Source organism: Paenibacillus sp. NPDC058071 (genome assembly GCF_042885235.1).
In the GTDB taxonomy this organism is placed as follows: domain Bacteria; phylum Bacillota; class Bacilli; order Paenibacillales; family Paenibacillaceae; genus Pristimantibacillus.
In genome coordinates this window covers 1-115,343 of the sequence record NZ_JBHVSK010000017.1, presented here as the reverse complement: position 1 = coordinate 115,343, position 115,343 = coordinate 1, and the positions used below count along the sequence as shown (strand labels likewise).

Genomic DNA, 115,343 nt, shown 5'->3' with positions numbered 1-115,343 from the left:
TTGATCTTTTACGCCCGGCCATCAGCACCCAAATGTCCATGGTCGCGAAAGAGTAGCAGGGGTATGTGGCAGGACTTAACTCTGCGTTTACCAGCCTTGGCAATATTATAGGACCGGTAGCAGCCGGAATGCTGTTCGATGTGAATGTAAATTTCCCCTATGTGGTTGCCGGAATCATCCTGATTCTGAGCTTTGGACTTATGTTATTTGCAGGCAACAAGCGTATCCAGCGTGCAAGTAATTAAAGTTGGAACTTATATATTCTCTACGATCTGAAATGCAATTAATGGAGTTCATATTTAAAAGATGGGATTTTTCTGATGTATAGGAGAATCCATTGGTATAGAATGATATTAATAGACATTGCTCATGGGGCAGTGTCAGTAAGGCGATGACGAGAGGGAGAGTAGATCAGATCATGTTTTTCTTCAACAAGAAAAATAAAGGTCTCACAGAAGGGGATCTGCGAGCCTTGATTAAAGGCTTGGAGCAAGCTTATATGGATAAGGATGAACAAGGGCTGATCAACAGATTTCACCCCGATAAGAGGGGGATGTCCTTCTTAAATCACTTTCAATTGATGTTGACATTTCAAATCTATCATATCAAATCTGAAATTCTCGAATTTGAATTGCTATCGATAGACACCGCGCATGCAGTCTTTACATACACTCGGAAGCATATGCATATCTGTGTCAATCCCGCCGACGAACGTGAGGAAAAACAAAATCATATTAGCAGCTATTACGTGGAGGTTGTTAAGGAGAATGGCTCCATTTGGATTACGAGATATAGCCCTTATAGCAAGATTTATGTAGATAAGAAGGGTGAACCCCTTACAGGCGTGGATAAGGTCATACCTCCTGGTGAGGAGATCGATCCGGGTATTGCTCGAATCATCCCTTATTTTCAGCTTGATAGTTATATTCCTGCAACATTCCATGTATACAGTAACAGTCAATATGTTGGATTTTATCCGGTAGGAGAATACCATCGATACCGAACTTCGTGCACCTTCTCCATTGATTATTTTGAAAAATTGGAAGCCTCTTCTATAGAAGAGCATACAGAGGATTATGTCTCTCAAGAGACTATATTGAATGCTCACATCCTGCAACAGTCTGACTGTAGTTCTGTAGTTGAAACGCAGTATATGAAAAATAATGTACTGGAGCATGAACTACTTGCCAGCTTGCTTACTAATGAGGGATTTTACATGGTCCGATTTTTGTATAAGCGGGGAGAGCCGATGCCTTCCGAGGAGCGGGAAAAGTGGCAGCGGGAGATGATTGCTTTGACGGAAAAAGAGCAGGGTAATTGATCGAAAAGGTTTGCCGTTTGGTTCGAGGAGCGCAAGCATTGCAAGTTTAATCATCATTTGATAAAGTGTCCGTATATTGATGGAATGTAGCGTTATTCTGTGCAAATAATACCTGATGACAATAAAATAAGCATTATTTAAGATGGAGGATGATTGTGATGGCCATTCGGATTTATTCAGTTGATCAACAAGCCTCAGGACAATTCGATGAGGGCAATATTACAGAACAAAAACCAATCGGGTTTCCTGGAGAAGGGTCAGCCGTTGAGCGCGTTGGAACGTTGTTTTACTGGGCATGGTTTCAAACAAAGAGAGAAGGCAGTCTCCCTCTACATCCGCATCGTGGATTTGAGATCTTGTCTTATTTGTTGGAGGGCACCGTCCAACACCAGGATACGCTTGGGAATGAGCAATCGATCGGAGCCGGTGGCTTGCAAATCATGCAAACAGGCACCGGCGTTCAGCATGCTGAAAAGTATGGAAAAGATACCTCCGGCTTTCAAATCTGGTTCGAGCCTTTTATGGGTGAGGCGTATTATGCAACGCCAACTTATGCGGATTATGAAGACGAAGATTTTCCAGTAGAAATCAGAAATCAGGCAAAAATTAAAACGATTCTAGGTACAGACTCCCCGATTCGAATCGTAGCTGACGCTCAGATGTGGGATTTGACACTTCCTGCGGGGCAGTCGTTTGAGCAAGTGATTCCGGAAGGATATTCGATTGCAGGGCTTGTTGTTGAAGGAGAGTCTACATGGAAATCCGGGATTGATACACACCAAGTAAGCGTCAACGAGTTCGTCGTCTGCGAAGCGGAACAGACGCAAAACTTACATATACAGTCCAAGGAACAGACAGATTCCCGGATTATTCTCATTCAAGTCCCTAGCGTTCTGCCGTATCCTTCCTATAAAGAAATCAAAATTCGCATACAGTCGAAGTCGTAAGTTTATCATGTATCTCGGACAATGGGCAGATCGGTGTCCTTTCGGACATGAAAAAGCTGCAGTTTACTCTCTGTACTATACATAGAGACGAACTGCAGCTTTTTTGTGTAAAATACCAATATACGGAATAACGAAGGTAAGAAAGGAGTTCCCTATGCTTTGGATTGATCCACCTTACGAAAAAGACAAAGTTTCTATCGTTTCAATAACAGCAAAAGTCGAAAAACAAGCTAGATTCATTAGACAGTCTGGATCAGAACATTATGCTCTCATAGAGTTCGTTATCGAGCCTTGCCAGGGTCACATTGGTTTTAATAATGAAGCAATCATTCAAGAGGATTTAAGAGGAAACAAAGAGTGGGAACAACGGTTTCCTTTATTGATATGTCGTATTTATGATAGTTTAAAACAATTTATACACAATCAATATGACGAAAAAAATCAAGCTGTTGGAAATTTTATATTTACACTGACGAGCCTTGACATTAACCCTTTTGACAGCAGAATAATGGATTACGGAATAGCAACGCATATCGGTTTAAGGGAGATCTTCGAGAATAAATCAAACGAAAGAGGTTGAATTTTAAAACAGATGGAACAAGAGGTAATTGCCTTGTTATGCGGGACATGCAAAAGTCTATCGGAGCGAGTGAAGATGGAGAGTAAGCATTTTGATCTCGTTGGTTTCGAAAATGATGTGATGGTATGGTCTGATTACGAAAACGAAGTTCCTTCTCTAGATGACCGCAACTGGGTGTGGTCAGATCATCCGCCTATGCAATGCCAAGTTAGAACGGTAAAAGTACATCATCCTTTCTATATGATGGCAGGAGAACCCTTTTGGGTATTGCACACGCCAGCATCCTCGAGTATCAATGGCTGGGATTCTCATCCTGAAGAGATTGAGCATTCTTCAATTATTCAGTGTTCTATCGAACGCGTACTTGTGCGTGATGAGTTTAAAGCGTGGTTGCGAGTTAAGGTTTTAGAGGTGCGAATGATTAAAGATTTTATGGAGTATTTTCCAGTCCGCGATGGTAGCAAGGGGTATTTGGGCGATTTTGAGGTGTTTAGAGATCCAAACATTTTCAGCTATCGGGATTGGCTATTTATTAGTGCTGGCGCGCAAGGGGATCTCGGCGTATGGGGACTCGTAAAACGGATGGATGGCCAGTACCATATGCTAGTATATGGAGATTGGGGTTTTCATAAGAATAACATCTTTGGAGGCAACATCTTATTACCTAAACATCAGATTGAGGGATGGATCGAGCAGGCGATGCAGGATAATCGCTACGACACGTTAGAATAACAGGAATATCGAGTAAAGGTGCGGTCGGAATGGGCCGATTGGAAGGTGAGGAGTAGGTATGCCAGATTCTATACTCTAGTTTGATATATGCAATCTATTAAAAAACTGGAGGATAATCAATATGGAAACAGCCTTATCGACAATGTGCTTAGAAACAGAACGCCTAATCATTCGTCCATACATCGAAAGTGATTTAAAGGAATCATTTGAGCTCATGCAGAACCCAGAGTTGTTCACTTACATGCATATGGGTGTCTTGTCATTTGAGGAGTATACAGGGGTATTCGAATGGTTGATGAACAGCTACAATACGCCCTTTGATAGGCCGTTTAAATATTCATTCGCCATTCGAAGTAAAGCGACAGGAGCTTTTATCGGCTGGTGCGGTGTAGGAGTGCTTGATTTTAGTGCACCTGACAAAGAGCTGTACTATTTGATTGGTCGTGACTACTGGGGCAACGGTTATGCAACTGAAGCTGCAGCCGCGCTCACTGCGTACTCTTTCGATGTTATCGGGCTAGACCAGCTGTATGCCAAGGCAGACCCGAGGAACAAGGCGTCTATAAAAGTTTTTGAGAAGCTAGGCTTTATGTTTGACCGAGTGCTGGAAGGTTTGACAGGGGATTACGAGGATTGTAATGGTGAACTGCTGCATGTACTGACGAAGGAACGGTTTAGTAGGTGAAGGGAAAGGTCTATCCTGAAAGGGATAGGCCTTTTTTTTGAGAAGGCTAAGTTTAACTATAGGTTTCAAGGTCCGCTACCCTTACTGCTGACGTACCAGAATGGTCCAATATTTTTCAAATAGAATACACTTATCGTGCCTTGCGGCGTATTGTATCCATCAGCATCATATAAATATCCGTACTTAGGATCAATGAAATCAACTTTACGAATCGTATTCCGAATACATTCAGTCTTTAGTGGAAAAGTAAGTGTAGGATAAGGGTTCAGAAACAATATGACCATTTCAAGCGTCTAGATAATAAATTGGTTAATTTGGAAGGATCGCACTAATTTATGGTGTTAACAAGATTTCGAAGTAGTCTAATCATTCGAGCATCTGCAATTGTTTCCATATTGATCGGCATACTGTATATGCCTTCGGTTTTCAGTTTTTCTATACCGATCCTTGATCTCGGCCCTGAACTAACAGGAGGGCTAAAGATCGCAGAATCATGGGCGATGTATGCTGTATATGGAGGCATTGGCCTTTTTCTCGGCTCTTTTCTAATGAACATCGCGCAATCCTTCATCATTAAACGTATTATCTTAGGTGCCGCCCTTGTCTCTACGTTCTTGTTGGTCGCCGCGCAGCTTCCTCCCCTGTTCTGGTGGATTTATGTAGGAGGAGCCGTCTTCTCTTGGTCCAGTGTACTCGGATTTGCCCTTCATCTCTTCTTGCTTGCCTTATCTTTATGGGGAGCGATTGTAACGATTCACGCTTTGGAGCTATTAAAACGATCTTAAAAGAGAAGGGGAGGCTTGCTTCGCCTCAGATTGTGGAGAAACCCAGCGTTTATCAACGCGCGGGTTTCTTTTATATATGGATTTTGCACAGGCTATTGATTTTGTTGAACTTGCTTGCGCTTATTGATGTTGAATGCCCTCTCGAAAAGATGTGATATACGTACCAAGTCTTATTGAAATAAAAGACCGGAGAACGTAATCGTTCCCGGTCTTGTAGTAAGCTTAGGCATCGAGTTCTCTTTGTTATCTATAACTCAGGCAGGTTAATAATACTTAGTCCCAGAAATTGAAGATAACATCTCCTACAGTTTTTGGTTTCCAACAAAATATCTGATTGAGCTCCGATTTATTTAGACTATTTTTGTTTACTACAGTAAAGGTTCTTTCATCAAGTACTAGGATTTCATTAAGCTCGCTTACGGATGCTACCCTAAACCCATTACCAAATGCTTCTACAACACTTGAAAGCGAATGGTCAATAAATTTGATGTTAACGTATTCAACTGAAGAAGCGAACCCAATGAGGGGATAAGAGCAGTTTAGTAAAATAAATAAGGTTCCTTCATTTAAACCAAGTTCTGCTCTATAAAAGTTTTGTGATATATGAGGATTTTCAAAGGACAAAAGTCTCCCATTGGAAAAGCTTGCTAACGAGTAACAGAGTTTTTTGAATTGTAAAGAATCAACCTCCGGCAAATCATTGATAAGAAATCCAGAGACGCCATCCAGAAGTAACATTTCCACCACCTACCCCTTATTGCTTTATCCTACCTGTTAACGTAACCTTTAGTGGCAGCCAAACAAAAATGCTCAACTCAAACTACACGCCAACACTTTGTCTCCAAAAGATTTAATATCCTCCAAGTAGTCGTATCCTGGCGGATTTGCACCGACTTGATTATACATTCTGACCGCTACTATTCGATGTTCGGGAATGACCAAACAAGCGCAGCCCGTTTTTCCGAGTATTTGGTACGACCCATTTGTCAATGTGTTTCCTATCTCAGAAATAGCTCTAGGCTTATCCTGAACCCACCACGCGAAACCGTTCCTAGGCCAGTTATCATCTAGCCTTGCAGGGCTCTGATTCGTTGTAGCTTGTTCGATAACCTCTTTAGGAACAATCTGCCGTCCATTAATGAGTCCACGGTTCAGGTGAAGATAACCCCAGAAAGCAAATTCGCGAGCACTTACAAAAAGATTCGCTTCTTCGCCTTCATCGGCTGCATATTCCTCATTTAACCATACCAAGTTCTCCTCTCTATTCTTGCACCAGCCTGTCTCAACGAAATGGCATGGCTCAAAAACATATCGTTTCATAACCTTTGAAAGAGGCGCTTCAAAAATCTTATGTATGAGTCTAATAAGCATATCGATACCTATGTTGTTATACGACCAGCTCGTTCCCGGCGGAAAAAGCTTTTCATGACTACTTTGAAGTCCATGAGTATGCGTCAATAAATGTCTGAGCGTAACGCCCTCTACAGCAGCTAAATTCAAATCATCTAAATAGTCGGAAATATAATCGTCTAAGCTTGAAAGCTTGTTTTGGTATAACGCCAAGCTAATAGCAAATCCTATATATGATTTTCTTGCAGAAGCGACATTAAAACGAGTGGATGGCCCTACTAATTGTGTCCTCGAATGATACTCATAAGAGCCAGCGTAGTTTTCAGCGACAATAGCGTCATTATGGATGATAAGTGTAGCGGCTGCTGAACATGAGATCTGGTCTTTCACTTGATTTACATGGTCAATAAGAACCGAATATTTAGCATGGTTTGTATGTATCCATTCATTTTGCGCCAACATCATTTCTCTGCACCTCCGAGCGACTCCTTATAAAAGGATAGAAACGAGATTTGTCCGAGTATCTATTAGCCGCGGTCGAACATCGTTTTTTGAGATAAAAATAACTTCTCCATTCTCATCGAAGCAATAGGCAATGGGAATCGATACGCCAGCATCTCTGTAGGAACCATCGGCGTGGCTCGTACCAATAATCATCGTATGGTGTGCGATTGCTATTTTTCGAGCTTCATCTGTCCATTCTTGAAATTGTTCTTCACTAAACATCCCCACACCAATTGGATGTATCACTAAATCAATGTCCACTTCACTCTCATTCTTAATCCCTTGGACGATTAACTCATCACAAAGAATATGACCGATGTTCAGCCCTTCCACTTCAACAAAGGATGTTTGGCTATATTTGATTCGATCTAGAATAACCGTCCCTGAACGGTCAATTATAATCGCTCTATCCTTCGGTTTATCGTTCATTCTTCGATGTCCGCCGATAAGTATGGTATTAAATTGTTTTGCCAATAGGCATGCTGCTTCCACATTTTCATTTAAATACCCCTCTGGAAAAATGACGATATCTACAGGACTGTTTGTATGTAATTCCTGCTCAAGCTGCCTAATGCTTTGCTCCAACTTGGGTTGAATAATCAGTATCCTCTTCATTAAATACCTCCCAATCACGCGTGCAGTGGAATAAAAAAAGCTTATCATTTTCTGGAAGATTATTAAATGGCTATTGACATTTGGTCTATAAGTTATAGACTTAAAACTAATGGCAGGTCGATAATTTATAGACCAAGAGGTGGCAAAATGAAAGGATACAAGCTGACAGAAAGTGAACTCAAGTTCACCGAGCTCATCTGGCAAAACGAACCGATTGGTTCTGGCGATCTGGTGAAGCTTTGCAAACAAGAATTGGATTGGAAAAAGTCCACAACCTATACGGTGCTGAAAAAATTGGGTGAAAAAGGTTTTTTTCAAAATGAAAACTCAGTCGTTTACGCTTTGATTTCAAAGGGTGACTACTACGCGGGCCAAAGCGTGCGTTTCGTTGAAGATACTTATGGCGGGTCACTGCCGAAATTTTTAACCGCGTTTATGGGAGGGAAGAAGATAAGCAACCGCCAAGCGGAGGAACTGAAAAAGCTGATTGATGAACACAAGGAGAACTAATCATGAGCGAACTATTTCTGTCTGTTTTAAACATGAGTCTCACAGCAAGCTATGTCGTTCTTGTCGTAATCCTATTCAGGCTTCTGCTTAAAAAAGCTCCGAAGGTCATTTCTTATGCTCTATGGGCTGTGGTTGCTTTTCGGCTTGCCGTTCCATTCACCTTTGAGAGTGTGTTTAGTCTATTGCCGCGGAATAGTGAAAGAAATCCAATCCCGCAAGATATTATGTATCAGCAAAGTCCGCAGATTAATAGTGGAATAGAAGTCGTAGATACATTTGTAAGCGGCACGCTGCCAGCGCCGGCGGTGGGGGATAGTGTGAATCCTTTGCAGATCTACATACAGCTTGGGTCATCAATTTGGATTTTAGGTATGGCGGCATTGCTTATTTATAGTGTTGTATCGGTATTAATGTTAAAAAGGCAGCTTAAACATGCACAGTTCATCGAGCAAAATATATACGAAGCTAAAAACTTGAAAACACCTTTTGTACTTGGCTTTATACGGCCAAAGATTTATTTGCCCGCCGGAATTCAAGCCGAGGAGCGCAGTTATATTTTGCTGCACGAACAGACTCACATTAAACGCTATGATCATATCTTGAAGCCGATCGCCTTCTTGCTGCTGGCCGTCCACTGGTTTAACCCCTTTGTATGGGTAGCTTTCATGCTCATGAGCAAGGATATGGAATTTTCCTGTGACGAGCGCGTACTGAAAAAAATCAATTCCGACACCGCTATGAAAAAATCTTACGCGTCATCCTTATTATCGCTCGCTACGGAAAGGCATATTTTGAATGGAAGTCCGCTTGCTTTTGGCGAGGGAGATGTAAAAGGCAGGATTAACAACGTGTTGAATTATCGAAAACCAAGATTCTGGGTGCTTGTTTCCTCATTTGTCATTGTGGCAGCCGTTGGGATTGGGTTGGCAGCGAATCCTGCCATTAAGGAGGAGGAGAAGGAGGAATTGCCTTCAAGCGAAGAAATTTCTACCGTACTGCCTGAGAAATCAGCAGCAGAGAGGTTAAGTGAACTGGCCAATCAACCATTTTTAACGAAAGAAAATCAACTTGGTGATGACGATCTAGACACCGTTGTCGCTTTCGGACAAGCTTTTGTTAATTTATATACTGGTGCGATTGCTGAACAACAATCGGTATCCTTTAGCAATTATATTTCGAACGAGAATCTGCTTGTATATACGAATACCTTGTTAGCGCTGGAACAACGAACCGACTTAAACGGAGCAGTCCGTGTCATGTTCGGTTTGGAAAATGAATTCAAGCAAGCAGAGCTAAACAAACTTGACGACAATCTCTATTTTTTAAGGATACCTTTCTCAAACCAAGGTTATGGAATAGCCCTCAGGTTGTTAGTCCAAGCCGAGAACAAGGCACTAAAAATCGTTGATTTGTACTTTGGCAACAAAGACGGTGTAGATACGATTGCAACCGGGCACCCCGCCGATAGAAAACTAAATGATCCCAAACGATGGGATGACCAAGTGTGGGTTGATGGCGTTTTTGATAAGCTTAAGGAAATAGGAATTTGAGCTGTATGGCGAAGGCGGAGTCCTCCTGCAAAAAGGAAGACTTCGCCTTTTTGAGTTAACTTCATCCTAAGCATACAATCACCTTAAAGGCTCACCATAAAACACATGAAAATGAAGATGCTTAGAGTCCTGGTATTTGCCCAAATTTGTCAGTACTCTGCAGGCGCCATACTCAGACTGCACTTGCGAGGCGACCTTTTTAACAACGTCCATCAATTCAATGAAGAGCTCATTATCGCCTTGCTCCAAGGTTAGCAGAGATGAAATATGCTTCTTTGGGATTGTTACAATGTGAACGGGATAAAAAGGGCGAGTGTGATAGTAGGCAAGAACGTTATCCGTCTCAAACACTTTCTGCACGGAAGTACGACCGCTTAATACCTCATCGCAATAGAAATCTTCGGACATAGGTAGACCTCCAGTTTTATTTTCTGCCGAAAAAAACAGCAAAATCCAAGTGTTTATACATGCAATCTACTTCACCAAATCCAGCTTGCTCCATCCATTTGATTTGATCTTCTAACTTCGCGTTCATATCCAATTTTCTTCTCTCTATTGATGCGTCTATCGACTCCTTGGATAGGCCGCTTTCATTAATGTACGCTAACCAGCGTCGTTTGTAAAAATCATCGATTTTCGGCTGTTTACCGGCTACTTGATCTGCATTCACAAATATACCGCCGTCCTCGAGCAGCTGATGAACGGTAGAAAATACTTTCTTTTTGGCTGAGTGGGGCAGATGATGGATAGATAGCGAAGAAATGACGATGTCATAGGATTCAGAAAAGGTTAAGTTTGAATAGTCCCCCGTCACATAGTGGATATTGTCTGCTTGGCGAAATCTCTCACGTGCGCCCTCCAACATTTTTTCGCTTAGATCCACAAGTGTAATCTGCGAGTTAGGGAACTTTTGGAGGACCATGCTTGAAAACAATCCAGTACCCGCACCCAAATCAAGAATCTTTGGCGAGGGGTTGTTACTTTCAACCAAGGATAAAGCCATTCCATAAAAATCTTCGAAACAAGGGATCAGTTGTTTTCTCTGCCGATCATAATCGCTTGCAACTGCATCAAAAAGGCTTTTCACGGACCAATTCATCATATAATTCCTCCTTTAACTTTTCATTTATTTTAACGACAGAATATTAATTGGTGAAATATATAAATGCAATATAGTTAATAGGTAATAGCTATAAAAAACATGTCAAATTCGTTTTATCCAGATTATTTGATATTCTAAATAAAAAGTCACAGGATTTTGGGGTGTTTCATATGGAGGGTCTGTTCACGATCGGCACATGGGGTACGGTTCCAACCAAGCTACTGGATATCAGGCACATTACGTTACAGAAAGGCAAGGAACCGTTGCCGTATCGGTTGCCCGCTAACACGTTCCTATTCGCGGTACAGGGAGAAGCTCAGCTTCTGCTGGATGGCGTGCTGCTCAAGGAAACGCGGGATCAGCTCCTGCACGCTGGGAAAGGGGCTGTCTTGGAGCTCCGTTGCAGTACGCAAACCTACGAATATGTTTTGATTTTGTACAAGCAGTTGGATCTCGTGAAAGGCGTACACAAGCATGCGAATGGCTCGAACAGTTACGTATTCCAAGCAAGGCAGCCTTGGCAATTGCGACCGTTGGTCGAGCAAATGTACCGAACTTGGACGGCGGGCAAGGAATTGGAGAAGCTGCAGGCTATCGGACTGTTCTACCGATTCGTGTCGGAGCAGTTTCGGCAGCAGCACATTGCAGAGCAGGAGTACAAGAAGCCGGATTTAGCGGAAGAGATTGCGGCGTACATCGATAGCCACTATGATAGAGCAATTTCGATGGATACGATTGCAGCAATGTTCCACTTTAGCACGCATTATCTTGCCCGGGTGTTCCGGCACAAGTACGGGCACAGTCCGCTTACGTTTCTGGTACAGGTACGAATGAACCGCGCCAAGGATCTGCTAGCCTATACGAGAACACCGATTCTCGATATTGCCGAGCAGGTGGGTTATTCGGATTTGTACTATTTTAATAAGCAGTTCAAGAAACATTTAGGCATCACGCCAGTGCAATACAGACTACAATTTCTAGATAGTAAAGGTTCAAATCGTCCGAGATCGAGGTCCAATACGTTCATTGCACCGCAAACAAGTGTTGGTTATTCTGTTATTAATGAAACTAATAATCAATATCAATTAGAGACAAGGGGCATGGACGAGATGAACTTATTGAGAAAACGAGCGGTTGCCTGTCTGATCTTCGGGCTGACCTTGCTGCTCGGAGCGTGCGGTGGAGCAGAGACGACAAATGAGAAAGCGGCATCCACTGGAAGCGGAGGGAAAGAAGAAACGACACAGACTTCGTCACCTTCCTTGGAGACGCGGCAATATACGGACGCCTTGGGGAATCAGGTTGAAATTCCTGTCAATCCGAGAAAAGCCGTTGTCGTTACCTATGGCGGATATTTGCTGCCTCTCGGCTTAATGCCGGTCGGAGCGGATTCGGATACCCTGAAGCGATATGAAGAGGAAATGGCAGATGTGCGGAGCATTGGCGAGGGGCTGGGCAACGTAGAAGAGATTCTAGCCTTGCAGCCAGATTTGATCATCGTTCCGGATTATTTTGATCCTTCCAAATATATAAACTACAAAAAAATCGCGCCAACGATTGCAGTGGCTTGGGGCGGAGACCCGGATGTCGTAAATACGCTACGTACTATGGGTGACATCATGAACCGCAAAACGGAAGCGGAAGCGTGGATCTCCAAATTCGAGGAGAAGCTGCAGCGCATCCGCGATCAGATCGATGTGAAGATCGAACCCGGCACGACGGCGACATCCTTCATTATATATGAAGGAGAGTTTCTGATGGGGGGAACGGGTGGTACGCTCGGCAAGCTGATCTATCAGGATTACGGCTTCGAGATGCCCAAGAACCTGAAGAAGTTCGAGGACGGCGGCACAGCGCTTTCGGTAGAAGGTTTTGTAGCCGAACCGGCCGACTACTTCTTTACACAGATGACAGAGGAAGAATTGCCGGATATGCTGGAGCGCTTTAAGGAGCCGCTGTATCAAGAAATCCCGGCGATCAAGAACAACCGCGTCATCAATGTATCACGTGAAAACTGGAATTACGGCCCCTACCTGGTCGATAAAGCGGTCGACGACCTGATCTCGCAAATGAATAAGCTGCAATAAAATACTTTCTTACTTTTTAGGCATCCGATCGGGTGCCTTTTGTGTTTTAGCCGGCGCCTTTCTTTGTGCTTGCCAATGCCTTCTTAAAAAAGGAATTCGGCGCCAGGGAGCGAATAGGATAAAAATCAGTACATGCCCTTAGACATGTTTAAAATGGGAGAGAATACAATGAGCGAACGCATACCTTGCCAAACCTCCGGCTGTGGAGCAAACATTCTTCCTGCAACGGCTTTAAAGACGGGCGGAATCTGTATGCCATGCCATCAGAAGAAGCTTGCTATGGAGAAGGAAGCCTATATTTTGCAACATCGCAAAGATGTTGACCGATACTATGGTATAGAGGACCCGGTGGAGATCCTTAAAATCATGCATGCACCAAGAAAATACAATCCGCTTGAGAGAGACGTGCCCTATCACAAAAGTGAGCAGGAACTCTATCATCAATTGTCTGAGGTGGAGAGGGAACGAATAGAGGCATACGCAATCTCGCTAATCGATCAAGAAGATTTTGATCAAGCAGAGACCATCCTGCTGTCGTTGGTTTGCTTTACTAATGCTCGGATCGAGCGAGGATTGAACGCTCTTTTTCACAATGAACAATATGATCCTGGCATTCTCTACAAGGAAGCGGGACCGTCTATACGCGATGAACTGATTCATCTCGTCAAATCTGAATCGGATGATCGCAATCATCTATTGCTTGCACTCGCCTGGATTGGGGATGAAGAGGTTGTCCGGCTGTTCGCGGAATGGAGGGAAAATCCGCCGCAGTGGGCATCCAGGCTTTATATTCCCCCAGAGAACTATGCGCACGAAGCGGGCTGGGAATTGGATCAAGACGGTCGGAAGCGTCGGCTGTTCCATCTCGAATGCTATCCGTTTGAAGTCCATGTGGAAGGGAGCGCGGGAGCAGAGGCTGTAGCGGCCCTGCAGACAGATGACCAGACTTGTCCATGGTGCCAAGGGAAACTAACGGTCCTGTTCGATTATCATCTGCAGCACCCAAGCGTTCGATTTTTAAAGCTTTCCGGCGAGAGGCTAAGGATTGCGGCCTGTATACAATGTAACTGCTATGGGACAGTATTTACGAAGGTGGAGTTGGATGGCAGCTATTCGTGGAGTCATTTCAATACCGTTCCTGATTATTTGCCGATAACAGAGCCACATGAACAACAGACATGGAACAAGTTGCAGCTGTCAGAGAGGAAGATCGGAACCTACGAAGGAGCCTATTGGATGCTTGAGGTATCCACCTCTCAAATTGGCGGTCACCCGGCCTGGATACAGGATGCGGAATATCCCGCATGCCCTTGCTGTTCAAATACGATGATGTTTATCGGACAAATCGATATGGGACAAGCCGATAACAGTGAGGGGATCTACTACACCTTTTTATGTAACGATTGTCTGATTGCTGCCGTAAATTATCAGCAGACCTGAAGCCAATTGGGGCTCTTAACCGAAATCAGTGCTTGACTTGAAGTGAGGGCGTCAAGCACTGATTTTAAGTTTGAGCCCCAATTGGAGATATTTCTTTTATACATGTGTAAAGAGAGGTCCCGAAGCAGACCGAACAGCCTTATCAGGTTCAACGCGAATTGGCGGCGTTGAATCCGTGTAAGGCTGTTTGTGTTTTCAATTATCGTATCTACTACATCACACTCATTCTTCTACACGGCGAACATAATTTTATCCAAAATGTACATAATAACCAGAAAATAAATCCAAATGGTCAAAGGGACATCCTCATGCTAAAGTCGCTATTCAGCAGCAGTAACAATCATAATAAACGCAGGCCTCCGTATATGGAGGAGCAGGATACTTCCGATACTTCTCAAAGCGCTATCCTGAGCGGTAATTTTGAAGCTGATTGCTCGTACTTTAGAGAGCTCTTCGACCGTTCACAAGATATCGTCTTCAACGAGCTGTTGATCTGCGGCAAATATCGCGGAATGATTATTTTTGTAGACGGGTTTGTGGACATATCGCTGATCAGTAGGTTCGTGATCGAGCCTTTGATTAATAAAGAGCAACAGTTTGAACAAGAGCTGAACGAGAATGCCGGACACCCTGACATCCAGGCTGTTTTGCAAAAAAGTATAGTCTCCACTTGCACAACCAAGCTGGAGAAGGCGATGAATCCTATTGCAGCAGCCGTTGCCGCCGGAGAATCCGTTCTACTTCTAGAGGGGGCCTCCCGAGCGCTTATCATCAGCATGAGGGTCCGGGAATCCAGGGCTGTTGAAGAAGCGCCGTCCGAACCGACTGTCCGCGGGCCGCGGGAAGGCTTTACAGAGAAGCTGCGCACCAATACAAGCATGATCCGCAACAGGCTTAAGACAACCAAGCTGAAGATGGAGCCGCTAACGATCGGCGACATCTCCAACACTGAAGTTGTCCTGACGTATCTGGAGGGAGTTGTAAAGACGGAGCTGCTGGACGAGGTTCGTACAAGACTGCAGCGGATCAAAATCGACGGGGTGCTGGAGAGCGGGTATATCGAGGAGCTAATAGAGGATAACAATCATTCCCCGTTTCCACAATTGCTCAACACGGAACGCCCCGATCGGGTGGCCGCCGCCCTGCTGGAGGGGAAAGTTGGTATTTTGATCGATAATACGCCTTTTGCGCTTGTGCTGCCTGCGACCTTCCTGGGATTGCTGCAATCGCCGGAAGACTATTATCAGCGGTATATGATCTCGACTGTCACCCGGTGGCTTCGCTATTGGCTGGCGCTTGCCGCTCTCGTCTTTCCCTCGTTTTATGTTGCCGTCATTACCTTCCACCAGGAGATGGTGCCGGCCAATCTCCTGCTCAGTATTGCATCATCGCGGGAAGCCGTACCTTTTCCGGCCATTATTGAATTGTTTCTTATGGAGATCACCTTTGAAGGATTGCGTGAGGCCGGCATTCGCATGCCGCGTCCTGTAGGTCAGGCGGTAAGCATCGTTGGCGCGCTGGTAATCGGGCAAGCTGCCGTTCAAGCTGGCATTGTCTCGCCCATACTCGTCATTATTGTATCGTTCACAGGGATTGCCTCTTTTATTTTTCCCTCCTATGGTCTGGGGATTTCCGCACGGCTGCTTCGTTTCCCGTTAATGTTCCTCGCCGGTACCCTTGGGCTATACGGAGTTTTTCTTGGGCTGCTGGTCATTTGCATTCACATGCTTAGGCTCCGTTCTTTCGGTATTCCGTATTTGTCTCCGGTATCGCCGCTCTCCTTGAACAACCTCAAGGACACAATTGTTCGGGTGTCTTGGCGTAGCATGATCCGTCGTCGCTAGCGGATCGTCATTTTAGCTCCAGTCCAGTGTGCGACCAACCGATGCATGAACTTTAATGCAACCGTAAGAAAACGAGGTGAACAAGATGCAAGCGAGAACGGCAACCCTGTTCATGATAGTATGTTTAATCTTGTTTATGCTGACGGGCTGCTGGAGCAAGATGGAGGTTAATAAAGTTGCCATTGTCACCGCCGTAGGTCTTGATCAGACAGAGCAAGGCAAGATTCAGCTGTCGCTGGAACTGGCTATTCCGAAACTGCTGGGGGGACCGAACCAGTCGGGAGGCGAGAGGCAAGGGGGAAAAGCAGGCTGGATTCTCTCGGCGGAGGGGAATACGATTATGGAAGCTTACGGCCTCATCCAGCAGAAGGTGCCTCGAAAAATTGTTTTTTATCACAGCAGAGTCATTGTCATCAGTGAAAGACTGGCGCGAAGCGGCATCCTCCCGGTCCTTGATTTTTTTGAGCGATATAAGCAATCGCAGATTAGAAACCATATTCTGTTTACCCGAAATGACGCAAAGGAAATATTACAATTCAAACCTGTATTCGGTAAATTATCCTCCGAGATCTTGCGCGATGAAGCCAAGTCCGAACGTAATGTAAGCGTCCGGTTGCTGCATTTTCTGGATATGATGACAGCACCGGGAGATGTCCCTATGTCTGCGCAGGTGCGACTTGCTCCGGCTCAGGCAGGCAAGAACAAAAATGCGGAATCGGGCAACATGACAAACAAGAGTCTGTCTCTGAGCGGGGCTGCAGTGTTCCAAAAGGACAAGTTGATTGGCTGGCTGAATGAATCTGAGACCAAAGGCGCTATGTGGCTGAAGAATCGGATGCAGGATGTCGTGATCACTATCCATGTTCCGGACGCTAAAGGCGGCGGACGGTTCAGTGTACAAATTTTACAGTCGCATACAAAATATAAAACCCGCCTTACCAATAAGGAGGTTCTCATACAGGCGGATATCCAAGCCAAGTTATCTATTTACGAGAACTCTTCCAAGCTGAATATGAGTAATCCGAAAGATTTGGATTATGTCGAGGGCCTGGTCAGTGATAACGCTAAGGCCAGAATCGAAGAGGTCTGCAAAAAGGCACAGCAGGTGTACAAAAGCGATATTCTCGGACTCGGGCATGTGGTCTACCGCCAGCATCCGAAGCAATGGCATACAATTTATAACAAAAAATGGGACAAAGTATTTCCTGAAGTTACTGTATCTGTTGCTCCGCACATTAGCGTCAACCAAATCGGGCTGACCAACAAATCGATTGAGATGGAATAAGAGCAGAACGAAAGGAGGAGCCTCATGATTAAAGTATCCGGGTATCAGCTGTTTGCCGCTACAGTCTTTTTCCAATTGGGGACAACAGTCGTTTTCGGATTCGCGGCGGATGCCGGTCGGGATGCTTGGATTGTGATTCTGTTATCCGCCTTGATCGGGACGCTTGTGATTATGGGCTACACGGCTCTGTCCAAAATGATGCCTGGTCTGACGCTGGTCGAGTGGTTCCCTAAACAGTTTGGTCCCTGGTTGGGCATTCCCATTGCCTGGCTCTATCCCTTTTTATTTATTTATGACGCTGCCCGGGGAATCAGCGATCTGGAGGGATTGGTTCCCGTCACCCTGCTGCCGGGTACGCCTACTTGGGTCATTCTGGGCTCTATGATGCTTGTAATCGTCTACTTGCTGTTCAGCGGAGTTGAAGTGATTTTCAGGCTTGCGGGACTGCTGCTGCCGATTATTTTTATTACTTTTTTGCTTGAGCTACTACTGCTGTTAAGCTCCAAAAACGTCATTTTCTCAAATATTCTCCCTATATTGGGCGATGGTTGGGGGCGAGTATGGAAATCGGTCTGGCCCTTTGGCATTTTACAAACCTTCGGCGAAACCATTGAATTTGCGATGCTGTGGACCTTTTTGAAGCAGGAAGGTAAGCTGACTCAAATCAATTTAATTGCCGTAATGGTATCCGGAATAACGATTACTGTATTCGACATGTTCGCGATCATGGTACTGGGCGAAAACGTATTTCAACGGAACGTTTATCCTTTGCTCGTGCTGCTGAAGCAGCTCAGTATCAGCGACTTTCTCGATAATCTGGACGCGCTGGGCGTAATGTACTTCATGACTACCATTTTGTTAAAAGTAACGCTCCACCTGATAACAGCGGTTCTGGCTATCCGTAAGCTCACCCGTTCCCAAAGCTATCGTCTGCCGATTCTTATTGCCGCAGCTGTCACCTTGTGGACCGGGAGCAATATGGCTCAAAGTGTGACCGACCATCTCTTTGTAGGAACTCGGATTCTACCTTACAACCTGTGGATTCCCCTGTTCTTTGTTATTCCGGGGATTCTCCTGACAGTTGCCTGGATTCGCAAACAACAGGAGCCGGGCTATGAATGAATATATCTGGCCTTGGCAATCCCATGTGATGATGTCACACCCTTGGGCAATATGTGTCATGTTCGCCGGATTGGCTCTGCTGATGTCCATGATTACATGGTTCAAGAAGAAATGAACGGAGAGCTTGTTTTACAAGCTTTCGAAATGAAGGGTTTTACGTAACAACGTCGAATATTTGACGAGTATTTAAAGAGATTTAATTAGCGCACCAGTGAGAAATAATGAGACAAAGGATGGTTAATATGCCACATACGGTTGATTTTAAAAACGTGTCTACGGTTGGTTTGGAGTCCTCTCCTGTAGCAGAAGCGCTTGCCGGCTTGCGCGCCAATGAAGCCCGTTATTTTATGAATAAATACAAGCATGAATTTACGGTTGTACCCGCTAGCGAAAGTCAAGAGAGCCTCGATTATGTGAACCGGATCTTGAAAGAAGAACGTGATATTGTGTTTGCGGCCAAACCATTGGAAACGTCGCGTTTTCAAGTGGAAAATATCCAATTTACCTACGTCTTTTACGAGGATGGTCTGGGGCTCAATGTTATGTATACGGTTGATGATCCTAAGAAGCGGGCCGTCGGTTTTAAGCTTTCGGAGGGGATGGAAGTACCCAAGGAGCTAGAGGAAAGGTTTAAGTTTGCTAGACAGAAGTCGAAGCTGGCCGGAACTATTCGGGGTTCGTTTTTTGTCATTAAAGGACAATATTAAAAGGGTGTAGCGTTGACGGAAGTGCAACAGTAGAGTGTGGCTAAACCTCTGAGACCTTTGGTTTCGGAGGTTTTTTATTTCTTTTCGACGGAGTGATTGCCCACCATTTTCCATGGTATGATGAATAACAGACAATCTGGAATCATTTTCTAGACAAAATAAAAGATGATGGATGAGACAAGGACGAAGGAGAACGGAACGCGATGGCCAAAATTTTGATCGCCGAGGACGAATCGCATATCCGCGAACTGATCGGTTTATATTTGAGAGGCGAAGGGTTTGAAATCGAGGAAGCGACGAACGGGGTCGAAGCGCTCTCCATCGTAGAGAATACGGAGATCGATCTCGTTGTATTGGACATTATGATGCCGCGAATGGACGGCTGGGATTTATGCCGGCAGCTTCGCGGCGGGGAGCGGGATATTCCGATCCTGATGGTGACGGCAAAGGGAGAGTCGGGAGATAAGGTAAAAGGCTTTCAGCTCGGAACCGACGATTACATTACCAAGCCGTTCGATCCGGTAGAACTGGTCCTGCGCGTCAAGGCAGTGCTGAAGCGATACCGGATCGCCTCGTCCCAGATCATCCAGCTTGGCGATGTCGTGCTCAATCGGCGCACGTTCAAGGTCGAGCAGGGAGGAGAAGAAGTGACACTGCCTTTAAAGGAGTTTGAGCTGCTGTTTAAGCTGGCGAGCCATCCAGGGCAAATTTTTACACGCGAGCAGTTGATCGTACAAATATGGGGGATGGACTACGAGGGGGATGACCGGACGGTCGACGTGCATATTCGCAGATTGCGAGCGCGGTTTGCTGGCGAGAAGCGGCATTTTCGCATAGAAACGGCTCGCAGCCTCGGATACCGACTGGTCGTGAACCCATGATCAAGACGTTGTATGTTCGTGTCGTACTGACGTTTCTTGCCGTTATTATAATCGCCCTTCTGGGGGCGACTCTGCTGGGGGGTGCGTTATTTGAACAGGACTTGGACGACTTGCAGCACAATGAGATGCGAACCGCCGCGGAAAATATAATTCGCGTCTATGAAGAGGCGACGGTCAAGGATCTGGATCGGTTTATGGGCAGTATCGGGCCTCTTACCACTTATCCTATACGCGTTTATGATGACACCGGTCAAATGAAATCGTATTTGGGCGCGAATCGTCCCGACAAGTTTGAGATTCCACCGAAGCTCGTCCAGCAAGTGCTGAGCGGTGAGATTTATCAGGCGAATGAGAAGGATGACAAGGTATTTGTCGGTTTTCCGTTTCAATTCGGTGAGAAGCCGTATGCCATGTTCCTACTAACCTCGTCGAAGAACGAAGGGATGATTTTATCGCTGTTCTTAACGGTATTGCTCCTCGTCTTGCTGATCGGCAGTGTATGTATTCTATTTGCTGCGGGCTACTTAGTGAAGCCGCTCAAAGCGTTGACGAGAGCGACCAAACGGCTAGCCAAGGGCGACTTTGACGTGGCTGTGAAAGTGATGCGCAAGGACGAGATCGGGGCGCTTGCCCAAAGCTTTAACGAGATGGCGTTTGAGCTCAAGCAAGTGGAGACGATGCGGCGGGACTTTGTCTCAAACGTCTCGCACGAGATCCAGTCGCCGTTAACATCGATATCCGGATTCGCTAGGGCGCTCAAGAACGACAAGCTTGTCAAGGAGGAGCAAAGCCGTGACCGCTATCTCGACATTATTGTGACGGAAAGCGAAAGGCTGTCCCGCCTAAGCGATAACCTGCTTAAGCTAGCTTCGCTCGAGTCGGAGCACCACCCATTCGCAGCTAGTACGTTTCATCTCGACGAACAGCTCCGCCAAGTGGCCGTAGCTTGCGAGCCTCAATGGTCCGCTAAGCACATCCAATTGGACTTGCGGTTACCTGACGCCATTAACATAACGGCAGATGCCGATCAGCTCCGCCAAGTGTGGTTGAACCTGCTCGGCAACGCCATAAAATTCACGCCGGAGGGCGGGCAAATCTCCATTCGTCTATTAGAGCAGCGCGGTACGCTGACTGTCGCCATCAGCGACACTGGACCGGGCATTGCGCCGGAAGAACTGAGCCGCATTTTCGATCGTTTCTACAAGGCGGACCGTTCGCGCAGCAGCAGCGGCAGCGGGCTCGGCCTTGCCATTGTAAAGAAGATTGTCGTCCTTCATCAAGGGGACATTGAGGCGAATAGCGAGGCTGGCCGAGGTACAACGATGACGGTCACACTTCCAAGCTTGCCGCCATTGCAATAATCAAGGTGAACGCACTTCATCATCAAATTTATTATCGTCTTCTGCCGGTGCCTTCTGGGCGCCGGTTTTTTGACGTTTGAGTGAGTTCACAACATTCCCGCCATAAACCGATGCACTGGTTCATGCTCCGTTCATATTTCCCCCTCACACTGACGATGGAACGCGCAGCTGCGGAATTTATGAATTAGAGGAGCATGTCGATGATGGATTCGATCAAGTGGTTGACCGTGTATGATATGATGCTTTGTTTGCTGAATTTGTTTTTGCTAATTTGGTATGCCTGGCCTGTCGCCAAACGTTGCAGGTGGATTGATTTTATGCCCAGCCTGGGGATCGTTATCGCTGTGGCCAGTATATGGAGCGGCGATACAACACTGCTGGCGATAGCGATTTATTCGATAACGGCCGTCGTGTTCTTATGTACACTCAAGCGTTTATTCAAGCCGCGATCCGGAGCTAATGAGCCGAGGCGTATTTTATTCAGCGTAATTCGGGCCGTTCTCTGTGCCAGCAGCATTCTGATCATGGGGGTTGCCATTCAGTCGGCGGGCGAGCTGCGATACAACCCGGTCAGCGATTGGAGCGATCTGAGTTATGCTGAAGCTTTTGTTCGGTTAAACGAGCGTTTCGCAGACGAATATCCTTTCGGGGAATGGAAGAAGATCGATTGGGGGCTCATGCGCAGCAAATATGAGCCGATCTTCGAGCAAGCGGACAGGGAGAACGACAAAGTGCTTTATTACAAGACATTGAGGGATTACCTCTTCTCCTTGCGTGACGGCCATGTTCGAATTGCGAACGAGAAACTATATGCGGGCAATCCGATTTTCAAAGAAGAAGTCGGCGGCGGATTCGGCTTAAGCACGCTCCAACTGGATGATGGCCGGGTGATGGTTACGCTCGTTCTCAAGGATAGTTCGGCCGAACGAAGCGGCATCCGGCTGGGCGCAGAAATTTTGAAGTGGGATGGGATGGAGGCAAAGAACGCTTATAACAGCACAGTGTGGACCGATTCTCCCCCTACCAATCAGAACGAAAATATAAATCGCGGCCGGTTTATGGTCAGAGCCGGGGTCGGCCGAGAGGTCAAGGTGGAGTTTAGGAATCAGGGTGCCGAACAAATCAAGAAGGCGACGCTACAAGCGTACGACGATCAGTTTGAGACGCTGAAAAAAACGAAAGTTAGCATCGTGAAGGGAGCGCCTCCGGTAGAAGGCAAATTGTTGAGCAACGGATACGGATATGTGAGAATTACGAGCTTTCTTGCGAATACAGCGGAAATGCCTGAGGTTAGTCTGGCGAGCTTGTTCTCCAGCTCCTCTGTTCCCGATCCTGTAGATTTGCTGAGCGATTGGTTGAAATTGTTCGAAGCGAAGCATGTCAAAGGCTTGGTTATCGACTTAAGGGACAATCCTGGCGGGGAGGATGGCATTGCAGTAAGGATGGCGGGGCATTTGGTTAAAGAGGAGAAGTTGTACGGATATGCAAGCTACTACAATCGGAATTTACGAAGATTCGCAATCAACTACGGCGAAGATTATACGATAAAACCTTCGGAGCCTCATTACGAAGGAAATATTGCCTTATTAATCAACGGGCGGACGGCAAGCTCGGGGGAAGGGCTGCCGCTTGTTTTGAAAGGACAACCGAATGTTACTATCGTCGGCTTCACCGGGACAAACGGTTCGTTCGGGGTGAAGACCAGCCCTATCGAGGTAGTGATGCCGGAAGGGTATATCGTGGAATCAGCCGATGGCAGAAGCCTGAACGAGGATCATATCATTCAAGGCGACGGTGATTACACGGGGCGCGGCGGCGCGGTGCCGGACGTGATCGTACCGTTAAACGAGCAGACGTTTAAAGAGAAGTATGTCGAAGGGCAGGATGTAGAGCTGCGCTATGCGATTGATGCTATGGAGAGACGAGCCGTCGAGGTTCGTTAAATATCCTGGTAGGAAAATCTTGACATCATTGAGGGATGTGGATACTATTGCCATAACATGAATGAATTGAAATGGGGTAATCGAATGTATCATTTGATTGTCAAACAACCTCATCATCATGAGAGGCGTTAACACATTCCTGAACATGGGGATGGGTTAACGCTATTCGCGCTTCCCATCCTGCGATAGAACGCGCGGGACCATGGGTCCAGCGCGTTTTTTATTTTTGCACAAAAAAGGAGGGCTAAGAAATGGCAATTATGACCGATGCGAGAGGGAATATTTTATTAGAGTTTTTAGAAATGGAAGAGAATCAGCTTGATACTGTTGAACTCGACGCTCCGCTTACGCATGCATTAATTGTAGTGGAGTGCCAAGGGAAATACCTGCTCATGCTAAATAAATGGAGAAAGAGCTGGGAGCTGCCCGGCGGTGTTATTGAAGCAGGAGAAACAGCCAGGCAATGTGTCATTAGAGAATTATATGAGGAAACCCATCAAGTAATCGAAGAAATCGACTTTAAAGGGTTAATGAAATTTAGACTCCAACCGAGTTTTCACGGGCCAGAAAGGACGGAGTATGGCGCGTTGTTTTCGGGGAAACGCAGTCAGCTTGATGATTTTGTCGAGAACGATGAAGCAAGCTCTATTATTTTATGGGACGGTATAGCGGATATTGGACAGATTGAAGAGATAGACAAGAAATTGATTGAGTTCGCTTAATATAATCATCAATCAATTAACGAGTAATTTATATGAATGCAAAAACAGGCCGGTTCGACAAGTTGGCGAACCGGCCTGTTTTCTAATTTGAAGCGGCGTATAAGCAAACACTTGATTTTATGCCTTCTGCCAATCAAGCTTTTCTCCATCTTCCGGTATAAGGACCGTCCGATTAAGACTCTTTTCGGTGACAAACACTTTAAGCTCTGCTCTTGTCAGCAGGCAATGATTAAGAGCTTCCATATGGGAAACGACAATTGTTGCGTTTGGCGCTGCTTCATGTACATGCAGCACGTCTTCTAGACCCATAATAATCAAGCCGCCCTCAAGGAACTGCGCTGCTCCTCCATTCACAACGATGACGTCTGGTCGATACGTTTGAATTGCTTGCTCAACGTCTTCGCACCAAACGGTATCCCCGGCAATGTATAGGGTATCTTCATCGGGGTGTTGAAAAACAATGCCCGAGACCTGGCCCATCCGCTTGCCAATTTCCCCTTTACCATGCTGGCCGGATTTTTTATACAGGACGACGTTGCCAATTCTCGTATCGTTCTCCAACACCGCTACACGCTCAAACCCTTTCTCTCGAATCGTCACAGAGTCCGCCTCTGATTGCGCAAAAATAGGCATTTCTTTCGGAATGGCCTGTACGGCCGTATCATCGAAATGATCGACATGCAGATGTGTAACAAGGACTGCATCGACATCTAATAGCGAATCGACCGAAACCGGCAATGACACTAGCGGGTTATTACGGCCGCTGTTCGGTGTATTCGGAAATGGCGGTAGTGTGCCAGCATCGGCGAAGAATGGATCAATGAGAAAACGGCTTCCTCCAAACTCAAGCTTTAAAGTTGCATTACGCACTTGTGTCAGTTTCAAATCGCTTCTCTCCTTAACTTTTGATATCATAACCTTAACGAATCTTGGGATATGGATACACAGAGAAACGAAAGTAATTCGCGCTAAAAACTTGATTTATGAAAGAGGTTATAACGAATGCTCGATAAAACCGACTTTGCCATTATTGATGAGCTGACGGCAAACGGACGAATGACGATGAAAGAGCTAGGGGCCAAAGTGCATATGACCGCCCAAGCCGTAAGGCTGCGTGTGGAAAAGCTCGAGGATGCGGGCATTATTCAAGGGTATACTGCCGTAACCGACCCAGACAAGCTGGGCCGTCCCGTTCATGCTTACCTTAATCTTTATACGAAAGAAGCCAATCATTCGCCATTGCACGGCTTTTTGGATAATCACCAGCAATATATCGAGAGATTACATAAAATTAGCGGCGAAGGTTGTTATTTAATAGAACTGCGCTTTCCGTCCAACGCAGAGCTAAGTGCCTTTTTAGAACGATTAAACGAATACGCCAACTACAAGCTTTCTTTAGTGATTGGCTAAAATATTGGTCTTCTATAGAAAAGAGGGAGGGTCATAAATGAATAAAGGAAAAGTTGTATTTTTAAACGGTTTTACGATTTCTGGAAAAACATCTATAGTAGATACTATAGAGTCTAGTTCTGACGGCGGATTCGAATCCAAATGCAGTGAAATGGCATTGGGGCTTTGACGATCCCGCAAAGACGATCGGCACCGAAGAAGAAATCATGGACCAATTTCGAACGGTTCGGGACGCGATGAAGTCGCGTGTGGAAAAGTTCTTAGCAAAAGGCCGATAAATATTATTCACATACTACTTTCGTATGACTACAACCTCCTTTCAATCGCCTATTATAGTTAGATAGGTTTGAAGGTTAGGAGGTTTTTTGTGCGATATCCAAGGTGGGAAAATGATAGGTTCGTTTATCCTAATTCAATAACGGATACGTTGAGCGGTTGACTTTGGATTCAAATACCACAGACCACTATGATGATTGGGATTACTATTTGTGTGAGGGGAGAATTATATGTATTTTATGAAGAAGATAGGGAATATTTTTCTGATTTTGACCATCCTAACAGGGCTGCTGGTTTTAAATTCAGGCGGTGCAGCCTATGCGGCATCTTCACCAACCATTATGGTTGAAAAGTCGGCATTGAAAATTGGCGATACATCGCTGGTGACATTCACGTTCTCGGAAGCGGTGACAGGCTTTACTCTTGCGGACCTGACGGTTGAGAACGGTACGTTAAGCAGCCTCAGTACATCCGATAACATCACGTGGACGGCGACATTAACGCCGGCTATGGGCATATCAAATACGACCAACCTCATCACACTCGATAACACGGGTGTGGAGAATGCCGCAGGCAATGCGGGCACAGGCACCACCGACTCCAACAATTACGCGATCGATACGGATCGGCCAACGGCCACCATTGTGGTCGCAAATACGGCGCTGGGAGCGGGTCAGACTACACTCGTAACGATCACGTTCTCGGAAGCGGTGCGGGGCTTTACTCTTGCGGACCTGACGGTTGTTAACGGTACGTTAAGCAGCCTCAGTACATCCGATAACATCACGTGGACGGCAACATTAACGCCGGCTGCGGGCATATTAGCTAAGGATAACCACATTACGCTCGATAACACGGGCGTGCAGGACGCTGCAGGCAATGCGGGTATGGGCACCACCGATTCTAACAATTACGCGGTCGATTGGTTTCGGCCAACGGCCACCGTTGTAGTCGCATATACGCCGCTGGGAGCGGGTCAGACTTCACCGGTAACGATCACCTTCTCGGAAGCGGTGACGGGTTTTACTAATGCGGACCTGACGGTCGAGAATGGCACGCTGAGCACCGTCAGCTCGTCCGATGGTATTACATGGACGGCGACGTTCACGCCGAACGCTGGCGTCAACGATACGACCAACCTCATCACACTCGATAACTCGGGAGTGCTGGATCTCGCAGGCAATGAGGGTACGGGAACCACCAACTCCAACAATTACGCGATCAATACGGTTATGCCGACAGCTACCATTGTGGTTGCAAATTCGGAAATGAAAATTGGCGATACATCGCTGGTGACATTCACGTTCTCGGAAGCGGTGACAGGCTTTACTCTTGCGGACCTGACGGTTGAGAACGGTACGTTAAGCAGCCTCAGTACATCCGATAACATCACGTGGACGGCGACATTAACGCCGGCTGCGGGCATATCAGCTACGACCAATCTCATCACACTCGATAACACGGGTGTGGCGAATGCCGCAGGCAATGCGGGCACAGGCACCACCGACTCCAACAATTACGCGATCGATACGGATCGGCCAACGGCCACCGTTGTGGTCGCAAATACGGCGCTGGGAGCGGGTCAGACTACACTCGTAACGATCACGTTCTCGGAAGCGGTGACGGGATTTACTAATGCGGACCTGACGGTCGCGAATGGCACGCTGAGCACCGTCAGCTCGTCCGATGGAGGCATTACATGGACGGCGACGTTCACGCCGACTGCTGGCATAGCAAGTATGATCAACCTTATCACACTCGATAACACGGGAGTGCTGGATCTCGCAGGCAATGCGGGTACGGGTACCACTACCTCCAGCAATTACACGATCAATACGGTTATGCCGACAGCTACCATTATGGTTGCAAATTCAGCATTGAAAATTGGCGATACATCGCTGGTGACATTCACGTTCTCGGAAGCGGTGACGGGCTTAACTAATACGGACCTGACGGTCGCAAACGGCACGCTGAGCGCCGTCAGCTCGTCCGATGGAGGCATTACATGGACGGCGACGTTTACGCCGAACGCTGGCGTCAACGATGCGACCAATCTCATCACGCTCGATAACACGGGTGTGGAGAATGCCGCAGGCAATAGGGGGATAGGCACCACCGACTCTAACCCTTACGCGATCGATACAGTTCGGCCAACGGCCACAGTTGTGGTCGCAAATACGGCGCTGGGAGTGGGTCAGACTACACTAGTAACGATCACGTTCTCGGAAGCGGTGACGGGTTTTACTAATGCGGACTTGACGGTCGCGAACGGCACGTTGAGCGCCGTCAGTTCATCCGATGGAGGCATCACGTGGACGGCGACGTTCACGCCGACTGCCGGGATAGCAAATACGACCAACCATATCACGCTTGATAATACGGGTGTGCAGGATCTCGCAGGCAATGCGGGCACGGGCACCACCGACTCCAACAATTACACCATCAATTCGGTTCAAAGCTCGTCTTCAGGTGGCGGCGGTGGTTCGAGTACGCCTACTGATGGTAAATTAACGCTGCCCGCAGGCCAATCAGGTCAAGTTAGCTTTGGAGATGCGGTTACGATTTTTGTTCCGGCAGGCGCTGCAAACAAAGAACTAAAATTAACGACAAGCAAATTGCTGGATACTCAAAATCTTCTAACGAGTAAGCAAGTGCTAGCAAGCTCGATTTATGAGATTCAGAAAAATTTCCCGGAGGACGTCCTTAAACCGGTAACGCTAACTTTTGCTTTTGATCCATCAAACGTGAAGAAAGATCAAAGAGCAGCGATCTTCTATTATGATGAAACGAAGAAGGTATGGGAAGAAGTGACCGGCGGCAAGACGAACGGGAATCGCATTACTGTAGAAGTCTATAATTTTATGAAATATGCGGTAATGGTCGTAGATCAACCAACGGATACCACTGTGGGTATTCAATTTAGCGATATCGCCGGACATTGGGCTGAGGCAAGCATTAAGCAAGCGGTGAGCAAGGGCATCGTTACAGGTTATACCGATGGAACGTTTCGTCCGAATGCTACCGTGACTCGTGCAGAATTCGCGGTGATGCTCATGAATGTGATCAAACCGCAAGGGGATGGAGCGGAGCTGAATTTCTTTGATACCGCAGGGATCGGAGATTGGGCGAAGAAAGCGATCGCTCAAGCCGTACAAGCTGGTATTCTAAAAGGCTATGAGGACGGAAGCTTCCGCCCAAATGCAGAAGTTACGCGTGCAGAGATGGCCGTAATGCTGGCAAATGCTCTCGGACAAGCCATCGAAGCAGGTGCGGCAACCGGTTTCGCGGACGACAAAAAAATTCCGGCATGGGCGAAGGACAGTGTTGCATACGTGCAGCAAGCAGGGGTCGTGAAAGGGAATGGCAATAATCAATTCGTTCCTCAAGGCCATACAACAAGAGCTGAGGCGGTAACGGTTCTGTTGAATATGTTGGCGCACATGAACAAGTAGGAGATCTTCTTGTTCCATTAAGACACTAAAGCATTTACGGCTTTAGTGTTTTTTGTTTTGCGGAGGCATAGAATTTAACGGCAAGTATCTTCACCATTGCAAAACAAGTAGGAAAATGTTCCTAATGAAAATGCCCATGTCTTCCGAAAAAGTAAAAGTAATTATTAAATAACAGCGGAGGATAGGAATGGAACAGAACGGTTTGAAGGAAAGCAGCACGATACGACTTTTTACAAGAAATAACATCATTTTGCTGGCAGGCTGCTTGTTCGTGACGCTGGCATCCTTTTTATTTGCATTAATGCATGGCGGTGCATTCTCTCTATCGATTTCCGATATTTTCAATATTTCTTTAAATAGAGTTCCTGAATCGACTCAAGGCAGAATCTTTACCGAAATACGGTTGCCCCTAACAATGAATACGCTGCTCTATGGTGCTGCCATGGGAGTGGCTGGTATTCTGCTGCAGCGTGCGACTCGCTTTACAGTAATATGTCCTTCTACTCTAGGACTAGTGCCTGCCGGCATTCTCGCTGTTTTGATTGCCATACATCTCTTTGAATTACAAAATGAATGGGCGGTCTCAATAATAGGTACGCTGGGGGCAGGGATTGGCTTACTGATTGCCTATCTTGTTTCACTTGCAATTCCAATCCAGGCAAAAGGATTGCGACGTTTGGTCGGAGGTCTGGTGGTTGTAGGCGTGCTTGTCGTAGTGCTGTTCATTTTGGTACTGAAATGGGAGCTTGAAATCTCATTTATAGCTAATCTGCAAACTGGTTTATTTCGCACAGGTTCTCTATTGATTCCAATTAGTCTAATCTGTTTTGTTCTTTCTTTCTGGTTATCCGGTCGAATGAATGGAAATTCCAATGACGATCCAATGTGGCTCATAATCATTTTTATCGTGTTAGCAACTATTCTCACGGGAACGGCCATTACGACAGTAGGGAACTGGGCAATGGTTGGATTGATCGCTTCGAATGTTGCAAGGTGGCTTGCGAGAAGGGAGGATTACCGCGTTATACTACCGGTAGCGGCCATGATCGGCGCAGTTATCGTGTCTGTATTAAATACGGTTTCATATTTTATCAATCCTCCAATGGTGACTCCGCTTCATACGGTGACGGGTTTGATCGGATTGCCATTGCTAGTGGTGCTAATATGGAAAGAAGCCGTTCGTAATGCTAAAGTAATACAGGCGAACAAATCAGCTTAGACGGTTCCGGTTTACCCTTCACCGTACGAGTATGATGACAAGGATCTCCAGAATTATGTTGCTTCAAAAAAGGATTGACTGATAATGCAGCATATGTTATTTTTTATTTACCAAAAAAAGAGAGGTGAGTGCGATGATGACAATTCAAACAACGATCGATAAACAAATAAAAAGAATTTCATCTCGTCCATCTATAGTCAGAGGCTATTTATTTTGAAAATAGCTGAGAAACTTGTTCTTGTTTAAAAAGACATGTTTTTCAGTTTAGCCAAGAGACCATGGGAGATGATGCCATGGTCTTTTTTGTGTTTTTTTAAAATGAGAGGGGAAGATTGCCTTCAACAAGATCAGAAACGCTTACGGCGAACAAATTCAAAAGTTCAAGCTGATTTTAAGGGAAGCCTATCAAAGCATTTACAAGTATCAATTGGATCGTTCAACTGAAAATGAATTACAAATGCGACATGCCATTCACGAGACAAGGGAGACATTGGATTTTTTCGCAAACTACCTGCCTTATTCAAAGGCCAAATATATATTTGCCCTTCGAAGAGCTGATGAAATGACACCATTTGACCTCATAATGTGCTTTGATCAAGCAATTTTTGAAATGCATTTATGGGAAGCGCTCTCAGAACTAGGGATCAAGGGGGGGCAGGTGTCCAAAGAGAATCCTTGGAGCAAAGAGTTGCGCGCGTTATTGAACGAACGTCAAGAAGTTCGCCCTACTGCTAAAACCCTCCATGCTGAAGAGGAATTTCTAGCAAGCGGGTCTACCGCGTGCAGAGGGAGTGCTCAAGGACGAGCTTGTATCGTTTTGGATAAAGAAGATTTTCAGAAGATACAAATGGGCGATATTCTTATAACAACAATGACAACCCCTGATTTTATTGAGGTAGCCCATCTGATTACGGGCATCATTACCGACCGCGGCGGCGTCGTCTGCCATGCGGCGATTCTAGCCAGAGAATTCAATATTCCTTGCGTTGTCGGCTGTCAAACGGCAACAACTTCTATTAAGGATGGCGATCAGATTCGATTGGATGCGACCGCTGGTATTGTATTGGGAGTGATCCAATGAATCGGTATCCATACTTGGTACCTCTAGAGAAAGCAGCAAATTCGCTTGAGTTTGGAGGCAAAGCGACGCAATTAAACCTTGCGATTCAAAATAAACTCCCCGTTCCGAAAGGGTTTGTGCTTTCCAATTCCTTAGTGGATCAGTGGGTATCGGGTCAAATCTCGTTGGAAACAGAGCTGCCATTTGTTTTAAGTGAACTGGGGCCAATTGCGGTTCGATCGTCCGCTATCGGTGAAGATAGCAAGCACAGAAGCTATGCAGGGCAATATGTTTCCTTCTTGAATCTAGATTCAATCTCTGGGATTAAGGAAGCAATCATTGCTGTCCGAGAATCGGCTTCTTCTAAGAGAGTGAAGCTTTACAACGAAAGGTTTGGGATCACTGAGACACCTAGGATGGCGGTTATTCTACAGCAAATGGTATCTGCAAAAGTGTCCGGGATTCTTTTTACGCAAGACCCCGTATCTAAAGCAGAAGAGATCATTATTGAAGCCAGCTGGGGATTTGGAGAGCCGATTGCATCGGGTCAAATCATACCTGATTTTTTTCGCATAGGCAGTGAGGGTCAACTTATTGAGCAAAGGGCATACGCAAACAAAGCTTGTCTGAATGAAACAGAAATTCAAAAGCTTCGCCAGTTAGCAGCCTGTTGTGAGCATGTGTTTGGCAGGGCTCTCGATATCGAGTGGGCATTCGATCAGCAGACTCTTTATTTGCTTCAGTGCAGGCCTATAACTTGCTGATAACCGAAGGTGACTTTGAAATTATATTTGATAAATGCGATGAAGACGATTGAGTGAATGAAAACGGAAAGCTGTATACTTTTGCAGTGAATGAGTAACAGAAATTTCTGGATGTCCCTCTGCGCTGCGAAACTTCAGAACAAATCGAAGATTATAAAGCACTATTAGTTTTAATTAGCTTTATGAAATTGCATCTCGTTACCTGGGGCTTCGATATATGAGTTGGAATCTAGGAGCTTGGACAAGCGATCCACGGGCCAAAGACGGATTGATAAAATACTTGAATATGGTAGTTGGCGCATCTTCACATTAATGCAGGTACAAAACCTCAGCGTTACTTGTATCTTTTCGAGGTGTGGAGTGCTCTGTGTCTAGCGATGAATCAATGATGCTCGGGTGATTTTTTTATAAACCAACCCAGCGCCAATATAAGTAAGGCAACTATAAATTCAATCCAAAAAACCGTTTGCAGACCGGATACCAAGCTTTGTGTCCTCTCATTCATGGCAGTGGGATCGAGTGAATGGTGAAGATAACGATTGGCTCCAGACGACATGATACCGATGAACAAAGCGATGCCGATTCCCCCTGCAATCTGTTGGAGCGTATTGTATATGGCCGTGCCATGAGGGATCAGGTGACGTGGAAGCTGATTCAACCCTGTCGTTTGAGCCGGCATGACGACGAACGACATGCCTAAGAATAAGAGGACATGTTTGATTAGAATGGAACCTTGCGTTGTGCTACTGTCGATGCCGGTAAACAGCCATAGTGATATGGCGATCAGGAACAGCCCAGGCACAATCACGAATCTCGGCCCGAATCTATCGAATAATTTCCCCGACAACGGCATCATGATCGCGTTCAAAATGCAGCCTGGCATCAGAAGCAAGCCGGTCGCGAACGCGGTCCATTGCATCACATCCTGCATATAAATCGGCAGTAGTGTCGTTGTGGCGAATAGAACCATCATAAGAGCGACAACCAATATTGCAACAAGCGAAAAAAGGGGATACCGGAACACTTGAAGATCGATCAACGGCACTTTGATCGTAAGCTGTCGCCATACAAGTAAAATCAAAAAGAGACTGCCTAAGGCAAGTGTTCCGTAACCCTCCATCTGGGACCAGATATTGGACTGGCTGAAGCCGTAGGTGACGCAGCCGAAGCCTGCGGTTGAAAGGACGATGGATAAAAAATCGACCTTTGGTTTGGTCAATTCGGTCACATTTTTCACGTGCATGAATGCATAAAAAATCGAAAACAGTGCGACAGGAATCACCATGTAGAACAGCCACCGCCAGTGCAAAGTATCGATAATCAAACCAGACAAAGCCGGTCCGATGACAGGAGCGATCATGATGACCAGACCCATGAGACCCATGGCGGCACCTCGGCGTTCAGGAGGATAGAGGGCGAGGATCGTATTCATCATCAACGGGAGCAATAATCCTGTCCCGCAAGCCTGCACAATTCTGCCCAACAGCAAGATGCCGAATCCCGGGGAAACTGCGCACAAGCAGGTTCCGGCCAAAAATAACGCCATCGCAGTCATAAACATCTGGCGAGTTGTGAACCATTGCTGCAGTAATGCGGTAACTGGCACAAGTACGCCAATCACGAGCATATAACCCGTTGATAACCATTGGATGGTCGAGGCGGCAATGTTAAATTCCTTCATCAATCCCGGAAACGCATTGGTAAGTAAATTCTCGTTAAGAAACGCGACAAATGCACCAATGAGCAAAGCGGTAAGCATAGCTCCGCTCTTCACTCCTCTTGCTACTTGAGCCTGTTCGTCCATCTTCTGCCTCCTGATTGTTCATTTTGTTCCGTCCATTGTGTGCGAATTGCGTATCCCGCATCACCTGAAAATCATTTTACGTGAAGCTCGTTGAATTGAAAAAAGCGATATCGCTCATCCTGCGCGGAAATTCATTCATAATTCGAAAGTGTAAGGGGGGCACCCTGCTATGTCGCACATTCGCTCATTATTTCTTGACAAGATGAGGTTTGGGGATTACTATATCGTGCCGGTTACTCAACAAGGCGAGATGAAATCAAAAGGCTGACTTTTCGCAGTGCATTAGCACCCGAATCGTCAGCCTATCGTACCTATTATCAAATTATCCTACACCGTCGCTTTCTAACAGGGAGTAAAAATGATCACGATCCTCGTTGTCAAATTTGCCCAGTGACCGCACTTTAATAAATTCATGTCCGCCATACATGTCTATTTCCTCACCGTACCCATTGAAGAGGGCGATCATATTGCCCTCCTGATTCAGCTCCATATACCCGAAACATTTCGCATCGGGCGTTTCACCGTAGTAGAGCGTATATCTGATTTTGATTACTTTATGCATGCAGATCCTCCTTTTCTGTCGTGCGACTTGGCTTTGATTTTATACATGTTTCACCATAAAATGTCAACAGGTAAATGGCGTTACATCATGTGCGGAACCGCTCAAACCCATTAGGCATAAGCTGATATATGTTGATTCGAGAGGAAGTTTGAGCATGTATCCTTATCGCCCGAACATTTATCAATTTCCTTATATGGATTATCGGTTCATCCCTTACTGGCATTATTCCCCTAATTTTGAAGGTGAACGCTACTTCTGGCGGCATGGCATCAAGGGGACTGTTGAAAGCCTCCAATATGCTCAACAGCCGCTTACGTTCGTGCTTGTACATGGCTCATGGGCCGATGCCCATTTCTGGGATGGGATAGCGGCAGTGCTGCGGAACAACGGGCATGCCGTTTATACGCCTGAATATGCCGGTCACGGGAACGACCTTAATAAAAATGTTACGCATGCGATGATCACGAAATCCGTAGTCGACTTTATTACGAAGCTGAATCTTCACAATATCATTCTCGTCGGACACAGCTTTGGCGGAACCGTCATTCAGAAGACAGCTGAACAGGTACCGGACCGAATTAAGCGCCTTGTCTTTTGGGACGCATTCGTATTGAAGGATGGCGAATCGCTTGCCGATGAGTTGCCACCTCAGACGAGGCAAGGCTTTGAACAGCTTAGAGCTAGCTCGAATGACGATACGATTATGCTCCCGTTTCCACTGTTTCGGGATTTGTTCGTCAATACAGCCACCTTGGAAGTAGCTAGCGACATGTATGCGGTCATCACGCCTGAACCGGCTAAGCCGCTTTTCGAGAAGCTGGATCTCAAAGCATTCTATTCCCTGCCTACCCCTAAAAGCTATGTCTACTTCTATCAGGACAATGCATTGCCGCAAGGAGAAGGTTTCGGCTGGAATCCGCATATGTCCACACGGCTCGGCCAGTTTCGTCTAATTGTCGGCGACGGGGATCACATGACGGATACGCGCACAAGGCCGGCCATGGTGGCGCAGAAGCTTTACGAAGCGGGCCGGGATTGAATTGCTTGGAGGACGAAAAGGATAGAGTCTTCAGAGTATTTCTTCTGATAGGCTCTATTTTTTATTTTAGGGATGAATAGTGTACCATAATCTAATAATTTGGTTTATAGTGGGAAAAAAGATCAACTTACAATAACAAGATTTCATTCAATTGGGAGTGACGTACATGGAGCATTCCATTTTAGCAAAGGAAATACTAGGATTCTATGCGTTCGAAGATCCTGAAATCGAGTTTATACGTCATAGTGAAAATATGATCTACAAAATTAGAGATAATCACAATAATAGAAACTATCTATTGCGCATTCATAATCCAGTATCTGAAGGGTTCAGCGGTATACAGCATACCCTCGAGGGATTGCGGTCAGAAATGGCTTTGCTGAAGGGGCTTTCTGCGAGTGGAACCATTCAAGTTCAAGAACCGGTTGCCAATCGCTTCGGAGAGCTTGTTACGGACTACCAATCCGGTGAGCATGGGACACAATGCTTCGCTACGCTATTGACTTGGATGGAAGGGTCGATGCTGTCCCTTGAAGAAGGCAGCATGGAAGAGATGGCATTTGCACTGGGAAAAGAGCTAGGAGCCTTTCATGAATTTACTCGCCAATTCAATCCGGCGCCTTCTTTCATTCGGCCGGTTTATGACGCCAAGCGGATAGATTTTGCCATAAACGAATTGCATTATGGGGTTGAAATCGGTTTATATCAAATCGAACAGCTTGAGATGATCAAGGAAGTTCTTCATATCGTTAAGCAGCAGCTCATTCAATTGGACTCCCGGGATAAGGCCTGGGGAATCATCCATGCAGACTTGCAGTTGAATAATATTATCATCAATAATGGGCGTCCGGGACTGATTGATTTCAGTTTAAGCGGGTATGGCTATTACTTGTTCGATTTAGGAAGCGGTTCATCGATTCTCCCAAAAGAAGTAAGAAAAACGTTTTTAGAAGGCTATGCCTCCAAAAGTAATTTCTCTTTCGACGATATCCGATATATCGAAGGACTAATTTTTATGGATATTTTCATCAGCTACTGTTTCTTTATTCGAGACAACAATAACAATGGTTGGATTGCCAATGACGTTGCCGCCCTCTGCGGTAGTCAATGCAAAGATTTTATTGAAGGCAAAACGGTGTTCTATTCTTTCTAAAAAAGTAACCTTGCGTTTAGTCTAATTGAAGGGTTAACTACAGCTTACCGTAAGAGGCCGCCGAATGAGATTCGGAGGCCTCTTCGCGTTCTGAGTGTATTTGAGATCAACTAAACCGAAAAGGGGATGAATTGCATGCATAACAACAATAATATATTTAATAGCGACATATATTTATTGTAAAACAATAAATCCTGTGGTAAAGTCGAGATAAATTCAAAGCGAAGCGAGGAGCTTTTTATGAAACAAGGAACAACGCTTTTTTTAAGGGCAGCCGTTATTCTGATTGGAATCCCGGCTCTTGCTATTTACGTGTTTATTGTGCCTTTGATCGCGAAATTTGCGGTTGAATTGTACCCGGATATGACGTACCTGCGATATCTTGTTTTTATCGATCTGTATGCAACGGCAATCCCTTTTTACGCTGCCCTGTACCAAGCCTTTAAGCTTTTAAGTTATATTGATAAGAGCAAGGCATTCTCGGAATTGTCGGTTCGCGCTTTAAAAAACATAAAATACTGTGCTATTCTATTCAGCAGCTTGTTTGCAGCAGGGATGCCGCTCTTCTACCTGATTGCAGAGAAAGACGACGCCCCGGGGGTCATTGTAATCGGATTGGTTATGATTTTTGCCTCCTTGGTTATTGCGGTTTTTGCGGCAGTTCTTCAAAGACTTTTAGAAGAGGCGATTGCGATTAAATCAGAAAACGATCTGACGATCTGAGGTGAATAACGTGGCGATTATTATCAATATTGATGTTATGTTGGCTAAAAGAAAAATGAGCGTAACCGAGCTTGCGGAACGAGTTGGAATAACGATGGCCAACCTTTCCATTTTGAAAAACGGCAAGGCGAAAGCGATTCGATTATCCACGTTAGAGGCGATTTGCAAGGCACTGGATTGCCAGCCTGGAGATATTATTGAGTACAAAAGCGAAGAGGATGTTGTAGCTATCGATTAAGGCGAGCAGGTATGAAATAGAAGGTAGGGGCAGAAGAAAATGACGATAATTGAGATCGATAGAGCCATTAAAGAAGCTTGGATAAATAACATTAGAGCTGATTATTCAAACTACTTCTTACTACTTGAGGACAGTTTGAAAAATGCTTTCTACTCTCATTTAAGATCGAGACTTTCTGACACATTCCTTCTGGAGAACAAAATTAGAATTTTTACGGAAATGAATAACGGGTATGAAGAGCGCATTGATATCGCAATAGTAAGAATAAATGATATTGAAGAGGATCATCTTGCTAATCGAGTAGTTGAATATCTAGCGGTTATTGAGTTGAAGTATAAAGCGAAGTATACAACGATTACTCCATTCTTGGATGATATCCAAAAAATGAGAAGATATTTAAAGAGAAAAGGAATGCAGGATTGTCAGTATTATTTAGGTTTTATACATGAAGAAGAATATGGTTTAGAAGAGACCTCATGGCTGACGGAAAGAGAAAAAAATAGTTGGGCAGCTGGGAAGTTAACTGAACTATCAGGTTTTTACAATAGAGGGACTTGTGTTTTTACGGTTATTTCCTACAATAATCTGAATGAGGATTTGAACCATACTATGGTTAAGTAAATTAAAGAATTACGGGCGCTCCAGTCTCCATGAACCATTTACTTATTGCTTAACAAAAAGTTGAGTAAAGCGAAGGGGCAGAGGGATTCTGGAGAAACGGCAGTGGTCGCTTTTAAAGCCAGATTCCTACTGCAAACCTCTATAACATAAAGGAATCAGGCTTTAATGGCGATCGGAAGAACCCTCTGACCCGCAGCGCTTACCCTCACTTCAAGTCCAGTATTGAACTGTTATACTCGCAAAAGCATGTTACTGGAATGGATACATGGTATGCTGGAGGAGTCTTTTATCTGCTGACTTTCCCGAGCGACAAAAACTAGCGAGAGAGGGAGTATTCGAATGGAAGCTTTTATTTTTGACATGGACGGCGTTATTATCGATAGCGAGCCGATTCATTTCGAGATGGATTTGCAAAGCTTGAAAAATCTCGGCGTCAATATGACCCATCAGGAGCTTGAACGTTTTGTTGGAATGACCAGTATGGAAATGTGGACGAGCATCAAGCAATCCTATGAAATCGCCCAGACGGAAGAAGAAATTATTGCCGTCCAGTTGGCGTCCAAAATTGATTATTTGCGGAGTTTGGATATAGAACCGATCTAGGGTATTCGTGAATGGATTGCAGAATTGAAGCAAAACGGGATTCAAGTCGGCCTCGCATCTTCCTCACCCATGGTATTCATTCGGGAAGTGCTTCAGAAATTTGGCTTGTACGAGCAATTTGATTGCGTCGTCAGCGGTGAAGAGGTAGAGAAAGGCAAGCCTGCTCCCGACGTCTATCTGGAGGCGGCTAAGCAGTTGGGCGTGGAGCCTGCAAGCTGCGTTGTATTGGAGGATTCCAGAAACGGTGTAGCTGCGGCCAAAGCTGCAGGTATGATCTGTATCGGATTCATCAATCCGAATTCCGGCAATCAGGATTTGTCGAAAGCGGATATTCGGGTTAATCAGATCAGCGAAATCTCGATTTCGAATCTGCAATAGTAGGAAAAGAGGAAGTGCACGATGGCGAAATGGGATAACATGCTGTCTATGCTTTGGATGCTGCGATCCGGAAGGAAGCTAACCGCTTCGCAGATCGCGGACAGCTTGGAGATCAGCGTTCGCACGGTGTACCGGTATACCGATGCATTGTGCGCCAGCGGGGTGCCGCTCATCGCGGAATCAGGCCATGACGGTGGCATTTTCATCCTGGAAAGCTTCAAGGAGACGCCATTATTCTTCAATCCTATAGAGCTGAAGGCGCTTGTAGATGCATTTAAATTTGCGCATGGTGCCGGTTATCCGTATACGGATGAGTTGGAAGGCGCGTTGAAGAAAGTGGAAAGCGGACTGCACGAGGAGCAGCGTCACGACCTGTCCCGCCAGACGAGCGGGTTGGATGTGATTTCTCCGGCGCGTCCGCCTTCCGTCGTTCCGTTGTTGCGGGATCTCGAGCAGGCGGAGAAAGATGGGCGAACGGTCCGCATTGCCTATCGCAAAGAAATTGCGGAGCAGGCGGGTGAACGTGAAATCGATCCATACGGATTGGCTTATGACAGAAATGAATGGTATGTTGTCGCGTTCTGTCATCGTTCACAGACAATGCGGACATTCCGCGTGGATCGCATCATAAGGTTGGAGCTGACCGAAGCACGGTTCGATAAGCCGAAGCATTTCTCGGCGTCGGCCTATTTCCGCGACCGTTCCGAACGAGGACGCGAGGCGGAGGGACCGCTGACGGTTATCCGCATCGAGGGAGACTCGGATACGCTGAATGCGGTTTGCGGCCACTGGCATCTGCGCCACTATTTGACGGAACGGACCGATGGGGAGGCGCGATTCCTGCTCGATGTCCCGACAATGAATAAATACCTTCCGATGTATATGTTGACGTTTGGTACGGCTATTCGCATACGGGAGCCGCTGGAGCTGAAGCGCCGGATTCAGGAAATGGCGCGCGGTATCGCAAAGCATTACGAAGACGATCCCGATTGAACTTCACTGACAGTGGTTGTCAGCGAACCCAGTGTACAATTGAGGTGACGCTGCGGCAGTCAAATGACGATGAATGATGGAAAGGCGGATTTCATTATGAATCAACAATCGCATCAATTGTACGAATATCATGTTTGGGCAAACGATCAGTTATTCACTCATCTGGAGCAGCTCCCGAAGGAAGTGTTTCATGCGGAACTGACGAGCGTGTTCCCGTCCGTGTCGAAAACACTCGGACATATCTATATCTTCGAGCAGCTCTATATGCAGGTGCTTGAAAACGTTCCGAATGAGGTCATTTTCCCGAAAATTCCGGGCTGGACAGAAGAGGCGCAGGGCAAGAGCGTTGACGAGATGCGGCAGCTGTTCGCCAGCGTCACCGAGCAGTTCCGTGATTTGCTGCGGCGTACGCCTGATCCGGACAAGGCAATGACTATCGAACATCCGAGATACGGCCGTCTCGATACAAGCTTCTCTGACATTCTGCAGCATGTGGTCAACCATGGGACGTATCATCGGGGCAATGTGACTGCGATGCTGCGGCAGCAAGGGTATCCAGGGGTTCCAACCGATTATATATTCTTTTTGTTGAAACTGCAGGAAGACCAGGAAGGTCAAAGATAACGGACAACGCCCGCCCCGGCTAAGCTGGGCGGGCGTTGTTGTGATTAGTGCGAGCTGCCGCGGATCGCTTTGCGGCTTTTCTCCAGATAACGGACCGATTGCTCGAAGTTACGACTGACGACGCCCAGATAGAGGATGTCGATCAAGTTCAGCTGCGTAATGCGCGATGAGGTCGCGCCGCTGCGGACTTCATTTTCCGTCGACGTAATTTTGAGCGGAATATCGGCCATCGAGCTGAGCGTATTGTCTGACCAGCGCGTGATGCTGATGGTCGAGCAGCCGCTTTCTTTCGCATACTTCATACATTGGATGACAAGCGACGATTCGCCGGAATAGGAGATACACACGACGGTGTCTTCAGGCCGCAGCGCGGTCGCATCCATAAGCTGCGCGTGCGTATCGATAAAGGCGAAGCTTGTCTTATTGATGCGCATAAATTTGTTTTGAGCGTCAATCGCAATAAGACTCGAAGCGCCAATGCCGTAAAAATGAAGGCGGTCGCTTCGTTCGAGCGCGTCGACGGCTTTCTCCACGAGAACGGGATCGATAACCTTCATCGTATCTCGAATCGATTGAATATTGTTGGTCGACACGCTTTGAATAATGTTGTCAATTGTGTCGTTAGGGCGAATTTCTGTATATTCTTGCTTCTGCTCGCCCATCAAGTCGCCGGCGATTTTCAGCTTCAGCTCCTGGAAGCCGGACACGTCGACCGACTTGCACAGCCGGATAATCGCAGCGGTGCTGCCGCCGCTCCACTCCGAGAGCTGGGAGACCGTCGCCTGTACGACGCGTTCAGGATGATTCAATATATATTCGGCAATTTTTTTCTCCGATGCGGGCAAGCTGTCGACGATCGCCTTAAGCCGGATGAGTCCGCCATCCATAGCCACATTCCTCCAAGCGTTAAGATCTACCATCTTTCATTCATGTCTATATTAATGGATTGTTAAAGCGAGAGCAAAGCAATTTTGGCAGCGCCGTACGCCGCGTCCCGATCGGGAATAACAATGCGTATGCCCGGATAAGTACCTCTGATCCGTCTGGAAAACTCCGCAAACACATAATGATTGTACTTGAAAATGCTTCCTCCGCATACGAGATGAAACTCGCGCTGCCCGTATTCCATACGGCGAATAACGGTATCCGCCAGCTCGTACAAGCCTTCTACAGCCGTCGTTAAAATATTCTCCGCTTTGGCGTCACCGTTCAGATAGGCGTCGTATACGACCTTCGCTAAAGCGGCGATATGCTGTTTGCCCTGATGCGTATAGACAAAAACTTTAAGCTGCTCTGCTTCCTCCAGCTTCAATACTTCCAATAGATAAGGAAGCAGCAGCGTTTCTGGCTCTCGGCCGTCATAGCTGCACAGCGCCGATCGAACGGCGCGTATGCCGATATCGAAGCCGCTGCCTTCGTCCCCGGCGAGATGCCCCCAGCCGCCTGCGCGAGTACGAATGCCTTGGTCGTCTATGCCGTAGGCGAGAGAGCCGGTGCCGGAAATAATAACGATCCCCTCTCGGCGGCCGCTGCCGGCTACGAGCACGGTCTCGGCGTCGTTCGTAACAGTGATTTTTCCTTGAATGCCGCAGGAGGCCAGCATGCGCTCGAAGTGCAGCCGTTCCTCGGGCCGGTCGACGCCGGCATTGCCTAGGCAAACCGCGCTGCAATCCTCTATTGCAAGTCCGGCTTCCTTCACAGCCGCATCAATCAAGCCGTGCAGCTCGCGCACAGTCGCCTCTGGACCGAGCGCATACAGATTGGTAGGGCCGCCGAGCTTCTCCAAGATCGTTCGCCCCGACAGATCGGTGAGCAATAGCCGGCTTTTTGTTCCGCCTCCGTCAATTCCGATGACATAACTCATGGCGCTGTTTGTTCCTCCGAGTTTCGCTGCAAAGAGGCGATCGCTTGCGACACATAGTCGTCCGCGGCCGCAAGCGCGTCGGTCGCCGCTTGCAGGTCGGCATTGGCGTTAATCATCACAATCGACGTTTTAATTTGATCATTCGTCTCATTCATCACTCGAGAGACAATCTCGTAATCCGCGCCGGTTGCCAGCATGACGATGCGGCGGGCTCTTTCGCGGAGTTTATGGTTGCTGACGCTTAAATCGGTCATCAAATTTTTATACGCTTTGCCCAGCTTGACCATCGTGACGGTAGAAATCATGTTTAAAATCATCTTTTGCGCAGTTCCCGCTTTCAAGCGGGTAGAGCCGGTCAGCACCTCAGGCCCGACGACCGCTTCGATCGGATGATCGGCAATGCGGCTAACCTCCGAATGACTGTTGCAAGAAATGGAGACAGTGGCGGCGCCCGTTTCTTTCGCATAGCTTAGCGCCCCGATTACATAAGGCGTTCTGCCGCTGGCCGTCAAGCCGACAACGACGTCCTTCTCGGTCAGCCGATTGTTTTTCAAATCGATCGCGCCTTGCGCCAGATCATCTTCGGCGCCCTCTACGGCGGTAATAAAAGCGGAGTCGCCTCCAGCAATGATCGAGAGCACCTGCCGCTCGTCTACGCCAAACGTAGGCGGACATTCCGAGGCATCGAGCACGCCGAGCCTGCCGCTCGTTCCGGCGCCGATATAGATCAGCCTGCCGCCGTTTTTCAGCGATTCAACCGTTTTATCGACAGCGGCGTGGATTTCCGGCACCAGCCCTTGAATGACGTCGGCGACCGACCGGTCTTCCTCGTTCATAATTTTCAATATTTGATCAATAGGCAATTCGCTCAACTCGAGCGTACTGTCATTGCGTTGTTCCGTTACCAGTTCGTTTAAATTGACCATTCTCTCTCTTCCTCCTAAATACCGGCATGCTGTTTGTCGTAATTAACGTTATTTGACGGCTCCTGCCGTCAGTCCCTCCATAAACTGCTTGGAAGCTACCGAGAAAAAGACGATCATAGGTATCGAGGCGAGCGTCAGCCCCGCGAACAGTGTGCTCCAGTCGGAAGAATATTCGCCGAACAGAGACATAAGGCCGATAGGTATCGTTTTCTTAACTTCGTCTTGAATGAAGATAAGCGGGAAAAAGAAATCGTTCCAAGCGGTGACCAAATTAATAATCATAACGGTTCCAAGTGCGGGACGCATAAGCGGCAATAGGATTTTCGCTAAAATCTGAATGTCCGAGCAGCCGTCGATCCGCGCCGCTTCTTCAAGCTCCCTTGGCAGCGTACGGAAAAAGCCGGTCAAAATCAGAATGCCGATCGGTATCCCGATGGCCGTGTAGATCGAAATCAGCGACCCTAACGAATTGGACAGGCCTAGATCCTTCATGAGCAAGAAGAGCGGGACGATGCCCAGCTTGACCGGAATCATCATGCCCAGCAGGAAGATAAACATTAACGCGCCGTTCCAACGATAGGAAGTCCGCGAAATATAGTAGGCGGCCAGCGAGCAGGAAACGAGAATGAGCGCGATGCTGCCTACCGCAACGATTAAACTATTCAAAAAATAGCGGTCGAATGGCATTTGATCGAGCAGCTTAGCGTAGGCCGAAAACGAAGGGGCCGTCGGCAGCGCAAGCGGCTTCGTCATAATCTCGATTGTCGATTTTAACGATGACAGCACCATGAGCAGCACCGGATACAGACTGACGATCGCGAACAAATAGCCGATCAGATGGCGAAGGGCGACGACGTAAAGCTTGGGTCTCATTGTTGATTCAGCCTCCTTGTCAAAGCGAGAAAGATGGCCGAGACCGTCGCAATAATAACAAACATAACGACTGCCAGAGCCGAGCCGAGTCCGATGGCAACGGTATCCCCGCCGGAACCGCCAAATGCGGTACGATAGAAGAAGACGGCCAGCGTATCCGTCGAATAGAACGGTTCGCCCATCGAGCCTTGCATCGCGTACACCAGCTCGAACGCTTCGAACGATTGAATAAACGTCAGTACAGTAATCATGACCATCGGCTGCGCGATCAGCGGCAATACGATCGATGTGAGCTTGCGCATGCCGGTGGCGCCGTCGAGCTCGCCTGCCTCCAGAATCTCGCCCGGAATCGATTGCAGACCGGCAAGAAAGATCAGGATAGAGAGGCCGATGCCGAACCAGCAGTTGACTAGAATGATAGAAATCAGTGCCGTATCGGGATCGCCTAGCCAAGTTCGAGTCAGCGAGGACAGTCCCAGCTTCTCGAGCAGTACGTTCAAGGTGCCGTAGGTCGGATTTAAAATCAGCTTCCATAGAAAGCCGACGACGATAACCGACAGCAGTCTCGGAAGGAAATAGGCGATTTTCAAAAATTCAGAGCCTCTGACCCGTTTGTAGATCATATAGGCAAGCACGAAGGCGATGCCGTTCATCACGACCATTTGGACGACAAAATAGACGACATTGTGCTGCAGCGCGTTCCAAAACATATGATTGAAAGGCTCCATCGTCAGCAGTCGTTTGAAATTGGACAAGCCGGCGAAATCGAGCTTCTTGATGCCTTGCCAATTGTACAAGCTGTACGAGAAGGCGGCGAATATCGGATAAAGGACAAATAAAGCGTAGAAAGCCAGTGCCGGAATCGGGAATAGATGGATGACTCCTTTACTTGCAAAGGCTTTTAATTTTTTCTGGACCATGCAGTCGTTTTCACCCCGATTACTGAAATAAAAGCCGAACGTTCCGCATAACGGCAAGCGTGTTGCGCTGTTTGCCGCGATCGCCAGAAGGGTTGTGATACCGTCCTAGCGTTGCGGAACGTCCGGCGCCAACTGCCACCCGATTAAGGCTTAAACCACGTATCTACATTTGTTTGAAGCTCGGCTGCAACCTGATCGACCGTGTTTTTATCCAGATAGAGGCCTTGCATCGCATTTTCGAGCGTAGCTTTCGAAGTCGGGTTGCCTTGGTTGAAGCTTTTCAAAATGATATAAGGCGTCGAAATCGTATTTGCGAGCTCCGCATACTTCGCTACCAGTGGCTCGGCTACCTCTACGCCCGGAACAGGGCTGACGCGGTTCATTTCGGTGGAGAACAGCTGTCCGAACTCTTTTGTCGTAGCGAACTCGAGGAACTTTTTGGCTTCTTCTTTATGCTTCGAGTTTGCGTTCACGGCATAAGAGCCGTCCACGTAACTCGTTACGGTCGGCTGGCCGCCTGCCTCTTGCGGCGGAACCGCGAATACGTCGAATTTCAGATCCGGATTTTGCGAGCGGACAACGGCAGCGTCGAAATCGCCCATCACGTACATAGCCGCTTGGCCAGTCACGAACAGCGTTCTCATGTCGTCTGCGCCGATGCCTGTAAATTTATCCGGGAAGTATGGCGTTAAATCTTTCATCAATTGAATCGACTTCACGTAAGCGGGATCGGTAAATTTCTTTTCTCCGCTTTCCAGCTGCGCGGCGAATGCGCTGCCGCCGTAGCCGGAAGGGCCGATTGCGCCTTGCGTCAGCGACATGATCCAGCCGTCCTTGGAGCCGAAGGCGAAAGGCGTTACTTTATTCGACTTCAGCGTTTCGGCTGTTTGCAGCATTTCGGCCCAAGTCGCAGGTTCTTTCAACGAATATTTCTCGAAAATATCTTTATTGTACATAACAGCCACAATATTCAGAGCCATAGGAACGCCGTATACGGTTCCGTCGGGGCCTGTTGCGGCTGCAAGAACATCTTTGGAAAAGGTGTCGAGTCCAGCGAGGCCGGTAATCGGCTCGATATAGCCGGCTGTGCCGAGGCCGATGCCCGCCGCGTAAGGACGAAGATGAATGATATCAGGACCGCCGCCGGTTTGCAGCGCTGTGTTCAAGACCGTATTGTATTCCGTATTTTTGGTCGGTGCGAATTCGATTTTAATATTCGGATACTTCTTGTTGAACTCGGCGATAAGTTTCTCATATACTGCTTTGTCTTCCGTCCGCCAGCTTCCCATTTGCAGTGTAACCTTCTCTTCGGCTTGTTTCTCTGTGTTGGCCGTAGGAGCGTTCGTTCCTTTGGAAGCGTTTGCATCGGAAGGCGAATTATTCGACTTTCCGCATGCGCTGAGTAAGAGGGTAAAAGCCATCATCATCATAACTGCACTGCTTAACACTCGTTTCATCCTGACAAGTCCTCCCTTAATATCTTTCTATGTCCCAAACGATTGAAGCGGGCGAGCGACTCACCGGTTAAGTCTCTCTTGCTTCTCATAATAAACTAAAATGTCAACTTATACAATATTGAATTAAAATAAAATTTCATGATATAGTGAGCGTATTAAAACCAAAGGGGGAGTAAGCGTGATGCGATACAGGTCTGACGATGACTTGAGAAGACGGGAGGGAGCGATGCTGATTGTTCATTACCGGAACGGCAGTGACTGTATATTCGACAGCCGCCTTGAGCGACGATTCACAGCCTATTCTTTGCAAGGCGGTATTCCGGGAAAGCTGGAGGAAGCTTTGGACGGGTCTTTCGGTAAAACGCTCGTATATACGTTTGAGGGCGGGGAGCCGGATGGAAGCTACGGTTTTATAGTGAAGGAAGACCGCGCATTCGGATCAGACATGCGCTACGTTCAAGCGGCGCAAGGAAAAGCTGAGATTTGGCTAATTGACAGGGACGCGCGCGTGTTCGCAGAACCGGTACCGCTAGAGGCAGCCGCATTCGTCTCTCAGAATGGGAAGCGGTATGCTGCCGTGGAGTCGGTGCAGCAAGCATTTGGCTTCGAATCCCGGTATGGAATGAACGATTACCCGTTTGACGGAGCGTCTCCAGGAACCGCTAACCTGCTGAGCATTCATGACGGATGTGAGCGGCTTGATATTAATGTGAATACGAATCGGGCAGGAAGCAATATAACCGCACCGATGCTGAGCGGCTATCCCGAATTTGTTTTCACCGACATTGACGGTTATTACGAGGACAACCGCTATTATTTGTCGACCGAAGTGCTGGAGCGGCGGTTTCAGTTTAGGCTGGAGACCATTGGACAGTATGTCTTTCTGTTGCGAAAACAAGCGGCGGCATACGATCGGCTTACGCCTGCCGATCCGGAGCTTGTCGGTTTTTCGAAAGAAAAGCTAGACCTGCTGGATGCCTATCTTCGCGAGGAAATAGCGAAAGGCTTCCCGGGACTTGCGCTCGCCGTCGTCAAGGATGGGAAAATCGCCAAATTATCGGCATACGGCTACGCTAAAAAATACGAAACCGAAGAAGCGGCGCAGCAAGACGAGACGCGGCTGGCAGCGCTTCTGCCCGAGGAGCAATGGACGCCGGCATCTGTGGAGACCTTGTACGATCTCGCCTCCAACAGCAAAATGTACGCGACCAATTTAGCGGTTCAGAAGCTCGTTTCCGAGGGGAGACTGGAGCTCGACCGGACGCTACAGTCGTTTCCGGGTTGGGAGCGGTTCACCGATGCAAGCTCTGAGGGAACGTGGGAGCTGCTGCAATCCGGGGCTGAGGAGCGATTAAACATAACGCCGGAAGGAAAAGCAACCGTAACGGTTCGCGATCTGCTGCATCACTGCGCGGGACTTCTTCCCGACCCGGCTTATCCGAACCGGCTCGCCGCGGGCCCCCTTTGGTACCAAGCGGAAGCGGGCGCCGACCGGTCCGGGATGATCGACACGATTTGCCGGACTCCGCTGCGATATCGCCCCCGCACTGTATTCGCATATAGCGATGTCGGTTATATTATTTTAGGATTGCTGGTCGAGCAGATCAGCGGCATGCCGCTGGACCGTTACGCCGAAGAGCATATTTATGCTGAGATGGGGCTGAGGCATACCGTATTTAATCCTTTGAGCAAGGGCTTCCTACCTTCCGGAATTGCGGCTACGGAGCTGAACGGCAATACGAGGGATGGTCATGTTTCCTTTGGGGACGGCGTTCCGATAAGGAGATATACGCTGCAAGGGGAAGTTCATGACGAGAAGGCTTACCATTGCATGAGTGGCGTTTCGGGTCATGCGGGACTGTTTTCGAATGCAGCCGATGTGGGCGCGCTGCTTCAGCTCATGCTGAACGGCGGAATCTATAACGGCAAAAGGCTGTTTTCCAAAGAGACGGTGAAGCAATTCACCAAGCCATATGATCCCGATTCAGAAAAAGAAGGCTCGTCCACCATCGGACTGGGCTGGCGGCTTCATTCCGCAACCGGAGATTCGTATTCCTATTTCAATTGGGGGCCGAGCCGCAGCGCTTACGGGCATAAAGGATGGACAGGCACGATGACGATAATCGATCCGTACTACAACATGGGCATTGTCATCCTGTCCAACTGCCGGCATTCGCCGGTCGTATCGCCGCCGAACGGCTTTGCGGCATCCGAAGGCGGACCTGCCGATTTCATCCCCGTGACAGCGAGAATTTATTCCGCACTAATGGGCTAAATGATCACTATTATCTTCTATAGAAAAGAGACAAGCCCGTTTGCCTGCAAACGGGCTTGTCTCTTTTCGGTGCAGCAATAAAGGGCCTGCTCCTTAACCCTCGTCTTCCGTTTCATAGGCGATCAGCGAAATTGTCGTCCCGAGCTGATCGGTCAACTGGCGTTCCAACTGGCGGATCGCCTCGAGCGCATCCGCGCGGTCGTTAAGCTCGGCAATTTTGTATCCTACGTCGAACATAAGCTATTAGCCTCCTTTTCGGCATATCCGGCGGAACCGAATTGCCCCTCCATGTTCTAACATCATGCGCGCTATGCGGCCGACTTATACGCGAGTTCACCGGAACGGCAATTGTCCGATAGCCAGCAATCGATTAAACTGAAAAAGATAACGCCGTTCATGCGGGGGAGGAACGCCTTTTGTCTTATAAATGGCTGAAGTTTCTTATATTATGGATACCGACGGTAACGATCGGTTTATGGGAATATACGCGGCACGCCTTTTTGCTCCCGTACATTTCGATGGATTTGGGCAATTTATTGGCTCCGCTTATTGTTCTTGCAGTGACGCTGACGCTGCTTCGCGGTCTGTTCGCCAAGCTGGAGCAGACGCAGGAAGCGCTGCAGCGGGAAAGAATGAATAAAGCGGCGCTGGAGCAGCGCGAGCAGTTGGCGCGCGAGCTGCACGACGGCATATCGCAGTCGCTGTTTATGCTGTCGGTGAAAATGGATAAGCTGGAGAAAGCGGCATCTGAGGAAGCGGCGAAGGAGACGAGAGAGCAGATCCGGGGGACGATCAAGCATGTTTACGAGGATGTCCGCCAATCGATCGCCAATCTGCAGTCGGCCGCCGTTCAGGCCGACGTCACTTGGATGAAGGCGATTCATATGCTGGCGGAGGAAATACGGCAGACTAGCGGCATACGCGTATCGTTCGAATGGCGAATTAGCGAGGATGCGCTCAGCAGCAAAGCCAAAATCGAGCTGCTGGCCATTATTCGGGAGGCGCTGTTAAACGTCCGAAAGCATGCAGGGGCGACTGAGGCAGTTGTAAGGGGCGAGGAAACGCCAGCCGGCGGGACGTTCGGTTTTCGCTGCAGCATTGCCGACGACGGTACAGGCGCAGCGCCTTCGGAGCTTGAAGCAAACGGTAAGTATGGAGTTAAGATGATGCGTGATCGTGCGGAGAAGATGGGTTGGTCCTTTGAGCTCAAGAGCGGCGAAGGCCGGGGAACGCGGGTCGAAATTAGCGGAAAAGGGGTGTGGCTGTGACGGCAAAGCTGAGTGAGACGGCAGCAATAAGAGTTTTTTTGGTAGACGACCATCCGCATGCGCGGGAAGGGATGCGCGATATTCTAAGCGGCGATCCCGGCTTTGAAATTGCCGGAGAAGCGGCGAGCGGCGAAGAGGCGATTGCGCGTATCGATGATGTGCTGCCGGATGTGGTGCTTATGGATATCAACATGCCCGGAATGGGCGGACTCGAAGCAACGCAGCAGCTGAAGGATTTACACCCGGAGCTGAAGATCGTTATGGTGACCGTATCAGATGATATTACGGACCTGTTCGAAGCGATCAAACGGGGAGCGCAAGGGTATTTGCTCAAAAATATTGCGCCTGCGGCCTGGCACGACTATTTGCGCGGGATAGCCGTGGACGAAGCGCCGATGTCGAAGGAGCTTGCCTATCGGCTGCTGCAGGAATTTTCCGCCGCCGCGAAAGGGGGCGGGCCAAAGTCGGTTGCCGGATCGGCAAAGAGCGGACAGGTTAAGGATCATCCGGTAACGACGCCGCTTACCGAACGGGAGAAAGAGATATTGGAGCGGGTCGTAACGGGCGAGTCGAATCGGGAAATCGCCGCTGCGTTCGGATTGTCCGAGCATACGGTAAAAAATCATCTGAAAAACATTTTGCAAAAGCTGCACCTCGACAATCGTGTCCAGTTGACGCGCTATGCGTTTGAGAAAGGACTGCTGAAGCGGTAAGCGGCGGTATATTCTATTATTGCATCGCAGCCGGGAAATGCTTATAATATATCGTAATGTACAAAGCTTCAAAGCGATGAAGGAGACAAGTAAGCCGATTTAGCCGAACAGGGAGAAGGCGCCGAGGATTGAGAGCGTCTTTACGAAGCAGGTCCGCTGAAATTCACTCCAGAGCAGACGCCTGAACCGCATGCTAGATGCGCGCGTAGGGAAGGTCCGGTTCCCGCCGTTAACGGGATGAAGGGATTGCAGCCAACGATCGGTGCATCGAACCGCCATTTTGGCGAGGGCGGTGCAGCTGATGAGGGCAGGCAATCCGAATTAGGGTGGTACCACGGTTCTTCGTCCCTTGCGGGAGAAGGGCTTTTTTTGTTTTCATGTTTGAGAATGAATGAACATTAAAGACGGAGGCGGTTAGCAATGAAAGAACGTTTGGAGGCGCTGCGCGGCGAAGCGCTGCAGGAGCTGCAGCATGTTGACAATCCGCAGCAATTAAACGATCTGCGAGTGAAATATTTGGGCAAGAAAGGCGCCCTGACGGAAATACTGCGCGGCATGGGCGGATTGAGCGCGGAAGAGCGCCCGATCATCGGTCAAGTCGGCAATGAGGTTCGCGCTGCAATTGAATCGGTCATCGAAGAGAAGCAGGCTGCTTTCCAGCAGGCTGAAACGGAAAACCGGCTGCGTGCAGAGACGCTCGACGTCACGCTGCCAGGCAAAGCGCTGCCGACTGGCGCTGTTCATCCGCTGAACAAAGTGGCGCAAGAAATCGAGGACATTTTTGTTGGACTCGGTTATTCTATCGCCGAAGGACCGGAAGTCGAAACCGACTACTTCAACTTTGAGGCGCTGAACCTGCCGAAGAACCATCCGGCCCGCGATATGCAGGATTCGTTCTATATCACCGAGGACATTCTGATGCGCACGCATACATCGCCTGTTCAAGTTCGCACGATGAAGCAAATGAACGGCAAGCCGGTCAAAATCATCTGCCCAGGCAAAGTATACCGCCGCGACGATGACGACGCGACGCATTCGTTCCAATTCAATCAGATCGAAGGGCTTGTCATCGGGAAAAACATTCGCATGAGCGATTTGAAGGGTACGCTGCTGCAATTCGTACAGCAAATGTTCGGCACGCAAGCGCAAATTCGCCTTCGTCCTAGCTTCTTCCCGTTTACGGAGCCGAGCGCCGAGGTTGACGTTACTTGCGTGCAATGCGGTGGACACGGCTGCCGGATGTGTAAACAGACAGGCTGGCTTGAAATTTTGGGCTGCGGCATGGTGCATCCGCGCGTTCTGGAAATGGGCGGCTACGATCCGAACGAAGTCAGCGGCTTTGCTTTCGGCATGGGCGTAGAGCGGATTGCGCTGCTCAAGTACGGCATTGACGACATTCGTCATTTCTATACGAATGATTTGCGGTTTTTAAGTCAGTTCGAGAGAATGTAGCAGGAGAGGAAGGGAAGAACGACAATGAAAGTATCCTATAATTGGTTGAATGAATATATCGATTTGTCCGGCTTGACCGGCGATGAGCTGGCCGAGAAAATGACGAGCGGCGGCATCGAGATCGACGGCGTAGAGTCGCTGAACAAGGGAGTTACCGGCGTAGTTGTCGGTTTCGTTCTGGCGAAGGAAAAGCATCCGGACGCGGATAAGCTGAACGTCTGTAAAGTGGACGTCGGTACGGGCGAAGAGCTGCAGATCGTTTGCGGCGCAAAGAACGTCGATGCAGGACAGCTCGTTCCCGTTGCTACGGTAGGAGCAAGCCTGCCGGACGGACTGAAAATTAAGCGGGCGAAGCTGCGCGGCGTCGAATCGCAAGGGATGATCTGCTCGGCGAAGGAGCTTGGCATTAACGACAAGCTGCTGCCGAAGGAACAGCAAGAAGGCATTCTGGTGCTGCCAGCATCGACGAAGATCGGTACGCCGATCAGCGAGGTGCTCGGATTGGACAACGAAGTGCTGGAGCTGGACTTGACGCCGAACCGCTCGGACTGCCTGAGCATGCTGGGCGTCGCCTACGAAGTCGGCGCTTTGACCGGCCGTCCGGTACGCTTGCCGGAGCCTGCGGTAAACGGCGCGGCGGAGCGCACGGACAGCCGGATTTCGGTGAGTATCAGCTCGCCTGACTTCTGTTCCCATTACAGTGTTCGTTATATTAAAGGCGTAAAAATCGGTCCATCGCCGCTTTGGCTGCAAAACAAGCTCATTGCAGCAGGCATTCGTCCGATCAGCAATGTTGTCGACGTGACGAACTTCGTTATGCTCGAATACGGACAGCCGCTGCACGCGTTCGACGCTGATAAAATCACGACAGGCCGCATCGATGTCCGCCTTGCTAAAGAAGGCGAGACGCTGGAGACGCTGGACGGTCAAGAACGCAAGCTGGAGCCGCAGATGCTGGTCATCACAGACGGCGAGAAGCCGGTAGCGTTGGCTGGCGTTATGGGCGGAGCCAACTCTGAGGTCGAAAACGGCACCGTTAATATTTTGCTGGAAGCGGCGAAATTCGACGGCGGCACCGTGCGCAAAACGTCGCGTCAGCTTGGCCTTCGTTCGGAATCAAGCATCCGCTTTGAGAAGGAAGTCGATCCAGCGGGCGTTATCCCTGCATTGAACCGCGCGGCGGCTCTCATTGCGGAATTGGCTGAAGGCTTGGTAACCGACGGTATTGTTGAGGAAAAAACGGCGGAAGCGAAAGCAGCAACGATTGACGTTTCGCTTGCGAAAGTAAACGGCTATCTGGGTACGGAGCTTTCCAAGCTGGAAGTACAAACGATCTTCGAACGTCTTGGATTCTCGTATTCGCTGGGCGACAACGGTCAATTCAGTGTTACGGTTCCGACGCGGCGCGGAGATATTACACGCGACGTTGATTTGATCGAGGAAGTGGCGCGGCTGTTCGGCTATGACAATATCCCGACGACGCCAATCCACGGCGATTTGACGCCGGGCGCGCTGACGAAGCCGCAGGCGATCCGCCGTGAGCTGCGTAAACGGTTGACCGATGCCGGTATCCATGAGGTGGTCAGCTATTCGTTCACGAGTCCGCAGCGTACGCAGCTCTTCTCGGATTTGACTGCTGCTGGGCTGAAGCCGGTCACGCTGGCAATGCCGATGAGCGAGGACCGCAGCGTACTCCGCACGACACTCATTGCGCAGCTGCTGGAGACGGCTGCCTACAACCGCAACCGTAAAAACGAGTCGGCGGCGATCTTTGAAATCGGCAGCGTGTTCCATACCGATGAGGAACGTTTGACCCGCCTGCCGCAAGAGAAACACCGCTTCGCAGCGCTGTTGACCGGCAATCGCGTCGAAGCGCAATGGAATGCGAAAGCCGTTCCAGTCGATTTCTACGATGCGAAAGGGATACTGGAGACGGTATTCCAGGTGTTGGGCTTAACGGATAAAATCCATTTCGTACCGGCTCAGCCTGCTCACTTCCATCCGGGAAGAACGGCTGCCGTTCAAATCGAGACGGCAAGAGGAACGCAAACGATTGGTTATGTTGGACAGCTTCATCCGGCGCTTCAACTGGAAAGCGATTTGGCCGATACGTACGTGCTTGAAATCGAACTGGATGAGCTTTACGAGCTGGCCGATTTCGATATCGTCTACCGCTCGCTGCCGCGCTATCCGGCGATGCAGCGTGATATCGCTGTCCTGCTGGATCAAGCCGTTCCGGCTTCTAGCCTGACCTCCTCCGTTTGGGCGACGGCAGGCGAGCTGCTGGAATCGGTTCGCGTATTCGACGTCTTCACGGGCGAGAAGCTTGGTGCCGATAAGAAGAGCGTTGCATTATCGCTCGTTTATCGCCACGCGGAGCGCACATTGACCGATGAAGAGGTAACGGAGCTACACGGCAAAGTCGTTGCGGAGCTTGAGCAATCTTTTGCCGCAGAATTGAGAAAGTAGGCAGGAAACCTCCAAAGTCGCATCGAAATAGTTCCTAGCGAGCTTTCGATGCGATTTTTTTCTTCTCATCATAGAACAGGCAAGCGAGAGAACGACAATAGGAGGACAACCTATCATGGATAATGATCAAACCGTCGTAACCGTTGACATATATGGACACCAATATAAGCTGAAGGGTCATTCCAACGTTGAATATATGAAGAGAGTGGCCAGCGCCATTGACGACAGCATGAAAAAACTGGCGGCCAGCTATCCCCGGCTAGATATGCCGAAGCTGGCGGTGCTTGCAGCCGTTCAAATTACAGAGGAAGTATTCCGGCTGCGCCGGGAGAACGACACCTTGCACGATTCCGAAGCGAAGCGGCTGGTGCTCGCCGAGAAGCTTGAGCAAGCGAACAGCCTGACGGCAGGCTTGCAGTCTGAGCTGGATGCGGCTAGGTTGGAAGCTGCGCGAGAGCTTGCGGAGCACGATGCTGCTCACGAAGCAAAGCTGGCCCGGTTGGCCGAAGAGGCAGCCTCAAGGCTGACCTCGTCACTTGAAGAAGCGGCGGCTAGGCTAGCGCAGGAACAGGAAGAGACGGCTAAGCTGCTTGAGATTCGGCAAGCCGAAGCGGATGCGAAGCTTGCGCGCGAGCGCGAGGAAGCGGCGGAACGGCTGAAGCAGGAGCAAGCAACCGCTGCCGAGCTGCTAACTGTGCAGCAGGCGGAATCGGAAGCGCGGATTGCCCGCGCCAAGGCTGAGTCAGCGGAGCAGCTGCGTCTGGCACAGGAGGAAGCGGAAGCACGGGTTGCCCGCACTGAAGCAGAGTCAGCAGAGCTGCTGCGCTTGGCGCAGGAGGAAGCGGAAGCGAGGTTTGCACGCGCCGAGGCTGAGTCAGCGGAGCAGCTGCGTCTGGCGCAGGAGGAAGCGGAAGAACGGATTGCCCGCGTCGAGGCTGAGTCAGCGGAGCAGCGGCGTCTGGCACAGGAGGAAGCGGAAGCGCGGGTTGCCCGCGCTGAAGCTGAGTCAGCAGAGTTGCTGCGCTTGGCGCAGGAGGAATCCTCTGAACGGCTGCGTCTTGCGGAGGCCGAATTATCTGAAAAACTGCGTATGGTACAGGCCGATTCCGCAGAACAGCTGCGTTTGGTGAAGGAAGAGTCAGCGGAGCAATTGCGCTTGACACAGGAAGAGTCGTCCGAACGACTGCGCTTGACGCAGATGGAGTCAGCGGAACAGCTTAGCTTGGCGAAGGCGGAGGCTTCGGCGGCCATTGAGGCGCTTAAAGCGGAGCTGGAGCAAGCGAACGAGCTCGGCCAGCAGTTGGCGGTCGAAGCGGCGGAGCAAGCGGAGCAGTCGGCTGCCGCGAAGGTTGCGGAAGAGAGACTGCAGTGGCAGGAAGAACGGAATAAGCGCGAGAGCGAGCTGCTCGCGGAGTCGGCTGAGAAGGAAAGGCTGGCACTGGAGAAGGAGCAGCAGTTAAGGGCCGATATCGAACGGCAAAGCAGCGCTTGGCAGGAAGAACGAGCAGCGCTTCAATCGCAGGCTGCGGAGATCAAGCAGGGCTGGGAACAGGAGAAATCATCGTTCGAGCAGCGGATTCAAGCGGCCGATGATCATCTCATGCAAGCGATGGAGCAGGAGGAAGCGCTTCGCGCCTCGTTGCAATCGATTGAGCAACAGCTGGGAGAGAAAGAAGCGAGACTGACTGAGCTGGAGTCCGATGAGGAGCAGTGGACGCAGCGCAACAATGAGGCTTCCGCGCGAATCGGACAGCTTGAGGAAGAAGCTGCGTCTAGGCTCGAGCGGCAGTCGGTTGACGAAGAACGGCTATTGCAGCTTGAATCGGAATTAGATCGGCTGCGGGCGCAGTACGAGCAGGAAGCTGCGGATGCAGCCGAAGCGGCTGTCCGTTTCGAAGAGGAACGTTCGGGATGGGATATTCGCTACCTCGATTTGAAGAACGAATGGGAACAGGCGCTGGCCGAACGGCAGGGACAGCTTGAAACGCAAAGCCGCGAGCATGAGGAGAAGCTGCTGGAGCTTGAAATTGAACGCGAAGAAGAACGCGAGCAAGCGGAGCGCCAGCGGAAAAGCGACAGCGACGAGCTGGAACGGCTTCACGGGGAAAAGCTTACAGAAGCCCAGCGACTGTTCGAAGAGAAGCTGGCCGAGTTGGAGCAGCGGCAGGCAGAAACGGCGGAAGCAGCGGACACTGAACGGAGCCGTTCGGCTGAAAAGCTAGCGGAGCTAGAGCGTAGGCTGCATGAGCAAGAGCAAGAACTGCAAGACGAGAGACTGCGCGGCGAAGAGCAGCGGCATGAACAGGATCGTCTGTACGAAGAACTGCGGGCCGAACTGGAGCGAACCGGACGAGAGCGGCTTGAACAGCTGGAAGAGGAGCATCGCCGTCAGACCGAGGAGTTGCAGCTGCAGCAGCTGGAGCAATACGATGCGCTGGAAAGCCGGCATAAGGAGCTGGAACGTGAGCTTGCCGCCGAGCGGGAAGACTTTGCGCTTCAACTGCGGGAACAAGCGGAAGAGCATGGTCGGCGGATTGCCGCCAAGCAGTTGGAGGCTGAGGAAAGTTTCGAGGAACTCATTCGCAAGCAAACGGATCAGCAGCTGCAACTGAAAGAACAGCTTCAGGAACAGCTCCAGGAGCAGCAAGCCGCCATCGAACATGCCGAAATGCGGGAATTGGAGCAATTGGATGAGCTTGAGGCGCTGAATGTACATAAGCGCGAGTTGACCGAGCAGTTGGAACTGACAGCTGCCCGCGAGCGGATTGGCACTCAGCAGTTGGAAGCTTCGCTCTCCAGAGAGCAAGAGCTGACCGAACGTTTGGAGAAGGAGCAGTCGCAGCTGTCACAGTGGCAAGCAGAAGCGGATCGGCTGGAGACTGCGGAACGGGAGCGGGCGTCACAAGAGAAATTGCTGCGAGAGCAGTTGGAGACGGCGCTGGAACAGGCCGCCGCAGCGGCAGCGCAAACCGGTGAGCGGGACGAACAGGCAGAGTTGCTGGCTGCAGAACGCGATGAAGCGGCGGAAAGGCTGCAGAGCCTGGAGAAAGAGCAGGCTGAGACTGCCGACAAGTACGAGAAGCTGCTGCAAGAGTATCGCAAGCTGCAGACCGAGTTTAATGAATGGATCGAGCTCATCGAGCAAAGCTAATACGATCAATAAAAGGACGGACCGGCATTTCGACAACCGGCGCCGTCCTTTTTGCGCATAAAAAAACCGGCACCCGCAAGGGGGACCGGTTGCCGCCGAATTATTCGACGATCAGCTTTGACTTCATTTTCGTATGGCCGCCGCCGCATGGAATGTAGCAGCTGATTTCGTATTCGCCTGCATCGAGCGAAATGGTTTGCGTCTTGTTGTTATCGATTTGGATTTTCGTTTTGGAAATACGAATACCGTGTACGCCTTCCGTCGACTCGAGCTTTAAATTGATATTTTCGCCCGCTTTAATTTTATATTCGGCTTGATCGAATTCCCAGTTTTTCGCTTTAATAACGACTTCCGGTGCCGCCGTATCCGGCTCGATTACGCCGCTTTGTCCGCTCGCCGGTTTGTTCGCGTTGCCGCCGCAAGCTGCGATAACAAAAACAAAGCAAAGCGTTGCCGCAAGCATAGCCCATTTTTTCATTGTGAAACTCCCCTTTCTGCACAGCTTATCCATTATGAATTCTAGATCATTGTATCGCATAAGACAGTGGCATGCCTAATGGTTGAGTGACAAAATAATGAAATTAAACGCTTATGTCCAAGCGGCTCCAAGCAGCCGGCGAAATCAAAATAAAAATGGCAGCAAAGGGCGCAACCTAACCCTTATGCTGCCATGTGTCGCTCATCACTGGGGCAATTAATCTTCGCGTCTGCTGCTTCGTCCAGCCTCGTATGGGGTGCTGACCGGAATGAACAGGTCGATGATCCCGATGACGAGTGCTGCGAGAATCGCGCCCAGCCAGGTAACGTTGACGCCTCCGACGATAAATTGGGCGAGCCAGATGACGGCCGCACTGGCGATAAAGCCAACGATACCGCGGCCGAAAGGCGTAACTTTTTTGCCGAATATGCCTTCAACGATCCAGCCGAGCGCCGCAATGACCAATGCCAGGAACAGAGCGCTCCAGAAACCTCCTACGCTGAATTGGGGAACGATCCAGCCGACTACCATCAGCACAAGCGCTGAGACGATAAATCGTACAACATGGCCTAAAAAGCTCATATTTATCCTCCTTCAAATTGCGTGGATTTTGCTTGAACCTTGGCGTATCGCAGCTTACGGCGTTAACGATGTCGCTGCCGAGCGCCGGTTCAAGCCAAGGTCGGAGAAGAAAATCATGCTGATTTCATCAATAGTATGACCAGATTCGCAGCAGCTATGTATGATGCCTTGACGGATGGCGGCACAATGTTAGAACGGACCGCAGTCAAATCGTGCATCCTGGCAATTGTTCGGCTATAATAAAGTGGCGAGAGGAGTGTTACAGTGGACAGCAAAATTTTATCCACACTTGAATTTCATAAAATTACACATAAATTAGAGCAGCATGCCGCCACCTCGCTCGGAAAAAAAGTGGCCGGACAGCTGGCGCCGAGTTCCGATCTGGAAGCGGTTAAGCTGACGCTTCAGGCGACAGACGAGGCTTACAAAGCCGATCGGCTGAAAGGGCTTGCGCCGTTCGGCGGTATCGTCGATATTAGCGCGCCGCTGCATCGCGCCCGCATTGGCGGCACCTTGAATCCGACGGAGTTGCTGGATATCGCTGCAACGTCGCGGGGAGCGAGAAGAGTTAAGAAGCATATCGCGAATCTGCATGAAGACGATCCCATTCCGCTTCTGTATCAGAACGCTGAGCTGCTGACGGAGCATAAGCCGCTGGAGGACGAAATTTTCAGCTGTATCGATGATCAAGGCGATGTTATGGACAGCGCTAGTTCTGAGCTTGCCGCCGTCCGCAGAGAGCTGCGCAACGGAGAATCCCGCGTTCGCGAGAAACTGGAGCAAATGATTCGTTCCAGCTCCGTTCAGAAAATGCTGCAGGATGCGATTGTTACGCTGCGGAACGACCGGTACGTTATTCCTGTTAAAGCGGAATACCGCTCGCATTTCGGCGGTATCGTTCACGATCAGTCTGGTTCGGGTGCGACGCTATTTATCGAGCCGGAAGCGATTGTAACGATGAATAACAAGCTTCGGGAATTGAAAGCGGCGGAAACGCGTGAAATCGAGAAAATATTGCAAAAGCTGACGGCACAGGTCGGCGAGCATGTGGAGGATCTCCTCTATAACTTAGAAACGCTCGGCCAGCTGGACTTTGCTTATGCCAAAGCAAGAATGGCACATGCGATGAAAGCGACGCTGCCTCGCATGAACGACCGCGGCTTTCTGAAGCTGAAGCGCGGCAGGCACCCGCTAATCGCAACGGATAAGGTCGTTCCGCTTGATGTAGAGCTGGGCAATCAATATACGGCTATTATTGTGACCGGTCCGAATACGGGCGGCAAGACCGTCTCGCTTAAAACGATCGGACTGCTTTCCTTGATGGCCATGTCGGGACTATTCGTACCGGCTGAGGACGGCAGCCAGCTTTGCGTGTTCGACGCCATCTACGCTGATATCGGCGATGAGCAAAGTATCGAGCAAAGCTTGAGTACGTTCTCCAGCCATTTGACGAATATTATTCGCATTTTGCGGTCGATGACGTCCAAGAGCCTCGTGCTGCTAGACGAATTGGGAGCCGGTACTGATCCAGCGGAAGGCTCCGCGCTCGCTATCGCGATATTAGAGCATATCCATCGATTGGACAGCCGAATCGTAGCGACAACGCATTATAGCGAGCTGAAAGCTTATGCGTATAACCGTAAGGGTGTTATTAACGCCAGCATGGAGTTCGATATTGCAACGCTTAGTCCGACCTATCGTCTGCTTGTCGGCGTACCGGGACGAAGCAATGCCTTTGCGATTGCTGAACGCCTCGGTTTAAGCAAATCGATTATCGATCACGCTCGAGGCGAGGTAAGTGAAGAGGATCAGCGCGTTGAGAATATGATCGCTTCGCTCGAAGAGGATCGGCTTAACGCCGAATCCGAACGTCAGACGGCGGAATCGCTGCGGCATGAGATGGAACGCCAGCGTGAGCGGCATGATGCGGAGCTGCGCAAGTTCGAGGATCAGCGCGACAAATTGCTGCTCAAGGCGCAAGAAGAGGCGCGCGAAGCGGTGGCGAAAGCAAGACGCGAGGCGGACGAAATTATCGCCGACCTACGCAAGCTGGCGCTCGAGGAAGGAGCGGCCGTCAAGGAGCATAAGCTCATTGAAGCGAAGCGCAGGCTGGAGGATGCTGCGCCTGAGCTGGCAAAGCCGAAGCGGGCGGGCAAAGCCGACAAAAAAGCGGCAAAAATTGAAGCCGGCGACGAGGTTACCGTATACAGCCTGAACCAAAAAGGGACGGTCGTCGAGATCGGAGCAACAGATGCAACCGTACAGCTTGGCATTATGAAGATGAAGGTTTCATTGGACGACTTAGAGCTGATTCCTTCGTCGAAGTCGACCCCTGCCAAGAAACAGCCGCAGCAGCAAGCAGCGAGCTTAAAACGTTCGAAAGACGATCAAGTTCGGATGGAGCTCGATTTGAGAGGCGAAAACTTGGAGGAAGCGATTATCGAGGTCGATCGTTTCTTAGACGAATCGTATTTGTCCGGTCTCGGCCAAGTCTATATTATCCACGGTAAAGGCACGGGTGTTCTGCGGACCGGCATTCAGCAATATTTGCGCAAGCATAGCTTGGTTAAAGCTTATCGTCTGGGCAATTATGGCGAAGGCGGCAACGGGGTCACGGTCGCGGAGCTGAAATAGCGACGCGTCCGCCCGCATTCTGACAGGCGAGGTGAGAATAAGGATGAGGAACGAAGTGGATCAGCTGCTCGGCAACGAATACTTGGCATCGCTCGTATACGTATCGCTTGTAGTGCTGTCCCTTATTGTCTTTTTGTCTATCTTCGAATGGGTGACTCGGTATAAATGCTGGACCGAGATCAAGAATGGCAATCTGGCCGTCGCGATGGCGACCGGCGGTAAAATTTTTGGCATATGCAACATCTTCCGATTTTCAATCGAAGCGAACGATTCGATCTATCAAAGTTTAATTTGGGGAGCTTTCGGATTCGTTATTTTGTTGGCTGCTTATTTTTTGTTTGAGTTTTTGACGCCGGTATTTCGCATCGACGACGAGATTGCCCGCGACAATCGGGCAGTCGGATTTATTGCGATGATTATTTCCGTTTCGCTCTCCTATGTAATCGGAAGTACGGTAATTTTATAGCGGGAGGCTGGCAATGAAGTATTTATGGTGGATTCTTGCAATAATATCGGTATTATTTTTTGTTGGCGGAATTATCTATTTAACTATGATTGCTTAATAGCAAGAAGAATGGAGGAAGCGGGATGAAAGAACAAGAGCAAACGATTTGTCCATGGTGTATGACCGAGATCGTTTGGGACGAAGAAATCGGTCCTGAAGAGTATTGTCCGCATTGCGAGAACGAGCTGAGTGGCTATCGAACGATGCAAATCGGTATGGAAGACGAGGAAGGCGACGCAAACGAAGAGGACGAGCGGGAGTGGGACGCTCAGGACGAAGATGAATCGTACGGCGGCGGCTATAAGGAAGGCGAAGAAGGCTTTCGCCGAACGACCCGATCCCGTCTTGCCGCTGAGGAAACGCTGCAAAGCATTATCGATCATCAAGAGGAAGCGCCGGAATGCCCGTCATGCCGGGAATATATGATCGAAGCCGGCAAGCAGACGGTAGACGACTCTTTCACGCCAACAATCCACGCTTCCGCCGGACAGGCATTGTTGGAAACGCCGTTTGAACTGACGCTGTATGTATGCCCTTCTTGCTTCCATACGTCGACCTTGCTCGGTTACAAGGACCGTGAAAAGCTATTAAACGCGCTTAATCCGAGAAACTGACGGGATATGGAAAGCGGCAATAGCATGCTTGTCGTCCGTTTAGGGAACCTTACAAAACGTATTTCTTCCAGATGAACAGCAGCGCGACGTCCAATAGGGGACGGAAGGGCGGTCTGCTTCTCGGATAGGAGGTCTCGTTTTGGAACAGGGGAATATTAGGGCGAAACGGGGCGGCAGGATTAATTCCAGCTCTGCTTCGCGCAAAGAATGGACGCAGGTGCGACCTTCTACAGGTGGCAAGCTGGATGCTCAAGCAGTGCTGCTGCTTGCCGTGAACGCTTTGTACGCTATATCTAATGCATTGTCCGGTACGTTTTTGCCCGTTTATCTATGGAAAGCCAGCGGCTCCTATTTGCTTATCGGATGGTTTTCGTTCGGCCAGTTTTTGGCCGGCGGACTTACGTTTTGGCTGGCGGGCAAGTGGGTCAAGGAAGGAAATAAAATGAACAGCCTGCGTCTCGGTATTTTGCTGTCCGGGCTGTTTTTTTTGACTGTGCTGCTGCTAGGCAAGCAGGCGACGCGTTACGGCGTGCCGCTCGGCATGCTGAGCGGCACGGCAATGGGCTTCTATTGGCTGGCATATAACGTTGTTTACTTTGAAATTACGGAACCGGACAACCGGGACCGCTACAACGGATGGGCTGGGCTGCTTGGCTCGGCGGGCGGCATGATTGCGCCCTGGATATCCGGTTATTTGATAACGACTCTGCACGGAGAACGCGGCTACAGACTGATTTTCACTCTATCGCTCATCATCTTCGGAGTGGCTTGCGTGCTTAGCTTCTGGTTGCGCAAACGGGAAAAGGGCAGCGAGCGCTATAGCTTCTCGTACGGCTTTCGGCGTCTGCAAGAGAAGGGGAATCCTTGGCGAAGGATGTTCGCTGCAGTAATGGCGCAAGGCGTTCGGGAAGGCGTATTTATGTTTCTGGTCGGATTGACCGTCTATATTGCGACTTCCAATGAGAGCAAGCTGGGCAACTACACGCTGCTCACTTCATTGATCGCGCTCGTCAGCTTTTGGGTGATCGGCAAGCGTCTCACGATGCGCAACCGCAACGTCGCCATGCTGGCTGGCACACTTTTGCTAGGAGTAGCGATTATGCCTTTGTTTTGGGGCGTGAGCTATTCCATGCTTCTTATGTTCGGCATAGGAACTTCGTTATTTATGCCGCTTTATATTATTCCGATGACTTCTCGCGTATTTGATCTGATCGGATCGACGGAGGAGGGGGCAAGCAACCGCGAGGAATATATTGTTTTGCGGGAAGCTGCTCTTACTCTCGGTCGGTTGATCGGTTTGAGCGGGTACTTGATATTGCTGCCGATCAACCATTCCGAGCAGGCGATTGTGTGGCTCATGTTCATCGTAGGCATTATGCCGGTGGCCGGCTGGTATTTCATGCGGCCGTTTCTTCTAGCTCCTACTTATGTACGTAAAACGAGGTGAAGCAAGATGCGCATTGTAAATTCGATTATCGATCTGATTGGCGATACCCCGGCTGTTAAACTGAACGCGCTGGCTGAGGAAGGCAGTGCGGATGTCTACATCAAGCTGGAACGATTTAATCCAAGCGGCAGCGTAAAAGACCGAGCTGCTTCATCGCTCATTCAAGCGGCGGAGGAGGCCGGATTCATTCAGGAGGGCAGCCTCATTATTGAACCGACAAGCGGCAATACGGGCATCGGACTTGCGATGAACGCTGCGGCAAAAGGGTATAGGCTTATTCTGGTCATGCCCGACAATATGTCGGAGGAGCGAATCAAGCTGCTGCGTGCTTATGGAGCAGAAGTTGTGTTGACTCCCGCTGCGGAGCGGATGCCGGGTTCAATCGCCAAAGCGCTGGAACTGCAGCGGCAAAACCCGGGCAGCTTTATTCCGAACCAATTCGAGAACGCTGCGAATCCGGATATTCACCGGCGTACGACGGCGGTTGAAATATTGGAGCAAATGGAAGGGCGGCTGGACGCATTTGTGGCGACTGCCGGCACCGGCGGCACAATTACCGGCACCGGGGAGACGCTGAAGCAACAATTGCCCGGCCTTTATGTCGCCGTCGTCGAGCCGCAGGGCTCGCCTGTGTTGTCGGGCGGAAAGCCGGGACCTCATAAGCTGGTCGGCACCAGCCCAGGCTTTATCCCTCCTATATTAAATACATCCGTATACGATGAGATCATTCAAGTGGCGGACGAGGACGCGCTTCGTACGACGCGCGATTTGGCGAGACTGGAAGGGCTGCTGCTCGGACCTTCGTCGGGCGCTTCTGTCTGGGCGGCGATGCAAGTGGCGAAACGGCTTGGCAAAGGCAAACGCGTGCTGTGCATCGCCCCGGATACGGGAGAGCGCTATTTGAGCATGGATATTTTTTAATCGTCTGCAAAAATCATATACACGGGATGCGGCCTTTAAGACTTCCAAGTCTTCAAGGCCGCTTTTATATATCCTCGTCTTTCTCGAATGTAGTCCAGTATAAAGGAAGGCTCGTTCAGAAACGTATTGAAGCTGCTTTTTCTCGTGAAATCGTCGCGGATCGAAGGCGTAATCTGTTTGTACATGCTTGTAATGACTGGATCGATTCGCTCTACTGTAAATTTGGTTTTTAACAGCTCTCGCATAATCGACTTGTATTTTGCCCGGCAGGAAGCGAAGGAGAACAGCTTCTCTGTCAGCTTATTATAGCCTTCAAGCCGGACCAGTTCGCTTCCGCAAGGCCTCCCGTAGCAGTTTCTTCCCCACGTCCCCTCGTAATCCCAAGGAATGATGCGATATTTTCCCGATTTCTTATGTTCGTATAAAGCGTAGTTCTGATCGAAGCCGTCGTAATTGCCAGTCAGTACGGCTCCCGCGAGCCAAAGCAAATATTGATTAATATCGAGCCGCTTGGCTGTAAAGGAAGCGAAGGTTCGGCCTTTAAGACGGTTAATACCTCTGACGAATCGAACGATGCGCGGTCTGGCAACCGTCGACTTTCCTTGCTGAATTTCATAACCGTCGAATAGTGACTCCTTCCTTCCTTTCGTGATCGGATCGATCAAGCTGAAATCGGCGCTGTCGTTAACGGCGTATAAGATTGAACGGAAGCCGATGCCTCTTTTCCGAAAAAAAGTCCGGTCCACGGATTCGATTTCCAAATAGACGCCCTGCGTCTGTCCGTTGATTTCAACTTCTATATGCTTCGTATCTGGTGAAGGAACGCCGATCTGATTAAAGAAATGAAAGGAGAGCGCGTTACGAATCATGGAAGGATCGTCAAATTCGGCGTTCCAGTGCAGAATAGGGCCTCCAGCTACTCTAATCTCGAACGATTTTTTATGGTAATGCAGCGTATGGCCTCCGCGTAAGCCAAAGCTCGCCTCATGAACGGTCCCATCCATCTCGATTTGAACGGGCTTGAACGAGTTACGGCGCTCCGCATCCTGAAGATCGAGAAGATCGCTCGGCTGTATCGTAATTTTCCGTATCGGAAGCTGATCCATGTCGGATTCACCCCTTGGGCAAAAGATAAAGCCTATCGTTGGACGATAGGCTTCTGTTCTTATTTACCTTATTCCGTTACTGGGCTGATTGACACTTACCGCATTCAAAATGAAGAGCGGCGCTGCTTTAGCGTCCCGAACGATTGCCGCGTGAACCTGAACGGTTGCCACGCGAGCCGCCAGTGCGATTGCCGCGCGAACCTGAACGGTTGCCACGCGAGCCGCCAGTGCGGTTGCCACGTGAACCCGAACGATTGCCGCGTGAACCGCCAGTGCGGTTGCCACCCGAACCTGAACGGTTGCCGCGCGAACCGCCAGTGCGGTTACCGCGGGAGCCCCCCGTACGATTACCGCGCGAGCCGCCTGAACGGCCGCCGCGCGAGCCTCCGCTGCCTACTAATTGTTGAGCTTCTTGTTCCATTATATGAAATCTCCTCCTTTGTTTTCTATGCTATAAGTTATGAGGAGACTCTTAAGCTCGCATGGGTGATTCGTATAATCTTCAATAAATAGATATTAATCTAGTACCTCGTATATACGGGATACATATAAATATATTACATATCGTCTCCCATGATAGATGAACCGAATCAAGCATTGGAGGGATGCCTGCTCAAGAAGGCAAAAGTAAAGCGCAAGAGCGCTGATAGTTTTATAGGCAGGAAAGGCTATCTATTAACAAAATTTATTAAACTATCGGAGGGATTTATTCATGAGTTTTTATGGTTCTCCTTATGCTGGTTTTTCGGATCACAACTGCTGCAATCATCACAGAAACGAGCACAAAAGCGAGCACAAAAGCAAACCGAAAGAAAGAGATTGCTTGCAAGACTTTGTTGGCAAAAACGTCAAAATCAACAAAGGCGGCCCAGACTCTCTGGAAGGCAAAGTGCTCGCGGTGAAATCGGACTATTTGGTGCTCTGCACAAAAGAGGGCATTAAATACGTTCAACTGAGCCACATCAAAAGCATTACGGAAAACAGAGAGGATTGCAAAAGCAGCGGCGGCTGCCGTCATCGCCGTTTCATCAACGCAAACAACTTCAAAGGCGTGCTGCGTGCGCTAGATCAGAATTTCGTCAAAGTCAGCGCTGGCGGCCCGGATAAAGTGGACGGCTTCCTGGCGGAAGTTTGCAAAGATTCGATCAAAGTCGTAGACGGAAGAAAAATTACGCAAATCTTGAACGACCAAATTCGTTGGATTGCTAAAGAAGACTCCTGCGGCAACCGCTCCAATGGCAACAAAAACGACAATAAGAACGACAACAAGAGCGGAAACAAGAACGAAAACAAAAATGAAAACAAAAACAAGAACAAAAGCGGAAACAACAACCGTTCGGGAGGCAATAACCGCACAGGCGGCAACAACCGCTCGGGGGGCAATCGCAAGGGCAACCGTAGCGGGGGCAGATAATTCGGGAAACGCGACTGATTCGCGGTTCCGGGCAAAGTGATTCGCCTTTGTCCGGTTCCGCCCGTCCGCGTATCGCGAATTTCGGATGAAAGGAGGTTGATCGTATGAAAAACCGTCATCCGCTGCTCGATCGTCAGGTTGAACTGGAGATTTCCGGAAAGGCGTCGCCCATTCGCGGCAAATTGATTGAATGGGGCCAGGATATATTGGTACTGCATAATGGAACGCAGTTTCTATATATTCCGCTTATCCATTTGCAGCAGCTGAGGCTTTCTGAACAGGAAGTTGAAGCTGCTGAAGCCGCGAACGCGACACCGGAATTGCCTTTTGAGGCTTTTAACGACCCCGTCTCCTACCGCAAAATATTAATGAACGCAAAGGGGATGTTTTCCGAGATCTATATTACCGGCAATCAATCGATCCACGGTTATGTAACGACGGTCATGAATGATTTCTTTGTTTTCTACTCACCGGTTTACCATACCGTCATTATTTCGCTGCACCATATGAAGTATTTAATTCCGTACAATCCAAATGTAACACCTTATACGCTTACTCCGGAGCAATTTCCGTTAAAGCCGTCACCGCTTACGCTTGCCCGCACGTTCGATCAACAATTGCGAAAGCTGATCGGCGAATTCGTCGTCCTCGATCTGGGCGAAAATCCTAACAAAACAGGCGTGCTGAAAAATGTCGATCAAAGCTTAATCGAGCTTGCTACCGCAAGCGGAAACGCCGTCTACTTGCACTTTGACCATGTCAAGACGGTTCATGTGCCATAAATGTCAACGCCCGTTATGATCGCCTTTAGCGCTTCGTAACGGGCGTTTTAACGTTGTTCTGGAATGCATGACTTCGGAAACGGAGGGGAATGCTGGAACGAAAGGATGTGATCTTCTCCCTTGAGAATGACTGTTAAACCATTTGGACTATGGCCGGTTGTCATGATGATCCTATTGTCTGTAGGCCTGCTCAATCATGTCATGGTACTCCCGTTGCTGCTGCAAGTTGCCAAACGCGACGCCTGGATTGCGATTCTGGGCGCTCTAATCATTGCGTTGCCTATCGTTGCCTTTCCTCTTCATCGCGCGCTTGTCGGCATGAATGGAGAACGGCTCGATCAATGGCTGAGCAAGAAGTCGTCGCCCTTCTTTTCTGGGCTTGTCTTGACGATCCTGAATCTTATGCTGCTGATCGTCGCCTTTACGACGCTTGTCGATGTCATCGGTTGGACCTCATCGACCTACTTGCCGATAACGCCGCCGATCGTTGTCTGCGCAATCTTCGCCGCCCTTTGTTTAATTGGGGCTATAAGCGGACTGAGAACGATTGCTCTAATGGCTTGCATTCTGCTGCCTATAGTCGTTGTGCTTGGCGATTTCGTCATGTCGGCCAATATGCCGGACAAGGATTATCGCTATTTGCTGCCGATGCTGGAGAATGGCATTAAGCCGCTGGTTCAGGGAGCCACCTACAGCATCAGCTCCTTTATGGAACTAACCTTTCTGTTGATGATTCAGCACCATTTGCGAAAAACGTTTAAAAAATGGCATCTTTCACTGCTCGTTATCGTTCTAATGGGCTTGACGCTCGGACCGACCATTGGGGCGCTATCCGAATTCGGTCCGGTGGAAGCCGCGGCCATACGATATCCAGCCTATGCCCAATGGAGACTAGTGAAGATCGGAAACTACTTCGAGCATGTTGATTTTTTCGCTGTCTATCAATGGCTTTCCGGAGCATTTATCCGCATCTCTATGAGTCTGTATTTATTTTGCGAATACACGCCTATCCGTAAGCTAAAGCGTCAATGGATTGGACATTCGGCGATTATAGTGGCTCTTGTCGGTGTATCTTATTTCATGCTGAACAATATGTTTCTGTACATAAACGTTATTAAAATCTATTTTGCTTTTGCTTGGATCGTGTTTTTGATCATTTTACTAATGGTATGGCTGCTGAGCTACAGGCGGACGGGATCGATTGCTCGCGGAGAAGAAAGGGGGAAGCGCCATGAAGAAGACAGCGGCTTGGAAGGTTGAGAGCAGCAAGCTGTATCGCATCATTTCCGAGCTGGAGAAGTCTGACGATATTGTGATGATGGATTTGGGAACTGAGGAAACAAGACGCCTATTTCGCGTTATATTTTGCAGCGGACTCGTTGATATGCAGACCGCGTCCCTGACGCTGCTCCCAGATTTAGACAAGCTGGGCAAATGGCTGGACAAAAGAGGAGGGGAGGAAGCGAAGGAAGAGTCGACCTGGACGTCGGGTATGCTGGGGAGCAAGCTTAGGCTGGAGTCAGAGGAGGGTGAAAACACTCTGTACACAGCTTTGTTTTCCGGAGGCGTGATCGTGATCGAAGCTGAAACGGGCCTTCTGTTTCAATTCGATATGTCAAATATCCCCGGCAGACAGCCGGAAGAATCCGTCATGGAGCTATCTCTTAAAGGTCCGCGCGACGGCTTTGTCGAGAGGCTAGGGGTCAACATCGCATTAATTCGCCATCGGCTGCGTTCGCCGAAGCTTCGCTGTGAAATATGGCAGATCGGCGAAGAATCGCGTACCGAGGTAGCGGTGATGTATATGAGCGGTGTAGCTAGCCAGTCGTTGATAGAAGAGGCAAGGAGAAGGCTGAAAGCCATTCGGATCGATGTCCTTCATGGGGCTTCGCAGCTGGAAGACCTGCTTTCGGACCGGCCTCGCTCGCTGTTCCCGCTTGTGGAATATATTGGCCGCCCGGATTATACAGTCAAGGCTTTAATCAAAGGCAAAATTGTTTTTCTCCCGGATGGCTCGCCTACAGCCATTATCGCTCCGGCTAACTTGCTGCTGTTGATCAAGTCGCCGGAGGACTTGCATTTGCCCTACTATTTCGTTTCGCTTGAACGGCTGCTTCGCATCGTCGGCTTCGTTATCGCCTTATGCATGCCGGGCTTCTGGGTATCGTTGTCGGCTTACAATACGGATCAAATTCCATATAGTCTGTTGGCGACCGTGTCGATCTCCCGGATCGGGCTGCCGCTTTCGGCCACGATGGAAATGTTTTTAATGCTGACGATGTTTGAGTTATTTCGCGAGGCGGGCGTCAGATTGCCGCGGGCAGTAGGTCAGACGGTGACGGTTGTCGGCGGATTAATCGTAGGCGATGCAGCAATTAGAGCGGGATTAACTTCGCCGACGATGCTGGTAGCGGCCGCCGTTACGGCGGTAGGCACATTTACGCTTGTGAACCAGTCACTCGTTGGGACGGTGAGTCTGCTTCGCTACTTTGTTCTTATATTGTCTTCGCTGTTTGGCATATTCGGTTTCTTTGTTTCCGTCTTTGCCATTCTGATCTATATATGCTCGTTGGAGTCGTTCGGTATGCCTTATATGGCTCCCATCGGCCCGCTGCGCTGGAGAGAGCTGATTCCGGCGTTAGTGAAGCAGCCATGGAAACGTAAAGACAAAGGGGACTGACAACACGATGGGCTTTGTTAGCAAGCTCTCCAAGTTGATCGTTGCGTTGACGCTGTTAGTTTTCGCAAGCGGCTGCTGGGACGAGCAAAACTTGCAGCAGGTGAGCTATATTACGGCGCTTGGCGTGGATTATGTCGACGGACAATTTGAAATTCATGCCCAATTAATTGAGTTCGGCTCCGTAGCCAAGAAGGAATCTTCAGGCTCCGGTAGCGGCACACCTCTTTATGTAGGCAAAAAAACAGGAGAAACGCCGTTGCAAGCCTATTTCAATCTAATGAATACGTCGCAATATAAGCTGAGCATGGATCATTTGAAAACGGTTGTTGTCCATGAACGGGCGTTCTCCCATATAAGGACAATTATTGACGGCCTTAACCGAATGAGAGCAACCCGTTATACCGCGAATATTTTCGGTACAAAAGATAAGATGGAGAATCTTCTGGACATGGATGTCTTTTACAATTCCACCCCGCTCAACAGCGTGCTCTATTCCCCGGAAGTAAGCAATCGCGACAATTCGTCTATTCGTCCGTACACCATGCAGCAGCTAGTCCGCGAGGCGTTCGAGCCAGGCATGGTATCCTTGCTACCGAGCATTAAAGTGAACGATATGGATTGGAAGGCCAAGAAGAAATCGATGAATCTTGTTACACTGGACGGCGTTTTCTTGTTCAAACGCGACAATTACATTGGCTTTTTGTCAAAAAGTCAAGTTTCTGGTCTCGTGTGGAAAACAGAGGATTTCCATCGATCCGCGTTCACCATCGAACTGGAGGAGGGGAAACGAGCGACCATCGTTATTCAGAATTCGGATCTCGACACCAAGGTCAGATGGTCGGGCAATGAGCCGATTATCGAGCTAAAGGGGAATGTGAAGGTACATATTATCGAATCAGGCAAAGGCTTCTCGAGGAGCAAGGTGGAGAAAAAGGTGGAGGAGCATATTAAAGAAGAGATGCAGAAGACGCTTGCCAATGGATTTCGATTAGGGGCAGATCTTTATCAGCTAGAGCATCATCTTTACCGATACCATTACGGCAAGTGGAAGACGCTTACCAAGGATGGGCCTTGGGAGCCTAATGAGAAGGCTGTCTCCATTGTCGTTCATTGTGAGGTCACACATTCGGGCGAACATAAGTCGCAATTTCAGGAATCTACATAAAAACAGAGGTTGCAGCCCATAATACGAATGGTTCGCATATCAAAGTCCGAGAAGGAGGCAACTCGAGAGTCATGTTACAGCCAATTACCGCTAAAGAACTGGAATACGTGGCCGATTCCTTGTCCAACGAGGATTTGCTGCTCAAGCAAAACGCTCTGATGGCTTCGTCGGCAACGAATACAGCGCTCAAGCAGATTGCCCAACAAATGCTGCATACCCATCAGCAGCAGTACAACACGCTGCTCAGCTGCTTTCAGCAGCATCAACAGCTGGCTCCTACGCAACCTCAGCAATAATACAAGACAAGGAGTGCTTGAATGATGTATCAACAACAACAACAGCAACAACCGCTGCAGGATGAGGATCTGGCCTATACGGTGCTGTCCGATCTGAAGCGCGTCGTAAGGGAATACGCCACTGCGGCTACCGAATCTGTCTGCCCGTCTGTGCGGCAAATGTTCACTAACCTGCTGAACAGCACGTTGAAAATGCAAGGCGATCTATTCAACGTCATGCAGGCGCAAAATATGTACAGCACCGCTTCACCCGCGCTGCGCCAGGAAATCGATAAGCAGCTCAAGGAGTATCAGCAGACGCAGCAAAAGACGTCCGGCTGGCTTCAGCAGAAGCTTCATGGCTCCAATCAACAACAACAGCAGCAGAACTTCGGAGCTTACCAATCCTATAATCAACAGCAGCAATCGCATCAATCTCACCAGCCTTACTACAGCTAAAGACCCCCTCGCGGGGTCTTTTTGTTTTTTTCTTTGCAGGAAATTTCAATTCGTTGTAAAATATTTTTTAACGCCAAACGTTGCGGAGCCGTGGTCGGCCCAGCGCTTCGTTTGCGCTTGAGGCTTACAACCACAGGCATGTTGGAAGGAGCAAGACGATGAATGAATTACAGTTGAAAGTGCTGGAACTGCTTAAGGAAGACGCGAGGCGGGACGCCGAATTGATCGCGACGATGCTTGACCGTCCCGTAGAGGATGTGAAGCAAGCGATTGCCGAGCTTGAAAACGAGCATATCATCGTCAAATACGCCACTGTCGTCAACTGGAGCAAGGTGGACGAAGAGAAAGTGACGGCGTTGATCGAAGTGCAAATTACGCCGGAGCGCGGCCGCGGTTTCGAAGGAATCGCCGAACGCATTTACTTATATCCGGAAGTGAAATCGGTTTATTTGATGTCGGGCGCATACGACCTGCTGGTCGAAATCGAAGGGAAAAACTTGAAGGAAGTCGCTTCCTTTGTCTCTAACAAGCTTTCTCCAATCGATAAAGTGCTTTCGACAAAAACCAATTTTATTCTGAAAAAATACAAACAAGACGGAATTATCTTCGAGGAGCATGAAGGCGACCATCGTTTGATTATTTCGCCGTAAGAGGGTGATGGCTATGATTAAAGATAAAGTTACAGCAACGTCCGCTTCGGTTGAACGCAAGGCGATGGCACAATATCTGTCTCCTCTGGCCCAAGGAATTAAACCGTCCGGGATCCGGCGTTTTTTCGATCTGGTCAGCACGCGCAAGGACGTTATTACGCTTGGCGTAGGCGAGCCTGATTTCGTTACGCCTTGGCATGTCCGCGAAGCGGCTGTTTACTCCTTGGAGACTGGTAAAACGCAATATACATCGAATGCGGGAATGCCTGAGCTGCGGGATGCGATCGCTCGTTATTTGTCGGGCAGCTTTAATGTCGACTACGACCCGGCCAATGAAGTATTGGTGACGGTGGGCGGCAGCGAGGCAATCGATCTGGCGCTGCGCGCGCTTATTACGCCAGGAGACGAAATTCTGATTCCAGAGCCTTGTTATATTTCGTACTCGCCGATTACTTCGCTTAGCGGCGGCGTGCCAGTCGGCATCGAGACGTTTGCCAAAGACAACTTCAAATTGAAAGCGGAACAGCTGAAAGCGGCGATAACACCGCGCTCCAAAGTACTTATCCTTTGCTATCCAAGCAATCCGACGGGCGGCATTATGACTTATGAGGACTGGCTGCCGATTGCGAAGATCGTTGAAGAGAATGATTTAATCGTTATTTCGGACGAAATTTATGCGGAGCTTACTTACGGCACGAAGCATGTCAGCTTTGCGGCTGTTCCGGGGATGAAGGAGCGGACGATTCTTGTCAGCGGCTTCTCGAAGGCATTCGCAATGACTGGCTGGCGGATGGGCTATGCATGCGGACATAGTGATTTAATCGGGGCAATGCTGAAAATTCATCAGTATACGGTGATGTGCGCTCCGATCATGGGACAATACGCGGCCTTGGAAGCTCTGTCCGAGCATGGGTTGGAAGAAAAGGACCGGATGATTGAGTCGTATAACCAACGCCGGCGGCTTGTCGTCAAAGGGTTCCGAGATATCGGACTCGAATGCCATGAGCCGGAAGGAGCGTTTTACGCTTTCCCTTCCATTCAATCCACAGGCCTCACTTCGGAGCAATTCGCTCAGCGGCTGCTTGAAGAAGCGGGCGTAGCGGCCGTTCCGGGGGATGTCTTCGGTCTTGGGGGCGAAGGACATCTTCGCTGCTCGTACGCCACTTCAGTCGCGCAGCTGACGGAAGCGCTGGACCGGATCGGCAGCTTTGTGCACAAATTGAAGCAGGGCTAACGCTTCGTGGTATGACGGAGGCAGGCCGGGTTAACGCCCGGACTGCCTTTTTTTGTTACGTGCCGCAGCGGGGCGGATTGCCTTTTTGCGCCCGCCTGGCAGCGGTTTTATGGTATATTGATAACAGTTAATCGTGTGGAAGGAGCCTGATTCGAAAGATGAATTTATATACGAGAACGGGCGATAAGGGACAGACGTCGCTTATCGGCGGACGTGTGAGCAAGGACGATATTCGCGTTGAGGCCTATGGCACCATCGACGAGTTGAACTCGTTTGTAGGCATCGCGGCGGCGGAGGCCGCAAAGCATGAGCCTTTGCGCGATATGGCGGAGCTTCTGATACGCATACAGCACGAGCTATTCGATTGCGGCTCGGATCTGGCTTACGCCCGCCCTGGAGCGCCGCTGAAAGTAACGGCAGAAGCATCTGCCCGGTTGGAAGCAGAGATCGACCGCGCGAGTGGGCAAGCGCCGGAAATTACGCGCTTTATTTTGCCGGGCGGCAGCGCATTGTCGGCGCAGCTGCACGTCTGCCGCACCATATGCCGCAGGGCGGAACGGCGCGTTGTGACGCTTGCCGCCGAGCATCCGGTCAATCCGGAGACACTGACCTATTTGAACCGGTTGTCGGATTATTTCTTTGCGGCGGCAAGAGCAGCCAACGCGCTCCTCGGCGAGTCCGATATTGAATATGAAAGAAGTGCGGAAGTGTTCCGCAAACGGGAGAAGGAATGACATCTAATATTTCCGATTATTATAAACCGCTGACCGTACAGGTCGCGCAGGAAGACGACGGAAAGCAGGTGCGCACCGTGCTGGAGCGCAGGCTTGGCGTATCCCGCACGCTGCAGTCGAGGCTGAAGCTGACGGAGCTTGGCATTACGCTGAACGGGCAGCGGGCTTATACGTCTGCGTTAGTGCGTGCGGGAGACGAGCTCACGATCCGAATGGAGAAGGAATCGTCGGACGATATTTTACCAGAGCCGATACCGCTGGATATCGTTTTTGAGGACGACGACTTGCTCATTGTGAACAAGCCGGCGGGCATCGTTGTTCATCCGACGCATGGCCATTATACAGGAACGCTGGCGAACGGGGTTGTCCATCATTGGAAGGAGCAGGGCTGGCGCGTTCGTTTCCGGCCGATTCATCGGCTGGACGAGGACACGTCTGGTCTAGTCGCGATCGCGAAGACGCCTTATGTACACCAGCAGCTGTCCGAACAGCTGCAGGCGGGGACAGTCAAGAAGCTATACCGCGCTTATACGTATGGCTGGCCGCTGCTGGACAAAGGGACGGTCGATGAACCGATCGACCGTGACCCGGACGCGCCGCATATTCGTATTGTAACGGCAGAGGGCTATCCGTCCGTCACTCATTATGAAGTCGGAGCAAGATATGCGTCGGCCGCTGGCGGAGCTTCGATGGTCAAGCTGAAGCTGGAAACGGGCAGAACGCACCAGATCAGGGTGCATATGCGCCATATCGGCTGTCCGCTTATCGGCGACGGCATGTACGGTCCAACTGACGGCGGCGTCGCGGAATGGGAGGAAGCGTCCGGCCGACAGGCGCTGCACGCCGAGACGCTTGGCTTCGTCCATCCGATAACGAAGCAATGGATGGAGTGGAACGCGTCTTTGCCGCCGGAGCTCGTCCGGCTGGAAGATGTGCTGAACCGGTTGAACTAATTTATCATTTAACATAAGCAGAGTAGCAAGATAGACAGCTGTCATTTCTTTGGGGAAGCAGCCATCAAACGGGTTGCGTAAGGAAAGGGAGAATCGATGATGAGCAAATTGACCATCTATCAATATCCGAAATGCGGCACTTGCCGTACGGCGGTGAAATCGCTGCAGGCGAAGGGCAACGAGTTGGAGCTGAAGCATATCGTCGAAGAGACGCCAACGGCTGAGCAATTAAAGCAGCTGGTGAAGAACAGCGGCCTGGAGCTGAAAAAGTTTTTCAACACATCGGGCGACGTTTATAAAAGTCTCGGATTAAAGGATAAGCTGGCGGCGATGACGGAAGACGAGCAGCTCGCCTTGCTTGCATCAAACGGAATGCTGATTAAGCGGCCTATCGTAACTGACGGTGCACGGGTAACCGTGGGTTACAAAGAAGAGCAGTACGAGCAGCAATGGAACGGATGAGCGCGCCGATGAGAAAGAGGCCGTGGCGTTCCGAACGTTTGTCTAAGCTGGGCTCGTCCATCTTCGCGGAGGTGGCCGAGTGGAAGCGAGAGGCGCTGGAATCCGGCCTCGACGTGATTGATTTGGGGATCGGCAGCCCCGACAAGCCGCCGACGGAGGCTGTTCGGCAGGCGTTAAGCGAGGCGGCGCTGCGAGAGGACATTTACGCTTATCCGGGAACGCATGGCAGCGCCGCGTTTCGGGAGGAAGCGGCGAATTGGATGCAGCATCGTTTCGGCGTGCAATTGGATGCATCCGCTGAGCTCGTATCGCTAATGGGCTCGCAGGATGGCCTGGCGCATCTCGCGATGGCGATTTGCAATCCGGGTGACAAAGCAATCGTTCCCGACCCGGGTTATCCGATCTATGCTGCTTCACTTGCTTTGGCTGGCGTCGAGCCGGTGTTTTTGCCGCTCAAGGCGGAAAATAACTATTTACCAGATCTTGACGAGTTGCCGGACGAGCAATGGGACCAAGCAACATTTATTTTGCTAAATTACCCGAACAATCCGCTTTCTGCCGTCGCAGATCTCGCATTCTTCGAACGATTGCTTGAGAAAGCGCGCCGGCATGGCGTGCTCGTTGTACATGATTCGGCTTATTCGGAAATGGCGTTCGATGACATTGTTCCTCCAAGCATTCTGGAGGTGCCGGGGGCTATAGATAGCGCGGTGGAGTTTCACTCGCTTTCGAAAAGCTTTAATCTGGCGGGTGGCCGCATTGCGTTTCTCGCTGGCAACCGGGAGGCGGTAGGCGCTCTTTGCGAGTTGAAAGGCAATATCGATTACGGCGTGTTTCTCGCCGTGCAGGAAGCCGGTGTTGCCGCGCTGCAGCAGGCGATGGCTGACGATGCTCCTCCGAAAGCGGGAGCACTTTACGAGAAAAGACGCGACGTATTCGTGGAGGCGCTGCGTGCAGAAGGCTGGCATATCGAGAATCCGAAGGCGACAATGTTCCTTTGGGCGCCGCTGCCCGATATGCGCAGAGAGCATCCAGAGGGCTGGAACTCTAGACGAATTTCCCAGGAAATGCTCGCCCGCGCAGGTGTCGTCGTTATCCCTGGGGAAGCGTTTGGATCGGAAGGCGAGGGCTACGTTCGGATCGCACTCGTCGAGGAAGAAGAACGATTGCGGGAAGCGGCGAGACGCATCGGACGATTTATACGCGGCGAATGGGAAGCCGCAGACGGCAAGTAGCCGTTTGGAGAGGGGAAACAAACAATGACGGAAACAAAAGTATTGATCGTGGACGGGATGGCGCTGCTGTTCCGGGCGTTTTACGCGCAGTCTTACAGCCCGAGACGGACGGCCGACGGGACGCCGACCAATGCGGTATACGGCTTTTTGCAATATTTGTTCGACGCGGTGAACCGTTTCGAACCGAGCCATGTCGTCTGCTGCTGGGATATGGGCAGCCAGACGTTTCGGTCGGAGATGTACGACGGTTATAAATCGAACCGGCCAAACGCTCCGGAAGATTTGGTGCCGCAATTTTCGCTTGTGAAGGATGTTTCCGCCGCGCTCGGCATTCCGAATGTAGGTCTGGCTGGCTATGAAGCCGACGACTGCATCGGCACGCTGTCCAAGCGGCTTAGCGATACGGCGCAGGTTTATATTTTGACGGGTGATCAAGATATGCTGCAACTCGTCGAAGAACGCATTCATGTCGTTATTATGAAGAAAGGCCGCTCCAATTACGCTGTTTATGATTTGGATACGCTGAAGGAAGAGAAGGGCATCACGCCGCTTCAAGTGATCGAAATGAAGGGCTTGACCGGCGATACGAGCGATAATTATCCGGGCGTTAAAGGCATTGGGGAGAAAACGGCGCTGAAGCTGCTGACGGAGTATGAGACGATTGACGGTATTCTCGCCAATCTTGCGGCTCTGCCCGCTAGCGTGAAGGCAAAGATTGAAGCCGATCTGGATATGCTTCATTTATCCCGCGAGCTAGCGACCATTAACATCGAGGTGCCGATCGCTTGCAGCCTTGAGGAGTGCCTTTGGGATGTGCCGGTTGTAGAAGCGGAACCGATGCTGGAGAAGTATCGGCTGTCGTCGTTGTTGAAGATGATCGGGTAGTCGAGTGAGAGATTTGAATAAGAGAGAGAGTGTTCGTCATCGAGCGTAAATTGGACCCTCTGTCAAGGACAGATTGAAAAAAGAGTATTAGGCCGCACTTAAGAGATGATTCCTGTACTGTACAGGAGTCATCTTTTTTAGTCCCCATTGATATCGATGATGGTTAATAGTTCGGTTACGGAAAAATTAATCTTGACAATAGGGTAGGGGGCTATACTATAATGAAACCGAACTCGGGGAAATATAGCATTCCGGCCCCTCGTTTTAGACGGCCGTCACGAGGTAATCACTGGGAGGCGTTCTTCGGATAATTCTGTTCAGGTGGAGGATTAAATATGTCTACGCAATCACAGGCTTTATCGCAACCCGATCCTAAGCGTTGGAAAGCATTGGCCTTGCTTTGCCTTGCAAATTTTATAGTCATTATGGATACCTCGATTATTGGGGTAGCATTACCGGCCATTAAAGAAGCACTTGGATATTCGCAGGAAAACTTGCAGTGGGTATTTAATGCATATGTCATTTTCTTTGGCGGCTTGCTGCTGCTAGGCGGCCGATTATCCGATCTATTTGGTCAACGAAACATCTTCATGTGGGGTTTCACCATCCTATCCTTAGCCTCCTTGCTTGCAGGCTTGGCATGGAGTGATGTGGCGCTTAATGTTGGCCGCGCATTGCAAGGGTTTGGTTCCGCACTAATTGCTCCATCGGCGTTGACGATTGTCATGATGTTATTCAGCGGAAACCCGAAGGAACTCGGCAAGGCTCTTGGATTCTGGGGCGCTTCAGCAGCGGCGGGAGGATCTGCCGGCGTGTTTCTTGGAGGAGTGATTACCGAATGGCTGAGTTGGGCATGGACGTTTCTAATCAATGTTCCAGTCGGTATTCTGGCCTTATTATTAGCTCCGTCCCTATTGTCGAAAGGGCAGCGCAGAAAAGGAAGCATTGATGTCGTGGGCTCCATCTTCGTCACAGCCGCTCTAATATTGGTTGTATACGGCATTGTAACTGCAGAAAATAATGGATGGGGATCGCCGTCCACTCTATGGACCATCATTTTGGGGGCGGTTTTGTTCATTCTCTTTCTTATCCTTCAGGCTGTTAAAAAAGAACCTCTAGTGCCGCTCCGAATATTTAGAGCGCCAAACCTGGCTGCCGGAAATATCGCGCTCCTCATGCTCTCTGGAGGATGGATTCCACTTTGGTATTTCCTCAACCTGTACATGCAACAAGTTTTGAAATTTTCCGCCTTTGCCGGTGGAGTTGCTTTGCTTCCGATGACGATACTGATTGCGATTGTCATGATGTTCATTGCAGGCAAATTGATCGGGAAGTTTGGTATGAAAGCCAACTTAGTGACCGGCTTGATCGCTCTTGGAGCGGGAATGTTGTGGTTCTCGGGAAATACTCCTGTAGACGGTACTTTCGTTGCGAACATTCTCCCGGCATCGTTATTGGGGGCGCTGGGCATGTCTCTTGCCTATGTCCCGGCAACGATGGCAGCCATGTCAGGGGCGAAACCGGAAGAGGCGGGCCTGGCATCCGGCCTGGCCAATACCAGTTACCAGATCGGCTCGGCAATTAGTTTGGCCATTATGGTTGCGATCGCTGCTTCCACAACAGCTTCTCAAGGAGGAGCAGATTCAGTAGCAGCTTTGAATGACGGATTTCATCAAGTATTTTTTTGGTCCGGTATAGTGGCCTTTGTGGGAGCTGTTCTGGCATTACTTTTTATCCGTTCGCCCAAGCAAGGGGAGTCAAGCGGTCCAACAGTAATGTGATCACGATAGGTCTCCGGCCAAACGAATGGTTTGGCTGGAGACTTCCGTTGAATAATTCTTCCCACCCCCCCCTACAAACGAATCTTATTGTATAGGGGATGGGTGTATAGATTATCAAAAATAAGGCAGCCTACAAGCTGCTTTTTCTTTTCAACAATCAATCAAATAGATGGGTAAAAGCCAATTATAATAGAGTAGTGTTGATGAAGCTGAAGCAGTTGCTGGTGAATCTATAGGAGGCTATTGTTTTGCATAATGATTTATTACTTTGATCCCGTAAATTTGCCTGTAACGATGGATCAATATGTAATCGTCGACTTCATCGCAATTCCAATTTCGAATGTATATTGAATAGGGTATGGGGGTATAGTATAATAAATCGAGGAGGCGAATCATATGAACAAGGATACAGAAATACATGAGCATGAAGGCGAAAATGATTTGAGTTGCTGCTCGATTAACGGAAATGGACGAAAAAGTCATCATTCGGATAAAGTGAAAAACAGCTTAATAAGTCGATTGAATCGGATTGAGGGGCAAGTACGCGGTATAAAAGGGCTAATTGAAAAAGATACGTATTGCGATGATGTATTGAACCAAATCTCCTCGGTACAATCTGCTTTGAATGGAGTTGGAAAGCTGTTATTGGAGTATCATCTGAAAAGCTGTGTTATCGAGCGGATCCAGGAAGGGGATTCCGAAGTGTTAACAGAGCTTATGGTTACCATGAACAAGTTAATAAAATAAGTTCAGGCAGCTTATGCTGCTTTTTCTTCGAGATAAAATATAGGTAGAGGGGGTACTGTAAAAAAATATTGACTTAAAATAGGGTAGTGGGGTATACTACTTATAATCAACGAGGTGATCGATGGAAATGGATACGATGGAATCGATGGCATCATTTCCTGAAAATCAAAAATCAAGTTACATGGCTCCGAAGGAGCGGGTCTCCATCCAGATGAGATTGAATCGAATTGAAGGGCAAGTTCGCGGGGTACAAAGACAAGTGGAGCGAGATGAATATTGTGATAAAATCTTCAACCAGCTTGAGGCTGTCCATTCTGCATTGAATGCAGTTGGGGTTGTGCTCATGTCGCATCACCTGAAAGCATACGCGGCTAACACAGGCTTAAAGAATAATAATACGATCGCGGATGAAATGCTGCGAACATTAACCATTTTAGTGATGCGAAGGGATGAGGAAAAATGAAAAACATCACACTGCAAGTTGAAGGTATGAGCTGCCAACACTGTGTCAACTCCATTGAGGGAGCGCTTAAAGAAATCGGGGCAAAAGGAAAGGTCGATCTGAAGAACAACTCGGTGGAAGTGTCGTTCGATGAAAATCAAATTTCTATCGAGCTGATTAAGGAAACCATCGAAGATCAGGGTTACGAAGTGGTGTAAGTCAATCAACGACAAGGGAGAGAAATATTGTGAAAGCTACAGCTGCTCAGACAAAGCAATCAACGTTGCAAATTACGGGTATGACTTGCGCCGCGTGCGCAAATCGAATTGAGAAGGGCCTGAATAAAATGGAGGGTGTCTCCTCAGCCAACGTCAATTTTGCTCTGGAAAAAGCCAACGTAACCTACGATCCAGCAAAACTGGATCGAAAGAATCTGGAAGAAACTATTAAAAAGCTCGGGTACGGTACGGTAAAGGAAGTTGCGCAATTTAACCTCGAAGGCATGACGTGCGCTGCATGCGCCAACAAAATCGAAAAGGGACTCAGCAAGATGCCGGGGGTGACAAGCGCCACTGTAAACTTTGCGATGGAAACGGCTCGCGTCGAGTATTCAACCGGTGAAGTCTCGATCGAGGATATGCAAAGCAAAGTCAAAAAACTTGGCTATAAGGCCACGGTCAAGCAGGAAAATCAAAAAACAGGCGACCATCGCCTGAATGAAATACGTCGGCAGAAACGGAAATTACTCATTTCGGCGATTTTCTCCTTACCGCTTTTATGGACAATGGTGGCTCACTTTTCGTTTACCTCATGGATGTACATGCCGGATTTCCTGATGAATCCTTGGATTCAACTCATTTTGGCCACTCCGGTGCAATTTTATATTGGTGGACAATTTTATGTAGGCGCATATAAGGCGCTGCGCAATCGCAGTGCGAATATGGACGTGCTGATTGCACTTGGAACCTCGGCTGCTTATTTATACAGCCTGTACTTGACCCTCGATTGGTTCGCAATGGGTGACAGCATGCATCATGGACCTTCCTTGTACTTCGAGACAAGTGCGGTTCTGATTACGCTCGTCATTATGGGGAAACTGTTCGAAGCAAACGCGAAAGGCCGGACCTCCGAAGCGATTAAATCGTTAATGGGGCTGCAAGCGAAAACGGCTTTGGTCATTCGCGATGGGGAAGAGTTAACGATTCCGATCGATGAAGTTATTACAGGGGATGTTGTGCTTGTCCGTCCGGGAGATAAAGTGCCGGTGGATGGAGAAGTGATTGAGGGTGTGTCGTCGGTAGACGAATCGATGCTTACAGGCGAAAGTCTTCCTGTGGAGAAAAGAGCCGGTGATGCGGTTATCGGAGCCACGATCAACAAGAACGGCATGCTTCGGATTAAAGCAACGAAAGTTGGCAAAGAAACGGCGCTTGCGCAAATTATTAAGGTCGTGGAAGAAGCGCAAGGCTCCAAAGCGCCGATTCAGCGGGTAGCGGATATCATCTCCGGCATATTTGTTCCGATTGTCGTGGGTATAGCAGTTGTGGCTTTCCTGGTGTGGTATTTCTTCGTCACCCCCGGCGATTTTGCAGGCGCTTTGGAGAAAGCAATCGCCATTCTCGTCATTGCTTGCCCATGTGCGCTTGGATTGGCAACCCCGACGTCGATTATGGCGGGATCTGGACGGGCGGCGGAACTCGGCATTTTGTTCAAGGGCGGCGAGCATCTGGAGCAGACGCATAAGATCGATGCGATCATTCTCGACAAAACCGGCACGGTAACGAAAGGCAAGCCGGAATTGACAGATGTTTTAGCCGAAGGTAACGAGTCGGAATTCCTCAGACTGGTCGGCGCGGCGGAGAAAAATTCGGAACATCCGCTTGCAGAAGCGATCGTTGTGGGTATCCAGGCAAGAAATATTGAGCTGCCGAGAACAGAGTCTTTCGAAGCGATTCCGGGATTCGGCATCAAGGCTGTCGTAGAAGGTCGCGAGCTGCTTGTCGGTACACGCCGATTGATGGAAAAGTACGAAGTCGATGCGAAGGCGGCATACGAACCGATGTCCCGTTTGGAAGAGGCAGGCAAGACCGCCATGCTGGTTGCGATGGATAACCGGTATGCAGGTATGGTTGCGGTGGCGGATACGATTAAGGAAACATCGAAGGCAGCTGTAAGTCGTCTGAAAGAGATGGGCATTCAAGTCATCATGATCACAGGCGACAATGAACGGACGGCGAAGGCAATCGCGGCCCAAGTCGGTATCGACCATGTACGTGCTGAAGTTCTGCCTGAAGGAAAAGCTGAAGAAGTGAAAAAACTGCAAGCGCAAGGCAAAAAAGTCGCGATGGTCGGGGACGGCATCAACGATGCGCCAGCCCTCGCAACGGCAGACATTGGCATGGCAATAGGCACAGGGACAGACGTGGCGATGGAAGCGGCAGATGTCACCTTGATGCGCGGCGACTTGTCAAGCATTCCCGATGCGATTTTCATGAGTCGTAAAACGATGACTAATATTAAGCAAAACCTGTTTTGGGCGCTTGGTTATAACACGTTAGGCATTCCGATTGCTGCGATCGGCTTGCTGGCGCCGTGGGTTGCCGGTGCAGCGATGGCACTGAGCTCGGTCTCTGTTGTCCTCAACGCGCTTCGTTTGCAAAGGGTGAAAGTAAGACTCTAACAGAGGATTATGAGAAGGAGAGAACGTTCATATGAAGAGAAAACTCGTGCTACTTTTAACAGGTGTGATAGTCTTCGGTGTATTGTCAGCCTGTGGAGCCTCCAATGAAGACGAACATTCAAGTCATGGCGGTACCAATCAGAATCAAGAAAATTCAGCAACAAGTACAGGACATGGAGAGCACGGTGGACACGGTGCTAGTGAACAACCAGCAGACAGCTTCAAGGCATCATTTTCATTCGCGTCAGGGACAGCAAAAGCAAACGAAAAATCAAAAATGGACATTCAAATCGCCGATTCCCAAGGCAATTTGGTCAAAGATTTTGAATTAAGTCATGAGAAATTAATGCATCTCATCATTGTCAATCATGATTTTTCTTACTTTAATCACATTCACCCTGAGTTTGACGGAAACGGCAATTTTTCCATTGATACATCGTTTCCCGGAGGCGGGGATTATAAACTTTTTGCTGATTTTGTTCCAAAGGGCGGCTTGAGCAATACGCTTAGTGAATGGGTGAAGGTGGAGGGGGAAGAAAAAGCGCATGAAGCTGTCAAAGCAGACGAAAAGCTTGTAAAAGTTGTTGATGGCAAAGAAGTCGAGCTTACCTTAAGCAGTACGAAGGCGCAAGACGAAGTCATGCTTACGTTTAAAATTACAGATGCGCAAACGAAGAAAGGGATCAGCAACCTGGAGCAGTATTTGGGCGCTGTTGGTCACGTCGTTGTTTTATCGAATGACGCAGAGAAATACCTCCATGTCCATCCGGTGGAGGAAAAGGCGACCGGACCGAAAGCCGAGTTTATGACTTCCTTCCCGAAAAGCGGTATGTATAAAATCTGGGGACAATTTCAACACCAAGGAAAAGTTTTCACCGTACCTTTCGTAGTCGATATAAAGTGATTCGTTAAGTTTGAATAAAGGAGTGAATAATGGTGGATGAAAAAGTAAAAATTGCCATAAGTCCAGCAATTCAACTTGGCGGCAGCTTATTCACACCAAACCAACTTGTCCAAATCGGCACTATCGTAGGCACAGATGCGGAAGTGGAAATGACCACCTTCAAACAGCTCTATGCGGAAGTGCCGATCGAACGACGGGAAGCCATCAAGGAAGAACTTGAGCGTAATGGTCTTGAAGTGAATCCTGCCGGGTTTGTAACCAAGACTTTAATCGCCTGCAATTTCTGTAAAGGTGCCGAAGAAGCGGGGCTTGAAACGGCCAAAGCCTTGAATCAGGCAATAGCTGGCATTGAAACACCTACACCGCTTAAGATTGGCTACGCCGGATGCGCGTTAGGTACCAGTGAGCCGCTCATTAAGGATATCGGAGTTATCAAAATGCGTGATAAGTTTAATATTTATGTTGGCGGTGAATCGAGGGGGCTTAAAACCTCCTTCGCCAAGTTGCTTCGCGAGGGAGTCACGGAAGAACAACTCATTCCCGCCATTACGGCCATCATTGATTATTATAAGGAACATGCCAAAGGCAAAGAAAAGTTCAACAAATTTGTGGATCGGATTTCGCTAGAGCAGTTGCAACAAATCGCAGGATAAAGGATGCCATTGAAAGGAGGTGAAAACCAATGCAAGAAGCAACCGTCCAAGTTCAGGGCATGACTTGCCGTTCTTGTGTTCCGAGAATTGAAGGAGCGATTAGTGCAATCGGCGCTGAAGGTCGCGTTAATTTTGAGCAGGGCACGGTAGATATTCGGTTTGACGACGCCAAAGTTCAAATTTCCGAGATTCAGGATGCCATTCAGAAAAAAGGATATAGTTCCGTTCTGGTATAATATATCGTTTATACGATTTCATCGGCTTTGTGGAAAATCTAACTGAAATTAGCTCTTTAAAGAGAAAACCCGGTCGAGCTTCGGCCGGGTTTGTTAAATCATACTGGTGAAAAACGCGAAGGAGCGTATAAGATGGCCCAATATACATGCGTGGACAAGGACACTTGTATTGCATGCGGAGCATGTGGAGCGGCGGCACCCGATATTTTCGAATACGACGATGAAGGCTTGGCCCACGTCATATTCAAGGGAGACGACAATCGCGGGATCTCGGCGATCGACGAAAGTTTGTGGGATGAATTGCAAGATGCGCTAGACGGCTGCCCCACCGATTCGATCAAGATTTCTGATAAGCCATTTGCCTAAATAAAGAAAGAATTGTTTCGGGGGTATTTAAGAATGTACGACAATATTATCACGAACTCGGACGTAGCTATTATTGGAGGCGGCCCTGCTGGCATGTTCGCCGCCTTCTACGGCGGCATGAGACAGATGTCGGTTACGCTAATAGAAAGTATGCCGCAGCTCGGCGGCCAACTCGCCGCTTTGTATCCGGAGAAGAATATCTACGACGTAGCCGGCTTCCCTAAAGTGAAAGCCCAGGAGCTTGTCGATCATTTAAAGAAGCAGATGGAGTTGTTCCGAACCGACGTCAGACTGGAGGAGAAGGTGCTGGCTGTGCGCAAGCTCGGTGAACGGTCGTTTGAGATCGTCACGGATCGCGCTATTCACCAAGCGAAAGCCGTCATCATCACTGCTGGTGTCGGTGCCTTCGAGCCGCGCAGGTTGGAACTGCCGGAAGCGATGCGTTTCGAGAATTCGAATCTACATTACTTCGTTAGCGATCTAGAGCGATTCCGCGGCAAGAAAGTGCTCATTAGCGGGGGTGGTGATTCCGCGCTGGATTGGTCGCTGATGCTTGAGCCGATCGCGGAGCGGGTGACGCTTGTTCATCGTCGTGATAAATTCCGGGCTCATGAGCATAGCGTCGAAATGTTAATGCAATCTAAAGTCAACGTTGTCGTGCCGACCGAGATTACGGCGCTTAATGGAGAGGAACGCATCAAGCGGGTTGAGCTGACCGACTTGAAGACCCAAGCGACGACGCTGGTCGATGTGGACGAGGTTATCGTCAATTTTGGTTTTGTTAGTTCACTGGGACCGATCCGAGAGTGGGGGCTTGTCGTCGAGGGCGGTTCGCTCGTTGTCGATACGAAGATGGAGACGAACATTCCCGGCATCTTCGCGGCCGGAGATATCTCGACTTATCCAGGCAAGCTGAAGCTGATTGCCGTTGGCTTCGGAGAAGCGCCGACTGCCATTAACAATGCCAAAGTGTACATCGATCCGGAAGCCAAACTTTCACCCGGGCATAGCAGCAATATGAAAATGTAGGCAAAAAAACATCCGCCGGCGGAAGCGATTGTGGAAGGTATCCGGTCAAAGAATGTTGAGCTTCCTGGAGCAGAATCATGCAATGGTGGAGTCAGTCATAGTCACAACGGTCATGGTGCACATGGTAATCATGGCGGACACAGTGGTCATGGTAGTCATGGTAGTAGCGAAAAGGCATCAAGTCATTTTAAAGCTTCATTTACATTTGCAACCGGAGCGACAAAAGCAAATGAAAATACATGATTTTTCTTACTTTAATCATACTCACCCTGAGTTCGATGGAAATGGACATTTCAAAATCAACGCAACGTTTCCGGATATGTCGGCCATATCGTTATTTTATCGGATGATGCAGAGCAATATCTCCATGTTCATCCAGTGGACGAAAAGGCGACTGGTCCGAAGGCAGAATTTAAGACCTCTTTCGCAAAAAGCAGTATCTATAAAATTTGGACGCAATTTCAACATCAGGGAAAAGTCTTCACGGTACCTTTTGTAGTCGATATCAAGTGATTCGTTAAAATGCGTGAAAGGTCACGTTTGAACAGGTCACGGTTGTGGCATAAAATAATTGATAAGTAGGGGTGTATCCAACATGGAAGTACCAGTAAAAATCTATACAATCCCGACCTGCAGCGATTGTAATTTTGCCAAACGCTACTTCAAAGAGAATGAGATCCCTTATACGGATTTAAACTGCGAAGAAGATCCTAAGTATCCAGAAGAAGTCTGGAACCTGACCGGAAAACAAGTTGTCCCGACGATTGTGATCGGCGATAAGGTGTTCGTCGGCTTCGCGGAAAATCTCAATGAAATAAGCGGTTTGTTGAAGAAAGCATAAGTTGACTGTCCGGTGAATGCTCGCCGGTAGACAGCTCTCCATAATGACATAATTATTAGCGATAAAAGGTACAGCCTCTCAATTTTATTGAGGAACTGCACCTTTTTTACATGTGATGTACTTGTCAATGGCCATCCTCGTATCTGTTTTTTTGGGTTCGTGGGAGATAAGCTCAGAATCACTCTCCATCGTTCTGGTTTCCCCTTTACATAGGGGGAGGGGGGATGTTAAATTTAATTAATAAGGAGCTGATTCCAATGAGTGATACCAACCATGAGACCGCCTCATGCGACCATACATCCTCTACAGAGCGGAAGAGTCATCATTCCGAAAAAACAAAAAACAATATGTTTCAAAGACTGAATCGTATCGAAGGGCAAGTGCGCGGGGTGAAGGGAATGATCGAGCGAGATACGTATTGTGATGATGTGCTACATCAAATCTCTTCGATCCAAGCATCTCTTAATGGACTGGGGAAACAACTGCTGGAACATCATTTAAAAAGTTGTGTTATTGAACGGATTGAAGAAGGTGATCGTGAGGTTTTGGATGAACTGTTGATCACAGTAAATAAACTAATTAAATAACAGAAGGGGGAGACATCGGCTGTCTCTCCTTATTTGTTTCTAGCAGTTCTTTACAGTGCAGTGTTTTGCTTGGTGCTAGGATATTCCCTTCCTAATTAGTGACATGGGTAAAGGTAGTCATTCCAGCTTCTTTATGTCTTGGTAGTGTATAAATGACAAGAAGTCAGGTTGGTGTGGCTTGACCGACTTTTGTGAAATTTCAGTGTTAGACACAGGACAATGGAGTGGAGTGCTAGTTATGAAAAGAAGTTTGCGGATTGGAACAATTGTGCTCAGCATTTGCGTCGTTGTATTCGTCATTTTCCAATTAAGCACAAGCAATGAAAGGGTATCAGAAAAGTTTGCTAGCAACCTGTTCGAGTATCCGCTTCCTCCACATACAACGTTGATAGCTAAACATCAGTTTAACGGAAAGAACTTTCTCGATGGCGGCGGGAGCGGCGGATATTGGAATGTAGTGGCCATTATGGAGCTGAGCTCGTCTCTGCCAAGAGACGAAATAATAGAATATTATAAGAGAACAGAAGCTTTTCCTTATCCCAAAAGTAAGAATCGTGGAGTGGAATTGGAACTCTACTTTGACGGCGAAAGCAAAAGGATGGAGGAATCGCGTTATAAATTGTTCTATTTTCGTGACCAAGAGGGTCGAATGCAGCCAATTAGCAGATACTCCTCTGACACTACTGTTAGTTCAAAGACGCAAAGCGATACAAAGTTCACTATTCAGCTAGCAAGCGGATTTGATTATTTCCTCAATATAGATTGAATTTTTCCGAGTGGAGAAGTATTGGGGCAGTTTTTAATCCGGCGCCCTTAAAACATGCGCAAGATACGAATGTTCTTCTCAAGAATTGGCAGAGCAGCATGGCAGAGGTTCAAAAAGCAGAATCGACTGCCGATAAAGGAGAAGTAAGAATTTATTATTCATCCGTGTCTAGGCTGTGAAAGGGGTTAATGGGTTTTGATTAGAGGTAGAGAACGGCTCAAAAGCTGGAGCTGGAGAAAGAGCGTGCTGACTGGGACAGCGGTTATTTTGCTGTCGGCATCGGGCACGGGAGCCGGAGTCGGAGCCGGTATCATCGGTACGGAGCAGGTGGCCGCAGCGGCCAGCGAAGTCTTCATGTCTTACCGTACAGCCGACATCGCGATTACAATGGACAAGCGTCTTCGTCTTGCGGAAGGGCTCACGCTTTCGGAGCCAACGCCGGTCCGATACGAGTCCGGCAATCAGGCTATTGCGCGGGTAACGAGTGAAGGGCTGGTCATCCCTGTCGCTCCTGGCAAGACGAACATCTGGGTGCATGCTGCGGAGGCGGGCAATACAGGCAGCTTGAAAATTCCCGTTACGGTCAAAGCGACGACTGCAAGCTATAAACCGGTTTATGCGGTCAAAAAAGTATCGGTAAACGGCAAATCCTATTCCGTACAGACGGTAACTATACCGAAAGGCATGCCGGTGACGGTCGGGCTTGCAGGAAGAAGAGTAGGAGCCGTTAAGCAGTTGCAGGAGGTTGCCGAGTCGTATCGCGCCGACGCAGCCATTAATGCAACATACTTCGAGGCGTACGGCGGCGTCCCCGATCCATATGGCACGATCATCAGTGACGGCGTTGTGGAGCACATCGGCAATACCGGTACGAGCATTGGATTCAAATGGGACGGAAGCGTCGTTATGGACACGCTGCGCGTTAACATAAGGGGCGGCATCAACGGCTCGGATAAGCATCCCAACAACTGGTATGCTTATTTCATCAACCGTACGCCGACGAAAGGTGCGGCCTCGGCAGTGCTGTTCACGCCGAAGCGGGGAGCTAATGTAGGCTTCAGCTACGGCAAAGCGGTTACGATCCGCAACGGGGTCGTGACGAAGAACGGCGGTAATGCCAACACAGCGATTCCGAAGGACGGCTATGTGCTTGTATTTACAGGCTCGGAAGAGAAGCTGGCTAACCGGTTTAAAGTTGGATCGAAGGTCCATTACAATGTATCCTATACGGATGCTGCTGGCAATTCGATCGATTGGAGCGACGTACACACGGCTGTAGGGGCTGGACCGCGTCTCGTAAAGAATGGCAAGCTCGCCGTGGCGCCTGCGAAGGAAGGATTCAGCAGTCCGAAAATATTGACCGCCGGAGGAGCGAGAAGCGGTATCGCTGTCAAGAAAGACGGCACGATCATTCTTGCCGCCGTTTCTGGAGCGACAATCAATCAATGGGGTCAGATTATGCTAGGCCTTGGCGCTTATCAGGCGATGAATATGGACGGCGGGGCTTCCTCGGGCATCTATGCCGGGGGCGGCGTAAAATTAAAGCCGGGCCGCGACATCAGCAATGCGCTCGTCTTTTCCAACAATCCGAAATGGTAAAACAAAAATCGCCGTTCAGCCCCGAAGGCCGAACGGCGATTTTTTCATTTTATAGAAGTCGGCTTACGGTTCATCCATAGCGTCGGGTAAAGAGAGATCATCGTCGTCGCCGGGATAGTCTCGCAGCAACCCGTCATGCAACGAGCGGTTCTCATATGAAAACCTTTTAATCCGCTTTTGCCCGTCCTGCCACGGCCCGCTTTTGCCAAGCGTATCCGAGGAAAGGCTGGAACCGGCCGGACCTTCCGGAAATTCTTCCGGCACGAGCTCATTCCGTTGAGACTCTACTGTCGATAGTTCCGAGTATTTATCCATGAGGGTATCGCCTCCGCAAGTATGGTCGCCGGCCAAACGGCCCGCCCTTTCTCAGTTTGCCCCGATTAATCGGTAAAATTCACAGTCCCGACCACAAAATATAAAAATTGGGCAAGCTCGGCGGCCTCTTCTTCCGTAATGCTGAACGTATGCTCCAAGTAGCCTTCCTGCTCGAGATCGTCGGGACCGATGATAGCCGTCCTGCCGCTCTGCAGATCGGCAATCAGTTTTTTTCCATAGAAACGGTTCGTATTCGTAATGGCGAGGTCGAAACGCTTTACGCTCGGCGCAATAAACGTAACAAAGCGTGTCGTCGTCTCCTCCGTCGTATCGGACATAAAATCATAATCAGGCAGCAGCATGCGGCAAAGCCTCCACTCTATTGGTTTCGACCCATTATACACTAACAAAACGCTTGTAATAAAGGAAACGTTATGCTAGCATGTAAGTAATCAAATGAGCGGACGTATGAGGAAGCACCTCTCTTGCCAGTATGGCAGGGGAGGTGCTTTTTTTTGTTGTTCATCCGATCATTTGCTAATTATCGAATAGGAAAGAGGAGTGATTGTGCATGCGTCATGTATTTCTGAATACCTTCGATAAGCTGCAGCTCGGCGGTGAGACGAACAGCGCACAGCTGGCCATTTGCGAGCGGGACGGCGTCTGGTCGATCGTCTGGTCGGACGGAGTAAACGAAGCGGACAACTGGTTCGAAGGCACTTCCTGGGAGGAGCTGATGCTGGCCTTTCGCCATGGCATAGCCGTTAAGATGGGGGAGGGCTATAAGCCCGTTATCGACGGCATGCTTGACGAGAGGAAGAATGCCGAGGGCGGCATGCAGCAGATGCTGCAATGCTACGGCGAGTTGCATGCAAACAAGGAGCTGTTTGAGACGTTGCGCAGTTGGCGGAGGGCGGCCGCGGCTGCCGAGAAGAAGTCTTCTTATCTGGTTGCAACGAATCGAATGCTATGGATGATCAGCGCCTTTGTCCCGCAAACGCCAGAGGAGTTGCTGCAAATCCCAGGATGGGGAGAGAACAAACATGCCGCATATGGCGAGCAGCTGCTGGAAATAACAGCTTCGGCCGAGCAGACGCGAGGTTTCCCTCTGCACTGGGTAGCGGAGGAGTTGGAACCGTCCGTATTTACAGGCTGGTTGTTTAAACAGAAGGAGTCGAAGTACGGCCAGGAATTGCAACGTCTGCGGCAAAAGAAGCGTATATTGGCTTTTGCATCGGATGGCGGCTCGCTGGAGCAGCTTCAATCCGAGCTCGAGCTGTCGCGAAGAGAGCTAATGGACCGTATCGAGCAGCTAGATAAGGAGGGGTATGATTTCGAAGGGATGGTTGCAAGAGAACTGGCCAGCATGCCGCAGCCGGAGCACGAGCAAATTTTGCTCGCCTTTGCGCAAGAGGGGGACCGGTACTTGAAGCCTGTGCTTCAACAGGTGTATGGCAGCGAGAGCGTGAAGGAGAAGCAAGTCGAGGTTTTGTACGAGAAGCTGCGGCTGGTTAGGTTGCAATATCGCAAATCGAACAGCCGCGCAATATCGTAAAGGGCTAGGGCAGAGCATCGAACGGATTGGGCCGTTCGATGCTGCTTTCATCGGGCCAGATCGGTTCGGCGTAACGGATGGGCAAGCCGGATTCGCATGGTAAACCGCTGTCATAAGAGAAGTTGCCGATCAGCGTTTCCGTTTCCGCTCTTAATCGCTCATTCTCATCAGGATCCTCGCAGCGCAGCCAGTTGAAGACTGATCGCGTTACTGTTATGGCGTCGGCAAGGGCATGGTCCCACAACATCCAGCCGCTATCGTGGTGGACGATATCTTTATCGGTAGGATCGATCCATGGATGCAAGCTCTCGTTCCATATGTCGTATGGAACAGCACGGCGATAGACGAAGGGTTCGATCTGTCCGAAGGCGACAATTCGTTTGACGCCTGTCGGGTCGTGAAACAGCCGTTGGGCTTTGAGCATATCCCTCAAAGCGCTATCCCAGTCCTCTCGTCTGATCCTGGAAGCGAGAACGGGATAATAGCGGCCGGCAATTTCCTCGAAGCAGTCTACGACGCTTTTGGGGAACCTGCCGTTGATCGTAATTTCCCGCCAAGCCGGCGTTTTCCACGTTTCGATCTCTCTTAGTTTATAGGCGAGAACGGAATCCATCATAATTTCGTATCGCTGATGATCGTATTTATAAAAGCCGGAGCGGCTGTACACGAAAGGATGCATATGACGATCTAGAATATGGTGCAGTAAAAAGCCGATTGCGTAGACGACGGTAGACTCGCCATCGCCTTCCGTATGCAATCGGTTTTTGGCGTAATCGAGCATGCTCATGATGACCGGGCCGCAATGCTTGGTATGTATTTCCGAGCCGAGTTCGTTCAGAGCCGACTTTTTTTGCCAAGGGAGAAAGCGATGATAGAATAGAAAATCCGGCCCCTGGCAGCCCATATTGAATAATTGTCGAGTCTTGTCGGAAGTTATAAGGTCCCATTCTCTGAGATTGTCCAGTGTGATTTGTCCGAAGATGAGGTGAGTCCAAATATTCGGCATTGAAATTCCTCCCAAAACTAGTATGAATATTGGCGAGAATAAGACCGTTTGCATAGGACTTAAGATTCATTAATGAAGATGTTAGTATACTTGTCCTACATATTTCAGTATAATGGAAATTATACAAGAACTTGCGCGAATTTTGTCGAAAAGGAGCGTTTCCTCTCTATGAAGGCAGAATATATTAATCCGTTTCTTGAATCCGCAAAAATCGTGATCGAACAAGTCATTCAAATCCGTCCGTCGACCGGACAGCTCGGATTGAAGGATATCAAGTTCGTTCAGAATTACATCTGGATCCAAATCGGAATAAACGGACAGATGAACGGAGATATTGTATTCGGGCTAAGCGAACAGGTGGCGCTTAAGATCGTGTCGGCTATGATGGGCGGATTCACGATATCCGAAATGGACGAGATCGGCCGCAGCGCCATTTCCGAGCTGGGCAACATGATTAGCGGCAATGCCAGCACGATGCTTTTCAACCAAGGGATCAAGGTTGATATTACACCTCCGAAAGTGGTTCAGTCCGCTCAAGCGGCCGGTTTTACAGCACAGCAGGCGCTTACGATTCCTCTCATTATGGACGGCATCGGAGAACTGGATATACAGGTCTTAGTCGCATCGTAGCACAGAAACGGCTCCCAAGGGAGCTTTTTTTTTTTGCTTTGAACGGGCAATGAAATATTCGGATATTCCAAAGTTACAGTTGCAGAGCGGCCGTAGTTTTATTTTGCTAATCCCCGCCCGATCAAGTACACTTGAAGTAATAACGACGAGCGGGTGATAGCGTGCTGAAAGGCAAGATCGTATTTATTTCGGGAGCCTCCAGCGGGATCGGCGCGATTACGGCCAAGATGGTTGCGGAACGCGGCGCGATTCCGATTTTGACGGGCAGAAATCTGGAGCGGCTGCAAGCGATTGCGGCGACGATTCCCGGCCCATTCGGACTTTATCGGATGGATGTGACCAATATGGACGAGGTGCAGCGAATCGTTGACGAGACGGTGGCGAAATACGGCAGGATCGATATATTGCTCAACAATGCGGGGTTTGGCAAGTTTGAGCGGTTTGTTGACGCTCCGGTCGACAGCTTCGAGTCGATGATGGACACCAACTATATGGGGATCGTTCGCTGTACGAAGGCAGTCGTCCCTCATATGCTGAAGCAAGGGGAAGGACAAATTGTCAATATCGCATCGATGGCGGGCAAGATCGGCTCGTCGAAATCGACCGGCTATTCGGCGACGAAGCATGCAGTGCTGGGCTTCACGAACTCGCTTCGTATGGAGCTGAAGGGCAGCGGGATTGCGGTGTCGGCAGTTAATCCAGGCCCGATCGACACCTCGTTCTTCGAACTGGCCGATCCGTCTGGCACGTATGTTAAAAACGTCAGCTGGTTTATGATGAAGCCGGAATACGTTGCGCGAAAGATCGTTAGCGTTATGGAGAGGCGCAAAGCCGAGGTAGACCTTCCGCTTCCGGCGGCGGCTGGAATTAAGCTGTATCAGCTGTTCCCACGCTTGGCGGACCGAATGGTCGGCGGCCTTTTCAATCGAAAATAGGATGGCATATGAAAGGATTTAGATGATGAACGGACAAAAGTGGTTGGAATTAGGAATTAAAGAGGCGCTGGCCAGCAAGCTTGCGGCCAATGAAATAGTAGAGCCGACAGCGATTCAGGCGGAGACTATTCCGCAATTGTTGGCGGGACACGATGTTTCGGCCCGTTCGCAGACGGGAACGGGGAAAACGCTGGCTTATTTGCTGCCTTTGTTGCAGCGAATCAAGCCGTCATCCGGTGCGGTGCAGGCCATTATCCTAGCGCCTACACAGGAACTGGCGATGCAGATTGTGCGAGTCGCGGAGACATATGGCGAGCCGCTTGGTTTGCGCGTCCAGCAATTGATCGGTGGAGCGGCGCTAAAGCGGCAGGTGGAGAAGCTGAAGCTGAAGCCTCAGCTCGTCATCGGCACGCCGGGCCGAATTCATGAGCTGATTAAGCTGCGCAAGCTGAAGCTGCAAGCTGTAACCTCGGTTGTTGTCGACGAGGCGGATCAAGTGTTCGAGCTTGGCTCGACGCGCGAGGTTGAAACGATTTTGTACGAGACGGGCAAGGAACGGCAGATCGCCTTTTTCTCCGCTACTCACCCGGAGCAGATGGTCCGATTTGAAAGCCGCTGGATGAAAAATCTCGTCAAGGTGCAAATGGCTCCCGAGCATCGCGTATCGGAAACCATCGATAATTATTACATCGTTAGCGATAAGCGCGACAAGACCGACACGGTACGCCGGATTGTCCGGCTGCTGAAGCCGAAGCAAGCGCTGTTGTTCTTGAATACGACGGATAATATCGCCAATTGGGAAGCAAAGCTCGGCTATGAAGGCTTCACGGTGGAGGCTTTGTACGGCGATGCGGACAAGCAGCGGCGCGCAGCGACGCTTGCGCGTTTCCGCGATGGAAGATGCCAGCTGCTGCTGGCGACGGATGTTGCCGCCCGCGGCCTGGACATCGAAGGATTGCCGCTCGTTATTCAGCTTGATCCGGCGTCCGACGCGGATCATTACGTTCATCGGGCCGGGAGAACCGGACGCATGGGACGGAAAGGAACGGTCATCTCGATCGTTACTCCGCAGGAGCAGTTCATTATGGACAAGTTCAGCAAGCAGTTAGGCATTGCACTGCCGGCGAAAATCATGTCTCATGGTAAGTTTCTTAACCCGGATGAAGTGAAAAATGCGTCTGCTGGGTTCCGCGGCGTCCGTTCTTCGGAAGAGCGAGCGTCTAAGCAATCGGCTCCTGCACGATCGCATGGGGGCACCAAAGCACCTGCTAAGGCGGTTATATCAGCCGAGAACGCGCCACGCCGCGAAAGGCCGGACAAGCCGGGAGACGCGCCAGCAGGACGCAAGCCGGCGGCGAAAGCCTCGTCTAAGCCGTCCGCTGCGGCGAAGAAACAGGAAAAGCAAAAGAACAAGAAAGATAAAGGCGCTCCGAAATGGCTGAAGGAAAAACGGCAGCAAGCGGACGACAAGCAAAGCTAGGACATTTATCCTATTTTTGAATTAAAATAGAAACCACCCTCCAAAATCGGGACGGCCTCGACGAAATGATGTAGTCGATGGCACAGACGGCATTCATTTCCGTTAACCGACAAATAAGGAGAGTGGTTTTTTTATGAATACGCCTTTTTGGAAAAAAACGATTTTGACTTCTATTGCACTTGTTATGCTGGCAGGAGGCGGCACCTCGGCCTTCGCACATGGCGGCGGAGATCATAACGACAACGGGCGCGGCGGCAAGCACGAGAAGCACGATGACAAAGATAAAAAGAAAAAAGAGAAAGAGAAAGAGAAAGAGAAAGAGAAAGAGAAAGAGAAAGACAAGGATAAGGGTAAGGATAAAGATAAAGACAAAAACAAGGATAAAGATAAAGAGTACAAAGTAACGTGGAAGTTTAAAGACGAGGACGAATTGAAGTGGGCGCTGGAGTACATTATGCGCTTGTCGTCCAAAGGGGTATTTACCGGCTATGAGGACGGCTCGTTCAAACCGAACCAAAAAATTTCCCGAATCGAGACGCTGGTGGCAGCCGTTCGTCTGATGGGACTGCGGGAGCAAGCTGAGTCTGTGGATGCGAAGAAAACGGAGCTTAATTTCAAAGACGCGAATCAACTCACTAAAAAATATCCGTGGGCGGTTGGCTACGTAGCGGTTGCGTTGGAAAATGATTTGTTCTCCGAGTACGACACTGAGGTGAAACCGGAGCAAAACGCCACGCGTCTGTGGGCGGCTACGATTCTGATCAAAGCGCTTAAGCTGGAGGATGAGGCGAGAGCGCTGAACAATACGAAGCTGGACTTCAAGGATGCCAAAAATATTCCGGCGGGCTCGGTCGGCTATGTGGCACTTGCGATTAAGAAAGGGATCATTACCGGCTACAACGATCAAACCTTCCGTCCAAATCAGCCGGTATCGAGAGCGGAGCTGGCGGCGCTGCTGGACCGCACCGATTCGGAAATGCCGGATCATGACGCAAGAGCCATTACGGGCACGCTGAAAGCCGCTGCGGCGAACAATGCGATTACCGTCGTAAAGGCCGACAAATCGGAAGTGGCGCTGACGCTTGATCCGAACGTCTTTATTTTCCGCGACGATAAGAAAGCGGCGGTTCAATCGCTGCAGGCAGGCGACGAAGTGCTTGTACGGACATACCAAAATAAAGTCGTGTTTATCGAAGTGACGAAGAAGGCGGCGCAGACGCCGTCCACAGCTTTCACAACTTACGGTTATATCAATACAGTTACGCTGAACGCGCAAGGAAAGATGTCTACGATTTCCGTTGCCGTTACGCAAAACAATGAAACGTACACGAGCATCTATAACGTTGATCCGAACGTGACGGTCGTTGGCGACGCAGCGAAGCTGGTTAAAGATCAGCTTGTCGAGCTCAAGGGCGAGCTCGGTACGGTGAAAACAATCACGATCCGCTAAGAGGATCTGCGCCATGCATCAGCAGGGCGGCAAAGAACGGAGCTTGCGCTTAACTGGCGCTTGCTCCGTTCTTTTTTTGAGTTTTAAGAGAATATTCGGTATGCTAGAAGAATGAGGAAATATGAATTCGGAAATTGGGAAAAGGTGATTAAATGAACGAGCCTGTATTGCAAATCGACCGGCTGACAGGAGGCTATAGCCCTAGACGCCCTGTGCTTCACGATATATCGTTTCAAATTCGTCCGGGAGAAATGGTCGGTCTAATCGGCTTGAACGGAGCGGGGAAAAGTACGACCATCAAGCATGTACTCGGTTTGATGAAGCCGCATGAGGGTGAAATCAAGGTAAGCGGAGTAACGCTTGAAAGCGATCAGGAAAAGTACCGTTCTGCGTTCGCTTATGTGCCGGAATCGCCGGTTCTGTTCGACGAGTTGACGGTGGAGGAGCATTTGCGTCTTACCGGCATGGCGTACGGAATTGAGGAGGACCCTTACGACAAGCGCAAAGAGCTGTTGCTGGATCAATTCCAAATGCGCCCAAAGAAAGCCGCTTTCGCCTCTCACCTATCTAAAGGGATGAAGCAAAAGGTCATGATCATGAACGCGCTGCTTTCCGAGCCGCCGCTGTACATCATCGATGAGCCGTTTCTCGGGCTCGATCCGCTCGGCATCCGTTCGCTACTCGATCGGCTAGTGGAAGTGAAGCGGAGAGGCTCCGCTATCCTGATGAGCTCGCACATACTGGCGACGGTGGAAGCTTATTGCGACCGTTATATCGTCATGCACAACGGCCGGATCGCTGCGCAAGGCACGTTAGAGGAAGTGTGCGCGGCGGCTGGTATGAGATCGGGACCTGGAGCGCTAGAGGAGGCGTTTTACGAGCTTGTTTCCAAGCCTGTTGACGGGCCGGGAGCCGATGACCAGAAGAGCGGTGGAGCACGATGACGGCGCCGGCGCAAACGCTGGACGCTCTACGCAAGAAGCGCGCCGGCGATTATCGGAGAGAGGTTGCGCCATACTTCGGCTACATGGGGCAAAGCGGATTCCCGCTTGTTATTTCCTTGATCGTCATAACGGCGGGGCTGGCCTATTTCAAGCTGATTCGGGACGTGCCCGCCGATTTTCCGTTTACACTGGCAGGCATAATCGCCATCGTTCCGGCATTATGCTGGAGTCCGCTCCGAACATGGCTTGCCTCGGCGGATATCGTGTTCCATCTGCGTCTGGAAGCGCATATGGAACATTATTTGCGCCGTTCTTTCGTACGAAGCTATGTCATGACCGGCATCATTACCGCTATCCTGCTGCTGCTTTATTGGCCAATTTACAGGCATGGCCCGGGCCTCGCTCCGGTAGCGATGCTGGTCGTATTCGCAATTGTATTGAAATGGGCGAATACATGGGGAGCGTGGAGAGAAAGGCAGCTGGCGTGGCCTAACCGGCGCAGGCTGCTGCGAACGGTCCGCTGGGCGGCAACGGCGGCCGGATGGCTGGCTGCGTTGACGCTGGCGCCATGGCTCGCTTTGCTTATTGTAATAGCGATAGGGTTCGTTCTTTATTGGCCTTACCGCCTGTCGGCCCGACTGACATTTCCTTGGGAGCGGCTGATCGAAGAAGAGGGACGCACGAGAAGAAGAATCTATTCTTTCTTAGGATGGTTTGTCGATGTTCCGACGCTTCCGTCTCGTACTGCTTCAAGAGGCTGGCTTTCTTGGATGCTGGCACTCGTTCCTTACCGGAGAAGAAATACGTTCGTCTACTTATACGCCGCTTCCTTGATCCGAACGGAAATGGGCGGTATGCTCATCCGTTTGACGGCATTATTTGCCTTGATCGCTTACTGGTTTGCTGAGACGAATTGGCTGAACGGCTGGGGGGCTTTTGCGTTCTATCTGTTATTTATTTTCATTATCGGCATTCAGCTTGGCGGTTTGCGCCGGATTCACGCCTACACGGTGTGGCGGCACGTATATCCGCTGCCGGATTCGACGCTGGCGGACAGCATCGTTCTCGTGGACCGTTGGGCGCTATTGATATCAGCCGCAATCGTTTGGCTGCCGGCAGGCATAACGTTAATTGTGCTGGGCAGCTATTTGCCAGCCGTATCTGCTCTGCTGCTTGTTGTTGTCTATATCACGACGATCAGGCCGAGAAAAATAAAACGCAAAGCGCTGGGCGAAGACGACGAGGAATAAAAAAAGGGCAGCTTGCAAGCCGAGGTTATCGGTCTTGCGAACTGCCCTTTCCGTATGAACAGAACAACAGCTTATTGGGCTGCCGCTGTTTCATTTACTGCTTTGTAGATCGTATCGAACAGCGCTTCGAGCTGATCGATATCGATGCAAGAGAAGGCGACGCGCAGGTCGGTCTCGCCGAGCGCGATCGTGCCTGTAGCGTATTCGTCAAGCAGGCGAATGCGCACCGCTTCAGCCGAAACGCCCTCCAGCTTCAGGCACATAAAGTAGCCGGAGTTGAATGGGTAGTACTTCAGCTTGCCGTCGTAACGGTCGCTGTCCAGCAATTCTTTAACTTTATTGGCGCGTGCTTGCATAATCGCGTATTTCTCCGCCTTCTGAGCTTCGAAGTCCGGCGATTGGAGCGCGCGCAGTACGAAGGTTTGCGAAGGGTGCGGGCCGCTCGAAATCGTCGCGCGAATGATGCCCATCGTTTTTTGCTCCAGTGCAGCGAGCGTTTTGTCGGAGATAGAAGCGTACGTAATGAAGCCTACCCGGAAGCCCCATACATATTCTTCTTTCGTCGCGCCGTCAACTTTCACCGCAAGAACGCGAGGGTGAATGTCAGCCAGCTTGCCGAACAGCGATTCATGTACGGAATCCTCGAAGAACAGGCCGAAGTACGCGTCGTCTGTAACAGCAACGACATTAATGCCGGCTTCTGCCGCGTCGCGGATGGCGGATGCGATTTCGTCGCCTTCTTGCGGACCAGGCGTGTAGCCTGTCGGGTTGTTCGGGAAGTTCAAAATAACGATCGCTTTTCCTTTATCCTTCTGGGCGAACAGCGCCTCGCGAAGCCCTTGGGAGTTAAAACGGTTATTTTCGTTGTACAACGGGTATTCGACGATTTCCGCGCCGCGACGGATGCCGAACGTAAGCTCATAGTTTTCCCAATTTTTATTCGGGATGATGACGGCGTCGCCCACATCCGCGAACAGATCGGCCACGATGCTGAGACCGTGGGTCAATGCGTTCGTGACAACAGGGTTGCCTATATTTTTTCCTTCCACCGAAGGGTTTTCTTTAATCATTTTGGAGCGCCACGCGGCACGAAGCTCCGGCTTGCCCGCAGGCGGGGCATATTCGTACAGATCCTTCGGATCGTAAGCAGTCAACGTATCTTGAATGACCTTCAAATGCATAGGCTGTCCATCTTCGATTGCAATACCGATTGTAGCGTTAAACTTTTTTCCCTTTGCTTTGGCTTCCGCAGATTGGCTTAGAATACCTTCCTTCGGGAAATAAATCGCCTTTCCTAGAGCGGACAACATCGCGTATACATTCGGGCTTTCCGCTTCCAACGTTTCGTTCAACTGCCTGGCAAGTGGGTTCATTGACCTCATTCCATCCTTCCGAAAAATCATTTCATTATCTGTTATCGGGAGCTATTATACCATTTTTTAAGCATAGCAAGCCATTTGAATTTTAAAAATTTTCGACAATTTCCAAGGAACAGGCTGACTGGAACGTAAACCGGGCTGGGACATCTTGCCCTCTCGTTTGAGGCTGTTGTATGATGACAAATATATTGGAAACAACCGAATGCCCGCAAGCGCCAAGACGCATTCGTATCCTCTAAATTGGATTTGTGCAAAGGAGGGTTTGCCCATTGCTGCAATTAACGCCGGAATCGCTTATTTTGCTGCCTCCGCTGGCCAAAATCGTCTGTGAACCGAATTGGAGATGGGCGCCGCGGGAGAAGCCGATGCCGAACTTTGATTTATTTTATGTATGGAGCGGGGAAGGGGAAGTGGAATTGAACGGAACAGCCTACGAAGTGGGCAAAGGAAGCTGCTTCCTGTTTCGGCCGGGAGATTTCACAAGCGCAACGCATAACCCGCAAAAGCCGCTGGTCATTACTTATATTCATTTCGATACGAAGGACGCGCCGGAGCAAATTCCCGATCGTTACCGCAAATTTGTCGACACAGTCGAATTCGAGCATTTGCTGTCGCGTTACGTCCGCTTGTTTCTGGTCAAGACGTTTGCTGCCGAGCTGGAAGCTCAGCTTGTGCTGAAGCAGCTGCTCATCCATCTGTTCCGGGAAGACATGCAAGCGCCGGTGGAAAAGAAAGCAAGCAACCAGCTGACCGAGGCGATTCACGAGATCGCCAATTTCGTCCGGCAAAACCCGGGCGTCGCGCATCGCGTGGAGGATTTGGCGCAGCGCGCCCAACTGTCTCCGCGTTATTTCTCGATGAAGTTTAAAGAGATGATCGGCATGTCGGTCCAATCCTACATGATTCAGACGAGAATCGAACGGGCGCAGCATTTGCTTATGCACGAAGGGATGAATGTGACGGAGGTCGCCGATGCGCTCGGCTACCGCGATATTTTCTTCTTTAGCCGACAGTTCAAGCAATATACGGGCAGAAGCCCGTCAGAAATACGTTGACGTTAAAGAGCCTTGAAGGCACGCGAACCGCGATCTGCGGAGCGGTGCTTTCAAGGCTCTATTTGTGCCGGAAGCCGGCCGGCTCTCATCATTCGGTGTCGTTCGGATCTTGGCGGCTCGAGGCGTGAGGGCAATACTTGCGCATAAGCGCCGCTGTCTCCTCATCCAGTCCTTCACCGCGCTTCGACAGCCCTTCGATAATAGGTTCATTTTCCTCGTCGGTATGATTTTGTCCAAATTTAAATTTACAGGATACGCGGGCCGGGTCGATCCGAACGACTGCTACCCCTTTCACGCTCCCGCGATAGACCGGATCTTCCGCCGAAATCGGCTTATAGCCGCCTTCCGGCTGCAGCTTCTCCATTAAGACCTGCAAGACGGCCGCTTTCTCGGCAAGATCGTCTACAAGGACGGCATGGCCGTCGATGACGGCTGACTTGAAATAGGAGGAAGCGGGGCAGGCGCGGATTGGATCGGTGAAATAAGACGGGATAATGGCGTATTCTTTCGCTACACAAAAGGAGACACGAGCATCCGCTGACATTCGGCTCATTTTTTCTCCGGCGCGGCTGCCGTGAAAATAGATACGTCCGTTCCAGTAAACGTAATTGAGCGGGGTGACGGCTGGCCGTCCATCTGCCTCTGTCATCCCCAGAAATCCAAAGCTCATTTCGGATAGGAAAAGATCCAATTCGGATTGATCTACTTCATAAACATTTTTTTTCAACGACTCCAGCTCCTTTAAGTTAGGAAAAAAGATTAATATCGGGATAAAGCAAGAGTAGCTGTTTCATTGACAAGTAAAAAGGTCCAATCTATTCTGTTTTTAATAGACCAATTTGAAACGGGAGGCCGCGCCTATGGAGGATCGGATAGAAGCCGCCTATTTACGCTGTTATAAAGAGAAAGAGAGGAAGGCGGACGCGCTCTATGAAGCGCTGCGGCAGCTGATCGTCGGCGGCACGGTACGGGAAGGCGAGAGGCTGCCGTCAAGCCGGAAGCTGGCGGAACGGCTGGGCATGTCCCGCGGCTCCGTCAATCAGGCTTACGATATGCTGTATTCGGAAGGCTTCGTAAGCGCCGAGAGGGGCAGCGGCACGTTCGCCGCTTACCGTCAGCCGATGCTTGAGACGGCCAGTCTGGCGGAAGAAACCGCGATACCGCTGTCCGCCTGGGCGCGCAGGCTGGCTGCTGACGCCTCGTTCGCTTCTGCTACGGCGGGTGGCCGCGAACCGTTCGAAGGGATCGATATGAACTCCGGGGATATCGATCCGTCCGTCTTTCCGCTGGAAGAGTGGAAAACGGCCATGTACGGGCAAATTCGCTCGATATTCGAGGAGAGCGGCCAGGATGGGGATTCGGCTTTGGGCCATTTGCCGCTGCGGGAAGCGATCGCGAACGAGCTGAGAAGGGAGAGAGGCATCTCGGTATCGGCAGACCATATTTGTGTCACAAGCGGTTCAATGTATGCGCTCGCCTTGCTGACGATGGTGCTGATCGATCCGGGAGACCGCGTTGTCTTCGAAAATCCGGGCTATGGCGGCATACGCAGAGCGATAACGGCTGCCGGAGGACTACCCATTTCGGCCGAAATTGACCAGAGAGGCATTCGGCCAGAGCCTTGGGAAGCCAAGCTGCTCTTCGTCACTCCGGGCAGACAATTTCCAACCGGGGTGCTGCTGCCCTCGGAGCGCCGGACAAGGCTGCTGGAATGGGCCTCAAGGCAGAACGCCGTTATTGTCGAGGACGATTATGACAGCGAGTTCCGATGGGGAGGGCGGCCGTCTGAGCCGCTCAAAGCGTTGGACCGCGAAGGACGCGTTATTTATGTCGGCACCTTCTCGAAGACGATGTACCAAAGCTTGCGGCTCGGATATTTGGTCGTGCCGGATGCGCTTCGGGAGCCGATCCGGCGCGCCAAGCTGCTGCTCGAGCCGCATCCAAGCAGTCTCGCCGAACAGCGGGCGCTTGCCGCGTTCATGGCCAGCGGCGGGTACTCTCGCCATTTACGCCGAATGCGGCGTTTGTACGGCAGGCGAATGCTGCGTTTTAGAGAGGAAGCGGAGAGCAGGCTGAGCGGGTTGTTCACGTTCATGCCGACCGACGCAGGTCTCCATCAATACGCCGAGTGGAGGGGCAGTTTGCCCGATTACGAGCGGCTGCGGACAGCATGCAGGGAATCGGGGGTACGTTGGGGAAGCGCTCTTCCTTATTGGGCGGAAGGCGATCGGGATGAAAGGGCTGTTCGTTCGGCAACTTTCGGTTTTGCCCATTTGAGCGAGTCGACCATTACGGAAGCGGTGCGGCGGATAGAAGAATGCTGGAGCAGGTTGGGAAAGGCCAATGAATGATTCCTATTAAAAAATGAAAAAGACCTCAACTCGCGTTGTCGCGAGTCTGAGGTCTCTTTGCTTAGAAAGCTTTGCGGGAATATGAATAGTGAAAATTAAGGACGCTTTACCAAGTCGCCCAGCCTTTCGCCCATGCGTACTTTCAGTCCCACTTTCAAGCTATCGGCCGGTTCGAATGTATCATCCTCCGTTAAAAGGACAACCGTGGAGCCGAATTCGAAGTAGGCCAGCTCGCCGCCTCGAACCGTCTCATTCGCTTGCGGATCGGTATAGCGAATGCTGCTCACGTTCATCGCGCCAACCTTTACGACTGCGACTTCCCCTTGTTCATGTTCGATGTACGTAATAAGCCGCTCGTTGCGGCTCAGCACTTGCCGCATCAATCGCAGTCCTATATCGTTCACCGGGTACACTTTGCCCGGCACATGCACGCGTTCGGTAATGCGTCCCGTTGCGGGTGAATGAATGCGGTGATAGTCAGTAGGGCTTAAGTACAGCACCATATAAAAGCCGTTCAGATAACGAGCTTGGCGAGGCGAGCCGTTCAGAAGTTCGCCGATTGTATAATCCTGGCCCTTGACGTTCACGATCGTTCCTTCGGTTATCTGGCCAGCGCCTGTAATCAACGCATCGACGGGACTCGTCAGCGCAGCCGTCGATTGATGAAGCGGGCGGGAGCCCGGCTTCAGCCTCCGGGTGAAAAATTCGTTCAACGTCTTATATTCATGTATAGGCTTCTCGGCTTCTTCTGTCCGGATGCCATACATCGCGGCAAATCTAGCGATGAAGAGACGGCTTCCTCTAGATTGCGCGAATCGTCCGGTCAGCCTGGAAATCCATTTGCGGGAGCTTAGCTCCGTCATGGCGCGGAGTATTCCGTTCATCATGTCCTTACGACACGTCCTTTCTGTCGTTAACGGGCGTCGGGATTGCTGTCCCGCCTTGGAACAGTATGACAGCTGTACCAGGACAAATCAATAGAAACAGCCGTTACAAGGCTTAGAAGCAGCTTGAATCGGGCAGGCCATTGTCCCTCAGAAGCAGCAGCCTATGGCGATTTGTCCTGCCGCCGCGTATGCTGGTACATCAAGGCTGAACGAGCTAGAAGGAGGCTGAGGCTGAGGATGACTTCTACGAAGGTGGCGTTCGTGACACCCGGTTCGTTTCCCGTTCCGTCTGGACGCAGCAGTTCCGTCGAGCGGGTGGTGGAGAAATTCGTTCCGTTGCTGCCGCCTGTCGCCGAACCTCGCATATACGGCAGATCCGCCCTCGGGCTGGCAAGGAGAAGTCTCGTGGACGGCGTCATCTGTGAACGATTCAAAGCAGTAAACAAAACGAAGTATTTGACTTCTTGCGCGGGTGCCATCCGCCGGTTCAATCCCCGCGTCATTCAGGTAGAGAATCGTCCACATTTCGTATTAAAGCTGAAAAGGCGGTTTCCCGGCAAAAAAGTGTGGCTCAATCTTCATTCCACAAGCTTTATAGGAAGCGGGCATATCAGCTCTCGGAAGCTGCGGCAGAGCTTTAGAGCGGCGGACAGAATCGTTGTCAATAGCGAGTTCTTGCTGCATACGGTAGCGGCCAAGGCTCCTGAGCTGAAGCATAAAATGCGTGTCGTGTACCCCGGCGTTGAAACGGACCGGTTTCCTTCGCGTTTCTCCGACGAAGGGCAGTCGCTGCGTTCGCAGCTGCGGGAGAGAAATGGACTTAGCGGCAAAAAGGTTGTGTTGTTTATCGGCCGGCTCATTCCGCTGAAGGGTGTTCACCATCTGCTGCAAGCCGTTCCCGGACTCGTTAGGCAAGATCCTGATTTGTTGGTCGTTGTCGTGGGAAGTCCCTATTACGGGTCGCATCGTCAAACGGCCTATTCGCGAAAGCTTCACCGCCTTGGTAGACAGTTTCCGGCTCACGTCCGGTTTGTCCCTTACGTTCCCTACTCGGAAGTGCCCGGCTGGTTTCTCTCCGCCGATATAGCAGTCGTTCCTTCAGGGCAGCGAGAGGCGTTTGGGCTGGTGAACGTGGAGGCGATGGCCTGCGGCTGTCCCGTTGTGGCGACAAATGCGGGAGGCATGAAAGAAATTATTGTCGACGGTCAGACCGGCTATCTCATTACGCCTGCAAACATCGCCAGAGAGCTGCCGGAAAAACTGCTGACGCTGCTTCAGAACGGAGAGCTGAGAACGATGATGGGAGAAGAAAGCCGCAAGCGGGTCGAGGAAATGTTTACGTGGCGGCATACCGCCGACCGGTGGCTGAGCCTCCTCAGCGAGAGCGAAGAGGGAGTATGATTTTAACTGGCGTATATTATGGTTGGGATGTAAGCGCAAAACTCCGGTCGGCGGCATATGCTGTCAGCCGGTTTTTTTCATTTATGGGCAAAAGGCCGTTAGCTCAGGAGAGCAATGAAATTGTCGCTGCAAACAGGGAAATGGGCTGATTCTCTCAACAAAGACACCGTCGGATGGTCGCTTCGGGTTCAGTAACGAGCCTATGGGTGAATGCATATGATTACGTATGACCATTCAGCTGGAAGAAGGAGAGGACAATGGCAAAGAGCAGAAGAACGAAGAGCGCCAAAGGTCGGAAGCCGCTTTTCTATGTCGACAATCCGAATGCTTCCGAATTAAAATGGCTTGACGATCTGAATAAACGAAAAGCGAAAGCCGCAGCTCAGCCGGAACCGCAACAGCAACCGCAAACACAAAGCGAATCGGATTCCTCCGAAGGCCCTGTTAAAAATGTAAGCATTAACGCGATTGTGTCCCCGACCGATCGAGAAAATCAGTCGAACGAGCCGGATGAAGAGGATCTGGCCATTGATTTTGATTTGACCGAAGGAATCGAGGTGTCGCTGCAACTAGAGACGGAGCAGGAGGAGCAGGAGGAGCCGGAGGAGCCGGAGCAAGAGCAAGAGCATGAGCACGAGCGTGGACAGGAGCAGGTGCACGGACAGGCGCAGGAACCGGATCCGGTTCCGGAGCTGGAGCAGAAGCAGGAGCAGGAGCACGGGCAGGTAGAAATCCGAATCGTCCAGGCGGAACCAAGCTACGACCAAAAGCTGGAGAAGCTTGTCGATAAACAGGATTTGTTTGAGCCGATGCCGTTTATTTATACGGACGATTTGGTGGATGGCGCTGTAACGAGCGAAAAAATCGCAACGGGCGCTATAACTGCCGATAAGCTAAAGGAAGGCAGCGTAGGCTCGCAGGCAATCGCCGATTATGCAGTGGACAGCATTCATGTGGCGAACGGATCCATTACGGGATCGAAGATCCGTCAGGACTCGATCGGTTCGGCTCATATTATGAGAAACTCAATCATCGGCGACAAGCTGTTGGATTACTCCATTAACGGCAATAAGTTGGAGGATAACAGCATTACTTCAGAGAAGCTGGCCGATCGCACGATCAGTTCCGATAAAATCGCCGAGGGCTCGATTGAAGCAAAGCATTTAAAACAGCTGATTATTACAGAGAAGCTGTTGGACAATCATTCGGTCAGTACGGAAAAGATTAAAAGCGGTGCGGTTCGTCCAGAAAATATCGCCAACGACTCCATCAACAATTCCAAATTGGCTGATGGCGCCGTAACCCGTTCGAAGCTGCGCGACGGCGCGGTCGGAAGCGACAAGATTGCAGCTGAATCCGTTGATTCGGTTCATCTGAAGCCCGGATTGCTGCTCGCTGAACATGTCGCGGTAGGTGTGATTCAGGGAAAGCATTTAGCCTCAGGCGCAATCGACACCGTGCACTTGGCCGAAGGAGCAGTAGGAACGAACGAGCTGCAGCTCGGGGCGGTAACCGCCGAGCGGCTCGCCCAAAACGCAGTAAACGCGTCGCATCTGCAACCGTCAACCGTCCATGGTATCCATATCGGGCAAAACCAAATCGAAAGCGTTCATCTCGCTGAGCAATCCGTTACTTCTTCGAAGCTGTTTGATCAAACGGTAACGACGATCAAGCTGATGGACCATGCCGTGACGGTTTCGAAGCTGGCCGAGCAGAGCGTCACCTCCGTTAAGCTGGCTGACGACGCGATTCAAACACGCCATTTGGGCAGAGGAAGCATTACCTCCGACAAAATAGCAGAAGAGCAAATCCAGCACCGCCATTTGGCGAAGCAATCGGTATCCGGGCACCATCTGCAGTCGGAATCAGTTGCAAGAGAGCATCTCCTGAACAACAGCGTCAATGAGGAGAAGCTGGCGCCTAGATCGGTTCATATGGAGCATATCGCAACGGCAGCCATCACCGAAGAGCAGCTGGCCGACAAGGCGATCACTGGCAGCAAGATATCTGAAGGGGCAGTTGACGGTGCGAAGCTGGCTGGAGGGGCAGTTGAAACCAGACACATACAGGACGATGCCGTCACATTCAGTAAAATCGCGCCGGAGGCGCTGCGGGCTTATCATTTCTCGGTAGGGGCGGTAACGGAAGAAGCTATTTCGCCCGAGTCGGTTAACAGCAGCCATCTGCAGCAGGCAGCAATACAGAAGCAGCATATTGCCCAGCAAGCTGTTGGCAACGAGGCGCTGCAGGACGGTTCAATTACGAGCAGGAAGCTTGCTTTTGGCGCTGTGACCGAACGGTATTTGGCCCCGGGCGTCGTGTACTCACATCATTTGGCCGATCATATCGTGAACTCGCTAAAGCTGTCGCCGGAATCGGTAACGACCGATAAGCTAGCCGATTATAGCGTGACGACGATCAAACTGGCGGATGGCAGCGTCACGAGCGATAAGCTTGCGCCGGAGTCGGTGCACGGCGGCTTGTTAGCGCCAGGCTCAGTCGGTTTTGGCCATTTGCTGCCAGGTATCGTCGGAGGAGAGCATGTGCAGCCAGGGGTGATTCGCTCCTCTCACTTGGAGGACGGCTCGATTGAAGCAGCGAAACTCGCTGACGGCGTCATATCGCCAGAAAAAATCGGTTACGGTTCGATTACATCGAGACATCTTTGCGACGAAGCGGTGCAAAGCAGGCATTTGTCCAACGAATCGGTTCTCGGCATTCACCTCGGAGAAGGCAGCGTTCATGAGGAACATCTTGCCGATCAATCGGTGACAAACGATAAGTTGGCCAACGGAAGCGTGACCGAGAATCATCTTCGTGAAGGTTCGGTCGGTTCCAGTGCGCTGCAGAATGGTTTGATCGACACCGTTCATTTGACCGATGCGTCGGTAACGAGAAGCAAATTGGAGGACGGCGCAGTCGGTCCTCAGCAGCTCCAATTGGATACAGTTGGCGAACGGCATCTTCAAGTTGGAAGCGTCTCGGAGGCAGCGCTGCAGAGCGGAGCGGTTACAGCAGGCAAGCTGGCAATCGATGCCGTAACAGGCGAACATATTCAGCTTGAGACGATAGCAGGCAAACATGTAAAAGCCGAGTCGTTGCAAGGCTACCATATCAGAAAGAGTTCTGTATCGCTCGGGCACTTGACGAATGATGCGATCGCCGCTATTGAGAAAACGATCGGTACAGCGATCGACTCCAGTATGAAGAGCGCAAAAATAGGGGAGTCGCACCTGATCGGCGGCAGCGTAACAGAAGCGAAATTGAGCGACGCGAGCGTGACGCAAGCTAAGCTGGCAGAAGCGAGTGTAACGGAGTCGAAGCTACGCGATGCGAGCGTGACGGAAGCGAAGCTGGGCGATGCAAGCGTGACGGAAGCGAAGCTGGGTGTTGCGAGCGTAACGGAGTCGAAGCTGGGTGTTGCGAGCGTGACGGAGTCGAAGCTGAGTGACGCAAGCGTGACGGAGCTAAAGCTGAGCGATGCGAGCGTGACGGAGTCGAAGCTGAGCAATGCAAGCGTGACGGAGTCGAAGCTGAGCGATGCAAGCGTGACGGAGTCGAAGCTGAGCGATGCGAGTGTGACGGAGTCGAAGCTGAGCGACGCGAGCGTAACAGAGTCAAAGCTGAGCAAAGCGAGCGTAACGGAAGCGAAGCTGGGCGATGCGAGCGTAACAGAGCCGAAGCTGAGTGATGCGAGCGTGACGGAGTCGAAGCTGAGCGAAGCAAGCGTAACGGAATCGAAGTTGGGCGATGCGAGCGTGACGGAGTCGAAGCTAGGCAATGCGAGTGTGACGGAGTCGAAGCTGAGCAGTGCGAGCGTGACAGAGTCGAAGCTCGCAGATGAAAGCGTGACAGGGGCGAAGCTGGCGGAAGCGAGCGTGACGGTTGCCAAACTAGGTGATGCGAGCGTGACGAGGTCGAAGTTGGCGGAAGCGAGCGTAACGGAATCGAAGCTAGCCGATGCGAGCGTCACGGAAACGAAGCTGAGAGAAGCTAGTGTGACAGAAGCGAAGCTGGGCGATGCAAGTGTGACGGAAGTGAAGCTGGCAGAAGCGAGCGTAACGGAGTCGAAGTTGGCAGATGCGAGTGTAACGGAGTTGAAGCTGACAGATGCGAGCGTGACGGAGTCGAAACTGAGCGATACAAGTGTGACGGAGTCAAAGCTTGGCAATGCGAGCGTAACAGAGTCGAAGCTTGCGAGAGCTAGTGTGACGGAGTCGAAGCTGGCAGATGCGAGCGTGACGGAGTCGAAGCTGAGCGATGCAAGCGTGACGGAGACGAAGCTGAGTGATGCGAGCGTAACAGAGACAAAGCTGAGCGATGCGAGCGTGACAGAGACTAAGCTGGCTGATGAGAGCGTGACCGGCGTGAAGCTGGCGGAAGCGAGCGTGACGGAGTCGAAGCTGGCAGAGTGGAGCGTAACTGGAGCGAAACTGGCCGTGGGCAGCGTGACGGAGTCGAAACTGAGCGATGCGAGTGTAACGGAAGCGAAGCTGGCGGAAGCGAGCGTGACGGAGTCGAAGTTAAGCGATGCTAGCGTGACCGGCGCGAAGCTGGCGGACGCAGTTGTGACGGAAGCGAAGCTGGCCGATGCGAGCGTGACTGGAGTGAAGCTGGCGGATGCAGTCGTGACGGAAGCGAAGCTGAGCGATGCGAGCGTAACGGAAGTGAAGCTGAGCGATGCGAGCGTGACGGAGTCAAAGCTGAGGAATGCGAGCGTGACTGGAGCGAAGCTTGCGGAAGCAAGTGTGACGGAGTCAAAGCTGGCAGAAGCAAGCGTGACGGAGTCGAAGCTGGCGAAAGCGAGCGTGACTCGAGCGAAGTTGGCGGAAGCGAGCGTGGCGGAGTCGAAGCTGGCGGAAGCAAGCGTAACGGAGTCGAAGCTGGCGAAAGCGAGCGTGACTGGAGCGAAGTTGGCGGACGCAAGCGTGACCGTGTCGAAGCTGGCGGACGCAAGCGTGACGGAGTCGAAGCTGGCAGAAGCAAATGTGACGGAGTCGAAGCTGGCGAAAGCAAGTGTGACGGAGTCGAAGCTGGCGGACGCAAGCGTAACGGAGTCGAAGCTGGCAGAAGCAAACGTGACGGAGTCGAAGCTGGCGGACGCAAGCGTGACGGAGTCGAAGCTGGCAGAAGCAAGCGTGACGGAGTCGAAGCTGGCGAAAGCGAGCGTGACTGGGGCTAAGTTGGCGGAAGCGAGCGTAACGGAGACGAAGTTGAGCGATGCTAGCGTGACGGAAGCGAAGCTGGCGGAAGCGAGCGTGACGGAGTCGAAGCTGGCGAAAGCGAGCGTGACTGGAGCTAAGCTGGCGGAAGCGAGCGTGACCGAGTCGAAGCTGGTCGATGCGAGTGTGACGGAAGCTAAGCTGGCGGAAGCGAGCGTGACCGAGTCGAAGCTGGTCGATGCGAGTGTGACAGAAGCGAAGTTGGCGGAAGCGAGCGTGACGGAGTGGAAGCTGGCGGAAGCGAGTGTGACCGGCGCGAAGCTGGCAGAAGCAAGCGTAACGGAGACGAAGCTGAGCGATGCGAGCGTGACGGAAGCGAAGCTGGTCGATGCGAGTGTGACTGGAGCGAAGCTGGCAGAAGCAAGCGTGACGGAAGCGAAGCTGGCGGATGCTAGCGTAACCGAGTCGAAGCTGGTCGATGCGAGTGTGACTGGCGCGAAGCTGGCAGACGCAGTCGTGACGGAGTCGAAGTTGAGCGATGCGAGCGTGACCGGCGGGAAGCTGGCGGAAGCAAGCGTAACGGAGACGAAGCTGGCAGAAGCAAGCGTGACGGAGGCGAAGCTGGCGGAAGCAAGTGTGACGGAGTCGAAGCTACGCGATGCGAGTGTGACCGGAGCAAAGCTGGCGGATGCAGTCGTGACGGAGTCGAAGCTGTCAGAAGCTAGCGTGACGGAGTCGAAGCTGGCGGAAGCAAGCGTAACGGAAACGAAGCTGAGCGATGCGAGTGTGACCGGAGCGAAGCTGGTCGATGCGAGTGTGACGGAGTCGAAGCTGGCAGAAGCAAACGTGACGGAGTCGAAGCTGGCGGAAGCGAGCGTGACGGAGTCGAAGTTGAGCGATGCGAGCGTGACCGGAGCGAAGCTGTCAGAAGCAAGCGTAACGGAGACGAAACTAGCGGATGCGAGTGTGACCGAAGCGAAGCTGGCGGCTGGAAGCGTAACGGAGACGAAGCTGAGCGATGCGAGTGTGACCGGAGCAAAGCTAGTGGAAGCGAGCGTGACGGAGTCGAAGCTAAGCGATGCGAGTGTAACGGAGGTAAAACTCCATGACGCAAGCGTCACGACCTCGAAACTAGCGAGGGGGAGCGTAACCGGATCAAAGCTGGCAGATGAGAGTGTGACCGAAGCGAAGCTGGTCGATGCGAGTGTGACCGGGGCAAAGCTAGCGGAAGCGAGTGTAACAGAAACGAAGCTGAGCGATACGAGTGTGACCGAAGTAAAGCTGGCGGAAGCGAGCGTAACGGAGTCGAAGCTGAGAGACGCGAGTGTGACCGAAGC

107 protein-coding genes and 4 pseudogenes (1 of these 111 running past the window's edge) are annotated in these 115,343 nt (G+C 50.0%); 85 read left to right on the top strand and 26 right to left on the bottom strand.

Annotated features, from left to right (window positions below; genetic code table 11):
- The 7 genes and pseudogenes from ACFVTB_RS22610 to ACFVTB_RS22580 form a co-directional block, all read left to right on the top strand.
- A pseudogene (locus ACFVTB_RS22610) lies at nt 1-245 on the top strand (MFS transporter) (it extends 973 nt beyond the left edge of the window).
- Nucleotides 246-418: 173 nt separating this feature from the next.
- Nucleotides 419-1,321 carry a hypothetical protein gene (locus ACFVTB_RS22605; protein ID WP_387754342.1) on the top strand — a complete coding sequence of 301 codons (903 nt, stop codon included), beginning with the start codon at nt 419-421 and terminating at the stop codon, nt 1,319-1,321.
- Nucleotides 1,322-1,479: 158 nt separating this feature from the next.
- Entirely contained in the window at nt 1,480-2,268 is a 789-nt protein-coding gene (locus tag ACFVTB_RS22600; protein WP_387754339.1) for a pirin family protein, read from the top strand.
- Nucleotides 2,269-2,422: 154 nt separating this feature from the next.
- Nucleotides 2,423-2,848, top strand: a complete 426-nt coding sequence (locus tag ACFVTB_RS22595; RefSeq protein WP_387754336.1) for a hypothetical protein — start codon at nt 2,423-2,425, stop codon at nt 2,846-2,848.
- A gap of 75 nt (nt 2,849-2,923) precedes the next feature.
- Complete coding sequence (locus tag ACFVTB_RS22590; protein ID WP_387754334.1) at nt 2,924-3,580, top strand: hypothetical protein; 657 nt, start codon at nt 2,924-2,926, stop codon at nt 3,578-3,580.
- A 121-nt stretch (nt 3,581-3,701) separates the two neighbouring features.
- Nucleotides 3,702-4,265, top strand: coding sequence for a GNAT family N-acetyltransferase (locus ACFVTB_RS22585; protein WP_387754331.1), 564 nt, complete (start codon nt 3,702-3,704; stop codon nt 4,263-4,265).
- 335 nt (nt 4,266-4,600) lie between these two features.
- Nucleotides 4,601-5,050, top strand: a complete 450-nt coding sequence (locus ACFVTB_RS22580) for a hypothetical protein (protein ID WP_387754328.1) — start codon at nt 4,601-4,603, stop codon at nt 5,048-5,050.
- A gap of 273 nt (nt 5,051-5,323) precedes the next feature.
- Here ACFVTB_RS22580 and ACFVTB_RS22575 read toward each other — a convergent pair whose 3' ends face one another.
- The 3 genes from ACFVTB_RS22575 to ACFVTB_RS22565 all read right to left on the bottom strand — a co-directional run bounded on the left by ACFVTB_RS22575 (nt 5,324) and on the right by ACFVTB_RS22565 (nt 7,519).
- Complete coding sequence (locus tag ACFVTB_RS22575; protein WP_387754325.1) at nt 5,324-5,794, bottom strand: hypothetical protein; 471 nt, start codon at nt 5,792-5,794, stop codon at nt 5,324-5,326.
- Between the two features lie 66 nt (nt 5,795-5,860).
- Entirely contained in the window at nt 5,861-6,865 is a 1,005-nt protein-coding gene (locus ACFVTB_RS22570) for a serine hydrolase domain-containing protein (RefSeq protein WP_387754322.1), read from the bottom strand.
- A 24-nt stretch (nt 6,866-6,889) separates the two neighbouring features.
- Complete coding sequence (locus ACFVTB_RS22565) at nt 6,890-7,519, bottom strand: hypothetical protein (protein WP_387754319.1); 630 nt, start codon at nt 7,517-7,519, stop codon at nt 6,890-6,892.
- A 147-nt stretch (nt 7,520-7,666) separates the two neighbouring features.
- On the opposite strand from ACFVTB_RS22565, the gene ACFVTB_RS22560 reads away from it, so the two are divergent.
- Both ACFVTB_RS22560 and ACFVTB_RS22555 read left to right on the top strand, forming a co-directional pair.
- Nucleotides 7,667-8,029: a BlaI/MecI/CopY family transcriptional regulator gene (locus tag ACFVTB_RS22560; protein WP_387754316.1), complete on the top strand. Its 363-nt coding sequence runs from the start codon at nt 7,667-7,669 to the stop codon at nt 8,027-8,029.
- A 2-nt stretch (nt 8,030-8,031) separates the two neighbouring features.
- Nucleotides 8,032-9,579: a M56 family metallopeptidase gene (locus ACFVTB_RS22555; protein ID WP_387754314.1), complete on the top strand. Its 1,548-nt coding sequence runs from the start codon at nt 8,032-8,034 to the stop codon at nt 9,577-9,579.
- A 78-nt stretch (nt 9,580-9,657) separates the two neighbouring features.
- Here ACFVTB_RS22555 and ACFVTB_RS22550 read toward each other — a convergent pair whose 3' ends face one another.
- Nucleotides 9,658-9,987, bottom strand: coding sequence for an HIT domain-containing protein (locus tag ACFVTB_RS22550; RefSeq protein ID WP_387754312.1), 330 nt, complete (start codon nt 9,985-9,987; stop codon nt 9,658-9,660).
- A 16-nt stretch (nt 9,988-10,003) separates the two neighbouring features.
- Complete coding sequence (locus ACFVTB_RS22545) at nt 10,004-10,681, bottom strand: class I SAM-dependent methyltransferase (protein WP_387754309.1); 678 nt, start codon at nt 10,679-10,681, stop codon at nt 10,004-10,006.
- Nucleotides 10,682-10,851: 170 nt separating this feature from the next.
- On the opposite strand from ACFVTB_RS22545, the gene ACFVTB_RS22540 reads away from it, so the two are divergent.
- From ACFVTB_RS22540 to ACFVTB_RS22495, 10 genes are all read left to right on the top strand, one after another.
- On the top strand, nt 10,852-12,768 hold the full coding sequence (locus tag ACFVTB_RS22540) for an ABC transporter substrate-binding protein (RefSeq protein WP_387754306.1): 1,917 nt from the start codon (nt 10,852-10,854) through the stop codon (nt 12,766-12,768).
- A 168-nt stretch (nt 12,769-12,936) separates the two neighbouring features.
- Nucleotides 12,937-14,208, top strand: a complete 1,272-nt coding sequence (locus tag ACFVTB_RS22535) for a DUF1963 domain-containing protein (RefSeq protein ID WP_387754304.1) — start codon at nt 12,937-12,939, stop codon at nt 14,206-14,208.
- Between the two features lie 308 nt (nt 14,209-14,516).
- Nucleotides 14,517-16,052: a spore germination protein gene (locus ACFVTB_RS22530; protein WP_387754301.1), complete on the top strand. Its 1,536-nt coding sequence runs from the start codon at nt 14,517-14,519 to the stop codon at nt 16,050-16,052.
- A gap of 85 nt (nt 16,053-16,137) precedes the next feature.
- A complete protein-coding gene (locus tag ACFVTB_RS22525; protein WP_387754298.1) occupies nt 16,138-17,337 on the top strand; it encodes a Ger(x)C family spore germination protein in 1,200 nt (399 codons plus the stop codon).
- A gap of 24 nt (nt 17,338-17,361) precedes the next feature.
- Entirely contained in the window at nt 17,362-18,459 is a 1,098-nt protein-coding gene (locus tag ACFVTB_RS22520) for a GerAB/ArcD/ProY family transporter (RefSeq protein ID WP_387754295.1), read from the top strand.
- Between the two features lie 242 nt (nt 18,460-18,701).
- On the top strand, nt 18,702-19,166 hold the full coding sequence (locus ACFVTB_RS22515) for a phage tail protein (protein ID WP_387754292.1): 465 nt from the start codon (nt 18,702-18,704) through the stop codon (nt 19,164-19,166).
- A 203-nt stretch (nt 19,167-19,369) separates the two neighbouring features.
- Nucleotides 19,370-20,047, top strand: a complete 678-nt coding sequence (locus tag ACFVTB_RS22510; RefSeq protein ID WP_387754290.1) for a response regulator transcription factor — start codon at nt 19,370-19,372, stop codon at nt 20,045-20,047.
- Entirely contained in the window at nt 20,044-21,408 is a 1,365-nt protein-coding gene (locus tag ACFVTB_RS22505) for a HAMP domain-containing sensor histidine kinase (protein WP_387754287.1), read from the top strand. Before ACFVTB_RS22510 ends, ACFVTB_RS22505 begins: the two co-directional genes overlap by 4 nt.
- 200 nt (nt 21,409-21,608) lie before the next feature.
- Nucleotides 21,609-23,351: a S41 family peptidase gene (locus ACFVTB_RS22500; protein ID WP_387754284.1), complete on the top strand. Its 1,743-nt coding sequence runs from the start codon at nt 21,609-21,611 to the stop codon at nt 23,349-23,351.
- Nucleotides 23,352-23,602: 251 nt separating this feature from the next.
- Nucleotides 23,603-24,073, top strand: coding sequence for an NUDIX domain-containing protein (locus tag ACFVTB_RS22495; protein WP_387754282.1), 471 nt, complete (start codon nt 23,603-23,605; stop codon nt 24,071-24,073).
- A 117-nt stretch (nt 24,074-24,190) separates the two neighbouring features.
- On the opposite strand, the gene ACFVTB_RS22490 is transcribed toward ACFVTB_RS22495, so the two are convergent.
- Nucleotides 24,191-24,958, bottom strand: coding sequence for an MBL fold metallo-hydrolase (locus ACFVTB_RS22490; protein ID WP_387754279.1), 768 nt, complete (start codon nt 24,956-24,958; stop codon nt 24,191-24,193).
- Between the two features lie 117 nt (nt 24,959-25,075).
- Between ACFVTB_RS22490 and ACFVTB_RS22485 the strand changes: the two genes are divergently transcribed.
- The 7 genes and pseudogenes from ACFVTB_RS22485 to ACFVTB_RS22455 all read left to right on the top strand — a co-directional run bounded on the left by ACFVTB_RS22485 (nt 25,076) and on the right by ACFVTB_RS22455 (nt 32,254).
- The gene (locus ACFVTB_RS22485; RefSeq protein ID WP_387754276.1) at nt 25,076-25,483 is read left to right on the top strand and encodes an Lrp/AsnC family transcriptional regulator; all 408 of its coding nucleotides are present in this window, start codon (nt 25,076-25,078) and stop codon (nt 25,481-25,483) included.
- A gap of 37 nt (nt 25,484-25,520) precedes the next feature.
- Nucleotides 25,521-25,652 carry a hypothetical protein gene (locus ACFVTB_RS22480; protein ID WP_387754273.1) on the top strand — a complete coding sequence of 44 codons (132 nt, stop codon included), beginning with the start codon at nt 25,521-25,523 and terminating at the stop codon, nt 25,650-25,652.
- Nucleotides 25,615-25,761: pseudogene (locus ACFVTB_RS22475) on the top strand (arsenate reductase); the annotation flags it as partial. The gene ACFVTB_RS22480 and the pseudogene ACFVTB_RS22475, both read left to right, overlap by 38 nt.
- 228 nt (nt 25,762-25,989) lie before the next feature.
- On the top strand, nt 25,990-29,211 hold the full coding sequence (locus tag ACFVTB_RS22470; protein ID WP_387754270.1) for an Ig-like domain-containing protein: 3,222 nt from the start codon (nt 25,990-25,992) through the stop codon (nt 29,209-29,211).
- Nucleotides 29,212-29,398: 187 nt separating this feature from the next.
- The gene (locus ACFVTB_RS22465; RefSeq protein WP_387754268.1) at nt 29,399-30,430 is read left to right on the top strand and encodes an iron chelate uptake ABC transporter family permease subunit; all 1,032 of its coding nucleotides are present in this window, start codon (nt 29,399-29,401) and stop codon (nt 30,428-30,430) included.
- A 427-nt stretch (nt 30,431-30,857) separates the two neighbouring features.
- The gene (locus tag ACFVTB_RS22460) at nt 30,858-31,511 is read left to right on the top strand and encodes a PEP-utilizing enzyme (protein ID WP_387754265.1); all 654 of its coding nucleotides are present in this window, start codon (nt 30,858-30,860) and stop codon (nt 31,509-31,511) included.
- Nucleotides 31,508-32,254: a PEP/pyruvate-binding domain-containing protein gene (locus tag ACFVTB_RS22455; protein ID WP_387754262.1), complete on the top strand. Its 747-nt coding sequence runs from the start codon at nt 31,508-31,510 to the stop codon at nt 32,252-32,254. Before ACFVTB_RS22460 ends, ACFVTB_RS22455 begins: the two co-directional genes overlap by 4 nt.
- 382 nt (nt 32,255-32,636) lie before the next feature.
- Here the strand turns inward: ACFVTB_RS22455 and ACFVTB_RS22450 are convergent, their stop codons facing one another.
- Together ACFVTB_RS22450 and ACFVTB_RS22445 are read right to left on the bottom strand one after the other, a co-directional pair.
- Nucleotides 32,637-34,058 (bottom strand): MDR family MFS transporter, encoded by a 1,422-nt coding sequence (locus tag ACFVTB_RS22450; RefSeq protein ID WP_387754260.1) that lies wholly within the window; start codon nt 34,056-34,058, stop codon nt 32,637-32,639.
- Nucleotides 34,059-34,380: 322 nt separating this feature from the next.
- Nucleotides 34,381-34,620 carry a hypothetical protein gene (locus ACFVTB_RS22445; RefSeq protein ID WP_387754257.1) on the bottom strand — a complete coding sequence of 80 codons (240 nt, stop codon included), beginning with the start codon at nt 34,618-34,620 and terminating at the stop codon, nt 34,381-34,383.
- A 154-nt stretch (nt 34,621-34,774) separates the two neighbouring features.
- Here ACFVTB_RS22445 and ACFVTB_RS22440 point away from each other — a divergent pair, with 154 nt between their 5' ends.
- The 8 genes and pseudogenes from ACFVTB_RS22440 (at nt 34,775) to ACFVTB_RS22405 (ending at nt 40,992) form a co-directional block, all read left to right on the top strand.
- The gene (locus ACFVTB_RS22440) at nt 34,775-35,659 is read left to right on the top strand and encodes an alpha/beta fold hydrolase (protein ID WP_387754255.1); all 885 of its coding nucleotides are present in this window, start codon (nt 34,775-34,777) and stop codon (nt 35,657-35,659) included.
- Nucleotides 35,660-35,825: 166 nt separating this feature from the next.
- Nucleotides 35,826-36,812 carry a phosphotransferase enzyme family protein gene (locus ACFVTB_RS22435; protein ID WP_387754252.1) on the top strand — a complete coding sequence of 329 codons (987 nt, stop codon included), beginning with the start codon at nt 35,826-35,828 and terminating at the stop codon, nt 36,810-36,812.
- Between the two features lie 240 nt (nt 36,813-37,052).
- Nucleotides 37,053-37,535 carry a DUF2975 domain-containing protein gene (locus ACFVTB_RS22430; RefSeq protein WP_387754249.1) on the top strand — a complete coding sequence of 161 codons (483 nt, stop codon included), beginning with the start codon at nt 37,053-37,055 and terminating at the stop codon, nt 37,533-37,535.
- A 10-nt stretch (nt 37,536-37,545) separates the two neighbouring features.
- Nucleotides 37,546-37,773, top strand: a complete 228-nt coding sequence (locus tag ACFVTB_RS22425) for a helix-turn-helix domain-containing protein (protein ID WP_387754246.1) — start codon at nt 37,546-37,548, stop codon at nt 37,771-37,773.
- 39 nt (nt 37,774-37,812) lie between these two features.
- On the top strand, nt 37,813-38,394 hold the full coding sequence (locus tag ACFVTB_RS22420; protein WP_387754243.1) for a hypothetical protein: 582 nt from the start codon (nt 37,813-37,815) through the stop codon (nt 38,392-38,394).
- Between the two features lie 339 nt (nt 38,395-38,733).
- A pseudogene (locus ACFVTB_RS22415) lies at nt 38,734-39,375 on the top strand (HAD family hydrolase).
- Between the two features lie 21 nt (nt 39,376-39,396).
- Nucleotides 39,397-40,368 carry a helix-turn-helix transcriptional regulator gene (locus ACFVTB_RS22410; protein ID WP_387754240.1) on the top strand — a complete coding sequence of 324 codons (972 nt, stop codon included), beginning with the start codon at nt 39,397-39,399 and terminating at the stop codon, nt 40,366-40,368.
- A 96-nt stretch (nt 40,369-40,464) separates the two neighbouring features.
- The gene (locus ACFVTB_RS22405) at nt 40,465-40,992 is read left to right on the top strand and encodes a DinB family protein (RefSeq protein ID WP_387754237.1); all 528 of its coding nucleotides are present in this window, start codon (nt 40,465-40,467) and stop codon (nt 40,990-40,992) included.
- Between the two features lie 44 nt (nt 40,993-41,036).
- Here ACFVTB_RS22405 and ACFVTB_RS22400 read toward each other — a convergent pair whose 3' ends face one another.
- From ACFVTB_RS22400 to ACFVTB_RS22375, 6 genes are all read right to left on the bottom strand, one after another.
- Nucleotides 41,037-41,879, bottom strand: a complete 843-nt coding sequence (locus tag ACFVTB_RS22400; RefSeq protein ID WP_387754235.1) for a MurR/RpiR family transcriptional regulator — start codon at nt 41,877-41,879, stop codon at nt 41,037-41,039.
- 62 nt (nt 41,880-41,941) lie between these two features.
- A complete protein-coding gene (locus ACFVTB_RS22395) occupies nt 41,942-42,856 on the bottom strand; it encodes a BadF/BadG/BcrA/BcrD ATPase family protein (RefSeq protein WP_387754232.1) in 915 nt (304 codons plus the stop codon).
- The gene (gene murQ / locus ACFVTB_RS22390; RefSeq protein ID WP_387754229.1) at nt 42,853-43,782 is read right to left on the bottom strand and encodes an N-acetylmuramic acid 6-phosphate etherase; all 930 of its coding nucleotides are present in this window, start codon (nt 43,780-43,782) and stop codon (nt 42,853-42,855) included. The genes ACFVTB_RS22395 and murQ overlap by 4 nt, the downstream gene beginning before the upstream one ends.
- Nucleotides 43,783-43,830: 48 nt before the next feature.
- Nucleotides 43,831-44,655 carry a carbohydrate ABC transporter permease gene (locus ACFVTB_RS22385; RefSeq protein ID WP_387754226.1) on the bottom strand — a complete coding sequence of 275 codons (825 nt, stop codon included), beginning with the start codon at nt 44,653-44,655 and terminating at the stop codon, nt 43,831-43,833.
- The gene (locus tag ACFVTB_RS22380; RefSeq protein ID WP_387754224.1) at nt 44,652-45,575 is read right to left on the bottom strand and encodes a carbohydrate ABC transporter permease; all 924 of its coding nucleotides are present in this window, start codon (nt 45,573-45,575) and stop codon (nt 44,652-44,654) included. The genes ACFVTB_RS22385 and ACFVTB_RS22380 overlap by 4 nt, the downstream gene beginning before the upstream one ends.
- A 143-nt stretch (nt 45,576-45,718) precedes the next feature.
- On the bottom strand, nt 45,719-47,032 hold the full coding sequence (locus ACFVTB_RS22375; RefSeq protein ID WP_387754221.1) for an ABC transporter substrate-binding protein: 1,314 nt from the start codon (nt 47,030-47,032) through the stop codon (nt 45,719-45,721).
- Between the two features lie 181 nt (nt 47,033-47,213).
- Here ACFVTB_RS22375 and pbp4b point away from each other — a divergent pair, with 181 nt between their 5' ends.
- On the top strand, nt 47,214-49,307 hold the full coding sequence (gene pbp4b / locus ACFVTB_RS22370; protein ID WP_387754357.1) for a penicillin binding protein PBP4B: 2,094 nt from the start codon (nt 47,214-47,216) through the stop codon (nt 49,305-49,307).
- A gap of 93 nt (nt 49,308-49,400) precedes the next feature.
- Here pbp4b and ACFVTB_RS22365 read toward each other — a convergent pair whose 3' ends face one another.
- Nucleotides 49,401-49,544, bottom strand: coding sequence for a hypothetical protein (locus tag ACFVTB_RS22365; RefSeq protein ID WP_387754218.1), 144 nt, complete (start codon nt 49,542-49,544; stop codon nt 49,401-49,403).
- Nucleotides 49,545-49,723: 179 nt separating this feature from the next.
- Here ACFVTB_RS22365 and ACFVTB_RS22360 point away from each other — a divergent pair, with 179 nt between their 5' ends.
- The 5 genes from ACFVTB_RS22360 (at nt 49,724) to zapA (ending at nt 58,360) form a co-directional block, all read left to right on the top strand.
- The gene (locus ACFVTB_RS22360) at nt 49,724-50,575 is read left to right on the top strand and encodes a sensor histidine kinase (RefSeq protein ID WP_387754215.1); all 852 of its coding nucleotides are present in this window, start codon (nt 49,724-49,726) and stop codon (nt 50,573-50,575) included.
- Between the two features lie 71 nt (nt 50,576-50,646).
- Entirely contained in the window at nt 50,647-51,288 is a 642-nt protein-coding gene (locus tag ACFVTB_RS22355; RefSeq protein ID WP_387754354.1) for a response regulator, read from the top strand.
- A gap of 420 nt (nt 51,289-51,708) precedes the next feature.
- Nucleotides 51,709-52,740 carry a phenylalanine--tRNA ligase subunit alpha gene (pheS, locus tag ACFVTB_RS22350; RefSeq protein ID WP_387754213.1) on the top strand — a complete coding sequence of 344 codons (1,032 nt, stop codon included), beginning with the start codon at nt 51,709-51,711 and terminating at the stop codon, nt 52,738-52,740.
- A 24-nt stretch (nt 52,741-52,764) separates the two neighbouring features.
- On the top strand, nt 52,765-55,209 hold the full coding sequence (gene pheT, locus ACFVTB_RS22345; RefSeq protein WP_387754210.1) for a phenylalanine--tRNA ligase subunit beta: 2,445 nt from the start codon (nt 52,765-52,767) through the stop codon (nt 55,207-55,209).
- A 115-nt stretch (nt 55,210-55,324) separates the two neighbouring features.
- A complete protein-coding gene (gene zapA, locus ACFVTB_RS22340) occupies nt 55,325-58,360 on the top strand; it encodes a cell division protein ZapA (RefSeq protein WP_387754208.1) in 3,036 nt (1,011 codons plus the stop codon).
- A gap of 100 nt (nt 58,361-58,460) precedes the next feature.
- On the opposite strand, the gene ACFVTB_RS22335 is transcribed toward zapA, so the two are convergent.
- A complete protein-coding gene (locus tag ACFVTB_RS22335; protein WP_387754205.1) occupies nt 58,461-58,838 on the bottom strand; it encodes a cupredoxin domain-containing protein in 378 nt (125 codons plus the stop codon).
- A 216-nt stretch (nt 58,839-59,054) separates the two neighbouring features.
- Entirely contained in the window at nt 59,055-59,420 is a 366-nt protein-coding gene (locus ACFVTB_RS22330; RefSeq protein WP_387754203.1) for a phage holin family protein, read from the bottom strand.
- 264 nt (nt 59,421-59,684) lie between these two features.
- On the opposite strand from ACFVTB_RS22330, the gene ACFVTB_RS22325 reads away from it, so the two are divergent.
- The 5 genes from ACFVTB_RS22325 (at nt 59,685) to cysK (ending at nt 65,541) form a co-directional block, all read left to right on the top strand.
- Nucleotides 59,685-62,054 (top strand): endonuclease MutS2, encoded by a 2,370-nt coding sequence (locus ACFVTB_RS22325; protein WP_387754200.1) that lies wholly within the window; start codon nt 59,685-59,687, stop codon nt 62,052-62,054.
- Nucleotides 62,055-62,097: 43 nt separating this feature from the next.
- Nucleotides 62,098-62,520 carry a DUF350 domain-containing protein gene (locus ACFVTB_RS22320; protein ID WP_387754198.1) on the top strand — a complete coding sequence of 141 codons (423 nt, stop codon included), beginning with the start codon at nt 62,098-62,100 and terminating at the stop codon, nt 62,518-62,520.
- Nucleotides 62,521-62,642: 122 nt separating this feature from the next.
- Complete coding sequence (locus ACFVTB_RS22315; protein ID WP_387754195.1) at nt 62,643-63,173, top strand: hypothetical protein; 531 nt, start codon at nt 62,643-62,645, stop codon at nt 63,171-63,173.
- A 139-nt stretch (nt 63,174-63,312) separates the two neighbouring features.
- Nucleotides 63,313-64,620 (top strand): MFS transporter, encoded by a 1,308-nt coding sequence (locus tag ACFVTB_RS22310; protein WP_387754192.1) that lies wholly within the window; start codon nt 63,313-63,315, stop codon nt 64,618-64,620.
- 6 nt (nt 64,621-64,626) lie between these two features.
- Nucleotides 64,627-65,541 (top strand): cysteine synthase A, encoded by a 915-nt coding sequence (gene cysK / locus ACFVTB_RS22305; protein WP_387754189.1) that lies wholly within the window; start codon nt 64,627-64,629, stop codon nt 65,539-65,541.
- A 35-nt stretch (nt 65,542-65,576) separates the two neighbouring features.
- Here the strand turns inward: cysK and ACFVTB_RS22300 are convergent, their stop codons facing one another.
- Nucleotides 65,577-66,647, bottom strand: coding sequence for a CotH kinase family protein (locus ACFVTB_RS22300; protein ID WP_387754187.1), 1,071 nt, complete (start codon nt 66,645-66,647; stop codon nt 65,577-65,579).
- A 63-nt stretch (nt 66,648-66,710) separates the two neighbouring features.
- Nucleotides 66,711-66,932: a hypothetical protein gene (locus ACFVTB_RS22295; protein WP_387754184.1), complete on the bottom strand. Its 222-nt coding sequence runs from the start codon at nt 66,930-66,932 to the stop codon at nt 66,711-66,713.
- A gap of 427 nt (nt 66,933-67,359) precedes the next feature.
- Here ACFVTB_RS22295 and ACFVTB_RS22290 point away from each other — a divergent pair, with 427 nt between their 5' ends.
- The 29 genes and pseudogenes from ACFVTB_RS22290 to ACFVTB_RS22145 all read left to right on the top strand — a co-directional run bounded on the left by ACFVTB_RS22290 (nt 67,360) and on the right by ACFVTB_RS22145 (nt 92,206).
- Complete coding sequence (locus ACFVTB_RS22290) at nt 67,360-68,061, top strand: DUF6897 domain-containing protein (protein WP_387754181.1); 702 nt, start codon at nt 67,360-67,362, stop codon at nt 68,059-68,061.
- 104 nt (nt 68,062-68,165) lie between these two features.
- Nucleotides 68,166-68,843, top strand: a complete 678-nt coding sequence (locus ACFVTB_RS22285) for a DUF2642 domain-containing protein (RefSeq protein ID WP_387754179.1) — start codon at nt 68,166-68,168, stop codon at nt 68,841-68,843.
- 126 nt (nt 68,844-68,969) lie between these two features.
- On the top strand, nt 68,970-70,103 hold the full coding sequence (locus ACFVTB_RS22280; RefSeq protein WP_387754353.1) for a GerAB/ArcD/ProY family transporter: 1,134 nt from the start codon (nt 68,970-68,972) through the stop codon (nt 70,101-70,103).
- Nucleotides 70,075-71,523, top strand: coding sequence for a spore germination protein (locus ACFVTB_RS22275; protein ID WP_387754176.1), 1,449 nt, complete (start codon nt 70,075-70,077; stop codon nt 71,521-71,523). The genes ACFVTB_RS22280 and ACFVTB_RS22275 overlap by 29 nt, the downstream gene beginning before the upstream one ends.
- Nucleotides 71,524-71,530: 7 nt before the next feature.
- The gene (locus tag ACFVTB_RS22270; RefSeq protein ID WP_387754173.1) at nt 71,531-72,688 is read left to right on the top strand and encodes a Ger(x)C family spore germination protein; all 1,158 of its coding nucleotides are present in this window, start codon (nt 71,531-71,533) and stop codon (nt 72,686-72,688) included.
- A 71-nt stretch (nt 72,689-72,759) separates the two neighbouring features.
- Nucleotides 72,760-72,984: a hypothetical protein gene (locus ACFVTB_RS22265; protein ID WP_387754170.1), complete on the top strand. Its 225-nt coding sequence runs from the start codon at nt 72,760-72,762 to the stop codon at nt 72,982-72,984.
- Nucleotides 72,985-73,008: 24 nt separating this feature from the next.
- A complete protein-coding gene (locus ACFVTB_RS22260) occupies nt 73,009-73,422 on the top strand; it encodes a spore coat protein (RefSeq protein ID WP_387754350.1) in 414 nt (137 codons plus the stop codon).
- Nucleotides 73,423-73,580: 158 nt separating this feature from the next.
- On the top strand, nt 73,581-74,072 hold the full coding sequence (locus tag ACFVTB_RS22255) for an Lrp/AsnC family transcriptional regulator (protein WP_387754167.1): 492 nt from the start codon (nt 73,581-73,583) through the stop codon (nt 74,070-74,072).
- 13 nt (nt 74,073-74,085) lie between these two features.
- The gene (locus ACFVTB_RS22250) at nt 74,086-75,306 is read left to right on the top strand and encodes an aminotransferase class I/II-fold pyridoxal phosphate-dependent enzyme (RefSeq protein WP_387754164.1); all 1,221 of its coding nucleotides are present in this window, start codon (nt 74,086-74,088) and stop codon (nt 75,304-75,306) included.
- Nucleotides 75,307-75,464: 158 nt separating this feature from the next.
- Entirely contained in the window at nt 75,465-76,040 is a 576-nt protein-coding gene (locus ACFVTB_RS22245) for a cob(I)yrinic acid a,c-diamide adenosyltransferase (RefSeq protein WP_387754161.1), read from the top strand.
- Nucleotides 76,037-76,993: an RluA family pseudouridine synthase gene (locus ACFVTB_RS22240; protein WP_387754159.1), complete on the top strand. Its 957-nt coding sequence runs from the start codon at nt 76,037-76,039 to the stop codon at nt 76,991-76,993. The genes ACFVTB_RS22245 and ACFVTB_RS22240 overlap by 4 nt, the downstream gene beginning before the upstream one ends.
- A gap of 99 nt (nt 76,994-77,092) precedes the next feature.
- Complete coding sequence (locus ACFVTB_RS22235) at nt 77,093-77,455, top strand: arsenate reductase family protein (RefSeq protein WP_387754347.1); 363 nt, start codon at nt 77,093-77,095, stop codon at nt 77,453-77,455.
- A gap of 8 nt (nt 77,456-77,463) precedes the next feature.
- Nucleotides 77,464-78,690: an aminotransferase class I/II-fold pyridoxal phosphate-dependent enzyme gene (locus ACFVTB_RS22230; RefSeq protein ID WP_387754155.1), complete on the top strand. Its 1,227-nt coding sequence runs from the start codon at nt 77,464-77,466 to the stop codon at nt 78,688-78,690.
- 24 nt (nt 78,691-78,714) lie between these two features.
- The gene (locus ACFVTB_RS22225; protein WP_387754153.1) at nt 78,715-79,575 is read left to right on the top strand and encodes a 5'-3' exonuclease; all 861 of its coding nucleotides are present in this window, start codon (nt 78,715-78,717) and stop codon (nt 79,573-79,575) included.
- Nucleotides 79,576-79,910: 335 nt separating this feature from the next.
- Nucleotides 79,911-81,356, top strand: a complete 1,446-nt coding sequence (locus tag ACFVTB_RS22215; protein WP_387754151.1) for an MFS transporter — start codon at nt 79,911-79,913, stop codon at nt 81,354-81,356.
- A gap of 396 nt (nt 81,357-81,752) precedes the next feature.
- Nucleotides 81,753-82,103: a metal-sensitive transcriptional regulator gene (locus tag ACFVTB_RS22210; protein WP_387754149.1), complete on the top strand. Its 351-nt coding sequence runs from the start codon at nt 81,753-81,755 to the stop codon at nt 82,101-82,103.
- Nucleotides 82,104-82,224: 121 nt separating this feature from the next.
- A complete protein-coding gene (locus tag ACFVTB_RS22205) occupies nt 82,225-82,566 on the top strand; it encodes a metal-sensitive transcriptional regulator (RefSeq protein WP_387754146.1) in 342 nt (113 codons plus the stop codon).
- Nucleotides 82,563-82,763, top strand: coding sequence for a copper ion binding protein (locus tag ACFVTB_RS22200; protein ID WP_387754143.1), 201 nt, complete (start codon nt 82,563-82,565; stop codon nt 82,761-82,763). The genes ACFVTB_RS22205 and ACFVTB_RS22200 overlap by 4 nt, the downstream gene beginning before the upstream one ends.
- Before the next feature lie 29 nt (nt 82,764-82,792).
- The gene (locus ACFVTB_RS22195; RefSeq protein WP_387754140.1) at nt 82,793-85,225 is read left to right on the top strand and encodes a heavy metal translocating P-type ATPase; all 2,433 of its coding nucleotides are present in this window, start codon (nt 82,793-82,795) and stop codon (nt 85,223-85,225) included.
- Nucleotides 85,226-85,256: 31 nt separating this feature from the next.
- Nucleotides 85,257-86,129, top strand: a complete 873-nt coding sequence (locus ACFVTB_RS22190; protein WP_387754137.1) for a hypothetical protein — start codon at nt 85,257-85,259, stop codon at nt 86,127-86,129.
- Nucleotides 86,130-86,158: 29 nt separating this feature from the next.
- Complete coding sequence (locus ACFVTB_RS22185; RefSeq protein ID WP_387754134.1) at nt 86,159-86,782, top strand: nitrite reductase; 624 nt, start codon at nt 86,159-86,161, stop codon at nt 86,780-86,782.
- Nucleotides 86,783-86,811: 29 nt separating this feature from the next.
- On the top strand, nt 86,812-87,018 hold the full coding sequence (locus tag ACFVTB_RS22180; RefSeq protein ID WP_387754132.1) for a heavy-metal-associated domain-containing protein: 207 nt from the start codon (nt 86,812-86,814) through the stop codon (nt 87,016-87,018).
- Nucleotides 87,019-87,150: 132 nt separating this feature from the next.
- Complete coding sequence (locus tag ACFVTB_RS22175; protein WP_387754129.1) at nt 87,151-87,384, top strand: ferredoxin; 234 nt, start codon at nt 87,151-87,153, stop codon at nt 87,382-87,384.
- Between the two features lie 33 nt (nt 87,385-87,417).
- Nucleotides 87,418-88,413, top strand: a complete 996-nt coding sequence (locus tag ACFVTB_RS22170) for an NAD(P)/FAD-dependent oxidoreductase (RefSeq protein WP_387754127.1) — start codon at nt 87,418-87,420, stop codon at nt 88,411-88,413.
- Nucleotides 88,414-88,728: 315 nt separating this feature from the next.
- Nucleotides 88,729-88,926: pseudogene (locus ACFVTB_RS22165) on the top strand (hypothetical protein); the annotation flags it as partial.
- An 82-nt stretch (nt 88,927-89,008) separates the two neighbouring features.
- Nucleotides 89,009-89,254, top strand: a complete 246-nt coding sequence (locus ACFVTB_RS22160; RefSeq protein ID WP_387754125.1) for a glutaredoxin family protein — start codon at nt 89,009-89,011, stop codon at nt 89,252-89,254.
- 257 nt (nt 89,255-89,511) lie between these two features.
- On the top strand, nt 89,512-89,841 hold the full coding sequence (locus ACFVTB_RS22155) for a metal-sensitive transcriptional regulator (protein WP_387754345.1): 330 nt from the start codon (nt 89,512-89,514) through the stop codon (nt 89,839-89,841).
- Between the two features lie 238 nt (nt 89,842-90,079).
- Complete coding sequence (locus tag ACFVTB_RS22150) at nt 90,080-90,607, top strand: hypothetical protein (protein ID WP_387754122.1); 528 nt, start codon at nt 90,080-90,082, stop codon at nt 90,605-90,607.
- A gap of 195 nt (nt 90,608-90,802) precedes the next feature.
- On the top strand, nt 90,803-92,206 hold the full coding sequence (locus ACFVTB_RS22145) for a phosphodiester glycosidase family protein (protein ID WP_387754119.1): 1,404 nt from the start codon (nt 90,803-90,805) through the stop codon (nt 92,204-92,206).
- 63 nt (nt 92,207-92,269) lie between these two features.
- Here ACFVTB_RS22145 and ACFVTB_RS22140 read toward each other — a convergent pair whose 3' ends face one another.
- Together ACFVTB_RS22140 and ACFVTB_RS22135 are read right to left on the bottom strand one after the other, a co-directional pair.
- The gene (locus ACFVTB_RS22140; RefSeq protein ID WP_387754116.1) at nt 92,270-92,521 is read right to left on the bottom strand and encodes a hypothetical protein; all 252 of its coding nucleotides are present in this window, start codon (nt 92,519-92,521) and stop codon (nt 92,270-92,272) included.
- 65 nt (nt 92,522-92,586) lie between these two features.
- Nucleotides 92,587-92,883 carry a DUF3055 domain-containing protein gene (locus ACFVTB_RS22135; protein WP_387754114.1) on the bottom strand — a complete coding sequence of 99 codons (297 nt, stop codon included), beginning with the start codon at nt 92,881-92,883 and terminating at the stop codon, nt 92,587-92,589.
- 209 nt (nt 92,884-93,092) lie between these two features.
- Between ACFVTB_RS22135 and ACFVTB_RS22130 the strand changes: the two genes are divergently transcribed.
- Nucleotides 93,093-94,076: an HRDC domain-containing protein gene (locus ACFVTB_RS22130; protein WP_387754111.1), complete on the top strand. Its 984-nt coding sequence runs from the start codon at nt 93,093-93,095 to the stop codon at nt 94,074-94,076.
- 4 nt (nt 94,077-94,080) lie between these two features.
- Here the strand turns inward: ACFVTB_RS22130 and ACFVTB_RS22125 are convergent, their stop codons facing one another.
- Nucleotides 94,081-95,082: a zinc dependent phospholipase C family protein gene (locus ACFVTB_RS22125; RefSeq protein WP_387754109.1), complete on the bottom strand. Its 1,002-nt coding sequence runs from the start codon at nt 95,080-95,082 to the stop codon at nt 94,081-94,083.
- Nucleotides 95,083-95,250: 168 nt separating this feature from the next.
- Here ACFVTB_RS22125 and ACFVTB_RS22120 point away from each other — a divergent pair, with 168 nt between their 5' ends.
- From ACFVTB_RS22120 to ACFVTB_RS22095, 6 genes are all read left to right on the top strand, one after another.
- On the top strand, nt 95,251-95,712 hold the full coding sequence (locus ACFVTB_RS22120; protein WP_387754106.1) for a chemotaxis protein CheX: 462 nt from the start codon (nt 95,251-95,253) through the stop codon (nt 95,710-95,712).
- A 161-nt stretch (nt 95,713-95,873) separates the two neighbouring features.
- Nucleotides 95,874-96,647: an SDR family NAD(P)-dependent oxidoreductase gene (locus ACFVTB_RS22115; protein ID WP_387754104.1), complete on the top strand. Its 774-nt coding sequence runs from the start codon at nt 95,874-95,876 to the stop codon at nt 96,645-96,647.
- A 22-nt stretch (nt 96,648-96,669) separates the two neighbouring features.
- Nucleotides 96,670-98,127: a DEAD/DEAH box helicase gene (locus ACFVTB_RS22110; RefSeq protein ID WP_387754101.1), complete on the top strand. Its 1,458-nt coding sequence runs from the start codon at nt 96,670-96,672 to the stop codon at nt 98,125-98,127.
- A 133-nt stretch (nt 98,128-98,260) separates the two neighbouring features.
- Entirely contained in the window at nt 98,261-99,577 is a 1,317-nt protein-coding gene (locus ACFVTB_RS22105; RefSeq protein WP_387754098.1) for an S-layer homology domain-containing protein, read from the top strand.
- 152 nt (nt 99,578-99,729) lie between these two features.
- Nucleotides 99,730-100,521, top strand: a complete 792-nt coding sequence (locus ACFVTB_RS22100) for an ABC transporter ATP-binding protein (RefSeq protein ID WP_387754095.1) — start codon at nt 99,730-99,732, stop codon at nt 100,519-100,521.
- Nucleotides 100,518-101,771 carry an ABC transporter permease gene (locus ACFVTB_RS22095; RefSeq protein ID WP_387754092.1) on the top strand — a complete coding sequence of 418 codons (1,254 nt, stop codon included), beginning with the start codon at nt 100,518-100,520 and terminating at the stop codon, nt 101,769-101,771. Before ACFVTB_RS22100 ends, ACFVTB_RS22095 begins: the two co-directional genes overlap by 4 nt.
- Before the next feature lie 71 nt (nt 101,772-101,842).
- Here ACFVTB_RS22095 and ACFVTB_RS22090 read toward each other — a convergent pair whose 3' ends face one another.
- Nucleotides 101,843-103,144, bottom strand: a complete 1,302-nt coding sequence (locus tag ACFVTB_RS22090) for an aminotransferase class I/II-fold pyridoxal phosphate-dependent enzyme (RefSeq protein WP_387754091.1) — start codon at nt 103,142-103,144, stop codon at nt 101,843-101,845.
- 275 nt (nt 103,145-103,419) lie between these two features.
- Here ACFVTB_RS22090 and ACFVTB_RS22085 point away from each other — a divergent pair, with 275 nt between their 5' ends.
- A complete protein-coding gene (locus tag ACFVTB_RS22085) occupies nt 103,420-104,205 on the top strand; it encodes a helix-turn-helix domain-containing protein (RefSeq protein WP_387754088.1) in 786 nt (261 codons plus the stop codon).
- A gap of 88 nt (nt 104,206-104,293) precedes the next feature.
- On the opposite strand, the gene ACFVTB_RS22080 is transcribed toward ACFVTB_RS22085, so the two are convergent.
- The gene (locus ACFVTB_RS22080; RefSeq protein WP_387754085.1) at nt 104,294-104,932 is read right to left on the bottom strand and encodes a pyridoxamine 5'-phosphate oxidase family protein; all 639 of its coding nucleotides are present in this window, start codon (nt 104,930-104,932) and stop codon (nt 104,294-104,296) included.
- A 133-nt stretch (nt 104,933-105,065) separates the two neighbouring features.
- Between ACFVTB_RS22080 and pdxR the strand changes: the two genes are divergently transcribed.
- Nucleotides 105,066-106,556, top strand: coding sequence for a MocR-like pyridoxine biosynthesis transcription factor PdxR (gene pdxR, locus ACFVTB_RS22075; RefSeq protein WP_387754082.1), 1,491 nt, complete (start codon nt 105,066-105,068; stop codon nt 106,554-106,556).
- 95 nt (nt 106,557-106,651) lie between these two features.
- Here the strand turns inward: pdxR and asd are convergent, their stop codons facing one another.
- Nucleotides 106,652-107,443, bottom strand: coding sequence for an archaetidylserine decarboxylase (asd, locus tag ACFVTB_RS22070; RefSeq protein WP_387754079.1), 792 nt, complete (start codon nt 107,441-107,443; stop codon nt 106,652-106,654).
- 237 nt (nt 107,444-107,680) lie between these two features.
- On the opposite strand from asd, the gene ACFVTB_RS22065 reads away from it, so the two are divergent.
- On the top strand, nt 107,681-108,844 hold the full coding sequence (locus ACFVTB_RS22065) for a glycosyltransferase family 4 protein (RefSeq protein WP_387754076.1): 1,164 nt from the start codon (nt 107,681-107,683) through the stop codon (nt 108,842-108,844).
- Nucleotides 108,845-113,601: 4,757 nt separating this feature from the next.
- On the opposite strand, the gene ACFVTB_RS27635 is transcribed toward ACFVTB_RS22065, so the two are convergent.
- The gene (locus tag ACFVTB_RS27635; protein ID WP_483875120.1) at nt 113,602-114,186 is read right to left on the bottom strand and encodes a pentapeptide repeat-containing protein; all 585 of its coding nucleotides are present in this window, start codon (nt 114,184-114,186) and stop codon (nt 113,602-113,604) included.
- Here ACFVTB_RS27635 and ACFVTB_RS27630 point away from each other — a divergent pair.
- Nucleotides 114,073-115,343: pentapeptide repeat-containing protein (locus ACFVTB_RS27630; protein WP_483875119.1), on the top strand; the 1,271-nt coding region annotated here is incomplete at its 3' end. The genes ACFVTB_RS27635 and ACFVTB_RS27630 overlap by 114 nt on opposite strands.

Excerpts from the sequence above, each read along its gene's own strand:
- ACFVTB_RS22605 (WP_387754342.1), top strand. The coding sequence starts at position 419 with ATGTTTTTCTTCAACAAGAAAAATAAAGGTCTCACAGAAGGGGATCTG.
- ACFVTB_RS22600 (WP_387754339.1), top strand. The coding sequence starts at position 1,480 with ATGGCCATTCGGATTTATTCAGTTGATCAACAAGCCTCAGGACAATTC.
- ACFVTB_RS22595 (WP_387754336.1), top strand. The coding sequence starts at position 2,423 with ATGCTTTGGATTGATCCACCTTACGAAAAAGACAAAGTTTCTATCGTT.
- ACFVTB_RS22590 (WP_387754334.1), top strand. The coding sequence starts at position 2,924 with ATGGAGAGTAAGCATTTTGATCTCGTTGGTTTCGAAAATGATGTGATG.
- ACFVTB_RS22585 (WP_387754331.1), top strand. The coding sequence starts at position 3,702 with ATGGAAACAGCCTTATCGACAATGTGCTTAGAAACAGAACGCCTAATC.
- ACFVTB_RS22580 (WP_387754328.1), top strand. The coding sequence starts at position 4,601 with ATGGTGTTAACAAGATTTCGAAGTAGTCTAATCATTCGAGCATCTGCA.
- ACFVTB_RS22570 (WP_387754322.1), bottom strand. The coding sequence starts at position 6,865 with ATGATGTTGGCGCAAAATGAATGGATACATACAAACCATGCTAAATAT.
- ACFVTB_RS22565 (WP_387754319.1), bottom strand. The coding sequence starts at position 7,519 with ATGAAGAGGATACTGATTATTCAACCCAAGTTGGAGCAAAGCATTAGG.
- ACFVTB_RS22560 (WP_387754316.1), top strand. The coding sequence starts at position 7,667 with ATGAAAGGATACAAGCTGACAGAAAGTGAACTCAAGTTCACCGAGCTC.
- ACFVTB_RS22555 (WP_387754314.1), top strand. The coding sequence starts at position 8,032 with ATGAGCGAACTATTTCTGTCTGTTTTAAACATGAGTCTCACAGCAAGC.
- ACFVTB_RS22550 (WP_387754312.1), bottom strand. The coding sequence starts at position 9,987 with ATGTCCGAAGATTTCTATTGCGATGAGGTATTAAGCGGTCGTACTTCC.
- ACFVTB_RS22545 (WP_387754309.1), bottom strand. The coding sequence starts at position 10,681 with ATGATGAATTGGTCCGTGAAAAGCCTTTTTGATGCAGTTGCAAGCGAT.
- ACFVTB_RS22540 (WP_387754306.1), top strand. The coding sequence starts at position 10,852 with ATGGAGGGTCTGTTCACGATCGGCACATGGGGTACGGTTCCAACCAAG.
- ACFVTB_RS22535 (WP_387754304.1), top strand. The coding sequence starts at position 12,937 with ATGAGCGAACGCATACCTTGCCAAACCTCCGGCTGTGGAGCAAACATT.
- ACFVTB_RS22530 (WP_387754301.1), top strand. The coding sequence starts at position 14,517 with ATGCTAAAGTCGCTATTCAGCAGCAGTAACAATCATAATAAACGCAGG.
- ACFVTB_RS22525 (WP_387754298.1), top strand. The coding sequence starts at position 16,138 with ATGCAAGCGAGAACGGCAACCCTGTTCATGATAGTATGTTTAATCTTG.
- ACFVTB_RS22520 (WP_387754295.1), top strand. The coding sequence starts at position 17,362 with ATGATTAAAGTATCCGGGTATCAGCTGTTTGCCGCTACAGTCTTTTTC.
- ACFVTB_RS22515 (WP_387754292.1), top strand. The coding sequence starts at position 18,702 with ATGCCACATACGGTTGATTTTAAAAACGTGTCTACGGTTGGTTTGGAG.
- ACFVTB_RS22510 (WP_387754290.1), top strand. The coding sequence starts at position 19,370 with ATGGCCAAAATTTTGATCGCCGAGGACGAATCGCATATCCGCGAACTG.
- ACFVTB_RS22505 (WP_387754287.1), top strand. The coding sequence starts at position 20,044 with ATGATCAAGACGTTGTATGTTCGTGTCGTACTGACGTTTCTTGCCGTT.
- ACFVTB_RS22500 (WP_387754284.1), top strand. The coding sequence starts at position 21,609 with ATGATGGATTCGATCAAGTGGTTGACCGTGTATGATATGATGCTTTGT.
- ACFVTB_RS22495 (WP_387754282.1), top strand. The coding sequence starts at position 23,603 with ATGGCAATTATGACCGATGCGAGAGGGAATATTTTATTAGAGTTTTTA.
- ACFVTB_RS22485 (WP_387754276.1), top strand. The coding sequence starts at position 25,076 with ATGCTCGATAAAACCGACTTTGCCATTATTGATGAGCTGACGGCAAAC.
- ACFVTB_RS22480 (WP_387754273.1), top strand. The coding sequence starts at position 25,521 with ATGAATAAAGGAAAAGTTGTATTTTTAAACGGTTTTACGATTTCTGGA.
- ACFVTB_RS22470 (WP_387754270.1), top strand. The coding sequence starts at position 25,990 with ATGTATTTTATGAAGAAGATAGGGAATATTTTTCTGATTTTGACCATC.
- ACFVTB_RS22465 (WP_387754268.1), top strand. The coding sequence starts at position 29,399 with ATGGAACAGAACGGTTTGAAGGAAAGCAGCACGATACGACTTTTTACA.
- ACFVTB_RS22455 (WP_387754262.1), top strand. The coding sequence starts at position 31,508 with ATGAATCGGTATCCATACTTGGTACCTCTAGAGAAAGCAGCAAATTCG.
- ACFVTB_RS22450 (WP_387754260.1), bottom strand. The coding sequence starts at position 34,058 with ATGGACGAACAGGCTCAAGTAGCAAGAGGAGTGAAGAGCGGAGCTATG.
- ACFVTB_RS22445 (WP_387754257.1), bottom strand. The coding sequence starts at position 34,620 with ATGCATAAAGTAATCAAAATCAGATATACGCTCTACTACGGTGAAACG.
- ACFVTB_RS22440 (WP_387754255.1), top strand. The coding sequence starts at position 34,775 with ATGTATCCTTATCGCCCGAACATTTATCAATTTCCTTATATGGATTAT.
- ACFVTB_RS22435 (WP_387754252.1), top strand. The coding sequence starts at position 35,826 with ATGGAGCATTCCATTTTAGCAAAGGAAATACTAGGATTCTATGCGTTC.
- ACFVTB_RS22430 (WP_387754249.1), top strand. The coding sequence starts at position 37,053 with ATGAAACAAGGAACAACGCTTTTTTTAAGGGCAGCCGTTATTCTGATT.
- ACFVTB_RS22420 (WP_387754243.1), top strand. The coding sequence starts at position 37,813 with ATGACGATAATTGAGATCGATAGAGCCATTAAAGAAGCTTGGATAAAT.
- ACFVTB_RS22410 (WP_387754240.1), top strand. The coding sequence starts at position 39,397 with ATGGCGAAATGGGATAACATGCTGTCTATGCTTTGGATGCTGCGATCC.
- ACFVTB_RS22405 (WP_387754237.1), top strand. The coding sequence starts at position 40,465 with ATGAATCAACAATCGCATCAATTGTACGAATATCATGTTTGGGCAAAC.
- ACFVTB_RS22400 (WP_387754235.1), bottom strand. The coding sequence starts at position 41,879 with ATGGATGGCGGACTCATCCGGCTTAAGGCGATCGTCGACAGCTTGCCC.
- ACFVTB_RS22395 (WP_387754232.1), bottom strand. The coding sequence starts at position 42,856 with ATGAGTTATGTCATCGGAATTGACGGAGGCGGAACAAAAAGCCGGCTA.
- murQ (WP_387754229.1), bottom strand. The coding sequence starts at position 43,782 with ATGGTCAATTTAAACGAACTGGTAACGGAACAACGCAATGACAGTACG.
- ACFVTB_RS22385 (WP_387754226.1), bottom strand. The coding sequence starts at position 44,655 with ATGAGACCCAAGCTTTACGTCGTCGCCCTTCGCCATCTGATCGGCTAT.
- ACFVTB_RS22380 (WP_387754224.1), bottom strand. The coding sequence starts at position 45,575 with ATGGTCCAGAAAAAATTAAAAGCCTTTGCAAGTAAAGGAGTCATCCAT.
- ACFVTB_RS22375 (WP_387754221.1), bottom strand. The coding sequence starts at position 47,032 with ATGAAACGAGTGTTAAGCAGTGCAGTTATGATGATGATGGCTTTTACC.
- pbp4b (WP_387754357.1), top strand. The coding sequence starts at position 47,214 with ATGCGATACAGGTCTGACGATGACTTGAGAAGACGGGAGGGAGCGATG.
- ACFVTB_RS22365 (WP_387754218.1), bottom strand. The coding sequence starts at position 49,544 with ATGTTCGACGTAGGATACAAAATTGCCGAGCTTAACGACCGCGCGGAT.
- ACFVTB_RS22355 (WP_387754354.1), top strand. The coding sequence starts at position 50,647 with ATGCGCGATATTCTAAGCGGCGATCCCGGCTTTGAAATTGCCGGAGAA.
- pheS (WP_387754213.1), top strand. The coding sequence starts at position 51,709 with ATGAAAGAACGTTTGGAGGCGCTGCGCGGCGAAGCGCTGCAGGAGCTG.
- pheT (WP_387754210.1), top strand. The coding sequence starts at position 52,765 with ATGAAAGTATCCTATAATTGGTTGAATGAATATATCGATTTGTCCGGC.
- zapA (WP_387754208.1), top strand. The coding sequence starts at position 55,325 with ATGGATAATGATCAAACCGTCGTAACCGTTGACATATATGGACACCAA.
- ACFVTB_RS22335 (WP_387754205.1), bottom strand. The coding sequence starts at position 58,838 with ATGAAAAAATGGGCTATGCTTGCGGCAACGCTTTGCTTTGTTTTTGTT.
- ACFVTB_RS22330 (WP_387754203.1), bottom strand. The coding sequence starts at position 59,420 with ATGAGCTTTTTAGGCCATGTTGTACGATTTATCGTCTCAGCGCTTGTG.
- ACFVTB_RS22320 (WP_387754198.1), top strand. The coding sequence starts at position 62,098 with ATGAGGAACGAAGTGGATCAGCTGCTCGGCAACGAATACTTGGCATCG.
- ACFVTB_RS22315 (WP_387754195.1), top strand. The coding sequence starts at position 62,643 with ATGAAAGAACAAGAGCAAACGATTTGTCCATGGTGTATGACCGAGATC.
- cysK (WP_387754189.1), top strand. The coding sequence starts at position 64,627 with ATGCGCATTGTAAATTCGATTATCGATCTGATTGGCGATACCCCGGCT.
- ACFVTB_RS22300 (WP_387754187.1), bottom strand. The coding sequence starts at position 66,647 with ATGGATCAGCTTCCGATACGGAAAATTACGATACAGCCGAGCGATCTT.
- ACFVTB_RS22290 (WP_387754181.1), top strand. The coding sequence starts at position 67,360 with ATGAGTTTTTATGGTTCTCCTTATGCTGGTTTTTCGGATCACAACTGC.
- ACFVTB_RS22285 (WP_387754179.1), top strand. The coding sequence starts at position 68,166 with ATGAAAAACCGTCATCCGCTGCTCGATCGTCAGGTTGAACTGGAGATT.
- ACFVTB_RS22280 (WP_387754353.1), top strand. The coding sequence starts at position 68,970 with ATGACTGTTAAACCATTTGGACTATGGCCGGTTGTCATGATGATCCTA.
- ACFVTB_RS22275 (WP_387754176.1), top strand. The coding sequence starts at position 70,075 with ATGAAGAAGACAGCGGCTTGGAAGGTTGAGAGCAGCAAGCTGTATCGC.
- ACFVTB_RS22270 (WP_387754173.1), top strand. The coding sequence starts at position 71,531 with ATGGGCTTTGTTAGCAAGCTCTCCAAGTTGATCGTTGCGTTGACGCTG.
- ACFVTB_RS22265 (WP_387754170.1), top strand. The coding sequence starts at position 72,760 with ATGTTACAGCCAATTACCGCTAAAGAACTGGAATACGTGGCCGATTCC.
- ACFVTB_RS22260 (WP_387754350.1), top strand. The coding sequence starts at position 73,009 with ATGTATCAACAACAACAACAGCAACAACCGCTGCAGGATGAGGATCTG.
- ACFVTB_RS22255 (WP_387754167.1), top strand. The coding sequence starts at position 73,581 with ATGAATGAATTACAGTTGAAAGTGCTGGAACTGCTTAAGGAAGACGCG.
- ACFVTB_RS22250 (WP_387754164.1), top strand. The coding sequence starts at position 74,086 with ATGATTAAAGATAAAGTTACAGCAACGTCCGCTTCGGTTGAACGCAAG.
- ACFVTB_RS22245 (WP_387754161.1), top strand. The coding sequence starts at position 75,465 with ATGAATTTATATACGAGAACGGGCGATAAGGGACAGACGTCGCTTATC.
- ACFVTB_RS22240 (WP_387754159.1), top strand. The coding sequence starts at position 76,037 with ATGACATCTAATATTTCCGATTATTATAAACCGCTGACCGTACAGGTC.
- ACFVTB_RS22235 (WP_387754347.1), top strand. The coding sequence starts at position 77,093 with ATGAGCAAATTGACCATCTATCAATATCCGAAATGCGGCACTTGCCGT.
- ACFVTB_RS22230 (WP_387754155.1), top strand. The coding sequence starts at position 77,464 with ATGAGAAAGAGGCCGTGGCGTTCCGAACGTTTGTCTAAGCTGGGCTCG.
- ACFVTB_RS22225 (WP_387754153.1), top strand. The coding sequence starts at position 78,715 with ATGACGGAAACAAAAGTATTGATCGTGGACGGGATGGCGCTGCTGTTC.
- ACFVTB_RS22215 (WP_387754151.1), top strand. The coding sequence starts at position 79,911 with ATGTCTACGCAATCACAGGCTTTATCGCAACCCGATCCTAAGCGTTGG.
- ACFVTB_RS22210 (WP_387754149.1), top strand. The coding sequence starts at position 81,753 with ATGAACAAGGATACAGAAATACATGAGCATGAAGGCGAAAATGATTTG.
- ACFVTB_RS22205 (WP_387754146.1), top strand. The coding sequence starts at position 82,225 with ATGGAAATGGATACGATGGAATCGATGGCATCATTTCCTGAAAATCAA.
- ACFVTB_RS22200 (WP_387754143.1), top strand. The coding sequence starts at position 82,563 with ATGAAAAACATCACACTGCAAGTTGAAGGTATGAGCTGCCAACACTGT.
- ACFVTB_RS22190 (WP_387754137.1), top strand. The coding sequence starts at position 85,257 with ATGAAGAGAAAACTCGTGCTACTTTTAACAGGTGTGATAGTCTTCGGT.
- ACFVTB_RS22185 (WP_387754134.1), top strand. The coding sequence starts at position 86,159 with ATGGTGGATGAAAAAGTAAAAATTGCCATAAGTCCAGCAATTCAACTT.
- ACFVTB_RS22180 (WP_387754132.1), top strand. The coding sequence starts at position 86,812 with ATGCAAGAAGCAACCGTCCAAGTTCAGGGCATGACTTGCCGTTCTTGT.
- ACFVTB_RS22175 (WP_387754129.1), top strand. The coding sequence starts at position 87,151 with ATGGCCCAATATACATGCGTGGACAAGGACACTTGTATTGCATGCGGA.
- ACFVTB_RS22170 (WP_387754127.1), top strand. The coding sequence starts at position 87,418 with ATGTACGACAATATTATCACGAACTCGGACGTAGCTATTATTGGAGGC.
- ACFVTB_RS22160 (WP_387754125.1), top strand. The coding sequence starts at position 89,009 with ATGGAAGTACCAGTAAAAATCTATACAATCCCGACCTGCAGCGATTGT.
- ACFVTB_RS22155 (WP_387754345.1), top strand. The coding sequence starts at position 89,512 with ATGAGTGATACCAACCATGAGACCGCCTCATGCGACCATACATCCTCT.
- ACFVTB_RS22150 (WP_387754122.1), top strand. The coding sequence starts at position 90,080 with ATGAAAAGAAGTTTGCGGATTGGAACAATTGTGCTCAGCATTTGCGTC.
- ACFVTB_RS22140 (WP_387754116.1), bottom strand. The coding sequence starts at position 92,521 with ATGGATAAATACTCGGAACTATCGACAGTAGAGTCTCAACGGAATGAG.
- ACFVTB_RS22135 (WP_387754114.1), bottom strand. The coding sequence starts at position 92,883 with ATGCTGCTGCCTGATTATGATTTTATGTCCGATACGACGGAGGAGACG.
- ACFVTB_RS22130 (WP_387754111.1), top strand. The coding sequence starts at position 93,093 with ATGCGTCATGTATTTCTGAATACCTTCGATAAGCTGCAGCTCGGCGGT.
- ACFVTB_RS22125 (WP_387754109.1), bottom strand. The coding sequence starts at position 95,082 with ATGCCGAATATTTGGACTCACCTCATCTTCGGACAAATCACACTGGAC.
- ACFVTB_RS22120 (WP_387754106.1), top strand. The coding sequence starts at position 95,251 with ATGAAGGCAGAATATATTAATCCGTTTCTTGAATCCGCAAAAATCGTG.
- ACFVTB_RS22110 (WP_387754101.1), top strand. The coding sequence starts at position 96,670 with ATGATGAACGGACAAAAGTGGTTGGAATTAGGAATTAAAGAGGCGCTG.
- ACFVTB_RS22105 (WP_387754098.1), top strand. The coding sequence starts at position 98,261 with ATGAATACGCCTTTTTGGAAAAAAACGATTTTGACTTCTATTGCACTT.
- ACFVTB_RS22100 (WP_387754095.1), top strand. The coding sequence starts at position 99,730 with ATGAACGAGCCTGTATTGCAAATCGACCGGCTGACAGGAGGCTATAGC.
- ACFVTB_RS22095 (WP_387754092.1), top strand. The coding sequence starts at position 100,518 with ATGACGGCGCCGGCGCAAACGCTGGACGCTCTACGCAAGAAGCGCGCC.
- ACFVTB_RS22090 (WP_387754091.1), bottom strand. The coding sequence starts at position 103,144 with ATGAACCCACTTGCCAGGCAGTTGAACGAAACGTTGGAAGCGGAAAGC.
- pdxR (WP_387754082.1), top strand. The coding sequence starts at position 105,066 with ATGGAGGATCGGATAGAAGCCGCCTATTTACGCTGTTATAAAGAGAAA.
- asd (WP_387754079.1), bottom strand. The coding sequence starts at position 107,443 with ATGATGAACGGAATACTCCGCGCCATGACGGAGCTAAGCTCCCGCAAA.
- ACFVTB_RS22065 (WP_387754076.1), top strand. The coding sequence starts at position 107,681 with ATGACTTCTACGAAGGTGGCGTTCGTGACACCCGGTTCGTTTCCCGTT.